The sequence below is a fragment of the Rhodococcus sp. 06-1460-1B genome (assembly GCF_002258475.1).
Classification (GTDB): domain Bacteria; phylum Actinomycetota; class Actinomycetes; order Mycobacteriales; family Mycobacteriaceae; genus Rhodococcoides; species Rhodococcoides fascians.
In genome coordinates this window covers 1-112,828 of record NZ_NOYS01000004.1, presented here as the reverse complement: position 1 = coordinate 112,828, position 112,828 = coordinate 1, and the positions used below count along the sequence as shown (strand labels likewise).

At 64.5% G+C, this 112,828-nt stretch carries 119 protein-coding genes and 1 pseudogene (1 of these 120 cut by a window edge); 78 read left to right on the top strand and 42 right to left on the bottom strand.

Annotation, left to right across the window (positions count from 1 at the left end; translation table 11 throughout):
- Positions 1-31 carry the 3' end of a nuclear transport factor 2 family protein gene (locus CH268_RS01120; RefSeq protein WP_094662042.1) on the top strand. The gene continues 380 nt to the left of window position 1, outside the view, so 31 of the gene's 411 nt are visible here — the last part of the coding sequence; the start codon falls outside the window, past its left edge; its stop codon occupies positions 29-31.
- Between the two features lie 866 nt (positions 32-897).
- Here the strand turns inward: CH268_RS01120 and CH268_RS01115 are convergent.
- The 3 genes from CH268_RS01115 to CH268_RS01105 form a co-directional block, all read right to left on the bottom strand.
- A complete protein-coding gene (locus CH268_RS01115) occupies positions 898-2,346 on the bottom strand; it encodes an aldehyde dehydrogenase family protein (protein ID WP_094662040.1) in 1,449 nt (482 codons plus the stop codon).
- Positions 2,347-2,431: 85 nt separating this feature from the next.
- Positions 2,432-3,298 (bottom strand): alpha/beta fold hydrolase, encoded by an 867-nt coding sequence (locus CH268_RS01110; RefSeq protein ID WP_094662038.1) that lies wholly within the window; start codon positions 3,296-3,298, stop codon positions 2,432-2,434.
- A 37-nt stretch (positions 3,299-3,335) separates the two neighbouring features.
- Entirely contained in the window at positions 3,336-3,749 is a 414-nt protein-coding gene (locus CH268_RS01105) for a hypothetical protein (protein ID WP_094630630.1), read from the bottom strand.
- A gap of 109 nt (positions 3,750-3,858) precedes the next feature.
- Here CH268_RS01105 and CH268_RS01100 point away from each other — a divergent pair, with 109 nt between their 5' ends.
- On the top strand, positions 3,859-4,833 hold the full coding sequence (locus tag CH268_RS01100; protein ID WP_094662036.1) for a LysR family transcriptional regulator: 975 nt from the start codon (positions 3,859-3,861) through the stop codon (positions 4,831-4,833).
- Positions 4,834-5,046: 213 nt separating this feature from the next.
- Here the strand turns inward: CH268_RS01100 and CH268_RS01095 are convergent, their stop codons facing one another.
- Complete coding sequence (locus tag CH268_RS01095; protein ID WP_094662034.1) at positions 5,047-5,478, bottom strand: hypothetical protein; 432 nt, start codon at positions 5,476-5,478, stop codon at positions 5,047-5,049.
- 211 nt (positions 5,479-5,689) lie between these two features.
- Between CH268_RS01095 and CH268_RS01090 the strand changes: the two genes are divergently transcribed.
- A protein-coding gene (locus CH268_RS01090) for an IS3 family transposase (protein ID WP_441346958.1) occupies positions 5,690-6,837 on the top strand; the annotation gives its coding sequence in 2 pieces (ribosomal slippage) (positions 5,690-5,957 and positions 5,957-6,837; 1,149 coding nt in all).
- A 95-nt stretch (positions 6,838-6,932) separates the two neighbouring features.
- On the top strand, positions 6,933-7,733 hold the full coding sequence (locus CH268_RS27515; protein WP_141215067.1) for a hypothetical protein: 801 nt from the start codon (positions 6,933-6,935) through the stop codon (positions 7,731-7,733).
- 112 nt (positions 7,734-7,845) lie between these two features.
- Here CH268_RS27515 and CH268_RS01080 read toward each other — a convergent pair whose 3' ends face one another.
- The gene (locus CH268_RS01080; RefSeq protein ID WP_094662030.1) at positions 7,846-8,598 is read right to left on the bottom strand and encodes a nucleotidyl transferase AbiEii/AbiGii toxin family protein; all 753 of its coding nucleotides are present in this window, start codon (positions 8,596-8,598) and stop codon (positions 7,846-7,848) included.
- On the bottom strand, positions 8,598-9,191 hold the full coding sequence (locus CH268_RS01075; RefSeq protein ID WP_094662028.1) for a type IV toxin-antitoxin system AbiEi family antitoxin domain-containing protein: 594 nt from the start codon (positions 9,189-9,191) through the stop codon (positions 8,598-8,600). Before CH268_RS01075 ends, CH268_RS01080 begins: the two co-directional genes overlap by 1 nt.
- 834 nt (positions 9,192-10,025) lie before the next feature.
- On the opposite strand from CH268_RS01075, the gene CH268_RS27680 reads away from it, so the two are divergent.
- The 5 genes from CH268_RS27680 (at position 10,026) to CH268_RS01050 (ending at position 17,289) form a co-directional block, all read left to right on the top strand.
- Entirely contained in the window at positions 10,026-10,505 is a 480-nt protein-coding gene (locus CH268_RS27680; protein WP_176457810.1) for a DUF4429 domain-containing protein, read from the top strand.
- Positions 10,506-11,391: 886 nt separating this feature from the next.
- A complete protein-coding gene (locus tag CH268_RS01065) occupies positions 11,392-13,167 on the top strand; it encodes a hypothetical protein (RefSeq protein ID WP_141215066.1) in 1,776 nt (591 codons plus the stop codon).
- Between the two features lie 45 nt (positions 13,168-13,212).
- Entirely contained in the window at positions 13,213-14,613 is a 1,401-nt protein-coding gene (locus tag CH268_RS01060; RefSeq protein ID WP_094662023.1) for a hypothetical protein, read from the top strand.
- An 801-nt stretch (positions 14,614-15,414) separates the two neighbouring features.
- Positions 15,415-16,230, top strand: a complete 816-nt coding sequence (locus CH268_RS01055; RefSeq protein ID WP_094662021.1) for an SDR family NAD(P)-dependent oxidoreductase — start codon at positions 15,415-15,417, stop codon at positions 16,228-16,230.
- Positions 16,231-16,284: 54 nt separating this feature from the next.
- Positions 16,285-17,289 (top strand): GAF domain-containing protein, encoded by a 1,005-nt coding sequence (locus tag CH268_RS01050; protein WP_094662020.1) that lies wholly within the window; start codon positions 16,285-16,287, stop codon positions 17,287-17,289.
- A 95-nt stretch (positions 17,290-17,384) separates the two neighbouring features.
- Here CH268_RS01050 and CH268_RS01045 read toward each other — a convergent pair whose 3' ends face one another.
- Positions 17,385-17,837: a helix-turn-helix transcriptional regulator gene (locus tag CH268_RS01045; RefSeq protein WP_094662018.1), complete on the bottom strand. Its 453-nt coding sequence runs from the start codon at positions 17,835-17,837 to the stop codon at positions 17,385-17,387.
- 1,090 nt (positions 17,838-18,927) lie between these two features.
- Between CH268_RS01045 and CH268_RS01040 the strand changes: the two genes are divergently transcribed.
- The 21 genes from CH268_RS01040 (at position 18,928) to CH268_RS00940 (ending at position 39,615) form a co-directional block, all read left to right on the top strand.
- Positions 18,928-20,529 (top strand): cutinase family protein, encoded by a 1,602-nt coding sequence (locus tag CH268_RS01040; RefSeq protein ID WP_094662016.1) that lies wholly within the window; start codon positions 18,928-18,930, stop codon positions 20,527-20,529.
- Between the two features lie 29 nt (positions 20,530-20,558).
- The gene (locus CH268_RS01035; protein ID WP_094662014.1) at positions 20,559-21,872 is read left to right on the top strand and encodes a hypothetical protein; all 1,314 of its coding nucleotides are present in this window, start codon (positions 20,559-20,561) and stop codon (positions 21,870-21,872) included.
- Positions 21,873-22,009: 137 nt separating this feature from the next.
- Positions 22,010-22,954 carry a hypothetical protein gene (locus CH268_RS01030; RefSeq protein WP_094662012.1) on the top strand — a complete coding sequence of 315 codons (945 nt, stop codon included), beginning with the start codon at positions 22,010-22,012 and terminating at the stop codon, positions 22,952-22,954.
- Positions 22,951-23,718 (top strand): hypothetical protein, encoded by a 768-nt coding sequence (locus tag CH268_RS01025; RefSeq protein ID WP_094662010.1) that lies wholly within the window; start codon positions 22,951-22,953, stop codon positions 23,716-23,718. The genes CH268_RS01030 and CH268_RS01025 overlap by 4 nt, the downstream gene beginning before the upstream one ends.
- Entirely contained in the window at positions 23,715-24,272 is a 558-nt protein-coding gene (locus tag CH268_RS01020; RefSeq protein WP_094662008.1) for a hypothetical protein, read from the top strand. The genes CH268_RS01025 and CH268_RS01020 overlap by 4 nt, the downstream gene beginning before the upstream one ends.
- Positions 24,269-24,556 carry a hypothetical protein gene (locus CH268_RS27510; RefSeq protein ID WP_141215065.1) on the top strand — a complete coding sequence of 96 codons (288 nt, stop codon included), beginning with the start codon at positions 24,269-24,271 and terminating at the stop codon, positions 24,554-24,556. Before CH268_RS01020 ends, CH268_RS27510 begins: the two co-directional genes overlap by 4 nt.
- A gap of 113 nt (positions 24,557-24,669) precedes the next feature.
- Complete coding sequence (locus CH268_RS01015) at positions 24,670-24,963, top strand: hypothetical protein (RefSeq protein ID WP_008720862.1); 294 nt, start codon at positions 24,670-24,672, stop codon at positions 24,961-24,963.
- Positions 24,960-25,316: a hypothetical protein gene (locus CH268_RS01010; RefSeq protein ID WP_094662006.1), complete on the top strand. Its 357-nt coding sequence runs from the start codon at positions 24,960-24,962 to the stop codon at positions 25,314-25,316. Before CH268_RS01015 ends, CH268_RS01010 begins: the two co-directional genes overlap by 4 nt.
- On the top strand, positions 25,313-25,972 hold the full coding sequence (locus CH268_RS01005; RefSeq protein WP_094662004.1) for a hypothetical protein: 660 nt from the start codon (positions 25,313-25,315) through the stop codon (positions 25,970-25,972). Before CH268_RS01010 ends, CH268_RS01005 begins: the two co-directional genes overlap by 4 nt.
- Positions 25,969-26,850, top strand: a complete 882-nt coding sequence (locus tag CH268_RS01000) for a hypothetical protein (RefSeq protein WP_063217010.1) — start codon at positions 25,969-25,971, stop codon at positions 26,848-26,850. The genes CH268_RS01005 and CH268_RS01000 overlap by 4 nt, the downstream gene beginning before the upstream one ends.
- Positions 26,841-28,400 (top strand): hypothetical protein, encoded by a 1,560-nt coding sequence (locus tag CH268_RS00995; protein WP_094662002.1) that lies wholly within the window; start codon positions 26,841-26,843, stop codon positions 28,398-28,400. Before CH268_RS01000 ends, CH268_RS00995 begins: the two co-directional genes overlap by 10 nt.
- A 178-nt stretch (positions 28,401-28,578) precedes the next feature.
- A complete protein-coding gene (locus CH268_RS00985; protein WP_094661998.1) occupies positions 28,579-30,072 on the top strand; it encodes an SCO6880 family protein in 1,494 nt (497 codons plus the stop codon).
- 55 nt (positions 30,073-30,127) lie between these two features.
- A complete protein-coding gene (locus CH268_RS00980) occupies positions 30,128-32,023 on the top strand; it encodes an ATP-binding protein (RefSeq protein ID WP_094661996.1) in 1,896 nt (631 codons plus the stop codon).
- Positions 32,020-32,337 carry a hypothetical protein gene (locus CH268_RS00975; protein WP_094661994.1) on the top strand — a complete coding sequence of 106 codons (318 nt, stop codon included), beginning with the start codon at positions 32,020-32,022 and terminating at the stop codon, positions 32,335-32,337. The genes CH268_RS00980 and CH268_RS00975 overlap by 4 nt, the downstream gene beginning before the upstream one ends.
- On the top strand, positions 32,337-34,040 hold the full coding sequence (locus tag CH268_RS00970; RefSeq protein WP_441346957.1) for a peptidoglycan DD-metalloendopeptidase family protein: 1,704 nt from the start codon (positions 32,337-32,339) through the stop codon (positions 34,038-34,040). Before CH268_RS00975 ends, CH268_RS00970 begins: the two co-directional genes overlap by 1 nt.
- Complete coding sequence (locus CH268_RS00965) at positions 34,037-34,615, top strand: hypothetical protein (protein WP_255182261.1); 579 nt, start codon at positions 34,037-34,039, stop codon at positions 34,613-34,615. Before CH268_RS00970 ends, CH268_RS00965 begins: the two co-directional genes overlap by 4 nt.
- A gap of 62 nt (positions 34,616-34,677) precedes the next feature.
- Positions 34,678-35,061, top strand: a complete 384-nt coding sequence (locus CH268_RS00960; protein WP_141215064.1) for a hypothetical protein — start codon at positions 34,678-34,680, stop codon at positions 35,059-35,061.
- 187 nt (positions 35,062-35,248) lie between these two features.
- Positions 35,249-35,380, top strand: a complete 132-nt coding sequence (locus tag CH268_RS28120) for a hypothetical protein (RefSeq protein ID WP_255182260.1) — start codon at positions 35,249-35,251, stop codon at positions 35,378-35,380.
- A 22-nt stretch (positions 35,381-35,402) separates the two neighbouring features.
- Positions 35,403-37,268, top strand: a complete 1,866-nt coding sequence (locus tag CH268_RS00950) for a type IV secretory system conjugative DNA transfer family protein (RefSeq protein ID WP_094661987.1) — start codon at positions 35,403-35,405, stop codon at positions 37,266-37,268.
- Complete coding sequence (locus CH268_RS28115; protein WP_255182259.1) at positions 37,265-38,044, top strand: DUF4913 domain-containing protein; 780 nt, start codon at positions 37,265-37,267, stop codon at positions 38,042-38,044. Before CH268_RS00950 ends, CH268_RS28115 begins: the two co-directional genes overlap by 4 nt.
- A complete protein-coding gene (locus CH268_RS00940) occupies positions 38,041-39,615 on the top strand; it encodes a hypothetical protein (protein ID WP_094661985.1) in 1,575 nt (524 codons plus the stop codon). The genes CH268_RS28115 and CH268_RS00940 overlap by 4 nt, the downstream gene beginning before the upstream one ends.
- A 66-nt stretch (positions 39,616-39,681) precedes the next feature.
- Here the strand turns inward: CH268_RS00940 and CH268_RS00935 are convergent, their stop codons facing one another.
- The 4 genes from CH268_RS00935 to CH268_RS00920 all read right to left on the bottom strand — a co-directional run bounded on the left by CH268_RS00935 (position 39,682) and on the right by CH268_RS00920 (position 43,808).
- Positions 39,682-40,947: a restriction endonuclease gene (locus CH268_RS00935; protein ID WP_094661983.1), complete on the bottom strand. Its 1,266-nt coding sequence runs from the start codon at positions 40,945-40,947 to the stop codon at positions 39,682-39,684.
- Between the two features lie 115 nt (positions 40,948-41,062).
- Positions 41,063-41,677, bottom strand: coding sequence for a M48 family metalloprotease (locus tag CH268_RS00930; protein WP_048320444.1), 615 nt, complete (start codon positions 41,675-41,677; stop codon positions 41,063-41,065).
- Entirely contained in the window at positions 41,674-43,401 is a 1,728-nt protein-coding gene (locus CH268_RS00925; protein WP_176457809.1) for a relaxase/mobilization nuclease domain-containing protein, read from the bottom strand. Before CH268_RS00925 ends, CH268_RS00930 begins: the two co-directional genes overlap by 4 nt.
- 26 nt (positions 43,402-43,427) lie before the next feature.
- Complete coding sequence (locus tag CH268_RS00920) at positions 43,428-43,808, bottom strand: plasmid mobilization protein (RefSeq protein WP_094661981.1); 381 nt, start codon at positions 43,806-43,808, stop codon at positions 43,428-43,430.
- Between the two features lie 445 nt (positions 43,809-44,253).
- Here CH268_RS00920 and CH268_RS00915 point away from each other — a divergent pair, with 445 nt between their 5' ends.
- The 7 genes from CH268_RS00915 to CH268_RS00885 all read left to right on the top strand — a co-directional run bounded on the left by CH268_RS00915 (position 44,254) and on the right by CH268_RS00885 (position 49,338).
- Positions 44,254-45,507: a PIN-like domain-containing protein gene (locus CH268_RS00915; protein WP_255182266.1), complete on the top strand. Its 1,254-nt coding sequence runs from the start codon at positions 44,254-44,256 to the stop codon at positions 45,505-45,507.
- A 229-nt stretch (positions 45,508-45,736) separates the two neighbouring features.
- A complete protein-coding gene (locus CH268_RS00910; RefSeq protein WP_094661977.1) occupies positions 45,737-46,921 on the top strand; it encodes a hypothetical protein in 1,185 nt (394 codons plus the stop codon).
- Between the two features lie 190 nt (positions 46,922-47,111).
- The gene (locus CH268_RS00905) at positions 47,112-47,534 is read left to right on the top strand and encodes a hypothetical protein (RefSeq protein ID WP_094661975.1); all 423 of its coding nucleotides are present in this window, start codon (positions 47,112-47,114) and stop codon (positions 47,532-47,534) included.
- A 3-nt stretch (positions 47,535-47,537) separates the two neighbouring features.
- Entirely contained in the window at positions 47,538-47,759 is a 222-nt protein-coding gene (locus tag CH268_RS00900; protein WP_094661973.1) for a hypothetical protein, read from the top strand.
- A gap of 30 nt (positions 47,760-47,789) precedes the next feature.
- Positions 47,790-48,596, top strand: coding sequence for a methyltransferase (locus tag CH268_RS00895; RefSeq protein ID WP_094661971.1), 807 nt, complete (start codon positions 47,790-47,792; stop codon positions 48,594-48,596).
- Positions 48,593-49,012: a hypothetical protein gene (locus CH268_RS00890; protein WP_094661969.1), complete on the top strand. Its 420-nt coding sequence runs from the start codon at positions 48,593-48,595 to the stop codon at positions 49,010-49,012. Before CH268_RS00895 ends, CH268_RS00890 begins: the two co-directional genes overlap by 4 nt.
- Positions 49,009-49,338: a hypothetical protein gene (locus CH268_RS00885; protein ID WP_094661967.1), complete on the top strand. Its 330-nt coding sequence runs from the start codon at positions 49,009-49,011 to the stop codon at positions 49,336-49,338. Before CH268_RS00890 ends, CH268_RS00885 begins: the two co-directional genes overlap by 4 nt.
- 85 nt (positions 49,339-49,423) lie before the next feature.
- Here CH268_RS00885 and CH268_RS00880 read toward each other — a convergent pair whose 3' ends face one another.
- From CH268_RS00880 to CH268_RS00870, 4 genes are all read right to left on the bottom strand, one after another.
- Positions 49,424-50,278, bottom strand: a complete 855-nt coding sequence (locus CH268_RS00880; protein WP_094661965.1) for a hypothetical protein — start codon at positions 50,276-50,278, stop codon at positions 49,424-49,426.
- An 86-nt stretch (positions 50,279-50,364) separates the two neighbouring features.
- Positions 50,365-50,961, bottom strand: coding sequence for a DnaB-like helicase N-terminal domain-containing protein (locus CH268_RS00875; RefSeq protein ID WP_094661963.1), 597 nt, complete (start codon positions 50,959-50,961; stop codon positions 50,365-50,367).
- 77 nt (positions 50,962-51,038) lie between these two features.
- Positions 51,039-51,182 (bottom strand): hypothetical protein, encoded by a 144-nt coding sequence (locus CH268_RS27675; RefSeq protein WP_176457808.1) that lies wholly within the window; start codon positions 51,180-51,182, stop codon positions 51,039-51,041.
- Between the two features lie 36 nt (positions 51,183-51,218).
- On the bottom strand, positions 51,219-51,452 hold the full coding sequence (locus CH268_RS00870; RefSeq protein WP_094661961.1) for a glutaredoxin family protein: 234 nt from the start codon (positions 51,450-51,452) through the stop codon (positions 51,219-51,221).
- A gap of 496 nt (positions 51,453-51,948) precedes the next feature.
- On the opposite strand from CH268_RS00870, the gene CH268_RS27670 reads away from it, so the two are divergent.
- Complete coding sequence (locus CH268_RS27670; RefSeq protein WP_176457807.1) at positions 51,949-52,119, top strand: hypothetical protein; 171 nt, start codon at positions 51,949-51,951, stop codon at positions 52,117-52,119.
- A gap of 178 nt (positions 52,120-52,297) precedes the next feature.
- Here CH268_RS27670 and CH268_RS00865 read toward each other — a convergent pair whose 3' ends face one another.
- The 4 genes from CH268_RS00865 to CH268_RS00850 all read right to left on the bottom strand — a co-directional run bounded on the left by CH268_RS00865 (position 52,298) and on the right by CH268_RS00850 (position 55,152).
- Positions 52,298-53,317, bottom strand: coding sequence for a DUF4192 family protein (locus CH268_RS00865; protein ID WP_094661959.1), 1,020 nt, complete (start codon positions 53,315-53,317; stop codon positions 52,298-52,300).
- A 49-nt stretch (positions 53,318-53,366) separates the two neighbouring features.
- A complete protein-coding gene (locus CH268_RS27665; protein ID WP_155289314.1) occupies positions 53,367-53,507 on the bottom strand; it encodes a hypothetical protein in 141 nt (46 codons plus the stop codon).
- Positions 53,508-53,542: 35 nt separating this feature from the next.
- The gene (locus tag CH268_RS00860; RefSeq protein ID WP_094661957.1) at positions 53,543-53,833 is read right to left on the bottom strand and encodes a hypothetical protein; all 291 of its coding nucleotides are present in this window, start codon (positions 53,831-53,833) and stop codon (positions 53,543-53,545) included.
- Positions 53,834-54,798: 965 nt separating this feature from the next.
- The gene (locus tag CH268_RS00850; RefSeq protein ID WP_094661953.1) at positions 54,799-55,152 is read right to left on the bottom strand and encodes a hypothetical protein; all 354 of its coding nucleotides are present in this window, start codon (positions 55,150-55,152) and stop codon (positions 54,799-54,801) included.
- Positions 55,153-55,339: 187 nt separating this feature from the next.
- On the opposite strand from CH268_RS00850, the gene CH268_RS00845 reads away from it, so the two are divergent.
- From CH268_RS00845 to CH268_RS00795, 11 genes are all read left to right on the top strand, one after another.
- The gene (locus tag CH268_RS00845; RefSeq protein WP_094661952.1) at positions 55,340-56,860 is read left to right on the top strand and encodes a tyrosine-type recombinase/integrase; all 1,521 of its coding nucleotides are present in this window, start codon (positions 55,340-55,342) and stop codon (positions 56,858-56,860) included.
- The gene (locus CH268_RS00840) at positions 56,857-58,665 is read left to right on the top strand and encodes a hypothetical protein (protein WP_141215062.1); all 1,809 of its coding nucleotides are present in this window, start codon (positions 56,857-56,859) and stop codon (positions 58,663-58,665) included. Before CH268_RS00845 ends, CH268_RS00840 begins: the two co-directional genes overlap by 4 nt.
- On the top strand, positions 58,662-60,827 hold the full coding sequence (locus CH268_RS00835) for a hypothetical protein (RefSeq protein ID WP_094661948.1): 2,166 nt from the start codon (positions 58,662-58,664) through the stop codon (positions 60,825-60,827). The genes CH268_RS00840 and CH268_RS00835 overlap by 4 nt, the downstream gene beginning before the upstream one ends.
- The gene (locus CH268_RS00830) at positions 60,824-61,195 is read left to right on the top strand and encodes a hypothetical protein (RefSeq protein ID WP_094661946.1); all 372 of its coding nucleotides are present in this window, start codon (positions 60,824-60,826) and stop codon (positions 61,193-61,195) included. Before CH268_RS00835 ends, CH268_RS00830 begins: the two co-directional genes overlap by 4 nt.
- Positions 61,196-61,262: 67 nt before the next feature.
- Positions 61,263-61,649: an ArsR/SmtB family transcription factor gene (locus tag CH268_RS00825; protein WP_094661944.1), complete on the top strand. Its 387-nt coding sequence runs from the start codon at positions 61,263-61,265 to the stop codon at positions 61,647-61,649.
- Positions 61,646-62,746, top strand: coding sequence for an ACR3 family arsenite efflux transporter (arsB, locus tag CH268_RS00820; RefSeq protein ID WP_094661942.1), 1,101 nt, complete (start codon positions 61,646-61,648; stop codon positions 62,744-62,746). The genes CH268_RS00825 and arsB overlap by 4 nt, the downstream gene beginning before the upstream one ends.
- Positions 62,746-63,417, top strand: coding sequence for an arsenate reductase ArsC (locus tag CH268_RS00815; RefSeq protein WP_094661940.1), 672 nt, complete (start codon positions 62,746-62,748; stop codon positions 63,415-63,417). The genes arsB and CH268_RS00815 overlap by 1 nt, the downstream gene beginning before the upstream one ends.
- Positions 63,418-63,468: 51 nt before the next feature.
- On the top strand, positions 63,469-63,891 hold the full coding sequence (locus tag CH268_RS00810; protein WP_094661938.1) for an arsenate reductase ArsC: 423 nt from the start codon (positions 63,469-63,471) through the stop codon (positions 63,889-63,891).
- A complete protein-coding gene (locus CH268_RS00805; protein ID WP_094661936.1) occupies positions 63,888-64,295 on the top strand; it encodes an arsenate-mycothiol transferase ArsC in 408 nt (135 codons plus the stop codon). Before CH268_RS00810 ends, CH268_RS00805 begins: the two co-directional genes overlap by 4 nt.
- 74 nt (positions 64,296-64,369) lie before the next feature.
- On the top strand, positions 64,370-65,794 hold the full coding sequence (locus CH268_RS00800) for an FAD-dependent oxidoreductase (RefSeq protein WP_094661934.1): 1,425 nt from the start codon (positions 64,370-64,372) through the stop codon (positions 65,792-65,794).
- 23 nt (positions 65,795-65,817) lie between these two features.
- Complete coding sequence (locus CH268_RS00795; protein ID WP_094661932.1) at positions 65,818-66,879, top strand: ArsO family NAD(P)H-dependent flavin-containing monooxygenase; 1,062 nt, start codon at positions 65,818-65,820, stop codon at positions 66,877-66,879.
- A 16-nt stretch (positions 66,880-66,895) separates the two neighbouring features.
- Here CH268_RS00795 and CH268_RS00790 read toward each other — a convergent pair whose 3' ends face one another.
- Positions 66,896-67,750, bottom strand: coding sequence for a metalloregulator ArsR/SmtB family transcription factor (locus tag CH268_RS00790; protein ID WP_094661930.1), 855 nt, complete (start codon positions 67,748-67,750; stop codon positions 66,896-66,898).
- Between the two features lie 101 nt (positions 67,751-67,851).
- Between CH268_RS00790 and CH268_RS00785 the strand changes: the two genes are divergently transcribed.
- Entirely contained in the window at positions 67,852-69,192 is a 1,341-nt protein-coding gene (locus CH268_RS00785; RefSeq protein WP_094662178.1) for an NAD(P)-binding domain-containing protein, read from the top strand.
- On the top strand, positions 69,185-70,429 hold the full coding sequence (locus tag CH268_RS00780) for an MFS transporter (protein WP_206489112.1): 1,245 nt from the start codon (positions 69,185-69,187) through the stop codon (positions 70,427-70,429). The genes CH268_RS00785 and CH268_RS00780 overlap by 8 nt, the downstream gene beginning before the upstream one ends.
- 10 nt (positions 70,430-70,439) lie before the next feature.
- Here the strand turns inward: CH268_RS00780 and CH268_RS00775 are convergent, their stop codons facing one another.
- From CH268_RS00775 to CH268_RS00760, 4 genes are all read right to left on the bottom strand, one after another.
- Positions 70,440-70,718, bottom strand: a complete 279-nt coding sequence (locus CH268_RS00775) for a hypothetical protein (RefSeq protein WP_094661928.1) — start codon at positions 70,716-70,718, stop codon at positions 70,440-70,442.
- Positions 70,715-71,569 carry a hypothetical protein gene (locus CH268_RS00770; protein WP_094661926.1) on the bottom strand — a complete coding sequence of 285 codons (855 nt, stop codon included), beginning with the start codon at positions 71,567-71,569 and terminating at the stop codon, positions 70,715-70,717. The genes CH268_RS00775 and CH268_RS00770 overlap by 4 nt, the downstream gene beginning before the upstream one ends.
- Positions 71,570-71,647: 78 nt before the next feature.
- The gene (locus CH268_RS27660; protein ID WP_155289016.1) at positions 71,648-71,821 is read right to left on the bottom strand and encodes a hypothetical protein; all 174 of its coding nucleotides are present in this window, start codon (positions 71,819-71,821) and stop codon (positions 71,648-71,650) included.
- A 355-nt stretch (positions 71,822-72,176) separates the two neighbouring features.
- On the bottom strand, positions 72,177-72,434 hold the full coding sequence (locus CH268_RS00760; RefSeq protein WP_032382541.1) for a hypothetical protein: 258 nt from the start codon (positions 72,432-72,434) through the stop codon (positions 72,177-72,179).
- A gap of 964 nt (positions 72,435-73,398) precedes the next feature.
- Here CH268_RS00760 and CH268_RS00750 point away from each other — a divergent pair.
- The 8 genes from CH268_RS00750 to CH268_RS00715 all read left to right on the top strand — a co-directional run bounded on the left by CH268_RS00750 (position 73,399) and on the right by CH268_RS00715 (position 79,974).
- Complete coding sequence (locus CH268_RS00750; protein WP_027494152.1) at positions 73,399-75,465, top strand: MMPL family transporter; 2,067 nt, start codon at positions 73,399-73,401, stop codon at positions 75,463-75,465.
- A gap of 28 nt (positions 75,466-75,493) precedes the next feature.
- The gene (locus CH268_RS00745; RefSeq protein ID WP_032382543.1) at positions 75,494-75,745 is read left to right on the top strand and encodes a YgaP-like transmembrane domain; all 252 of its coding nucleotides are present in this window, start codon (positions 75,494-75,496) and stop codon (positions 75,743-75,745) included.
- 42 nt (positions 75,746-75,787) lie between these two features.
- Positions 75,788-76,207, top strand: a complete 420-nt coding sequence (locus CH268_RS00740) for a DUF302 domain-containing protein (protein ID WP_027494150.1) — start codon at positions 75,788-75,790, stop codon at positions 76,205-76,207.
- Positions 76,207-76,980 carry a sulfite exporter TauE/SafE family protein gene (locus CH268_RS00735; RefSeq protein ID WP_027494149.1) on the top strand — a complete coding sequence of 258 codons (774 nt, stop codon included), beginning with the start codon at positions 76,207-76,209 and terminating at the stop codon, positions 76,978-76,980. The genes CH268_RS00740 and CH268_RS00735 overlap by 1 nt, the downstream gene beginning before the upstream one ends.
- A gap of 79 nt (positions 76,981-77,059) precedes the next feature.
- Positions 77,060-77,329: a metal-sensitive transcriptional regulator gene (locus CH268_RS00730; protein ID WP_027494148.1), complete on the top strand. Its 270-nt coding sequence runs from the start codon at positions 77,060-77,062 to the stop codon at positions 77,327-77,329.
- A 57-nt stretch (positions 77,330-77,386) separates the two neighbouring features.
- Positions 77,387-78,748, top strand: a complete 1,362-nt coding sequence (locus tag CH268_RS00725) for an MBL fold metallo-hydrolase (RefSeq protein WP_094661924.1) — start codon at positions 77,387-77,389, stop codon at positions 78,746-78,748.
- 73 nt (positions 78,749-78,821) lie between these two features.
- On the top strand, positions 78,822-79,244 hold the full coding sequence (locus tag CH268_RS00720) for a DUF6153 family protein (RefSeq protein ID WP_027494146.1): 423 nt from the start codon (positions 78,822-78,824) through the stop codon (positions 79,242-79,244).
- Positions 79,245-79,329: 85 nt separating this feature from the next.
- A complete protein-coding gene (locus CH268_RS00715; protein WP_008720034.1) occupies positions 79,330-79,974 on the top strand; it encodes a DUF305 domain-containing protein in 645 nt (214 codons plus the stop codon).
- A gap of 106 nt (positions 79,975-80,080) precedes the next feature.
- On the opposite strand, the gene CH268_RS00710 is transcribed toward CH268_RS00715, so the two are convergent.
- Positions 80,081-82,315 (bottom strand): heavy metal translocating P-type ATPase, encoded by a 2,235-nt coding sequence (locus CH268_RS00710; protein WP_176457806.1) that lies wholly within the window; start codon positions 82,313-82,315, stop codon positions 80,081-80,083.
- A gap of 956 nt (positions 82,316-83,271) precedes the next feature.
- Positions 83,272-83,523: a hypothetical protein gene (locus CH268_RS00700; protein ID WP_032401334.1), complete on the bottom strand. Its 252-nt coding sequence runs from the start codon at positions 83,521-83,523 to the stop codon at positions 83,272-83,274.
- Positions 83,524-83,819: 296 nt separating this feature from the next.
- Here CH268_RS00700 and CH268_RS00695 point away from each other — a divergent pair, with 296 nt between their 5' ends.
- The 3 genes from CH268_RS00695 to CH268_RS00685 all read left to right on the top strand — a co-directional run bounded on the left by CH268_RS00695 (position 83,820) and on the right by CH268_RS00685 (position 86,247).
- Positions 83,820-85,115 carry a prolipoprotein diacylglyceryl transferase family protein gene (locus tag CH268_RS00695; protein ID WP_255182258.1) on the top strand — a complete coding sequence of 432 codons (1,296 nt, stop codon included), beginning with the start codon at positions 83,820-83,822 and terminating at the stop codon, positions 85,113-85,115.
- 23 nt (positions 85,116-85,138) lie between these two features.
- Positions 85,139-85,609, top strand: a complete 471-nt coding sequence (locus CH268_RS00690; protein WP_255182257.1) for a rhodanese-like domain-containing protein — start codon at positions 85,139-85,141, stop codon at positions 85,607-85,609.
- 344 nt (positions 85,610-85,953) lie between these two features.
- Entirely contained in the window at positions 85,954-86,247 is a 294-nt protein-coding gene (locus CH268_RS00685; RefSeq protein WP_094661921.1) for a hypothetical protein, read from the top strand.
- A 21-nt stretch (positions 86,248-86,268) separates the two neighbouring features.
- On the opposite strand, the gene CH268_RS00680 is transcribed toward CH268_RS00685, so the two are convergent.
- From CH268_RS00680 to CH268_RS00665, 4 genes are all read right to left on the bottom strand, one after another.
- Positions 86,269-87,231, bottom strand: a complete 963-nt coding sequence (locus CH268_RS00680) for a M56 family metallopeptidase (protein WP_094661919.1) — start codon at positions 87,229-87,231, stop codon at positions 86,269-86,271.
- Positions 87,228-87,584: a BlaI/MecI/CopY family transcriptional regulator gene (locus CH268_RS00675; RefSeq protein ID WP_032375711.1), complete on the bottom strand. Its 357-nt coding sequence runs from the start codon at positions 87,582-87,584 to the stop codon at positions 87,228-87,230. The genes CH268_RS00680 and CH268_RS00675 overlap by 4 nt, the downstream gene beginning before the upstream one ends.
- A gap of 121 nt (positions 87,585-87,705) precedes the next feature.
- Positions 87,706-89,205 (bottom strand): multicopper oxidase family protein, encoded by a 1,500-nt coding sequence (locus CH268_RS00670; protein ID WP_094662170.1) that lies wholly within the window; start codon positions 89,203-89,205, stop codon positions 87,706-87,708.
- 97 nt (positions 89,206-89,302) lie between these two features.
- Positions 89,303-89,890, bottom strand: coding sequence for a TlpA family protein disulfide reductase (locus CH268_RS00665; protein ID WP_080733473.1), 588 nt, complete (start codon positions 89,888-89,890; stop codon positions 89,303-89,305).
- Positions 89,891-90,387: 497 nt separating this feature from the next.
- Here CH268_RS00665 and CH268_RS28110 point away from each other — a divergent pair, with 497 nt between their 5' ends.
- Positions 90,388-91,566, top strand: coding sequence for a M23 family metallopeptidase (locus tag CH268_RS28110; protein ID WP_241258385.1), 1,179 nt, complete (start codon positions 90,388-90,390; stop codon positions 91,564-91,566).
- A 201-nt stretch (positions 91,567-91,767) separates the two neighbouring features.
- Here the strand turns inward: CH268_RS28110 and CH268_RS00655 are convergent, their stop codons facing one another.
- The gene (locus tag CH268_RS00655; protein WP_243597146.1) at positions 91,768-92,553 is read right to left on the bottom strand and encodes a M23 family metallopeptidase; all 786 of its coding nucleotides are present in this window, start codon (positions 92,551-92,553) and stop codon (positions 91,768-91,770) included.
- A gap of 174 nt (positions 92,554-92,727) precedes the next feature.
- Positions 92,728-94,323, bottom strand: a complete 1,596-nt coding sequence (gene lnt / locus CH268_RS00650) for an apolipoprotein N-acyltransferase (protein WP_371832600.1) — start codon at positions 94,321-94,323, stop codon at positions 92,728-92,730.
- Positions 94,324-94,565: 242 nt separating this feature from the next.
- On the opposite strand from lnt, the gene CH268_RS00645 reads away from it, so the two are divergent.
- The 4 genes from CH268_RS00645 (at position 94,566) to CH268_RS00630 (ending at position 97,753) form a co-directional block, all read left to right on the top strand.
- On the top strand, positions 94,566-94,766 hold the full coding sequence (locus tag CH268_RS00645) for a hypothetical protein (protein ID WP_141215005.1): 201 nt from the start codon (positions 94,566-94,568) through the stop codon (positions 94,764-94,766).
- A 46-nt stretch (positions 94,767-94,812) separates the two neighbouring features.
- Positions 94,813-95,232, top strand: coding sequence for a hypothetical protein (locus CH268_RS00640; RefSeq protein ID WP_255182256.1), 420 nt, complete (start codon positions 94,813-94,815; stop codon positions 95,230-95,232).
- Positions 95,233-95,336: 104 nt separating this feature from the next.
- Positions 95,337-96,467: a PLP-dependent cysteine synthase family protein gene (locus CH268_RS00635; protein ID WP_094642698.1), complete on the top strand. Its 1,131-nt coding sequence runs from the start codon at positions 95,337-95,339 to the stop codon at positions 96,465-96,467.
- A complete protein-coding gene (locus CH268_RS00630) occupies positions 96,464-97,753 on the top strand; it encodes an MFS transporter (RefSeq protein ID WP_032375707.1) in 1,290 nt (429 codons plus the stop codon). Before CH268_RS00635 ends, CH268_RS00630 begins: the two co-directional genes overlap by 4 nt.
- A gap of 145 nt (positions 97,754-97,898) precedes the next feature.
- Here CH268_RS00630 and CH268_RS00625 read toward each other — a convergent pair whose 3' ends face one another.
- On the bottom strand, positions 97,899-98,123 hold the full coding sequence (locus CH268_RS00625) for a DUF4396 domain-containing protein (protein ID WP_094648397.1): 225 nt from the start codon (positions 98,121-98,123) through the stop codon (positions 97,899-97,901).
- A 418-nt stretch (positions 98,124-98,541) separates the two neighbouring features.
- On the opposite strand from CH268_RS00625, the gene CH268_RS00620 reads away from it, so the two are divergent.
- The 6 genes from CH268_RS00620 to CH268_RS00600 all read left to right on the top strand — a co-directional run bounded on the left by CH268_RS00620 (position 98,542) and on the right by CH268_RS00600 (position 102,788).
- Positions 98,542-98,745: a heavy-metal-associated domain-containing protein gene (locus CH268_RS00620; protein ID WP_032375705.1), complete on the top strand. Its 204-nt coding sequence runs from the start codon at positions 98,542-98,544 to the stop codon at positions 98,743-98,745.
- 32 nt (positions 98,746-98,777) lie between these two features.
- Complete coding sequence (locus tag CH268_RS00615; protein WP_032375704.1) at positions 98,778-99,041, top strand: hypothetical protein; 264 nt, start codon at positions 98,778-98,780, stop codon at positions 99,039-99,041.
- Positions 99,042-99,070: 29 nt separating this feature from the next.
- Positions 99,071-101,335 (top strand): heavy metal translocating P-type ATPase, encoded by a 2,265-nt coding sequence (locus tag CH268_RS00610; protein WP_032375703.1) that lies wholly within the window; start codon positions 99,071-99,073, stop codon positions 101,333-101,335.
- A gap of 108 nt (positions 101,336-101,443) precedes the next feature.
- Entirely contained in the window at positions 101,444-101,611 is a 168-nt protein-coding gene (locus tag CH268_RS27655; RefSeq protein ID WP_155288777.1) for a hypothetical protein, read from the top strand.
- 23 nt (positions 101,612-101,634) lie between these two features.
- The gene (locus CH268_RS00605) at positions 101,635-101,973 is read left to right on the top strand and encodes a metal-sensitive transcriptional regulator (protein ID WP_032375786.1); all 339 of its coding nucleotides are present in this window, start codon (positions 101,635-101,637) and stop codon (positions 101,971-101,973) included.
- A gap of 86 nt (positions 101,974-102,059) precedes the next feature.
- Entirely contained in the window at positions 102,060-102,788 is a 729-nt protein-coding gene (locus CH268_RS00600) for a TVP38/TMEM64 family protein (RefSeq protein ID WP_045841173.1), read from the top strand.
- Between the two features lie 16 nt (positions 102,789-102,804).
- On the opposite strand, the gene CH268_RS00595 is transcribed toward CH268_RS00600, so the two are convergent.
- Complete coding sequence (locus tag CH268_RS00595) at positions 102,805-103,308, bottom strand: hypothetical protein (RefSeq protein WP_176457804.1); 504 nt, start codon at positions 103,306-103,308, stop codon at positions 102,805-102,807.
- Between the two features lie 401 nt (positions 103,309-103,709).
- Here CH268_RS00595 and CH268_RS00590 point away from each other — a divergent pair, with 401 nt between their 5' ends.
- The 3 genes from CH268_RS00590 (at position 103,710) to CH268_RS00580 (ending at position 105,943) form a co-directional block, all read left to right on the top strand.
- The gene (locus tag CH268_RS00590; RefSeq protein ID WP_032375702.1) at positions 103,710-104,657 is read left to right on the top strand and encodes an NlpC/P60 family protein; all 948 of its coding nucleotides are present in this window, start codon (positions 103,710-103,712) and stop codon (positions 104,655-104,657) included.
- 4 nt (positions 104,658-104,661) lie between these two features.
- Positions 104,662-105,180: a DUF6153 family protein gene (locus CH268_RS28385; protein WP_353852273.1), complete on the top strand. Its 519-nt coding sequence runs from the start codon at positions 104,662-104,664 to the stop codon at positions 105,178-105,180.
- A 205-nt stretch (positions 105,181-105,385) separates the two neighbouring features.
- Positions 105,386-105,943, top strand: a complete 558-nt coding sequence (locus CH268_RS00580) for a DUF305 domain-containing protein (RefSeq protein ID WP_308051299.1) — start codon at positions 105,386-105,388, stop codon at positions 105,941-105,943.
- A 316-nt stretch (positions 105,944-106,259) separates the two neighbouring features.
- Here CH268_RS00580 and CH268_RS00575 read toward each other — a convergent pair.
- Positions 106,260-106,658 (bottom strand): annotated as a pseudogene (locus tag CH268_RS00575) (cytochrome c biogenesis CcdA family protein); the annotation flags it as partial.
- 147 nt (positions 106,659-106,805) lie between these two features.
- Here CH268_RS00575 and CH268_RS00570 point away from each other — a divergent pair.
- Positions 106,806-107,522, top strand: coding sequence for a hypothetical protein (locus CH268_RS00570; protein ID WP_052061712.1), 717 nt, complete (start codon positions 106,806-106,808; stop codon positions 107,520-107,522).
- 51 nt (positions 107,523-107,573) lie between these two features.
- On the opposite strand, the gene CH268_RS00565 is transcribed toward CH268_RS00570, so the two are convergent.
- The 6 genes from CH268_RS00565 to CH268_RS00545 all read right to left on the bottom strand — a co-directional run bounded on the left by CH268_RS00565 (position 107,574) and on the right by CH268_RS00545 (position 110,056).
- A complete protein-coding gene (locus CH268_RS00565) occupies positions 107,574-108,374 on the bottom strand; it encodes a DUF6924 domain-containing protein (protein WP_052061711.1) in 801 nt (266 codons plus the stop codon).
- Positions 108,375-108,451: 77 nt separating this feature from the next.
- Positions 108,452-108,655: a hypothetical protein gene (locus tag CH268_RS00560; RefSeq protein ID WP_141215061.1), complete on the bottom strand. Its 204-nt coding sequence runs from the start codon at positions 108,653-108,655 to the stop codon at positions 108,452-108,454.
- A gap of 257 nt (positions 108,656-108,912) precedes the next feature.
- Complete coding sequence (locus tag CH268_RS27650; protein WP_155288773.1) at positions 108,913-109,077, bottom strand: hypothetical protein; 165 nt, start codon at positions 109,075-109,077, stop codon at positions 108,913-108,915.
- Complete coding sequence (locus tag CH268_RS00555; RefSeq protein ID WP_032401360.1) at positions 109,074-109,403, bottom strand: hypothetical protein; 330 nt, start codon at positions 109,401-109,403, stop codon at positions 109,074-109,076. The genes CH268_RS27650 and CH268_RS00555 overlap by 4 nt, the downstream gene beginning before the upstream one ends.
- A gap of 71 nt (positions 109,404-109,474) precedes the next feature.
- Positions 109,475-109,774 (bottom strand): hypothetical protein, encoded by a 300-nt coding sequence (locus CH268_RS00550; protein WP_032401326.1) that lies wholly within the window; start codon positions 109,772-109,774, stop codon positions 109,475-109,477.
- 45 nt (positions 109,775-109,819) lie between these two features.
- Positions 109,820-110,056 (bottom strand): hypothetical protein, encoded by a 237-nt coding sequence (locus tag CH268_RS00545; RefSeq protein ID WP_032401325.1) that lies wholly within the window; start codon positions 110,054-110,056, stop codon positions 109,820-109,822.
- 474 nt (positions 110,057-110,530) lie between these two features.
- Between CH268_RS00545 and CH268_RS00540 the strand changes: the two genes are divergently transcribed.
- Complete coding sequence (locus tag CH268_RS00540) at positions 110,531-111,613, top strand: IS110 family transposase (RefSeq protein WP_426374983.1); 1,083 nt, start codon at positions 110,531-110,533, stop codon at positions 111,611-111,613.
- A 248-nt stretch (positions 111,614-111,861) separates the two neighbouring features.
- On the opposite strand, the gene CH268_RS00535 is transcribed toward CH268_RS00540, so the two are convergent.
- Positions 111,862-112,719, bottom strand: a complete 858-nt coding sequence (locus CH268_RS00535; protein ID WP_243611112.1) for an ArdC-like ssDNA-binding domain-containing protein — start codon at positions 112,717-112,719, stop codon at positions 111,862-111,864.
- Positions 112,720-112,828 lie beyond the last annotated feature (109 nt).

Below are 112,828 nucleotides of genomic sequence, written 5' to 3'. Positions count from 1 at the left end.
GGGTTCGGCGGAGAAGCAAGACAAGCAGTGATACCGGGCTTGTGGAACGAACAGAGCCGCGCACCTCTGGGTGCGCGGCTCTGATCAGTATTGGGGTGACGGTGTTCGCCAGTGCGCCTCTCGGCAGGTGGCCGCTCGCAGCGGCTGATGGTTGGTACCCGGGGCATTGGGATCGAACACCGTCGATGGAGTCAACGACGACTCGGCTCCTCGTATTCCGACCCGTGGCGATGTGGTGGGCCCGCGGTTGCGCAGCGATGACCTGAATCCACGCCCCCAATCGGAATCGACACCTCCTACGAAGGGTGTAAATCCCGACGAAGGGCGTAGATGCGGGCCGTCGACTCGATCAGCTCCCACGTTTCGGATATCCGACTCCGATCGGCGTCGGATATCCGAAACCGAGGAGCCGATCCGAGACGAAAACGCAAAAACTCCGATCCCAGGGACGGAATCGGAGCCAAGAGAGCCTCCTAACGGGATTGAACCGTTGACCGCTCGCTTACAAGCATGTTGCGAGACAACCAGATACGTCCGCATGGAACCACCACAGCCGCCCTGAACAGGGTCAATTGTCCAGGCGGTGCCACCAGAGTCCACGTCTGTTCGGACCGACATGTGACACGCTCGTGACACCGAGACGCAGCCCGCATCCAAATCCGGTACTTGTAACCCCATTTTGTACAACACATCGACACCTCGTCTCTCTGGTTCGGGCGGACATCAGAGTTCCGTGGACCAACAATCCCCCGGTCGTTCGCGCAGCCCCGTCGTGGTTGGTTTCGGTCTGCCTGACGTGAGGGCGAACGCGCGTCTCGCCGCCCCGACGGGCAAGCCGGCGCACTGTAGATTTGCCGGTAGAACCGGTGTTCGCAGTTAGGTGGGTCGTGTCAAAGCTCAGGGAATCTCGATACCGGCCAGAACGAGCACCTTCTCCTGCGTCAGGTCCTCCATTGCCGAATGCACCCCTTCTTTGCCTGTCCCAGAATCTTTGACTCCGCCGTACGGCATCTGATCGGCGCGGAAGCTCGGCACGTCACCGACGATGACTCCGCCGACGTCCAGGACGCGTGACGCCGTGAACGCTGTCTGCAGGTTCGACGTGAAGATGCCCGCCTGCAATCCGAATCGGGATCGGTTGACCTGTTCGAGTGCCTCCGCATCCGAGGCGACTTTGCAGAGCACGACAACCGGCCCGAAGACCTCGTCGTCGACAACCTTGGCCCCCGGCGGTGCTTCCTCGATGACCGTCGGCTCGAAGACTGCGCCCGTGCGTCCACCGCCGGCCAGAACGGTGGCTCCCCCCGCGACGGCTTCCTCGATCCACTCCTCCACGCGTACGGCTGCGCGGTCGTCGATCAGGGGGCCGACGTCGGTCTCGTCGTCATCGGGTGAACCGGTCGACAGCGACGCGACGTGAGCCAGAATGCGGCGGCGCATGGCGTCGTAGAGGCTGTCGTGGACGAAGACCCGCTGCACCGCGATGCACGACTGACCCGCTTGGTACATCGAGAACCGTGCGATCCTCTCGGCTGCGTACTCCTGTTTCGCCTCGTCGACCCAGTCCGCGCAGACCACCACCGCGGCGTTACCTCCGAGTTCGAGCGTGACGTGCTTGCGCGGAACGAGTTCTCGGATCGACCAACCCACCGGGACCGATCCGGTGAACGAGACAACCGGTAGCCGAGGATCCACGACCATGTCCGATGCCTTGTCGTTGGAGACGGTCAGCACTGACCACGCACCCGCCGGAAGCGATGTCTCGGCGAGTATTTCGCCGAGCACCAAGCTCGACAGCGGGGTGGCCGGCGCAGGTTTGACGATGATCGGCGCGCCGACCGCCAGGGCCGGTGCCACCTTGTGTGCCACCAGATTCAACGGAAAGTTGAACGGTGCAATTCCGAGGATGGGACCACGTGGGACGCGCTGAACCAGCGCCAAACGGCCGTCCGATCCAGCGTCAGTGTCGAGTCGCTGAAGATGCCCGCTCCATCGTCGTGCCTCCTCGGCCGCCCACCGAAATGTCGACACCGCACGAGCGACTTCCACCCGCGCCCACTTGATCGGCTTGCCGGATTCGGCAGAGATGAGCCGAGCGATTTCCTCCCGACGCTCGTGCAGACGCGTCGAGACATGCACGAGCGCATCCGCCCGAACATGGGCCGGCGTTCCCGCGAACTCGTCCGCCACCGCGGCGGCGGCCGCGATCGCGGCGTCGACGTGATCCGAAGCCGCCTCGGACACCGACCCCACGATGCGACCGTCGAACGGATTGCGGATCTCGGTGGCTGCACCGCTGGTAGTCGCTTCGCCTGCAACCCAGAACGGAAAGTGTGTGACGGACATCGGGGTCTCCCTTTCGAGGGCCGAAATGAATGCTCGCCGGCCCCGTGTCGGAGGCCGGCGAGCATCGAGGGCGTGCAGGGTCAGATCAGACGGAGGCCGAGTTGGATGCGGATTTCTGCAGAACCTCGAGCGCCTCGATGAGGTATGTGCGGAACACCGGGTGGTTCTCGCTCATCGGGAAGTGCCCGATGTCCTTCATCTCGATGAACTTCGCATTCTTGATCTGTGCCGCTGTGCGGGCACTGTCCTCCGGGGTGGTGAGGTAGTCGTAGTCGCCGGTCAGCATGACGACCGGGCAACGGTCGCCGTCGATCTGGTCGAGCTTGTCGCGCAGATCGTGGTCCACGGAGTAGAAGTGCAGGTCGCCCTTGAACGCCTCGGACCCCTGCGTGTAGTAGAACCAGGTCTTCCACCGGTCAGCTTCCGGCGACTGCGGTGCCATGAGATCCCATGTGCCGCTGGCGCACACTTGCGCAGCGTTCGCGTGGGGGTGCTGCCACCAGTCGAGGTAGAAGCCCGGCGAGTAGTCGGCACCCTCGACCGGGATGACGCCGGCGAAGCGTTCCGGATGGCGAAGCGCCAGCTGCAAGGCGATGTTGCCACCGAACGACGAACCCATGAAGATCGGATTCTCCAGTTCGAGCGCATCGACAAGAGCCACGATGAAATTGGCGTAATGGTCAGCCGAGAGCTTGTACTCCTCTTTCCACCACTCTGTGTTCTCAGGGGGATCGGACTTGCCGTGGCGGGGCAGGTCGTATGCGATCACGCGGTAATTCTGAGTGATCTCCTCGTCTTCGAGCAGTCCACGCCACTGGTGGTTGTGGCACCCTGCGGTGTGCTGGCACACCAGCGGCTGGCCGGTGCCGTTCTCGAGGTAAAAGACTTTGTACAGAAGACCGTCGACGTCGACATCGACGTAATGGCCGGTTACGGGTGAAATCTTGCTCATGTTCTGTTCCTTCGGTGAGTCGTGTGGGGGTCGGGGACTAGACCGGGACGCCGACGGCGCGCAGCAGTTCGATCTGGCGGGTGACGCAGCGCAGGTTCTGCATGAGGACGAGGACGTCTCCTTCGAGCTTCATGTCGCGCTGGAACGACGCCGCCCAGATGCCGTGAAACATCGGTGCCGGAACGGGAACTCCAAAGCCCTGCCACGTCTCGACGCCGGCGCGGATGGCGAACTGGTAGGGCCGGTCGAGCGGGCCTGGGTCGACGGCGATTGCGTGGACTTTGCCGTTCGACATCTCGATGACGAAGGAGTGGGTGTCCATGTCGAGGAGGTACGAGCAAGTGAAGTACGTGCCGTGCGCGGAGATCTCGGCGTCTGCGTCGGATGCTTGGGTGAACGCGTCGGCCCACTGTTCCGGGGTCTGGGTGGTGGTGTCGGTTGCTGTTGTCATGTGACCCATCACACGCTGGACCTGCGGGTTCGTCCAATACCAATCGGTCGCCCGATCGATAGGAAACAACTACTGGTGCTGGTCTAGCTGCGGGAATAGCATCGGGGACGTGAATCTTCCGTTGGAGCTCAGGCCGTTGTCGTATTTCGTGGCCGTCGCGGAAGAGCTTCATTTCGGCAAGGCAGCAGCGCGGCTGCATATCGCACAGCCCTCGCTCAGCGTGCAGATTCGCAAACTCGAACACTCCTTGGGAACCGCGCTCTTCATCCGCGATTCCCGTCATGTCTCGTTGACCCCTGCCGGGGACAAGCTCCTCGAAGGGAGCAGGCAGCTTCTCGCCGATGCCGAGCGTGTCGCGTCGTTGACACGTCAGGTGGGCCGCAGCGGGCGCAACAACCTGATCGTCGGATTCCAGGCGAACGCTGCCGCGGAGCTGACGCCGGACATCTTGTCGGCTTTCCGTGCTCTCCACCCCGACGTAGCGGTCGAGATGCAGTCGTTCGACTTCACCGACCCCTACGTCGGACTCGGCGACGGGTCGGTCGACGTCGCGTTCGTCAGGCCGCCGGTCGTCGTGCAGGACTGGCTTGCGCTCGAGACACTGTTCGTGGAGCCGAGAGTGCTTGTCGTAGCATCCACTTCGCGTCTGGCGCAGCAAGATTCGACCAGTGTCGAGGAAGTGGCGGGGCAACCGTTCGTCGCGAGGCGCAGCCCGGAATCATGGAGGGACTTCTGGCTCGCCGTCAGCTCGAGAGACGGTGAGACCGTTCGTCTCGGTGCCGAAGTCTCCACTGTCGACGAGTGTTTCGAAGCCATCCTCTCCAGCAAGGGCGTGGCGTTCTCGCAGGCGTCGACTCAAAGGTTCTATGCGAGGCCAGGTTTGGCATTCGTTCCGGTTACGGGTATACCCCCCACTCCTTTGTCCATCGGGTGGCGTTCGGACGTCGACTCGCCTCTGACCCGCGACTTCGTGGCTGCGGCCCGCAGTGTCGCCGTCGATTGTCCGGTTCCGAACTCGTGGGCACCGCCGACCGCCGGCGTTCCGTCGCTGCTCGATCGCTACCAAGCCAAGCTCACGTCCTGAGACCCTCCCACAGGGTCGAGACTTAAAGCTTTCCTCGTCCCGTCCGGACTTCTCTCTGCGCCCGCGGTGGTTCCACCAGGACCTCAGCGAAGACTCCGTCCTTGAGTCGCCACAAGTGAAACCGGGGCCGCTGAGTGGTGACATTCTTCAGGTGCTGGGCCCCTTGCAATTTCAGTGACTTCGTGTGGCGACTTGCTGTCCACAGATTCTGCCCTACCGTCGTCTCTGCCGGCCAGTCTTTTCATCAATATCTTCGACGAAGGCAGCCACCGACAGCCGATCAGCACTGCCGGCAAAGTGCGCGCGAAGCTCACGGTGAAACTCCTCACCAAAATCGAAGAGGGCTAGCGTGGCAATTGCATCTGACATCTCCTCCAGATTGGCCGCTAGGGCGGCTGCAAGAGCGAGGACCCAGGAGGCGGAGCGTTGGTCTGCAAATGCTGCAATCAACAGGGGCGCAGCGGCTTTGTCTGGACGACCAGCGTCTACCTCAAGTTGGCCGATCTCGCCCCAAGGCCCGCCGTGTAGCACATCGCACTTCGCAGCAGCGAGACACCGCTTGACTGAGCCGGAAAAGCTCTCGATGGCGGAGCGATCACGCAGAACACGTTCGGCTTTCTTTGCGTCGCGAACTCCGTTCTCCATCCCACTTGAAAGTAAGAAGCTTGCGATTCCGTGCCTCAGACGCCATGCGGGATGCCAGACAGACGCTACCTTCAAGTACTCCTCGAACTGCTCCTTCGCCTAAGTGATCTGACCTTGATGCAGAGCGGAGTTGGCGTGTCCCCATTGAACGGGGCCATATCGTTTTAGAGTCTTGTTACCCATGAGCTGGGCGGATAGGACGATGGAGAACATGGCTGGACGGAAACGCAACTCTGCCGAGGACATCGTGCGCAAACTGCGCCGTGCCGACGAACTGACCGCTGCGGGCAAGACGCAGGAGGAGATCGCGGCGGAGCTCGAGGTGTCGGCGGCGACGTTGTACAACTGGCGGCGTCAGTACGGCGGGATGGACACCGATGCCGCGAAGGAACTCAAAGAGCTGCGCGAGCAGAACGGCAAGCTCAAACGCCTGCTCGCCGAGGCCGAGCTGGAGAAGGATGCGCTGCGGGAGGTAGCGAAGGGAAAATTCTGAGCCCAGCCGCCAAGCGCCGCGCCGTCGACATGCTCGTGAACACCATGAGTCTGTCGAAACGACTGGCGTGCAAAGCTGTTGGGCTTGCCCGCTCCACCTACGCACGAACACCGATAGCCGACACACCCGAGGACCCCGACGCGGCCCTGAGGGCCGCGTTGCGGAAATACGCAGGCTCGCATCCGCTGCACGGCTTCCGTCGCGCCTGGGCGCATCTGAGACACGACGAGGGCATGTCGGTGAACAAGAAGAAGGTGCACCGGCTCTGGAAGGAGGAGGGTCTGCAGGTTCGGATCTACCATCCACGCAAACGCACCGGCATCAGCTCGTGCCCGCAGATCGAAGCCGATGCACCGAAAGTGGTGTGGGCTCTGGACTTCCAGTTCGATTCGACCGTCGACGGGAAGGCGATCAAGATCGCGTCGATGATCGACGAACACACCCGGCAGTCCCTGTTGAACATCGTGGAGCGTTCGATCACCGCACAGCGGCTGACCGACGAGCTCGACAAGACGTTTGCACTGTGGGGTGGGCCGCCGTTGGTGCTGCGAATGGACAACGGTCCGGAATTCATTTCCCATGTGCTGCAACAGTTCTGCCGAGATCGCGTCGGTATTTCCTACATTCCGCCGGGGACGCCGTGGAACAACGGACACATCGAATCGTTCAACAACCGGCTACGGAAGGAGTGCCTGAACCGCAATCACTGGACGAGTCTGCTCGAAGCGAGGGTGGTGATCGAGGACTTCAAAGACGACCACAATCATCGACACCGGCACTCATCACTGGGCTACCTCACGCCTGCTGAGCACGCTGCCCACTGCACCCACAACCACCAACCGGTCGAGGGCTGCGAGATCGACTGAATCAATCACACCGTGGCTCTTGAACACGGTGGTCCGACTATCGGGGACCTGCCAGGAACGCTTTCGGCATGGTGAACATCCTTCCACCGTGAGGAGTGATCCTCACAGATCAGATGTCAACCAAACCTGGGGCAGTCCCAATCGATCACGACCAGCCACCCGAGCGCATCTCCCCCGTCTCATCGACGCCGTCGCTTGCAGTAGTGGCTCTTCTACGGCGTGAGTGGGAATTCCTCTTCGACCAGCTGAGGTCGATCACCGCCGTCGGCGCATACATTCACCGAGTAAAAGGCGACGAAGTCGCACCGGGTGAACACGTGCCACACTATTTCGAGCTCGCGAATACCGACCTCGAAGCAACCCGGAACGCTGATACCAACAAACACTATCCAGCACTAGCCCAACACTTTTCGTATCCCCTCTTACCGAGGGAGCCAGCATCGAGTCTCGACACCGCGGGGGCAGCGCTGTATCGCCAGATGCTCGAGGACGTCGCTACGTCGTCCTGGGATCGTCCCGAACTCGACCGCTTGAACGTGCTGCACATGCTCGATCAGCATCCGGTACTCGAGCGGGCCGCGATCGGCCGACGACTGCTCGACCAGCTCCGAATCGCTCAAGACGCGCTCAATGGTGAGACGCGGTTTGAGCCTCGCCGTTACTGGCTGGGGGACAACCACTTACATTTAGCCTTCGGCGTGCTGAACCATCTCAGCGGACACCACCAAGCAGTCTTCCGTGGGTGGACGATGCTCCGCCACCACGAATGGATCTCCGGGCTTCCCGCCGACGCAGTTGGCTTGCCGGACGGTCGCGGTTCTTCTCACTCCCAGGCACGATGGCCTTCGCCCATGGGACACAACAATGTACGTACTCTTCGGCGAAATCGATGTTGACGAAGAAGAACTGGACGCATACCGTCGAATATTCGGCAGCACAGCCTAATTCGCTCGCAGACTGCCTGAGTTGCGGGCCTTTACCGCAAGACTGTTTCATGCGACTGCAGGACTAACGTGTCGCCAGCGCCTGCCATGCCCGGGCCACAAGGTTTGCCGCTTCGCGCGCTGTCACGATCAGCCGCGTCTGCCCTGACAACTGACTCAACCAATCGGATTCGGTCGGTATGTCCGCGAATTGCCACTGCCCTGGCAGCTTGTTCGTGGGCCCGAACCTCCGATACAAATCGGCCACTGCCGGCTCGAATGCGCCAATCCGAGTGAGTGCACACAAGTCCCACAGATCACGCGACGCCCGCCGATCACACCAGGTGGCCGTCTTACCCGCAACGAAGGCGGGCCGCGTGGGCACCGTCAACTCAGCTCCCGGTGCATCCTCAAACCGCTGTTCGAGTCGCCGGTTCTCCAGAGGCCATGCTGGGCGACCTTCCGCCGACAGCAACTGCACCTTGACCGCCAGTCCGGACTGCGACCTCAACACTGCACCGAGGCGCTCAGGCACCTCGCTGATCGCAGGATCCCACACCAGACGCCCGTGGCTGCGCATCACCGCGCGTGGGAGAGCGCGGTCGAGATCACGAGCGACCTCCGATCTGGAACCGACCGCAATCAGGTCGATGTCCTCACTGAGACGACCATCGACCAAATGGGTTCGAGCCAAGGCTGTTCCGCCGATGAACACAATCCGATCCGCGAAATGCGCACTCAGATAGCCGAGCAGGTGCGAGATCAGGTGATCCCGCTCGACCTGTGCACGCGCGACACCGAATTGCGCGGCCACCGAGGCCAACTCGCGGGGATTCACTACTTCTCCCCCAACCGAGCCTGCAGCCGCGTCAACGTCATTCGCATCTTCTGAGCCCCAGCGATCTCGGCTAACACTTTCGGATCGCACCGTCGATACAACTGCTCCACCGCCGGCCACACCTCAGCCTCGGCGTCACCGAGACCCGGACGCTTTACCAGATCCAACACCGTCTGCTCCGCAGTCGTCACCAACACCGGACCCAACTCGGTATCGATACGCTCCGCATCCAGACGTGCGGTGTCGCGCACGACGAACCGAACCAACGCCGGCCGATCCACCAACCGAATCGGATCGTGTCGCGTCGGCACAGCCACCACAGCCGTCGCCAACGCACGCGGAAGAACACCGTGCAACCGCGCTGCGCTGATACCCATCACCACAGCGTCATCGCGGCCGTACGCCGCGACAGCGATACCAACTGCTGCAGCCTCCAGGCCAGGCATCCACTCGGTCCCGACCCGATCGTCGGGCACGGCCACGTAGAAGCCCGTCGCCACTCGGTGCAGCAGGCCCAGGTCCGTCAGCCGCGCAAGCTCGGCTCGCGGGTGCGCGTAGACATCGGCCGCTGTCGCGGCTCGCACCATCCGCATCGGAAGCCGTGCAAACGCGGGAGGTAACCCGGCATGACGGCGTCGCACATCGCTTGTCGTCACAGTTACCTCCATCAAATGTCGGATACGTAGGCTCCAAGCCTACAGAACCGACACTGATTCCAACACTGCACCTCGGCCCGGCCATCACCTGCCCAGTCCGTACACATCCACCTACATCCACACGAACGCTCACCGATGAGTTAGCGACGAGTTGTGACATTCTGTGACACCGAACGCCGGATCGAGCCGCCGAACCGGCAAATCCCCAGGTCACGAGCGACACATAAACCCAGGTGGACGAACCGGGCTCGCGCAAGAAACGAGCGGCAACAACAGGCCAAAAAGAGACGGCCCCAACCATTTTCGCTGGTCAGAGCCGTCCGAAAGAGCCTCCTAACGGGATTGAACCGTTGACCGCTCGCTTACAAGTATGTTGCGAGACAACCAGATACGTCCGCACGGAACCACCACAGAGGCTCTGACCTGTGTCGACCGTCCAAGCGGGACCATCCGAATCCACTCTTGTAGGTACCGACTTGTGACACCCGTGTGACAGCGAGACCCGATCCTCAGAGACGTGCCGGATAGAACGCGCCGACGAAGTCAGCACTGTCACGAGTTCTGGCCACCATTCAGTCCACCGATCCCTTGCTTTGACACTCTTCAGCGAACCAAGCCCCCACGTCCGCCATACCATCGAACGGGCACGGTCGCGTCGTGATACATCGGTTCGTACCGGAGCGACCTGGCTCTGTCGGTATTGTCTGTTGAGCCACGGACAGGGCGACAAGCTGTAAGCCGTCGCCCGCGGACGAAGAGGAGCCCGTTCCGATGATCGCTGCAGCTGGTTTCAACGGCGTCGTCCGCTTCGACGGTCGATACGTCACCATCGAGCGAAGCGGGTTGATGGCCAGACTGTCGGTCGGTGTCGGAGAGAAGCGAATCGCACTGTCTTCCATACAAGCAATTCAATTCAAGAAGCCGACACCGTTCGTCCTCGGGTACATCGAATTCACTATTCCAGGTGGCATCGAGGTGAATTCACGCTTCACATCGGCATCTCGACGAACGGGTGAAAGCGAGAACGCCGTCACCCTCGAGCGCAGGCACGTCCGCGATATGCTGGCATTACGTCAAGCGATAGACGACGCACTGGTAGCACCCACTCCATCTCCCCCTGCCACATCGAACCCGATTCCACCGCCTCCCCCGCACGTACCCGCGGGTTGGTACCCGAACCCCGATCGCAACGGAAGTCTCCGATACTGGGACGGACAGATGTGGACCACTCACACAGCCCCAGCGGGGTAGAGCAGAACGTATACATCACCGAATCAGTCCGGCCGAGGCCCTTACCTGTGTTTCATACGTGCTGCATCTCGGGGGCCTCGACGAAGAACGGCCCGGTCAGCTCGTGCCGCGTCGGCACAGCCACTACAGCCGTCGCCAACGCCCGCGGAATCTCCACGCGGGTCTCTTCATCTCGGCAAACGACCGGGTGATGCTCCACAACTACCGATGGTCCTGGACGATCTCCAGCGCCGAGTGGGATGCTGCGAATTGGGGTGCGCTTAGGCCAACACTGCAGGTCAGTCAGATTGGCGTGGACGTCGACGGGCCAGGCGTCCGCGTGAGCGGCCACTCTGGCCTTTACATAGACGGCTGGGGACGCGTAAACCTGCGTGCCGATCTGGATGCGGGCGATAACTGGTCTTGGAACCACCGGCGAACTCTTTCGCTAGGATTTGAGCTCGTTACAACTATAGATATGCCGATCGTCCGGGGAATGAAATCGGCTCGGTCAACAATAACACTCCAGTACACCCCTTCGTCGAATGCTGGCAATCTTGAGTGGATTCAGTCACTACAGTGTGGTGCGTACACGCTCATTGCGTCAAGAGCTCCAATAGATCAACGCGGACCGCCATTGACGTGGCAGGACCTCGCCCTTACGGGTGACGCCGATGACGTTTCGGCGGAACTCCTCGGGAAATGCTTTCAGCACGGGAACATCCTTCCATTGTGAGGAACGATCCTCGCAGATCAGATGTTAACCAAAGCCAGGGAAGCCCCGCACGCCCCTCAGCGACTGTGCAGAACAGTTAAAGCCAACCAACTCGCGAAAAACGTATGCACCATCCCACCCCAGTTCCGCAACTTACCCAGCTGCTTGACAGCAGTCGACTACGATCAACCGATGAAGATATCCTCTCTCGTCAAACCGGTAAGAAGACCCCACGACATCGCGATAAGAGGTCGGGCTGTGTATTACTCGTATTCGTTCGACCTCGGCCCTGGTCTGAATATAGAAAAATTAGCCGATCAACTTCTTTTAAAGAACCTGGGCAAAAGCGCGGCATCACCAATCTCGGATGAAGTCAGATTCAGCAAGTCCCATATTGAGACGGAAAGAATTTTACGTGATATTCAATCAATCAAGACCTTGCAACACGCACTCAAATCTGGAGACTTGTCTACACTTTCGACTTTTCGCCGATATTTTTGGCTATCTCTCAAGGTTGCATCTTCGGGATATATTCAAAAACTCAGATCAGGAAACGCAACCGAGGAAACGCCAAAGACAACAGACGAAATTGAGGATCTGAGCGTTGAACTGGACAAATTGCAAGAGGAACTGCGCCTGAGTCAATCACGATCCGAGGCGTGGGCATCGATACGCAACCTCGCGGAACGTGATCGATACGCTCCGCGCTATTTCGACAAAATCCCTTACATCCGGGTCGAGATGAGACAGGTCCCATACACGAGCTTTCTAGTCGGCCAAGACGTCATCGAAGTCTCACTACTGCTCCACACGTCCGGCGTCTGCATTCTCACTCTTGCGTCTGCCGTATCAACCGCCCTGGACCTTAAAGCAATGCGAAACTGCATGGTGAGCGATCTTAACCGAATCGACACCGTCAACATTGCTGCGCCAATTTACAACCACTATTGCAGCGCAAACGGAGTCCAACGGTCCAAATCGAATGATCTCATGCGCGAAGGTGTCGGCTGGATTGACCTTAGTACCAGCGACACAGCCCAGCTGACTTTTCACTCGGTGTTCGAGATCTATCGCGATGCGATAAGATCGGTTTTTGGCAGTGGTGGGCGCAACGATTGGAGCTCCTACACCATGTTGTCGATAGGGGCACCGGTGTGTGCGTGCGAGGGCAAAGCCGCAAAGGACAGACATCGCCACGATTTAGCACTGACTGCGCTCAGGGCGACGTCAGCTGTACCTCTAAACGCAGACACAGTGTCAGAATTACTCGCGAATAAACTCAAGGTCTCAGACCGAGAGCTTTGGGTATCTGCAGGTAGCGCAATCTATGCAAACTGGGCCGCGAATGAGCCGGACTATCGGGAAGACCTAATGCAACTCATTCCGATCGAATCAGCCGTTCGACAAATCCGCCAGCTGCAGCAGGTCGATCGCGAGACATCTGCGGCCACGGTTCGCGACAAGAAACTGTTTGCCTCACAGGGAATGCTGGCAGTAGGCCTCCAAGAGTATCGAAGAAATCTACTGAACGGGCCGGATGACGAGAACATAATAAATGCAATACTTTCCTCAAATTCTGCTGACACTCTTTACGAAAGATTACTTGACCGCGTCAAAATTCTTGAGAGCATAGTTTCTACGCGCTACTCCAGAATGCAGACTCGACGCTCGATCGCAATCACATCGTCCGGTTTCCTCGTAGTAGTTATGTTTTTAATGCCTCGCATAAGTGAATCGATCCGAACGTTTGAAAGACAGAGCCAATGGTCAAAGGATTTGGTATCGCTTGCGTCGGACACACTAGGGGGACGTGGGCCCTTGGTGCTGTTTATATATTTCGGCGCACTCGCGCTTACAGCCTTCCTTCTCGTGGCATTCTCGGTTCGGTGGAGGAGAAGCGGACACCGGCATCGCCAGTACGGGTTCAAGCTACCGCAGAATAAGTCCGTCGATACAGTCGGAGACTGAGTCTCATCGCTGACAGACATTGCACCCACTATCCAAGGACCCGCCATGAGCGACAACGACACTGACCCACCGCCACTCAGAGGGACCTTCTGGTTGGCCAGCGATTCGTTAAACTCGGTACGCGCCAGCTTGCAATACCGCGACGGCACCGACGCACTCTTGACCGTCGACGGGCAGATCACACCCGGCCGGTCCCAGCTTCGGCACACAACCGGCTCCAGCGCAACCACCATTCGCGCACCCCACCCTGATGATGCCGTCGCTGACTTTGAGCCGGTGACAGTTCACGGGACTCTCGAGGACGGAACCGCACTCACCCTCCTCGATACACGGATTATGTCGTCCCCGCTGTGGCCACCCCGGTCGCCCCAGCAACGCGCGACAGTACAAACGACTGTCCGCGGTGCGCATCTGACTGGTCCGGAACATCAATTTCACTCGATTCGCTTCTCAGTAGACATCCCTGGGGGTTGGGACCACCTGGCCGCTGACTCGTCAGGTAAATACGCTGTTGCTGAGGGTATTTCGTTCACATTCATCGAAGACACCGCCGGGCGTCTGCTTTTCGAGTACGTCTCAAGCTCGCCCCGATCATTGCTTGAGTTGAGAATGAGCGCTTCAAACGCGATTGCAGGCTTGGTGCAATTATGCACCCGACGTGAACCGCGCGTTTCCTCAATCTCCGTCTCAGCCGATATAGACGGGCCGTTGCTAGCAGTCAAGCTGACCGAGGAACGCGAAACTGAGTCCCGCCCAATGCGGACTTTTATACCTCTAGAGGCACTTACGGTAGAAGTATTGGTTCACTGGCTCAGCGTCTGGCAGAAAATCGGAAACTTGGGTGATGCCGTTATCGCTGGCCGAGATGATGTGGTTGAGGCCAATGTACTCGTTCTGTGTGCTGTAGCCGAAGGCCTTGACAACCGTCTTTTCGGCGACACCAATGAGCAGCTCGTTTTGACGGAGGGCCAGCGAAAGACGATCCGCAGGTCGGCCCGGTCCGCAGGGCTTCGCGCGTTCGACGATCTAGGAACGCCTACCGCTCGCGCGGACATCGAGCGAAGCCTGACCGACAGCTTGGCGGGTTTCGGCAGAATGACCTTTTCTGACAGGATGAACCGTTTGGCGACAAAAGCTGCTACAACAGCTCCAGGGATAATCTCGGATTTTTCAGAGTCTGACATTGCGCCACATGAATCATGGCAGGACCTTGTAACTTTTGCACGAAACACAATGGCCCATCAGATAAGCAGATTCGTGGGAAAACGACATCGTGATCGTCATTACAGGCTACTCATTTCGGTGTCAATGTCGTTGGATTGGGTCTTAAAAATTCTGCTGCTGAACGAATCCGGGATACACCCCCTCATCGTTGAGAGGTCGGTAATTAGCGATGCTGAGTTCCAGTACTACCGAGCGAATATCCGTAGCACACTCAATTGCTGATTCAGGTGCACGCCTCGGTCGCACATCGTAGAATTTGTTGGTATCGATCGCAATCCACGCCAGGTCCAATGACTCCACCGCTCCTCACGCCGCGACGCTTAGCCATGCCTGACCCGATAGCGTCATCTCCCAATCAGGTTCGTTGACAAATCCGAGAATTGCCACCGAAGCGGCCCGGTCTTGACTCCGCTGTAACTCTTTGTGAAGGAAACATTGTATGAGGGCGCGAGTCGGCAATGGGTCACCGCCTTCACTACACCGGAACATCGGCAGCGTTCGTGATCGGCTGCTCCTCCCGAGAAATCGTCGGTTGGCACGCCTCGACGGTCGAAGACACCACTATGGTTACCACGCAGTGGTGATAGCACCATGCGACGAGATTACGGTGGAATCGAACTGGCTCAGGGCTCACTCATCACAGCGACGCTGGCAGTCCGTCGCGCAGTGCTGTTGTGCAACGAAGCCGTGCAGGGAACGGTCTTGTTGCGCTCACCGCAGTCAGTCCCGTTGGCGCGAGTGAGTTTGCGATGGAGGCCTGCTGATCGATCCGCAGCGGAAGTCGGGATTCACCTCAGCCACCTCAGGCGTGGTGCCCCCGTGCGATCATGACCGGGCGGTGCATTAGCTGACCGAAGGTGCGCGGCCGGGCGCTTCGATTCCGCTCACCAACAGTCGCAACCCAGAACTCACGACAGATCGGTACAAATGGGAATACAGACCAGCTAGTTGCTAGCGCAGCCGCGAGCTGTTCGTTACGGTGCCTAGTTACTGAGGTAAGCGAGATGCGGGAGGCGCAGGCAGATGCCAGGGGCATGGAAAGCAGCGGTTACCGGCGCGGGTTCGGGACTGGGCCGTGAAGTGGCACTGCGGCTAGCGGGCCAGAACTGGTCACTTGCTCTCGCGGACAACAACTACGACGCACTCCTGGACACACAGTCTCGATGTGCTACTACAACCGAGATCGCAAGCGCGGCCCATGTAGACGTCGCCGACCGGGCCGAGATCGACTCGTGGGCGGCATCTTCGCGCAATGCACTCGGCGGTATCGATGCTGTCTTCAATGTCGCAGGCGTTCTTTACAGCGGCGACGTCATCGATACTCCCCCAGCTGACTTCGATTTCGTCATGGCAACAAACTTCGAGAGTGTGGTGAATAGCTCTCGTGCCTTCCTGCCAGACATTCTGAAGTCGCGCAGAGGTCGAATTGTGAACGTCTCATCTGCATTCGGGGTTGTGTCCGCACCAGGTTACTCGGCATACAACTCGTCCAAATTTGCCGTTCGAGGCTTCACCGAGGCGTTGAATCAGGAGTTGCGGCTGGCATCACGAACCGCCCGCGCGACATGTGTCATCCCCGGCGGGCTGAAGACATCGATCGCCAGAACAGCACGGTCGGCACCAAACGTCGACCAGGGCCGCACTGCCGAGCTCTTCGACAGCCGTATAGCCCGAACCGCACCCGAAGACGCTGCTCGAAAGATCATCGCGGGAGCGTGGAAAGGCAAGTCGCAAGTCACAATCGGGCCGGACGCCCGCCTTGTACACATGACCGCACGAATGCTCGGCCCTCATTACACTCAGATCCTTCCTGCAATGCAGGCGCTGCGAAGGCGTTGACGCGCCGCCGCCCACAGACAATCCACCAACGAGACCTGCGGGGGTCGGTCAACAATGTCGAACAATTGGATCCTAATAGAGACTTTCGGTGAAGCAGAACCGTCGGTTATCGGGCTTGGGTCATCGCCGAAAAGTTTCGTCCCACTCCACAAGCTCTTTCGTAGCGCGTCGAGCCGCGACGATGCTCTGGCCGCGACAGCCCAGGTGCTCTCTGGCGAGTCCGCCCTGGACGGACGGTCTCGCGATGGCCACCGACGCGTACTTGCAGAACCGCTTCGGACTTTCGCCGGCCGCATCCACGGCGTGTGGCTGTGGCTCGGACGCCACGACGAGACTCCACCTCCGCGGGACGCCGCCGGGGCGTGGCAATTCAACCTCACCAGGAGTACTGCAAGTGGCAGCGACGACCTACTGGACCTCTATGGCGTGCCGCAATCCGAGCGCGAAACTCAGCGCGCCCTCGCAGGTGCCTTCACTCGACTGGTTACGAATCGCGACGAGAGTGAGGCAATGGCCAAGATCGTGCACTCTGCACCAGGAACGATTCATCAGGCAGTCTGGACCGTACGCAGAGACGACGGGGAACTTCGTGCAGCACACTTCTCTTGCCGAATGATTCGCGTGAACAGTACTGCAGGTGAGGAAGTCATCCTTCGCGGGATAACTCATGACATCGGCACCGCCGGCGAGATCAGTACTGCTCCCCCACCCACAATCCTTGAGCACCGCGTTCTGGAAGCGTCTACGAGAGAAGGCGAATTTCGCGCACTCGTGAACCTTAGGACGCTGAACTTGTTGCGTTGGTACAACTCTGAACCTGCGCCGAACATCTGCTGGGAGCACCTTCCCAATCAACCGGTACCGGCAATTCATCCCGACGACCTACCAACTGCGAAGCAGATGTCCAACGCACTGGCACGCGAACGAACTAGCGGAGTTCTCCGATTCAAAGCGCTCGAGGGCGGGTGGAAACCGATGCACTTGGACGGCGTTCTAGTGTCACTCGATCAGCACACCACAGCCGCGCTCGTGACACTGACTGAGCTTGAGGGAGAATAAAACTGTTCGCAGACTCGCGCGGACCTACAAGGACCGGAGTGGACTGACTGCGACCGATCGGGCTGAACCGGGGGTACGTTTATAAGTTGCGTTTTTTACAGCGCCTGCGCGCGTGTCGAGCGGGCATCCCGGGTCCTCCTCCACGCAGCGGCCACAGTTTGAGTCGTCACACCGTACACGCGGGCAAGCAACTCGACACGTTCCTCTGTCTCGGGCTTTCTTCCACGTTCAATGTCAGCGAGAACGGTTGTCGACACCCCGATTTGCTGAGCAGCGTCACCCTGCGACAACGCTGCATGAACTCTGAGGTCGGACAACTTGAGCTGCGCCTCAGGAATCGGAACCAAGGCCGCGACAGATATGCGCAGGGCTTTCGCAATTCGACCAAGCGTCGCGGGCGGTGGCGTCGAGCGCCCCGTCTCCCAGGTCGATACCGCCTGCCTAGTTGCACCCACTTTCGCCGCAAGGTCGTCAGCACTGAACCCCGCACGTACCCGTAGCTCACGCAACCGGTCAGCGCGAAACCCACGAACTCCGCTTCGCGGCACTGTCCCAACTCCCTGTCGACCTTTCAAGACAGTCCCATCTTCCTCGATCCATCACGACCTGGAACTGTTGTGTGTTTTATAGTTGCGCGTTACTGTTGCAAATATGCGCTCATTCGATTTGAGTTCCACCAAGCTGAACCGATTGCGCGGTACACCAAACCTGTTCTACAGTCCTGATGCGCGCCCAAAAGGGATTCCTCAGTGCTTGTCGATCTCGGCACTGCTTGTAGCGCGGGACATCAGGACGGTCTGCTCGCAGGTTCCGTCCGATCATTCCTGTCGGGAGTTCTACATGTTCGCGTCCGCCCTTGCCGCATCGCAGTTGCCGTCTATTACCGGGCCCGGCGTTCGCCATCGTCGAAGTTCAGCATTGGGCCAATACGGACGAGGTGCGACGCCATGTGCATTTGACCGACATTGCCGCTCTCGCCGAGGTTACGGGGGCGAACCAAAGTGAGTGCCGCCCGGAATGCGATTGAGCTAAATCTCCTCTTACAGAATCAGTTCTGCGCGGCAATCGTCGCGAATCAGACACATGGCGACTTGATTGCATGCTCGCTCGACCACGGGCACTCGGGTCGCCACCAGTACATCGGTGACGATGGAGCGCTGCTAGCCGAGTGGGGTCCACCCACATCCCGCAACGAGCAATCCATTCCTACCCCTAAGCCGTAGACCTGGCAGTTCAGACTGCAACCCGACCCGAGTGGGCTTCTGCTGGCAGTCCCACTCGTGAGCTACCGGGACTCCCCGACGTCCTGTAGCTCGAACGGTGGACCGGCGCGAGGGTCGCGCAGTGAGCGCATTTCATCATGTTCAGCGCTGCGCGATCCCCGAGGGACATCCACCCGATTCCCACACCTCCACTGACAGAAAGGAATACGACCGATGCTTTGGCTCTTCACGCAGGACTGGTTCTGGCGCAGCCTTGGCCTGTTTTTCGGCTGACAGCTTCTCCAAGCATGCCGTGGGTGCCAGCGTGTGTCGATCGACCTGGCACCCACCAGGAAACATACAGAAGTTTCACGTTCCGGCGTCGTCGACGTCACAGCCCCCGCAGTTTCTCTCAGTTTTGACAGGAGTCGAAATATTGTCCGACAGAACTCGTTTCAGATCCATCGCAGCGATGGTGGCCATCGCAGCGTGCACGCTGTCGGTCAGTGCGGCGCACCTGTTGGTGACGCCGGCGACGGCCTCGGCCAGCCCAGAGCAGCCGTGGCTCGACGAACTGGTCACCGGCTGCCCCGCCCTCTACACACTCGCCGTCCAGGGGACCGGACAGTCCTCGCCGGATGCGCCGATCAAGGCCGACACCGGGATGCTCGGAACGGTCCTCGGCCCGGCGCTCGAGGCCGCGAGAGTCATCGGTTCCTCGCTCGACCGCGCGTACGTTCCGTACCCGGCCGCGTTCGGCGGTGCCGTTCCCGGCGGTCAGCAGCCCTACACCGTCTCGGTGGAGGAAGCAGCCGCCAACCTCGAAGCTGCAGCCGAGAAAGTCGTCTCGAGCTGCCCGGCAACCCGATTGGCCATCATCGGCTACAGCCAGGGTGCGCACGCGGCATCGAATGTTCTCGAAGCGATCGGTGCCGGCACCAGCGCAATCCCGGCCGAGAAGGTGGCAGTGGGCGCTCTGTTCGGTTCGCCGACCAGGGCCGCCGGTTCGCCGGTCTTTCCCGGGAGCAGCAGCGACGACCCCTCACCTGCGCCCGGCTCGTCCGGTAGCCACGTCTCGGACCTGCCCCCGGTCTCCGCGCCCGCACCTGCCGGGTCGGGAATCGGACCGACCAGTGACGTCGTGTCGAGCTACGGATCACTGAGCGGCCGGGTCGCGTCGATGTGCCAGACCGGCGACCTCGCGTGCGATGCACCCGCGAACGCCCCGATCGCGCGAGCGGTGACCAATGTCGCCGGCCAGGCAGAGGTCGGCGGTGACCCGTTCCGCGCCGTGTCGTCCATCGGCATGGCGTTGGCGTCGACGTCGTTCGGCGTCGCGGTCGACGTCATCAACGAGGACGTCTCGGTACCGAAGAACTCACTCGAGAACCTGTCGATCGCGCCGAAGAAGTCGCTCTCTCAGCGGTTCGCGGAAGCATCGGACCCGAAGGCAACGCCTCCGACCGGGCAGGAAGCGATCGCGGCGCTGACCAAGGTCGGTCTGGTCGCGGTCAATGCGGTGGTGTCGGTGGCGAAGAAGGTCATCACGCCGCAGACCATCGCGGAGGTCTCCGCCGCCGGCTTGTCCAATCCCGCAGCGGCATTCGCGGTGATCGCAGCCAAGACAGCCAAGGCCGTGATCGAGCTCGTTCCGCCTGCGACATCGAAGCGGGTCGTGCAGCAGGCGTTCAACGTCGTCAAGAACGAGGTGACGGCCAACAAGGATCTGTTCGACCTCGCAGCGTTGACCTCCTACGCCAACACCATTGCCGCACATACCGGTTACGGCACTGCGGCGGCGACTCCACAGGGCGAATCGACGACACAGTTCGTGGCGGACTGGCTCGCGGCCGCCGCCGCCGATTTCGGTGACAGTTCCACCGATACGACGACGTCATCGTCTCCGTCGAGCTCCACCACGACACGCACCGCCACGCCCACAACCTCGGCTGCCACTACCTCGGTGCTGCCCTCGTCTCGTCCCTCCACCACGTCCGGGAGCGTCACCTCGCTTCCGGCCACAAGCCCCGTCCAATAGCTCCACCTACTCGAAAGGTCCACTCCTTCATGGGCACTCACAAGATTCCCACCCGGTCACTGACCCGAATCGCCACCGCCACGACCGCAGCATCGGTGATGGCCGTGTTCTGCTACGGCACCGCATCGGCCGCACCGGGAGACGCCCCGGCAACCCAGGGCGACATCACCACCGCAGCCCCGTCGACCCAAGGGCCCCTGACCTCCGATGCACCGTCCACACAGGGTGAACTGACCGCCCCCGCACCCGCACCGCAACCCGAACGCGTCTACTGGGTGGCACCGCCCGCGCAGTACGACAAGACCGAATGGCAGACCTGGGACGCGTACTACGACGACTCCACCAGCACCAACAACAGCGGCACGGCGACGACCTCGGACAACTCCGGTACCACGGTCGCGCCTGCAGAACCGGCCGCACCGGCTGAACCCGCAGCTCCGTTGGACGTGAACACCCTCCATGGCCCGACCGCTATCGAGGATCCCACCGCACCGATCGCCGCACCGGACAAGACGGTCAAGATCGGTGACTTCTACGCCGACCAGCCCAGCTGGCTCACCGACCAGGACCGTGACCGCACCAACAACTCCACGGCCGTCATCGAAGCGCAGGTGACCGACTTCTGGCGCTCGATCGGTGTCCCGACCGACCGCGCCCAGCGACTCGGTGCTGCTCAGATCGCCGCGGGCGGCGCAGGCCTGGTCACCGGCGCTGTCGCGGCCGGTGTCCCCGGTGCTGTCCTCGGCTCGCTCGCCGGCGGAACCATCGGCGGTATCGGCGGCGCGCTCGCCGGCGGACTGATCCCCATCGCCCCCGGCATCGCACCGATCACCACCGGTATCGCCGGCACCGCAGGCGGAGCCGCGATCGGTGCACTGGTCGGCGGTGTGCCCTCGGCCGCGATCGGTGGCGCAGTCGGTCTCGCTACGGGCGTTGCACTCGGAACCACCTACGGTGCCGGGGATCTCGGTGAGCCGCAGAAGATCGAACTGCCGGACTTCCCGCAGCCCGCACCGGCACCGGCACCCGCCCCTGCGCCGGCACCGGCACCGGCTCCCGCCCCGGTCATCGAGCAGGCCGCCCCGGTCTGGACCGTTCCGGACAACCCTGTCGACACCGCACGCGGATTCGTCACGACACAGATCGCCGGTGGCCAGCAAGCACTCGACACCGTCGATGCCGCTGTGGCCGACGCGACCCCGGCGGTACAAGCCGCTGTTGCCGACGCAACGCCTGTGGTGCAGGCCGCTGTGGCAGATGCAGCACCCGCCTTCGCTGCCATCGACAACGCGCTCGCGGCCGCCGGATTGTCCAACCCGCTCGCTCCGGCAGTGCCTGCCTGACCTACCCAGTGACCTGCTTCGGGAAGGTCGCGTTCCGACCGACCCGCACGCGGCCGGAACCGGCCTTCCCGAAGCTCCCCACTCCACCCGAACCCCTCGCGCTCTCATCGAACGTCTCAGGGACACAGGAGAAAACAATGGCGACCGACAATCACCGCGACAGCACGATGCTGTTCCCTGACCCCCAGGAAAACTTCGACCACTCGCAGTGGCAGCCGGCCGCAGACTCCGCCGTGCACCCGTCGACGACCCCCGAACCTCCGCTACCGGCGATGCCAGCAGTAGGCGAGAACAACTCCCCCACAACCGATCCGGCACACGACCTCGACACCGAACACGACTATGCCGATGCCGATTTCGGCGACATCGCCCCCGAGACCGTTCCCGTTCCGTACTGGGTCGCCGCACACGTCCCGGCCGACCGCCTCGTGATGGACCAGCCGCAACGCCGGTTCCGCCGCCGCCGCACCGCGCCCGCGCCGACTCCCCCCGTCGACGACGCGACCCCGCAGCTCCCGGCATCGCCCGCGCGCCCGCGTCGACGGATCTCCCCGACGTGGATCGTCGCTGCCGGCGTCGCGGCCACCGCATTGATCGGTGCCGTCGTCGTCGTCAACGGCCAGGACGACGCACCCGACCCTACGAACTCGACCGTGGTGGCTGCCCCGACCGCCGCACCGAGAGCGAGCACCACCGCACCCACCAGCGCCGCCCCCGCTCCCTTCTGCACAGCTGCCAGCACCCCCGACGCCACGACCACCGACGCTGCCGGAGGACGCGGAAACCCGGTCGATGTCATCGCAGCGTTCGAGCACGCCTACTACGTGGAGCGCTCCGGCGCGGCCGTCGCCTCCCTCATGGTCTCTCCGGCACCACCGGAACGCATCCAGGCCGTCATCGACCGCACCCCGGCCGGTACCGAGCACTGCGTGACGATCGCGGCCACCGACAACCCGGACGTTCATGCCGTCGCACTCGCGCTGCGGACACCGTCCGGATCGGAATCGGCCATCGCCTCCCGGATCACCACCGTGCGCACCGGCGCGAACTACGCCATCAGCAACGTCGAGGAGGTTCGGTGAGCACTGTGGTTCCCATCCGCCCGGGCAACACCCCACCGCCGCAGCAGGTCTGCATCGTGGTCGGGTCGTCAGCAGGTGGCGCTTCGTCGACCACCACCGCGCTCGGGCTCGCGACCGCCATGACCACACCGAAGTTTCCGGTCGTGGTGGCCGACGCCACCACCGACGGCGGCAACCTCTTCGAGCGCGCCGCCGCGCACACCCTCGACAACCCGGTCACCGCCGGCCTACCCGTCAGCAGCGCGGCCACCACCTCGAACGCAACGGTGTGCGGACCGACCTCGGACCGCAGCGACCTCACCCTGATCGACAGCATTTTCGCCTCACGCGGCGCAGCGCGCATCTACGACGTCGGCACGGCGCTCGACGCGCCCCGCGTGGCAAGCCTGCGCGGACAGGCCGTGCTCGTCCTGACCGCCATCGCACGCGCCGAACCACTCACCCGCCTGCGAGGACGCCTCGAGCACATTCGCGCCGCCCACGGGGCGACTGCGCTCGCTCGCACCGTCGTGGTCATCTCCCACACCATCCCCGCCGGCAGCGTCGATCTCACCGCCGTCCGTACCGGGCTGAGCCCTGTTCTCGGCGCACTGGTCGAGGTGCCCTTCGACAGTGCCCTCGCTGCACCGGGAATGTTCGATCACCGCCGCGTCGCCCCGGCCACGACGGCCGCATGGTCCACCGCCGCATCTGCCGCGCTGGCCCTCTCACTCGCCGCCGCCGACCTCGAGACCGACCAGCAACGAAAGCGAGAGCAAGCATGACCGAGACCATCGAGACCACCGACTCAGCGGGGCAGTGGATCTCACCGTCGCTGTGGCTGCTCGGTGCCACCCGCGAGGCAGGGGTGAGCACCCTAGAACAGTTCTGGTCCTTCACCGCTGACAGCGAAGGATCGTGGCCACCGGGCGACGACCGCGAGCGGGTCTCTCCGTACGTCGTCATCGTCGCGCGCGACAGTTTCAAATCGCTCACTGCCGCTCAGAATCTCGCTCTCGCACACCAGCGAGGAGAGATCGGAGCCGGATCGGAACTCCTCGGGCTGATCACCGTCGCGTCGGCCCCCACCTTGGACAAGCCGATACGCCAACACCGCGACGTCGTCGGCGGGGCGTTCGAGCAGTCCTGGCACATCGGATGGCACCGAAGCTTGCTGTCGGCGTCTGTGGATCGGCTCCCGCGCTGGCATCCTCTCGCCGCCGACGCAACCGCCCCCAACCCAGCACTACCGACCGATATCCACACCGTCGGCATCGCCCTGACCAACGCCGTACACGCACGCATCCCGGCACTGTTCACCGGACAGGTCGCCTCGTGAACGCCGAAACCGCCGTTCTGCTCGCTCAGGTCCTGCTGCACCCAGCCGAGAGCACGTCTCCCCCACCAACCGGGCCAGTCACGACACTGCCGACGGTTCGAGGGTTGATGCTGGTCATTTCCATCGCCTGTGTGGCGGCGGTGGCGTTCTCGATGGGGCGCATGGCATGGACCTGGAAACACAAGGACGGCCGCGGGGCAGAGAACACGAAGATGCTGATCGGTGCCGCGGTCTGCTTCCTTACCTCGTTTGCCGCCTACGAGCTCATGGGGTGGATCGCATGACGGCCGCACTCGGCGCACAGCTGCTGCCTCACAACAGGTTTCGGACCGCAGTACTGATGCGACCGATGTTCACCGCTTCACCGAACACGACACGAAAGGCTCAATGATCGCCCATGATTCTCGCAACCGCACAGGCCGTGCAGGACTTCTCGGTCCAGGCCATCGAATTCAACGTCACCGCCGAACTACCGCCCGGCGCGAACGGACTGCTCAAACTGTTGAACTGGCTGCTGTGGGGAGTGCTGCTGGCCTGCATGGCCGCGATCGTGTTCTCGGGCGGAAAGATGGCCTGGGAGAAGTGGAACCAGGGCTCGATCCAAGCCCCGAAGATACTCCTCGGCGCTCTGGTCGGCGCGATCGTCTCCGGTAGCGCCAACGCCATCCTCAACGCCGTCGCCGGCGGATGACCGGGGCCACCGACGGCGGGACTGTCCTGGCCATGCCCGCCGATGTCGTCGAGAACATCAACACCGCCCTCGGGTGGATGCTCGGGCTCGTCGCGGTGGCTTGCGTAGGAAAGATCATCTTCGTCGGTGCCCGCATGGCCTGGGATCACCAGCACACCCCCGGGGTCGAATCGCCTGTCTCGGCGGAGTTCTTCGCCGCAGTCATCGGCTGGATACTCGCCGCCGTCGCCGCCGGAGGTATCGCCGCGGCCCTACTGGACGCGACCGGCACCGTCTCGAACGATCCGCAACCGAACCCCACCGTCGTCGACGACATCGAACGCATCAACCCACCTCTGGAAGGCGGACAATGACCATCGCCACTCACTCCCGCACGGGCCGTCGGTACCTGGCCGCAGGTGCGGCCACCGCGATCACGGTCGGCCTCCTGCTGGCCGGGTGCGGCAGCGACGAGACGGAGCCGCAGAGCGATGCTCCCGCAGCACCGAGCATCGATATTCACCGTGCCCCCGATATCGCCTCCTGGACCACAGCAGGGAGCATTGCGGTGCCCCTGGGCGCAGTGGACGGCCCGACCTCGTCCCCAGGGGCACCGTTCGCCGGCTACACCCAGACCCCTCAAGGGGCAGCGCTGGCCGCGATCGACCAATCGGTCCAGCTTGCCACCGCCGTCGACGGACGTTGGGCGGAAATCCTGCCCGCTGTAACCGTTCCCGGCCAGGGCCGCGACCTGTGGGCCGGCAACCGAGCGTTGGTCTCCACCAGCGGCATCGATCCTTCCGTCGCCCCCGAGATCGTCGGCTACATGATCGAGGAGTACTCGGGCGACGCCGCCGATGTCTCGATCGTCCAGCGCTTCCCCGACGACTCGCTGGCCTCGACTCTGACCCCGGTGACCTGGTCCGGCGATGACTGGAAGCTCACCCTCCCGGTCAGCGACACCAACCCGGTCGAGGATCTGGCTACCCTTCCCGACGACATCGTCGACTTGGAAGGAACCAGACAATGACCGAGCCGCACTACGACGAAAACCCCACGCCTGCAACAGAACCGACCGAGCCGGAAGGCAAGCGCATCGGCACCGTCGGCTGGATCGGCGTCGGGATGGTGGTGGTCATCATGCTCGCCGGTCTCGCCGTGAGCCTGGTGGTCCTCTCCCGCGACCAGGACACACCCCTGGTCCCCCTCGACGACGGCGGCACCGCGGCGCAGGTGACCCCGCAGGACACTGCCGGTTTGTTCGAGCCCGATCCCGAGTTCGATTCCCTCGACCGGGTGGTCTACGTCCCGAAGGACCCGAACGGGGTCGTCCTCGAGCAGAAGACTCCTCCCGCCGGCCGCACGCCCGAGACCGCTCCGGAAGGGGTGATGCTTCAACGGGTGCACGGCAACATGGTGCTGCCGTTCTCCACCTCGGACGGGCCGACTGCTATCGATTCCTCCGGTGTGGCAACAGGATTCAGCCACACCCCTCAGGGTGCGGCGTTGGCTGCGGCGCACTACATCGCCTACTTCACCGGCGGAAACGACCGCATCGACATGATCGCAGCGTCGGGTCGGGCCGACGATCCGACCGGCACCATCGCAGAAGCCAAGCGCTACAACGCCACCGGCGTTCTCGGGTCCGTCGCGGACGGCTCCGCATACGTTGCCCTGCCCTCCTTGAAATTGAACTACACCGACGCCCTCACCCGCGTCTCGTTCGGCTACACCGCCACCCTCAAGGACGGCTCCACCCAGTACCGGCGCGTGTTCTCGGACTTCATCTGGCGCGAGGACCGTGGATGGGTCATCCAGGTCCGACCGCTGAACTCCCCCCAGGGATCGACCGTCGGCGGTACCGCCGACCAGACGCCATTCGAGCCGGGGTGGCTGACATGGTGGTAACCCACAAGCCCCGAACGCTTCTGACTTACCTGCTGCGCTCCACGCTCATGTTCGTTGCTGTTTTCGCGCTGGTCGCGGGTAACGCCGGCATCGCGGCCGCACAGGACCCGCCGCCGGATGACCCGTCATTCGTCGAGAACGCCGCCACAGCCTCGACGTGCTCGAACGCCGTCGGGCTCGGCGTCGCCATAGCCAGTGAGATCGCAAATGCGACGGGCGTGACCGACAGTGCGCCGAGCTGCCTCGACGCGGTAGGTGACGTCGCGGCAGCACCGATCAACGCCGTCAAGAACGTCGCCGAAGGCGCATTCGAGAAAGCCGGTCTGAGCTTCGGTGAGGCCGGCGGCGCGGCCCTGAAATTCGCTCTGGGCTGGTGGATCGAGATCCCCGGCCAGAACGAACAGGCATTCCAGAGCGTGCTGTCCACGGTCGGCGGCTACACCTACGACATCCAGCTGGCGTTCCTCATCGTCTCGATCATCCTGCTCGGCGGCAAACTCGCCCTCGCCCGATCGGGAGCAATTCGGCAGGTCTCGGAGGAAGGATTCCGCCAACTCGCCCGTGCCACGATCATTTCCGGTTCCATCGGCTTCTTCGTGGTCATCGGCACCCGGATATCGGACGGGGTCAGTAGCTGGTTCATCACCTCCACCGTCGGAGACGATCCCGCCAAGCTCGTCGAAGCAATGGTGCGGATCACGGTGTTCACCGGATCGGGCGGCATCGCGATGCTGTTCGTCATCGGACTGATCGGCATCCTCGGCGGTCTGCTGATGGCGTTCCTGCTCATCATGCGCATGGGCATGCTCGTCGTCGTGTCGGCGTTCCTGCCGATCGTCGCGGCCGCCGGCGGAACCCGCATCGGTGCGGGCGCATACGACCGCCTCATCGCCTGGACGCTGGCGTTCCTACTCTTCAAGCCGGTCGGCGCGTTCGTCATCGGAATCTCGGCCATGCTCTTCGCCCAGTCCGCACCCTCGCAGGAAGCCGACGGCGGCATCATGACCGCCGTCGTCGGAGCACTCCTGCTGGCCTGCACCGCATTGGTGTTGCCGTCGCTGATGAAGCTGCTGCTTCCTGAAACCTCGGGCGGTGCAGGCGGTCTCGCTGCCGCTGCCGCTCTCACTGGTGCCGCGGTCCAGATCGGCGGCATGGCCGCGACCGGCGGTGCCAGCGCAGGTGCGGGCGCGGCCGGCGGCGCAGCGGGCGGCGCGGCCGGCGGCGGCGCAGTCGAGGGATGGGCTCCGTCGAGCTCGTCCGGATCGGTTCCCGCGTCCTTCGGTGTCGGCCCCTCCGGTGGAGGCGGCGGCGGAAGTGACAGCTCGGGGCCGAGCAGCGGCGGATCGGACGGTGGAGGCGGCGGAGGCGGATCGATGCCCAGCGGTACCGGTGCAGGCGATTCCGGCGCAGAGACAGCAGGGCGGGCCACCGACGCCGGCGGACCGGCCGCCGGGGGTGGATCGGCCCCGGATTCCTTCGGGTCCGGCGTCGACGGAGCAGCCGACCGCAACCTGGGAAACACCAACGAAGACAGGGGCTTTCAGATATGAACCACCACTGCGACAACCGCGATGAGCTATCCGCCGGGGTAGATCGGTCGATCGCATCGAGTGCAACGCTGGTGCCTCGTCGACCAGCCGGATGGCAGCAGGATCCAGCGTTCTGGATTGCCGCCCGCCGTGTGGCGGCCGCGATCGGTGTCACCGACCGGCCGGGCAGGACGATTCGATGAGCAGCGAGCGCAGAGTCCCGACCACCTACGGCGCGTGGCGATTGCCGCGTTCGGGCGGTGCATTCGGTGTGAGCTTCGCAGTGACCATCATCGGCATGGGCGTGGCCGTGGCCATGATCGCCACGTACCTGTTCACGCGGTCGTTGATGGCCTCGGGCCTGGTCGTCGCGGCCGGCGCGGTGGTGCTCGTGCCGATGGTGATGAACAAGGACGGCCAGAGCGGACACCGCCGATTCTCCGGCTGGCGTTCGGCTCTGACCTCGCGCCGTCGCGGGGAAGACACCTACGCCTCCGGTGCCTTCTCCAAGGTGCCCGGCGGAATGCTGAGACTCCCGGGTGTGCTCGCCGGCACCGACCTCTACGAGGCGATCGACTCCGCCGGCCGCACGTTCTCGATGATCCACATGCCCGACAAGAACATCTACACCGTCGAGCTCGCCGCCGAGCCGCAAGGCGGAGAGAACTTCGACCAGGAACACCTCGACCGCGCGGTGAACAACTGGGGACAGCAGCTCACCGCATTCGGCGACGTCTCCGACATCCCGTTGGTGGCCGCAGTACTCGAAACCGTTCCCGATACCGGCACGGTGCTGATGGAGACCGTGCGGGGCCGCGTGCGGCGCGACGCTCCCGAGCTCGCGCGCCAGTCGATGTACGAAACGGCCACCGGCACCGCCAAAGGCGGCGTCCGGATGGCCGCGCGTCTGGCGATCACCTTCGAGGCCCAGACCGACGAGCGCCGCAAGGACCCCACGGAGCAGGCCGTCGAGATCGCCCGTCGACTTCCCGAAATCACCTCTGCCGCAGCCGCTGCCGGGGTCATCTGCACCCCCATGACCGCCGACGAGGTCGCCGGAACGGTGCGCCGCTCCTACGATCCCGCTGCTCTCGAAGCCGTCGAAGCCGCTCTCTATTCCGGTCAGGGCACGGGCTTGAACTGGGCGGACTGCGGGCCCCGCACGGCGTTCCGCATGCGCGATCGCTACCTGCACGACGGCGCGGTGTCGGTGACCTGGGAAATGCGGGCCGCACCGAAACGCGCAGTCACCGAACGCGTTCTCGAACGCCTCATCCGCCCGCACGCCGAGCTGCCGCACAAGCGGGTGACGATCATCTACCGCGTCCACCCCGCCGGCGAGGCCGCCGATGTCGCCGCCAGCGACTACCGCAACGCCCGCGCCCGCCGATCCGGACGCACCGGCCTGGACAACATGAGCGACGTCAACGACGAGCGCGCCGCCAATCTCGCCCAGCAGGAACAGTCCCTCGGGCACGGTATGACCCGCTTCGCGGTCCTGATCACCGTCACCGGACCCGCCGAGACCACCGACGTCCCCCGCATCGATGCCATCCTGCGCGACGTCTCGGTCCAGGCCCTGCTGTCGGTGCGGCGCAGCAACTACTGGCAGGACGCGGCATTCGCGGTCGGTCTCGGGGTCGGGGTCTCGGCACCCGAACACACCTCCCTGCCGCGCCTGGCCGACGGCTGATTCACGCCGACCGCCACCACTCCTGCGTTGTCGACCGATCGAGAGGACCGCCCCGGTGCCCACCACCCACGCCCGCCCGCCCAAGCCCGCATCGACCCGCGTCGACAAGTACAAGGTCATGTCCGACGAGGAGCGGACCGCGCTCGAACGGCGGTGCGCGGCTGCGACCGGTATCACCGCGTTCTGGCTGCGTGCCCGCCTCAACCGTGACGCGAACCACCGCCGCAACCGTGACCGCGACCTGGCTCTGCTCGGTGACGGCACCGACGCGGCGCGGTTCACCGAATCCGACGCGCGCGGATTCAAAGGCGCGAGCAGCGGCCGCATGGCCATCGTGTTGCCGCCGGTGGAGTACCGCGGCACTACCAAGCAGGTCGCGGGGCTGTATCCGTGGATCTTCGGTGCCTCCGCACCGATCCTCGGGCCGATCCTCGGACCGCACCTGTCGACCGGCGCTCCGGTCGGATTCTCACCGCTCGCTGCGAAAGAACGCGGCGCGATCACCGCGCCGGCGTGCATCATCATCGCGCTCAACGGATTCGGAAAGTCGACCCTGCTGCGCCGTATCGCGTTGGGAGACATCGCCGCCGGTATCCGGGTGATGTGGCCCGGCGACGTCAAGCCCGACGGCCGTAAGCTCACCGAAGCGGTCTGCACAACCGGCGTCAACGAAGTCGGTTACGGCACAGGCTCGTTGAATCCCCTCGATCCCGGACCGATCGGGGTCGCTCTGGCCCGGTACATCACCATCGATCCGGATCTGCGTCGCCGCTACGAGTTCGCGCTGCACTTCCGTCAGGTCAACCTCGTGCTGGCACTGTGCGAGATCGTCCGCCGAAGTCCGTTGCAGGACTACGAAGAAGCGGTCATCGACTCCGGTATCCGACTGCTCTACACACCCGTCTCCGACGGCGGCCGCGGACACGACGTCGAGCGGCCCGCACGCCTGTCGGACCTACTCGACCTCGTCGACAGCTGCCCCGACGAGCTGCAGAACGACGTCGTCGCGGACAGCGCCGAAGAGTACCGCGGGCAGGTCAAACCGCTGCTCCGGACCCTGCGCGCGCTCACCAAAGGCCGATTCGGGGAAACGTTCGACTCGAACACCACCGTCCGGATCGACATCGACAACCCGTCGACCTGCCTGGACATGTCCGCCGTCCCCGAAGGCGACTCCCTGATGCGTGCCGCCGTGCTGGTCTCGGGCTGGTCGGAGTGCTTCGCTGCCGTCGACGCCGCGCACCTGCGCGCCACCAGCGGCAACGGCCCACACCTGGCGTTCTCGATCCTGATGGACGAGCTCTGGCAGGTCCTCTCATGCGGTCCGACGATGGTCGACCGCCTCGACGGTGTTCAACGCCTGCAGCGCACCAAAGGCGTCGGCGTCATCGCGGTCAGCCACTCGGTGGCCGACCTCGAAAAAGTCGGTGCGACAGGGTTCTTCGAGCGCTCCCGCGCCCGCATCATCGGCCCCATCCCGCGCAGCGAGGTCGCCCGCCTCTCGGAGGTCATGCAGTTCTCCGAGCGGGAGAAGACGATGCTCACCAACTGGTCGGACTCGGCCGACCTGGGTTCGGCCGCGACCGCGATGACCGCGGCGCGGATTCGCTGCAAGCACTGCTCACGGTCGCTGCTCTACCTCGCCGGCACCCAGACACCGGAATGGGTGCACCAGGACAGCGAAGCTCGGTACTGCGACGCCGTCGACCCGCAACAGGACGCGCACTTCCAGGCACAGGACACCGACCGCATCGCCGAACCACTCGAAGCGGTCAAGCAGCCACCCTCCGGGATGGGGCACTTCCTGCTCAAGCTCGGTGAAGGCGGCCGTCCCGGTGTCCCGTTCCGGGTGTGGGTGACCCCGGCCGAGAAGAAGTCGGGAATCCACGACACCGATGAGCGGCTCGACGCGGCCGCCGAAGAGCAGCGCCGTGCGGCGGTGACCCGATGACCGCGTTCGGTGGCGGTGAGCGCCGCAAGTACCGGATCGTCGACGACGCCACCCGCGATGCAGCGATCGGCACCGTCTGCGATGCGATCGAGAAGGGAACATCGTTCACCGCGGCCTGCAAGGTCGTCGCCCAGCACCTCGACGTCGCCGAAACGACGGTCCGCGGGTGGGTGAACGACTCCGGTCGGCGCCCGCGCGCCGATTTCGAGCAGGTCCTCGAACTGCGCCGCGCCCTCGAAGCCGCAGCCGAGCTCAACCACCGACTCGCCGCCGGGCGCACCAGCGGGTCGATGTTCGGGACGGCGACCAGCTGATGGCGTCCTCGTCGTCCTCCTCCTCGTCGGCCGTGACGGGCGTGCTCGCTGCCGTCGTGGCCGCGATGATGGGCCTGGTCGTGATGATGGCCTTCCTCGCGCAGGACGAAGAAGACCAGGCCGCGATCGGGGCACTCGATTGCATGCCCGGCAGCAGAGCGACCGGACAGACGCAGGGCAACCTCCTTGCTGCGCCCGGGTCGTTCATCAAACCCGTCGACCCCGCCCAAGTGACGTTCACCAGCGGCTTCGGGATGCGGTGGGGCTCGATGCACAAAGGCATCGATCTCGCCGGCCCGATCGGAACCCCGATCTACGCCGCCGCCGACGGCACGGTCAACGCCGCCGGCGACGCGTCCGGATTCGGGCAGTGGGTCGTACTCGACCACGTCATCGACGGCAAGACCATCTCCACCGTCTACGGCCACATCGACACTTTCACCGTCGCCGCCGGCCAACCCGTGCGCGCCGGGCAGCTCATCGCCACCATCGGCAACCGCGGCCAATCCACCGGCCCGCACCTGCATTTCGAGATCTGGGACGGTGGCCACGCCGGCGGGCAGGCCATCGACCCCCTCGCCCAGTACGAAGCCGCCCCGGCACCGGGACAGGCTCCCGCTGCGCCGAGTCCGGCACCGTCCGCCCCTGCTGCTCCCGCTGCCCCGGTCGACCAGCTCGCCGGCGCTACCGCAGGCGGCGGTGACCTCTCGGCCCCGACACCGGCGTCGATGGGTTCGGAAGCGAACTTGCAGGTCGGCACCAAACGCCTGATGCGCGCCCTGGCCATGAAGTTCGGGGACCGGCTCGACTCCCTCGGCGGGTGGCGCGCGAACGGCGGAGCGGCCACCGATCACCCTGAGGGCCGCGCCGTCGACGCGATGATCCCGAACTACTCCTCCGGCGAAGGCGTCGCGCTCGGCAACGAAGTCCTCGACTACGTCATGGCCAACGCCGACTTCTTCCACCTCGAGTATGCGATCTGGCGTCAGACCATCCATTTCCCCGGCCAGGAGCCCTCGCTGATGGAGGACCGCGGCTCGGACAACGAAAACCATATGAATCACGTCCACATCACCGTCGACGCCTCCGGCTTCGACGACGCCGGCACTGTCTGGGGACAGCTGCCCGGCAGTGGCGGGGCGGGATCGAACGCTGCGGCCACGAGCCCGGGCTGCACCGTCGCCGGCGGAGGCCTCGGTGAAGATCTCGCCGACGGATCGGTCCCGCCCGAGTTCGAGCCGTGGATCCGCAAAGCAGGCGGGATCTGCCCGCAGATCAAGCCCTCGCTCATCGCCGCTCAGCTCGACGCCGAGAACGGATTCGCCTACGGCGCAAACGCTCCCGTCTCCTCCACCGGTGCCGGTGGGCCCGCACAGTTCATGCCGGGCACCTGGGCGACCTACGGCAAGGACTACGACGGCGACGGACGCGTCGACGTCAACTCCATCGGGGACGCGGTCATGGCCCAGGGCCAGTACATGTGCGATATCGCCAAGGCCATCGACGCCGGTATCGCAGACGGCCGCGTGTCCGCACCGAACGGACCCACCGAGCTCTATCTCGCCGGCTACAACGCCGGCGAAGGAGCCGTGCTCTCCTCCGGCGGATTCCCCACCGGCTCCACCGATTACGTCGTTCAGACCCGCCCGTACGCCGACAAGATCATCGCCGGTGAAGCCAAGTACAGGAAGCAGAACTCATGAACGCCCACACTCGCGGCACCTCACCGGCTCGTCGACGCCGCGCACTCGCCGCGGGCATCACCGCGGCCGCAGTACTGGCCATCTCCGGCTGCGGGGGCTCACCCGATTCCGATCCGATCCCCGAAGGCACCGACGCACACGTCCAGATCGACCCGCTCGACCCCGCGGGCCTGGATGCCTCCGGTGCCGCGACGACAGCGATGAACGCCATTCTGTCCTGGCAACCCGCCGTCGACGACAGCAAAGCCGACGCGCTCGCCCGCGCACGGCCGTGGATCACCACACCCCTGATCGACACCCTCGATGCACCCCAGAGCACCACCGCGCTACGTCCGGACAGGGAGTGGGACGCCTGGGCCCGCTCGAAAGACACCCTCACCGCCACCTGCTGGCCCGTCGAGGGTGCCACCGCCCCGCCGGCCGGAATGCGGACGGTCATCGTCGACCTCGAATGCCGACAACGAGTCCTCCACGCCGACGGCTCGTCGACACAGCGGCCCGCCGAACCGTGGCGGGCAACGGTCATCACCACCCCGAACGGATGGAAGCTCTCCGACTTCCGGTACCGCACATGACCGAACCACCACCACGCCAGCACATCACCCGCTCGACCACGACGGACAAAGGAGCACCGACCGTGACCATCACACCTTCGACCAACACTCACCCCCTGGACGCAGTGGGGAGGTTCCGGCTCTGGGCTGCCTGCGCGGTGGCCGCCCTGGTGCTGTGGGCGGTATGGACCATCCCGTTCCCCGCCACCGCCGTCGACACCATCGCAGCCAGTGACGATCCCGCGGTGCGCGGTGCCGTGAACAGCGGGTGGTGGGCAGTGATCGTCGCCGTGTGCGCGGTGGCCTTCGGATCGCTGATCGCCGTCGTCGTCGACTACCAGCGGGGCCGAGACTGGCCGCTCACTGCCCTGCGATCGACCCTCAAACTGCTCGCCATCGCCGCCGGTACATGGTGCCTGTGGACGGTCATCGTATTGGGCGCACTCGACGCGGCGGCTCGATCATGATCGAGCGAGATCGCCACCAGCACAAGTCCGAACGCCTAGAGCACATCTCGGCCGACGAGGGCCGAATCAACACGACCGAATGCATCCACCGGGCGCGCCTGTTCTCCGACTACGCGCCCACACATCGGCACGTCCGGCCACCACATCCACCGGGACTGGCTGCCGGACAGGACGGGAGGAACTACCGATGACCCACCCCACCGACGACGCGATCGTGCACTGGACGGTCCTGATCGCCAAAGCAGCAGCCCTACAGAATGTTTCGACCACCGCCCCACAACACGACACCCCACCGAACACGATCGAGGAGCCCCGATGAACTCCACCAAAGGAGAACCATCATGAACAACGATGTCAAAGACCCCACAAACGACACGGCCACCATGTGGTTGCTCGGCGGAATCGCCAGTGCCGCTGTGCTCGTCGGCGGTGGAGCATCGGTGTCGCTGCACCTGGGCAGCGCTTTGTCCGATACCGACCAGAACGTGCCCGCCAACCCCGCCGACGTCGTCTCCCAGCTCTACACCGGGGATCTGGTGTGGCCGACCGGTGCCACCATCGTCGCAGTGTTCTTCGCGCTCCTGCTGCTGGTGTTGCTCGGGGCGGTGGCGGTCGGCCTCGCCCGTCGCCGCGCCGGCCGCAGCCGCGTCGACGACGCCGCCAAATACCTCGCCTCCATCAAAGATGTCCGGTCGTTGACCGAAAAGTCCTGCCGCGCAGCGGCAGACAGGCTCGGAACCCCGATCGAGAAGGGTTGCCCGCCCGGGGTGCCGCTCGGCGTCATGGTCGGAACGAACGCCAGGCTGTACGCCGACATCGAGTCCACGCACGTCGACATCTGGGGTCCGCGTACCGGTAAGACCACCTCCCGGGTCGTTCCGGCGATCCTCGCCGCGATCGGGTCTGTGCTGACCACCAGTAACAAGCGCGACGTCGTCGACATCACCCGCGCATACCGCGCCGAGGTCGGCACCATCCGCGTCTTCGATCCCCAGAGGGTGGCGCACGAACCCCCGACGTGGTTCTGGGATCCACTGTCCTGGGTGCGATCGGAGACCGCGACCACGGCTGCGGCCGATGACATCGACGATGTATTCACGGACGTGTCGGTGCACGAACGCAAAGCCGCGGCGCTGGCCAAGCAGTTCGCTGTCGGCCCGGACGGTCAAGCTGCGAGCAAGGATTCGTTCTTCGACCCCGAGGGCGAGGACCTGCTGGCATCGCTGATTCTCGCCGCCGCGACCTCCCGCTATGGAATAACCCAGGTGTACCGGTGGGTGACCGACGAGCAGAACCTCGAGCCGATCCAGCTGCTCCGCGAGGGCGGCTACTCCCTGATGGCAGACGGCCTCTCAGCGCACTACAACGCCACCCCGAAGCAACGCAGCGGCGTGTTCACCACCGCGAAGAAGATGATCAACTGCCTCAAGCTCAGCTCGGTCCACCCCTGGATCGAGCGGACCGGACCGGGCGACACCCGGCCCGAGTTCGACCCTGCCACGTTCGCGCGGTCGAAGACCGACACCCTGTACAGCCTGTCGAAGGAAGGTGTCGGGTCGGTCGGGCCTCTGGTCACTGCCCTCACTGTCGCGGTGTGTGACGAGATCCTCGACTACGCCAGCGAGATCGAGGGCGGGCGTCTGCGGACGCCGGTCCTGTTCGCCCTCGACGAAGTCGCCAATGTCGTTCGCTGGCAGGAGCTTCCCGGCCTCTACAGCCACTTCGGCTCACGCGGCATCATCATCATGTCCATCCTGCAGTCGTGGTCGCAGGGGGTACGGTGCTGGGGCGAGGACGGCATGAAAGCGCTGTGGTCGGCCGCGAACGTAAAGGTCTACGGCGGCGGCGTCGCCGTCGACGACGGACCGTTCCTGCGCAACATGTCCACCGCCGTGGGCGATCACCACGAACTCTCCGGATCGGTCTCGTCCGGACGAGGCGGTGGGTCGCAATCGCGACAGCGAACCAAGGTGCGCACCCTGACCGAAGCCGAACTCGAAGCCCTCCCCCGCGGCCGTGCCCTGGTCCGCTCGTCAGGCAACCTGCCGGTGCTGATCAAGACGGTGCAATGGAGCAACGGCCCGTACGCCGACGCCGTGGCCGCCGCGCAGGAGCGAGCCGATAAGGCCGCCGACGACGACCGGGCCGGCACCGTCCGACTCGACAAGACACCCGAGTTCAGCGGAACCGAAGCCACGCCGCTATGAGCGAGGACGATCCCGACTTCGATCCGCTGAGCGAGATCCCGCCGCCCGACGAACCCCCGCCCTACGACGACCTTCCCGCGTTCGAGGAAGCCCCGCCGTTCGACCCGCGCAACGAGACAGATGACGACGCAACGAAATACGCGTCGATAGGCGAGCTGCCACCGAGCCTGCAAGCGTTGGTCGAGCACAGCGTGAACAGACGCATCAGCAAAGAACTCGCCACGATCGCGGAGGCGCAGTTCGAGGAGGCCCTGACACCCGAGCTGTACGAACGGATGCAGACCGCCACGGCACGCGCACTGGCGGCGCACCTCGAGGAAGCAGCACGTCGAGCCGAAGCGGACGCCGACAACGCCGAAGCAAAGCCGGTGTACGAGACCCTGCTCGACTTCGTCGACGAGATGATCCGGCCGCACTATCGCCGCGAGGTGGTCGACGGCAACAGCAGGAAATGGTGCCCGCAGTGGTGGGCGCACGGTGAGGCGTACCGCCGTCTCGACGCTCTCTGGCGCGCATGGGAGCACCTGAGGCAAGACCCGAACACCGGGATGAGCGTGTGGTGGAGAGATCACGCCGACCACCACATGAGCAAGCTGTTCGACCCGCAAGGCCCGTTCTCCGCCTGCAGCGTCAAACACGGACACAAGACGTCCCTGCCGCCGCTGCCCGCCGATCCACCCGACCCGGCCCTGTTCGGAACACCCGCAGATCCGCGAACCGCCGCGCCCGCACCTGAGCTCGTACCCGCCGCATCCGAAGGAGACGAACACCGATGACTCACCCCACCGACGCCCTGACCGACGACCTCGCCCGGGCCCTCCGCACCACCCTGCAGGTCGCCATGCTCGCCGGACAAGACATCGCGCGTCGACGCGAGAACCGACTCCGCCAGGCACAACAGGACAGCGAGCAACGCGCTGCCGCCCTCACCGCTCGACTACGTGCCGAACGTGCCTCCGCTGAGGCGCAACTACGTCCGGTTCATTCTCCGCGCTGGTGGACTGCCGCAAACCCGGAGATCCTCGCGAACACCTACCGCACCGCGTACGCGTGGAAGGACCAATCACCGCTCGCCGCCGACACTCTCACCCACCTCGACGAGCAACTAGCGCAGCGGCACGGAATCGACACCAGCAAGCTTGGCGTCGACAGAGCAGCCGTCGCGGACAAGGTCGAGGCGGTCATGAACGAACGCATCGCCCGCGAGAAGGCATCCGAGCCGTTCACCGAGCGCGGCTTCACCGTCGTCGAGGACCGTCCCGCCGGCCGAGGATTCATTCCCACCTGGGACCTCCGGCAAGCCAGCGGTGAGAACGTCGATCGAGAGACCATCGACGCCGCACCCGCTCACTGGGCGGTCTACCTCGCCCGGGACAAAGAAACTGGCGACTGGACGCCCGAGTACTTCTGCACCGACTCCGACGCGGCCGGCTTGAACCGCCCGATCCCTCCGCTGTATCTCGCCTACGAGGACTGGTGGTGGGAGATGGCCGCGGAGCACCAGATCGCGGAAATTCACGACCAGTTCGTCCACAACGGCAGCGCCTACGGCATCGCCCACATGCAAGATCAGATCTCCCGGCGCTACGGCATCGACGCCCGACCGTTCGCCGGCCTACCGGACGACCTCGCAGCCCGCATCAGCACTGTCACCGCCGAACGCGACAAGGAACGCGCCGACGACAAAGGCACCCGAGAGCGAGTCGACGCCGCCGCTGCGATCGCGCAGGCAGACGCGATCGACAAGTCGGCCAACCGCCGCCAGACGAGCGAGGCCACCGCGCAGCTCGCGCAAGAGCCCGCACCCTCTCCCCGCGAACAGCAGGAATTCGCGGACGCGTTGGAGTGGGCCAAGCAAGCGGTTCCACGCGACGCCGAACGCTACGTCGACACGGTCGGCCGCCGCCAGGACGCTGCCCGCGAGACCATCATCACCGGCTGGGAAGTAGCACAGTCGAAAGGATGGGCCGCAGACCACGCGCCCGCACTTGCAGCTCAGTTCGCGCAGAGCGAGGCGTCGGCGAACCGGGAGGACTACCTCACTGCCAGAACGGAACTGATCGGGGAATGGACGGCCGCAGGACGTCCCCACGTCGATGTCATATCCGCGTTAGCGCCGCCTGCGGTCCCGTTCAAGTACGACTCGAAGGAACGCCGCGACGCACTGACGGCGACGCTGAACGCCGCCGGCGTCGATCCGGACGCAATCGCAGCCCGGCTCGCCGCTGATCGCGACAACGCCCACCCGATCGGCGCTCCCGTCGCAGGCGCATCTTCATCACCGAAGGCCCGCAAGGGCGACCGCAGCGCCGGCGTCGAAGTCAGCACCGAGAAAGGTGACCGATAAGCACGTTCTCTAAGAAGAGCCCGCCTCCATTGGGAGGCGGGCTCTCGGTTTTCAGAGAGTCTTGGGTCAGCGACGATCCGGCCGCGCCTCCACCGCCGTTTGGTAGCTTTCCGCGATGGTCACCGCCTCGACCGGTATCGCGATCGCTGGTCCACTGTAGGAGTCGCCATACGTTTGCGCGGTGACAGTCCACTCGGCGGTCAACGAGGTCGCCGTGTCATCGACAGCGCGCAGCATCAGGATGTCGGCCTCGCTCTGCCACGCCGGGGTCGGTCGCAGGTGTTTGAGGTCGATTGTGATGGTGACGGTCTGATTGTCGGTGTTCTCCCAAGTGAGGGGAGCATCCGCAAGTTGCAGCCCTTTGCTGTAGTCCACTGCCGAGCTCATCAAGACCGAATCGAGCGCAGACCGGCGCGGCGGGTTGAACGGAGTAACGAACTCGCCGAGCTCGAAAGCGTCGCGCTCTTCCCAGTCGAGTCCCTGTGCACCTGTGATGGTGATGATGACTTGAACATCGTTGAGGAAGACGCGCCCAACGTTTCGTAGACGCAATCGCAACCCTGGCCATGCGATAGCGGCTAGATACTGCTCACTGTCGGTCCAGCTTCTTCTTACCTCCTCTGCCCATCTCTTCAGTCGCTCATCGAGCTGTGCTCTTGTACGCGGGGGCGGCGAGTCGTCGAGCGGCCCGAAGCCTCTCGGCAGATATATAGGTGCCACGCCCAGCGGGGACTTCTTTCTTGCCGCCGCATCCGCCTCGTCGAAGCGGCTTCGTTCGCGATCGCCGATGACGGCGATGAACTTTTCTCGTGCGACGTCGCTGTCGGAGAAGTAGCGGGCGGGTCCATCGATGGACAGCTCTACATCAATGGGCAGGGGATCTGCATCGATGTCGAGGTACTGCTTGCGAATTTGGGCCATACCGGGCCGATCGATGACGTGCATGGTTCGCTCGAGGTGATAGAGCTCGACGACGATGCCGTTACCGAGTGCTTCCATGTCCGCGCGTTCGCTCAAGGTCAGCTCTTGGTTGGTGACGAACACAAATCCGTTTGGCTTCTGCTTTCTGGCTCCGACCAGATCGTCGGTGATCTTCTTCTTGATTGTCCCCAACGACTGCTGGCCTCTTGGGAAGTAGACACCCATGACCCAGCTCTTGCCGTCCTTGGTGGCAACAGCGTCCTTGCCGCCGTCCTTGCCACCTAGCGGGTGCGAGGGATCGATGCCTTCGTACCCTTCCGCGTGGAGAACTTGCGCCGCGAGCCGTTCCGATGGAGTTTGGCCTTGCGTCCACTCTCGGAGACGGAACCATGTTTCGTCGGTACGCGTCATGTGCAGAGGGCCTTTCGGTTTAGAAATACGCCGCAGCCACCGAATCAACTATCCGGTTGCTACGACGCCAGTAGCTCAAGTAGATCACTCACAGGTGCCTTGCTGTCCTGAACGTTTAGCTGGTTCCATTACGCACGCCCGGAGTGGAATTGATCGCAGCGACGCGTCGTCTCTTGCTGGGATGCGTTGTAGATATCCATGTCAGTGGGCCGTTGAGAGCCTCGAGATGCGCGCGGCCACACGGTGCTCCGGTTTCAACCAGAGCAAATGCATCGGCGGCAAATTCTTCCGGCCACGACAAGGGCCCGATGGCGGCCAGACAGACAGTGAACACAGCGACAGCGAGGACCGACAAGGGCGTCGCGGCCCAGTACAGAAACACCGCCGCAGCGGGGACTGCCAGTACGGCTGCCATCGCGCATGCGGCCGCGATCCAGTCGAGCCGCCGAAACCGAAACGTGTGGACGTGGAACCAGTGGCCCATCTCGTGAGCTGTGAGTCCGACCAATGCGTCATCGGAATAGTTTGGAGAGGCGATGACGTTGGGTCCGCCCACTCGGACAGTGTTGGCCCGGCGGTCGTACCGCGCACGTTGAGACAGGGACGCCTCGCTCACCACCAGTTGCGGTGCCGGATACCGGTCGCGGTGTCGTTCCGATATCTTTCGGATCGTGCTGGCGCACAGGTCGACACGTCGTCGAATCTCATCGTCCGACAGTGACGTAGTCATCGTTCGAGGTCCTTGTCTCGATCCACACGACTCGGTCTATTCGGTGTCGCCTGCGGGGCCTCCCCCGGCTTGTCGCGCCCGGCACCGTTCTGTCCGATTGTGTCGGCGTGCCGGGCCTTGAGCACCTGCTTGATCTCGTCCGAGATGTCCGTGCGAGCGTCGATCTCCGCGGCGTAGGCCACGCGCTGTTCCCGCGCGGAAAGCGCCCGGGGGCGCTCGATCGTTGCCACCGTCGGTCGCGCTTGCGGGGCTGTTGGTTGTGTCTGGTGCAGCCGCGCGTCTACCGAGTGCAGTTGCACCGCCGACATCGTTTCGAGGGCGCGTGCACGGGTCAGATCACCCGCCGCTCGGTGTGCACCTGCGATCGCCTCGATGGTTTTGGACAGCTGTTGCAACAGCAACATGTACGCCGCTGTCGGATCGTCGGTAGCTAGCTGCAACATGATCAGCGCGGCCCCGCCCGCGGAGATCGTCTTCTTCGGTACGGATGCGCGTTGGTGGGCCGCGATCTGCGCCGAGTCGGCCAGTGTCCGTGCCGCCGCCGCCAAGGGGCCGGGCGTGGTCTCGACCCGCGCCGACCATGCCGCGAACACACCGGAGGTGCGGCCGGCGGCGCGGGCCCATTGCGCGGTGTCGGTCGCCGGGATCGACGCGAGGTAGGTGTTCCATTTGCCGATGTCGTCGGCGGCACGGGCGACCAGCTTCGGGTCGATCGACGCGCGTTCGCGCCCGTCGGTGACGGTGACCGCTGTCCCGCGACGCGTTGCCTTCCACTCCGCTGCGGCCGCTGTACGGGCGTCCTCGCTCTGGTCCCATTCGTCCCGCAACCGCGGCAGGGTGAGGTCTTTCGACAGGCGTCCGCCGCCGTACCAAACCGGTTTGATGCCGTTCGCTCGATCGGCGGGTGTCGGTGTCGTGGCCACGGAGTAGCCGACCACCTCACCTGCCGAACCCTTGTCGTAGCGGGGGCGCACCAGAAGCTTGCGTGCGCGTAGTCGGCGCACGAACTCGGCTTCGGTCTTCGACGCTGTCGCGCAGGCCCGCACCGTCCGCTCCATCGACTCGCGCGCAGTTTCCGGTGCACCGGCCCGCCGAGCGCGCGCCGCTTCGGCAGGCTTGATTCCTCGCGTGCCGCGCTCGGCTTCCCGTGAGGCCAGCACCACCAGATCGTGTCGTCGTTCGAGGACGTTGCACGCCGCCTGGGCACGCTTGAAGTCGTTGAAGGTGTTGACCTTCGTTCCGTCCTCGCGGACCGCCGATGCCGCGATGTGGATGTGGTCGCCGCCGGCCTTGGTCTTGCCGTGGCGGATCGCCACCCAGCGAGCCGGTGCGCGCGGTGAGTCCGCGTCGTCGAAGTCCATTTCCTTCATGAAGTCGGCCGCGATCGTCGCCCACTTCTCGTCCGACAGCTCACCCTCCTCGGGGTTGAGCGAGAGCGAGCAGTGCCACACGTTCTGATCCGATGTCGCGTCCGCCAACGCCACCGATCGCGCCACTCCGTCGTCGATGGCAGCGTTCATCTTGCGTCGACTCGTCACCGACACCTCGGTACCGAACACCACACGCGCAGTGTCCAGTTCACCCGCCAACGCGATGGCGTCCTCGTGCGACAGCTCGCCCGCCGGCGCGGCGAACACGATGCTCTCGTGCCCGGCGACGACGTGCGGGTTCTCGTGCTCGTTCGACCTGCCTGGACCGGCGAGATACACCACCAGCCCGGTCATTTTCGCGCCCCGAGTGATGTTCGGTATCAACGTCCCACCAGATCGCGCGGCAACCGGTTCACCCGATCGAAGACCTGCCGAACCGCCGCAATCGCAGCCGTCGTTTCCGGTGGCACCTCACCCGTCGCGTTCGCCACTTTCGCGAGCTGGTTCAGGTTCCGCCCGAGTGCCGCGATGAGCTTGGTCGCGGCGAACAACTCCGTCAGATCCTCACGCGAGACCGTCGAACGCGGGGCCTTGAGAGCGGAGTCGATCAACAGGCGGGCCACCGTCACACCCTGCACGCGGGCAGCCGCCTGAACCGCCGCTTCCTGCTCGGCGGTCAGCTTCACCACGTGCCGGTACTCCCGGCCGCCGACGACGTTCGACTGACGGGTGCGCAGCCACCCAGCTTTGCGTTCTGCCATCACCCGCTCCTCCCGTTCACCCTCACATCGGCCCAGCGCAGCGACCCCAGACCTGGGGACCACGCAATCAGCGTGTCAGATTTCCGTCAGGAAATCCACACTTAGGGCACCTAAGTTATAGCTTGCTCCGCCTGGGGCACGCTGGTGGCTCGCGGAGCCTGCGGAGTGGCCCACCAGAAAAGAGGCTCAGGACGAGCGCCGCGAGTTCCGATTCCGCGCACCCCAGGTGCGCGGACGGCGGTTGTCCCCGGTTGTGGATCCGGACCCGATTGTGGGTGCCTGAGACCGAGCGGAGCGGCCTGGGAACTCTCGGACATCCACATGAGGACACAGTCCGATCCACAATTGGGGGCAACCGCGCGCAGACTCCGACGTGAAACCTCGATGTGCTTGAGTTGACGTCAGAAAGTCCGGTACGAGCAGAGGACCAAGGCCTGTGAAGTCGATGTTTCCCGAGTGGTACCGAACCTCGGATGACGGCGACTGGAACGATGCGTTGGTCAGGCTCATCACGGAGGCGACGGTTGCCTTCGACGCGAGCGCTCTGCTCGAGCTCTACCGCTCGGACGCATCGGAGCGTGCCCAGATCCTCGGGGCCCTCACCCTGCTCGGCGACAGGCTCTTCGTCCCATATCAGGCGGCGTTGGAATACCAGCGACGACGCGAGGGAGCGATCAAAGACCAACGCGACCTCATCACGAGCGTCGTCTCGACTTTCGAGTCAGCGCAGACCAACGCTGCACGCGCATTCAACGACAAGGCGGTGAAGGCGCGTGTTCGGACGACATGGGAGACCGCCCGCCACGCGGTCGGCGAACTCGAAGCGGAATTGATCGACGAGTACGACCTGACCCACGATGACGATGACGTTCGCGACGGTCTCGACGCCCTCCTCACCCCGGACCGACTCGGTTCCGAACCAACCTCCCGACAATCCCGTAAACGAGCCGCCGCGTTCGAGGAACGTGCGCGGCAGCAGATGCCGCCCGGATACTGCGATGTAGTCAAAGGCGCTCCCAAGATGTACGGCGACTACTTCATCTGGTGCGAACTACTCGACAAGGCCCGCGCGTCCCAGCAACCCCTGCTGTTCGTGACAGAGGATCTCAAGGACGACTGGTCATGGAGAGGGAACCCGCGCCGCGAGCTGGTGCACGAGATGCGATCGAAGGCCGACGCCGAGTACCACCACATCACACTCAAGACCTTCCTCCGGCTCGCGCAGAAGCACCTCTCCGCCGAGATCACCGACGAAACAATCGAGAGCGTCAGCGAGCAACCCAAGGCCACTATTCAAGACATCATCGCGGCCTCGGAGGGATTGGGTGCCCTCGCCGCTTTCAAAGATCAGAACGCCGATTTTCTGAGCGCCGTTCTCAATGCCCGTTTGTGGGCAGACACCAACGGCATAGCCCACAATTTTTACCTGCGCGAGAACATCGGCAATTTGGGTGTCCCACCGCTAAATGCCGATCTACTTGCCGCCATTGCAAACGTCAATACAAAAAACTGGTGGGATGAGCTGCGGCGCAACAACCCACTCATGTCCGGGAACGTCTTCGACGCGGTCCAATGGTCGAACACTTCGCGCAGCGCGCAGCAGCCTGTCGACCAGCCGGAATCACCGACCGACGCCGAAGATCTCGACGACCAGCCGGAATCAAACGACGGCAACGACGACCAGTTGAACAACGACTGAGCGCGTAGGCCGATGGCCCGATCCGCTTATGGGCATGCGGCTGCACGATCCAGCGAGACGACCCCGTTGCAGCCGCTAGCGAGCTCTCCTACAGTGACGCCATCGGGTGCGTCGTGCGGGCATCATCCGATGACCCATTCCTGCCGCCGAGCAGTGCCGGGCAGCCATCGGCATGCCCAAATTTCGCACTACCTCTCGGCGTGCATTCCCCTGAAAGGTCTGCCCTCACATGCGCACACACGCCCGATACCTCGCAGCCACCGCCCTGGCGGCACTGACGTTGGTGGGCTGCTCGTCCACCAACGACGCGCCGACCCCGGAGGCCGGTGAACCGGCTGCGACCACCTCGCTGGCAAGTCCACCTGAGACCACCTCCTCCGCGCCGGCAGCGGAACTGAATGTGATCGACACCGACCCGTGCCAGCCGGTCCGAGACGGCTACGAGCTGTGCCGAGTCGTGGCCACCGCACCACTCGATCCCGCCAGCGGAGTCGCCAACCCCATCGCAGTCGCGATCACCACCTCCCCACGGATAGACGTTCGGGTCGGGCTCGCCGGCGGAGGCGTCGCAGTCCACTCCCTCTACCCCGGGGCGACCAGCGGACAGGGCGGACTCGGTCCCGACGACACCAGCTTCGCTGGCAGGCAGGACAAGTATCTGACCGCCGTCGCCGACGTCACCGGCGACGGACGACCGGAGCTGATCCTCGCGACCGGTCAGTTCCCCAGTCACAACGAGTTCCGGGTCCTCGGCTTCGACGGAACCAACCTGAACGTCATCGATTCCCCGATCGCCAGCATGTGGACCGGATACGACGTGTGGGCCACCTACACCGGCGACGGCGGAGACACCGGGTACTACCGTTGCCCCGCCCCGACCCAGCGTGGCGTCACACCACCCGCACCACTGGAATCGGTGACCAACGTCGACGGCACGCGCATCCAAACCAACAGCTACCGCTGGTCCGACACCGGCCAGTGGACCGACGCGGGCAGCGACACCGGCTACGTGCAACCTGGCCTGGCCACCAGCCCGACAAGCGGATGGGAGTGCACCGACATCGGACGACGGATCGACCGCACAGCGAGCGACAAGAACGATCCGTTCGTCGGAGGGAGCACCGCGCCGCCCGCCACTCCTGCGGTGTGCCCCGGGCCGCCGCTACGTGATGGGACACCGACCACCATCGACATCGTCGCGGGCACACTCTCCTGCGCCGACGCACAGAGATACCGCAACGAATACGACACCAGCGATCTTCCCGCCGGCGGCAACGCCGTCCACCGCGACAACGGCATCTGGCACTGCTCGACACCGACCGCCGGAGAAAACGAACGCTCCGGGCTCGTCGGGTCGTGCACCTCGTCCTCGGACTCGGCCGACCTCTGGTCCTTCGAGCTCCACATCTCCTGACACCACGCGCCCGCCGGGCGCACAACGAGTTCGGGCGGTGAGCGCGCCAGCACGTGCGCTTGCCGCCCGACCTCGTCTATTGTCATCACTGGATATCGGGCAGCCGTGCGGGCCGCCCGAGACCGCGTCAACAACAGCGCCACGCATCGGTTTGCGTGTGCGCTGCACGCCGTCTCCGAAAGGTCCGCACATGTCCAGCACTGCCCTCGATCCCACCACCGTTCGCGCCGCCGCACAGGCCGCCCTCGAGACCCGTCTCGGTCTCATCGACGCCATAGTCGCCGCGCAGAACGAGCGAACCATCGCCGCCGCGAAGGTCGCCGAAGCTCAAGCCGCCGAACGCACGGCTGCCGCCGCCGAGCTGGCTGCAATCAAAGCCGCACTCGACGGCGGATGGTCGGCACCCGAGCTCCGCAAGGCCGGACTGAAAGTCCCCACGTCCGCCGTCGCCGGCAAGAAGACCGCCACAACCGCGGCCACCAAGACATCGCCCCGACCCCCGCGTCTGCAACCGTCGTCGACGGCGGCGAAGACCGACACCGATACTGGCGGGTCGGCCGGCACGGACGCCGGGCAGAACTCGCCCGGTGAGAGCTACGCGAACGCGAGCTGACCGATGATCGATCTACTCATGGCCTACATGCCTTGGGTGTCCGCAGTGATGGCCGGCCTCGGATGCATCGCATTCATAGCAGTGGTGCTGCGCATGGCGGAGGTCACTGGGAAGACCTGGGCCGACCCGACCAACCGACGACTCGCCATGATCGTGGCCGGTTGCATCTTCGGCGCGATCATCACCAGCGGCACGGTCTATCCGTACGCCCCTATTCCGCTCTAACCTTTCTCGCCCTAATCGAAGGCATCCATCATGGACACCACAGATCCACACGCGTCTTCACCGACCACTGCTCCTCGGACAGACGCACCCTCCCGACTGATCGAGGTCGAGATCTCGACCCTCGACCGCCACGGCGATCCCGGGTTCGTACTCACCCGCGGGCACTTCCGCTCCCCCTCGACTGCGGCCCGGTTCGCGGTGAGCCAAGCAGAAACCGTCGCGGACCTCCACCAGGTCGATACCGTCGCCGCAACCTTCACCCAGACCGTCGACGACTCGCTCTGCCTCATCGGCACTCCCGGCGAGATTGCGTGTGCTCTGGCGTCGATGCCGGCATATGCACCGGGTGTCCGCTCGGCGGAACTGCCGCCACCGGGCTACGTCACCACTGCAATCAAGGTCTGGACCGCCACACCGATCGAGCCGCTTCCCGGCGTCGACCCGGCCGACCTGATCGACGTCACCGTGCGCTCGACCCGCCCCGACCCGTTACCGGACTCGACCACGATGGCCGGCGACTTCCCCGCCCACTCGGCGCACATCTTCGCCGGCGCTCTCGCCCGCGAGATCACGATGCGCAGCGGTGGCCACAGCGAAGCAAGAGTGAAGACAGTGCCCGGGCAACGACGGCTCGTCGTCGAACACCCGGCGGAGCTCTCCGACACCGACGCCGCGGCGGTCGCCCGCTACACCAGAATCACCCAGCTACGCGCGAACCTCGCGGCCCTCGATCCCGTGGCCGACGCCGAATGCGCCGTCGGCCTCACTGCCGAGCTGCATGTACTGGAAAGCCATACCCGCCGTTCGTTCGACGACGAATCGGACGCAGTGGCGTGATCGATGTCGGGTGGTACCTCAGCCTCGTCGGGCACCGACCCACCGTCGAGATCCCCGGCGTGATCGAGCGGCTGCAGGCGTGCGGGATCACTGCCGAGCTCCTCGACAAGGTTCTCCGCGAGCCGGAATCGCTGCTGTACGCACCCGAACGCGACGGCGAGGACTGGGCGCGCGATTACGGCGGACCTACCGGTGCTGCACTGCTCACCGCCGAGCTGCTCGCCTACCTTGCCCATCAGCACCGCCTCGCCGCCCGGATCCATCTGGATCTGGTCACCGAGTTGGTGGCCACCGACTCCGTGGCCACCGTTGCCGGGCATCTCGGGACCACCGAAGCCGCGGTGTCCCGACTGCTTCTCGTCCCTCCCTCGTCGCCGGCCACCGGCGACGCACCGACCGAAGGACCGACACCATGAGCACACACGACTCCCCCGCCCTGTCCGCCCTCGACGCCGTGGAGCTCGACATCCTCGCCGAACTGCGCTCCCCGGAAGCGGTGGCCGCGTTCGAGATGCTGCACGCCGCCGTTCCAGTGGAGACCGGGTCGCGGTTCGTCGAGCTGCTGGCGATCATCAACGACATCTCGGGCCCGAACTTCGCCGTCGACGCATCGCTCGATCTGCTCGATGCGGTGCAGGACTCGGGCGACCTCGCGTTGGTCGTCGCGGCCGCGCCCACAGTCGACAATCCGATCGCCGCGCTCGCGCTCGCTCAGCTGTTGCGCACCATCCGCCAGGACTGACCTACGCCACCTGCATCGGTCCGCGAGACAGCAGAAAGCCCCGACCACGCATGATGGTCGGGGCTTTCTGCTGTCCGCCGGGGAACTAGTGCTGGGGCCAGCCGCGGACGAGCTTGTCAGTGCTCGCATGCACGGCATTGAAGGCGTCGACGAGGTACGTCAACCACGACGTGGCGGTCTCCGGGTTCGGGACCAGCGTCGACGGAACGGCATCCTGTTCCTCGTCGGAGAGCTCGTTGAAGTCGACGGGGTAGTCGGTGGTGTCACCGTCGACGATGTTCGGCGCGCCGTCGATCTCGTAGGTGATCACGAATTGGAGCTCGTGCCGGTTCGGGGCGGTGAACTCGGCCGACAGTGCGACCTCGCCCCACAGTCGACGGTCGTAGGTGACGGCCCCGGAGTTGATCGCAGCCTGCAGCAGCCAATGCGGCGTCCACAACGCCTGCGCACTGCCCGGTTCGGGCCACTCGAAGTCGTCGTCGAGCACGTCGGCTTTGGCGAGGTCGAGGGTGAGCAGCGGCGCGGCCGGCGCGCGGGTTCCATCGGCGGTGGGTGCAGTCATGGTCAGTGCCTCCGGTAGGTCGGTGTGGGTGTGGGTGACGATGAGGACCCCCAGGTCGGTGCCGATGTTCGCACTGTCCCCGAGAGCGTCGAGCAGCCGTTCGGCCAAGGTTGCGGCGTCCGCAGCGCGGTAGGTGCCCAGGGTGCTCCACGTCGCGGCGTCGTACGAGGTTTCCGATGCCGAGCACACCTGCACAGTCATCGCGCCGCTACCGGTCGGGACGCGCTCGAGGTCGCCGGACGCGTCGACGACAGCAGCGATCTGCTCGCGGACGTGCACGGGCAGACCCGCATCGACAGCGGCACCGGTTGACGGTGCGTTCGTGCGGTCCGCCGCGTCGTGCGGCGGCCGTTCGGCGTGCTCACCTGTCTCTGTCACTGTCCTCGTCTTTCGGTTGTGGCCCGCAGAGCACCGTAGTGCCCTCGGCGTCGTCGACGCTCCGACCGGTATCCGTGCGGGTTCGTTCAGGAGGTCGGTGGTTGCCGAAAGCTGTTGAGCCGGTTGAAGGCTGAGCGTTGCGCTTTGCCGAGTTCGACCATGTAGTCGAACAGATCGGCTTCGGGTGCTTCTTCGGCGGCCTGGACCAGTCGTTGGCCGGCAATGTGGAAGCTGCGGCGGTAGGACTGGGACAGGACGTTGTCGGCGTAGTGCGCGGCCGCGACGGAGTGCGCCCCGGCGGTGACGATACCCATGAGCCGTTTACGTAGCGGTGCATCTTTCGCTCCGTCGGCTCCGGATCGGATGAGTGCACCGGTGACGGAGGCGAAGTCGTGGGGTTGGCCGGCGGTGATGAGGTCGACGATGTGGCCGTACATGCGTGCGTGCGCGGGATCCTCGAAGTCCGCGGCGGTGAGCGTGCTGATGATTCGCTCGATGTCGGTTCCATCGGCGCTCTGGTTGCGGACGTCCATCAGGGCGCACAGGAGCATTGCTTCGGGGTCGGTGGCCGGGTCGTAGCCGGGTTCGACCGACGTATCAAGGTCTTGGACGGGTGCGAGGTCCGCGCGTGCCTGCGCTGCCGGGTCGTCGCCGGGTGTGGGGACTGCGCGTAGTGCGTTCATCGTGGGCCTCGTGTTTGTCGGTGTCGGACGTCGTACCGGTGGGAGGTGCTACCGGCTGTGGTGCATCGCCTCGGTGGTCAGGATGCGGCTTTGTCGATGTCGTGGTGCTCGCTGTCGGCCCGGTCGGCGGGGCGTGTTGTGGGGTGTTCTGCGGTGAGTTCGGCGTCGATCTGGCGGTCGATGTAGTCGGGGTCGGGGGTGTAGGCGGGTACGAGTCGCATGGCGGGGCCTCTTCTGTGTTTGTGGGTTTGTGGGTTTCAGGCGGCGGCGAGTTCGTTCAAGGCGTCGATCTGAAACCCGCTGAAGTGGTGGTTGTCGTCGACGTAGACGACGGGGGTCTGCCGGTAGCCGAGTTCGTCGGTGATGAAGCGGTAGGCGTCGGGGTCCTCGGTGACATCGACGGTTCGGTAGTTCACCTTCTTCCTATCCAGGAAGATTTTGGTTGCGCTGCAAGGATCGCATTGCGGTTTGGTGTACACGGTGATCGGCATAGCATTCTCCTTTTCGGAATTGCTGGCGTTGACTTCTATTCTACGTCAATAGTGGCATTTTCACCAGAGTTAGTACGGCTTCAATATCGTCCATTCATGTTGTTGCCCTTGCCGTTTCATGCGCACTTCTGGCCGCACCTCTTATTCGTCAGGGGAATTGAAATACAGTTATAGGACACCTTCCTTGCCTCTTCTGTTACTGCGTTCTTTTCGCTTCCGGCTGGCGCGGAAAAGAGACGCGGCGCACGGTGTCGACGGTCAATGCCTGACCGGTGCGAGTGTTCGCCGGGGAGCGCAGCGACTACGGGTCGGGCGAACAGTCGTGCTGGGCCCTGTGGGCCGGAGCGTGAGCGGAGTCAGGGGTTGATCCGGGAGACGACGGGTGATGCATTCTCGTTGCGCAGCCAGACGGACCGACAAGAACCCTCCCTTGTCGTCGTCAGCGCCGAACTCGCGGCCGCAGTTGTGCTCGTGCTGGTCGGTAGGGTGCTGGGGTATGGAGCGCTCGCGAATCGAACATGCCTTGTCCAAAGCAGTGGTGAACGCGTCCCCGCCACCGTCGGATCTGGCGCTCGATGCGATCGTGGCCGGTGTTCGGGTCGAGGACACCAGACCCACCGCCGCCGACGTCGACATGGTGTGGCCGGCCGATCCGACGTCCCTCTGAGCGCAGTTCCGCTCTCGGCCTCCCCCTTACCCGACGGCCGCCCGCTCCGCGCAGCCAGGACGCTGCTGGGCGCGTCTGTCGGTGTGAGGGCTCGATGCCCGACACACCGGCCCCGCGTCCGCGACCTGAATTGCTGAGCGTGGCCACCTCGAACCGGCGGCCACGCTCAGCAGCGGCGTCAGGTGTAGCTCTGCACTCTGCCGATGTGGGCCGCGACGTAGTCGGGGGTGATGACTTCGCCGAGCCCTCGGACCTCGGTCGGCTCCATTCCGGCAGCGAGTGCTGCCGAGAGCAGGACCGCCAGTCTCGGCAGGGTGAGGTCGGCGCGGTGAGCGGTGCGCTCGGCGGCCTCGAGGGCTGCGTGAGCGGCTGCGCCGTCGCCGGTGCAGTACAGGAAATAGGCGGCGATGCTGAGGGCGTTCGCACGGGCGGTGCCGCGTAGCGGGGCCGCGATGCGGGTGAACGCGTCGGCTGCGTCGTGGTCACCGTGGACGTGCAGGGCCATGAAGGCGTCTCGGACTTCGGCGTGGCCGGTGGCCAGTGCGAGGCCGACGCGGGCGGTGAGGTCGACGCTGGGGACTGCGCGGGCATGGATGACGGCTGCGAGCTCGTCGAACGTGACGGGCAGAAAATCGGCACCCATCGTGGCGGCGGCTGCGAGTGCCAGGGATTCGGGAATCTCGGCGGTGGGGGCGTATCGGGCCTCGAGGTCGGCGCGTGATGCGGCGATGACCGCTCCGCGTGCGGTGAGAGCTGCCGCGAGCGCCGTGGTGGCGGGGTCGGGAATGACGCCGTCGGTGAAGCGGTCGAGGTCGGTGAACGTCGTTCCTGCGGTGAGACTGTAGGTGTGCAGGGCGCGGATGGTGCGGATTCCGCGTGCAGTGAACGCGTCGCGGATGGCGTCGAGCCCGATCAGGGCTGCGCCTGCGTGGGCGGTGTCTGCGATCGCGGCGAGGATCACGGCGGTGACCGGTCGTCCGTTGACGGTGTGCCGGGACAGGGGGGTCGCGACGTTGTCGGCTCCGGCCTCGGCCTGGACGGCGGCGATACGGGCGGCGGTGACGACGTCGTGCGAGCCGTTGCCGTTGTCGGCCAGGGTGATGGCGACGACGGAGTTGTCGGGGGTGAAGCCGAGCAGGGCGGGGATGGCGGCGAGGGTATCGGCGGCGGTGGCGAGGGACATACGACGTTGAGTCATGGTGATGCCTTTCAGTGTGTGTGCGGGTTGAGTTGGGGTGGAGCGGTTTTCAGTGGCGCAGTTCGCGGCGTGCGGTGCGGCGGTCGCGGCGCGCGCTGGCGCGTTTGACGGTGCGGCGAACTTTCCGGCTGCCGTTGCGGTGGACGATGATGTCGATTTCGTCGGCGGTGGTGGGGTGTTGTGCTCGCATGACGGTCCTTTCCCGTTGCTGGCTGGTGCGGGGTCTCAGCGTGTGCGGGTGAGGTTGCGCAGGAAGCGGCGGATTCGTTCGGTGATGGACGGCGGGCCGGGGACGGTTACGTCGAACCAGTCGATGGTGTGCTCGTAGCAGGTGGGGCAGTCGTGGTCTTCGCATGGCGAGCTGTCGGGAGCGCCGCGTGTGTCTTCGTTGATGCACGGGAGGTCGGGAATGGCTCCTGCGGGGCAGTTGTAGTCGCGGCAGTCGCAGAGCGCGCCTGCGTAGAGCCGGGTGGTGTCGGTGTTGTCGTCGCTTGCTGTGGTGTGGTCGTCGTGCATGACGGGCCTCTTCCCTCTCGACTGGTGGCCGGACCTGCTGCCCTGCCAATTTCTTTGTGCCGTGGTGGCTGGGGAGAGAAGTCAGCGCACGGGGCCGGAGTGTCAAGGGTCGGGACGAAAAGTTTTCAGCCGGAGGCGTTTTGAAAAGTTTTCGGAGCCCTTGGGCCGGGAGCGCAGCGGACGCCGGCGGTTGATGCGGAGGTCACGGGTGATGAATGCTCGGAGAAGCCACCTACGTCACAAAGAAATTGATTCTTTTCGCTCTTTTGAGTGCGGAGCGAAGCGGAGTTCGGTTCGGGGCAGCCCGTAGGGGTGCGTGTGGCCCGCTAGGGCCTGCTTGTGTACGTGGCCGGCCCCGGGTGGTGGGACGCGAAGCGCCGCCGGAGCTGGTGCTCTACGGCGGCGCGGTAGTGGGGTACGGCTGCGAGGTGATTGTGCGGGAGCGACGGAGGGTGACGACGCTGGTGTCGCGGTAGCTCGTGGTTGTCAGTGGTCGAGTTCGTAGTGTCGCCTGCGGTGTTGGACCAGGGAGGAGCGGATACCGAAGGGGCCTCTCATGACCATCTGCTGTCGCAATTGCATCCATTCTTGGATGAGTTCGGGTGTGGTGTTCTGCGCGGCGTCGTTGCGTAGGTGTTGTAGAGCGGTCAGCCATTTCTGGATTTGGACTTTGCCGTCGACTATGCGGTGTTGTGCATCGGGTGAGATGGGGAATCTGCTGTCGAGACCGCGTTGGAGGTGGTCTTGGAGTTTGCGGAGGTCTCTGCAGATGAGGCAGTCCAGTTGGTACCAGTCGATTGTGGTCGTTGTCGGTCCTGAGCGGTTCATGCTCGATCACCAAGCGTGAAGCCGGTTCGGCGGACGAGTAGCAGTTGCGGCTAGAGCTGGGCTCGGACGTCGGCGAAGCATTGCGCGGCTGTGTCGAGGTCGGGTTTGCCGATGAACGATACGGATTGCGCTGCGCCTCAGAATGATTCGATGTGGAGACGTTCGCGATCGTATCGTTTGCAGGCGGCGAAGGCTGCGGCTGCAGCGTCGTCGGATCCGAAGATGTAGCGGTAGAACGGCCTGGCGTCGGGCAGGTCGATCCCTTTCCCGGCTGCGGTCGGCACCCAGGGGCGTCGGGAGTGCGTGTTGACGGTCTTCTTGCTCATGCCGAGCGCTTTCGCGGTCTCGGATTGACTGAGGCCGTTCAGGAGTGCGGCTTTGACCAGCGCCTGGTCGACGTAGTTGTCGGCGAGGAATGTGAGGTGCTGAACGAAGAAGCGGGAGCGTTGCCGTTGTTCGGTGAGTGCGTTGACGTCATTGGTGGATGTCAAGCGCCCAGTATGCCGGTACACAGTGTGTACCGCAATACCGGACCGGTTAAGCGATCGGCGTGACCGCATCGGCGGGAACCCACTGCCGATCGAGGTCGAGCCGCCCCTTCTTGTTGCCCGTGGGTATCGAAAACGACACGCTCGCAAGCTTGTGCATACTCGGTCAGTGACCGGATGATGTGCGTCGATGACACGCAGCCGATGGCATGTTCGCACTACTGCCGCAGAGCTTCCCAAGCCCCGTTCCACACTTACTCCCAACGGCGTAACCCTCCCCGACGACTGGGCCGACTGGCTCAGAGCAACTTGCCAGACTCCGGGCACACCGTTCTTGCTCTCGCCCGCTTTCGACTACGACACGGACCTGAACGATTTCTTCCGCACCACAGCGATGGTCACCATGGCCACGACAACCCAGATTGGATATGCACGCGACCTCGCGAGCTTCCTCACTTTCGTCAACCACATTGACCGCAAACATCATTGGCGTGATATCACCGACAGTGATCACCTCTCGTACCTGCATTGGCGTCGACACGATCCCGACGGCCCGCGCGTGTCCGGCAACACGTGGAACCGTGAAGTGGCGGCAGTGAACAGGTTCTACCGTTGGGCACACACCGCCGGCCACGTACGAATCAATCCGATCCCCCAGACCTGGCGACGGCCCGCGCCCGCACACACCGGGTACGCGGTCTCGCGGCGATCCGATGAGCTCCGCCCAGCGACCTACAGTCACGACGGCGGCCGGGACCGCATCCAATGGCTTCCCCTTGCCGACTATCGCAGGTGGCGCGAGGTCGGTGTCCGCGGGTTCGACAGCTCCGGGATGCCGCGAGAGGGTTTCCGTGGCCGGTGGTCGGGGCGTAACGCGACCTACTGCGACGTGATGGTCCGGACAGGACTTCGGATCTCGGAACAGTCCGCACTCACCGTGCTGGAACTTCCACACATCGATACGACTCCGACTGGTTACCAGCGGTTTTGGCTTCCCGGTGCGATCGCAAAAGGCCGCTCCGCACGGTGGGTCTACGTTCCGGCATCCCTCGTACGTGACCTGGCTACTTACAGCGCCTTCGACCGAGCCGACGTCATCGCTGCAGCCCAAGAAAAGCAACGATACGAGCGGATCCGACACCCTCTGGTCGTGGAAGATCCCGAACGTGCGATCGCCACGCACGTCACAGGTGCCGCACTGAAGCGGACCGTGAAAGTCTCGGAGCTCAATTGGGCGGAGCGACAACGTTTGTTGATCGCGCGCCCCGGCGGTCTCGAACCCGCCGCGTTCTGGCTCGGCGAGCACGGTATGCCGCTGTCAGTGGCCGCGTGGAAGAAGATGTTCGCCGATGCCAACACCCGCTGCCAGCGTGCCGGTGTCCCACTGTCTGCCCACGCTCACATGCTCCGTCACACGTTCGCCGTCATCACCCTCGAACAGCTCCAACGCGGACACATCGCTGCCCTCGGCGCGCTGGAACCGGAGCAGCGCGGGCACTACACCCGCATCTTCGGCGACCCGCTGGACTGGGTACGCCGCCGACTCGGACATCGATCCGTGGTGACCACACAGATCTACCTCCACGCGCTCGCCGAACTCGAGATGGAGACGAGAATGGCGCTTGTGCCGGATGATTGGGAAATCCCCACCCCGGATCCGGCCAGTGCCGACGACCCAATGACTGTCGCGGCGGCCGGTGTTGTGCTGTGACCGAAGCGCGAACCCACCCCGGGAAGCATGCCCCACTCCCTACGCCCGGAAACTATCGCCCACCGTCCGTTGCTTCCTCGGTGCCGTCTCTGGTCGTCGACTTCCACGGCGACGACGGACGCACCGAAACGTTCGACGTCGAAGTCCTTGCAATGCCGAGCTGGCACGAGCCGGTGGCGGAAGCCTTGGCGCTGCGCATAGGTCCTGCCGGTGACAGACGGACCCACAGTTCGGCAACGACGGTGTTCTCGTCCGTCGCACGGTTACTGCGCTTCCTCGAAAGTCTCGACAACAGCCCCGCCTCACCGGCTGATTTGACCGTGGCGCACGTCGAGGGGTTCCTCACCAGAGTCGACACACCGCGAACAGTCGCCACGTGCACAGCCGAGCTCAGTGAGCTCCGCCTGCTTCTTCGGCTGCCTCCGCTGGCGAACCATCTCGATGCCGAGGTGCTCGACCATCTCAGCACCCCGGCGGGCAAGGGGACGTTCACTTCTCTGACCGGGTATTCCGACGGAGAGTTCGCACGCATCCTCGATGCCGCTCGTACCGACGTCGCGGAAATTCGTAGCCGCATCACCGCGGGCAACGACGCCCTCACGGCTATGGCTGCGTCAGGTGTGGAACCGTCGACGGAGTTCGAGCACATGGTCTCGCGTATGGCGGCCACCGGCATCGTCCCGGTGACCGGCGGACGAATCGTCGCACACCGCCACCGCCGCACAGCCTGGGCGGGCCAGCTGTTCGTCACGCGCGACGATCTCGCACCACTGCTGACCTTGTTCGTTGCAGTCACCGGCCACAACGTCGAAGCCCTCAAGGAACTACCCGCTGAGCACCGGATCGTCGGAAACCGAGCGGTAGAAGTCCGGTTGAGCAAACGACGCAACGGCCCGAACCGATGGCACGACACCGTGACCTGGGAGATCGGACCATCGCACCGAGAACTGCACACCCCGGGCGGTCTGTACCTGCTGCTGCACCGCCTCATGGAACATGGACGGGCACTGAGCGATACGGCCGCACTCTGGTCGTCGTGGCGCAACACCAACCATGATCGTGGAACCGTCGCCGAACATCACAACCCGTTCGCGCAATCCCTCGCCGGCCGATTCACCTTCGCGAAATGGAGCAGACTGCGAGAACTACACACCGACGCCGACACAGCCGGACACACCGCACCGCTGGGGCTGGACATGCGCCGCGTTCGCACCAGTGTCGAGGTGCGCCGTACTCGATCGGTCGGTGGACATCTCCCCTCGGCTGCCCGATCGAACAGTGTCGAAGTGCTGTTCAGCCACTACCTTCGCGGTGATCCCACCGCCAAAGAGTGGGCGCGCCAGACGATGTCCGAGGCTCTCCGTGATGCGGAATCAGCGGCCCTGGCCGCACATACCCACGTCCTGGCCGAACATGGCGTGACGGAACTCGAGGTGCGCGTCGACACCGCCGCCGATGAAACGACTGCAGGCGAGGAGGGTGCCTGGACAGCATGCGCCGACTCCTCCGCTCACCCTGTCACCGGCCGTGCGTGTCGACGGGTGTCGTTCCTGGACTGCTTCCACTGCGGCAACTGCGTCGTCACCACGGCGCATCTACCCGCTATCACCGCACTGACGTCGACCTTGTCCACGCGACGCACCGAACTCGACGAGCAGACCTGGTGGACGCGCTACGGTCCGACCTGGACCGCGATCCACCACGACATCTACCCGAAGTTCACCGCCGCACAACTCGACTCGGCAAAAACCGAGGCACCCGAGTGTCTCCTCGAACTCGCCGAAGATCCCTGGGAGCACCCATGAACAGCCCCATCATCGTCGCCCCGGTACCGGCTGACGACCCGCTGTCCGATCCGGTGCAGGGCGATCCGGTGCTCGGTGAGCACCGTGTCCTGACCGGCCTGTGGCTTCGCTCTGGCTACTCGCTCACGGACACGTCGCAATTCCGCGATGACGTCTGGCGATTGGAACCTGCTGTTGCACAAGCACATGTTCGATCGCTGGTCGTCTCCTTCGACACTCTCGCCGACCGCTACCGTCTACCGGCCAAAGAACTATGCCTGGCGATGCTGTCAGGTCCTTTACCCGCAGGCGAACGGCGGCAGTCTGCCGTCGGGATCCGCGGCACCTTCATCGAACTGCGCAAGTTCCTGCACTGGCTCGCCGAACGCACACCGGCACACTCTGATCGAGAGCAGATGCCAGCATTGAGTTCGCTCACCGCGGCCGACGTCCTCGACTACCACCACTACCTGATGACTTTGCCCGTCGGAGTCGGATCGCGCGAGAACTCCCGACGAGCGGTATGCATGCTCTGGCGCTACCGCACCTGCCTGACCGACACGCTGACCTTCGATCCGCGCCGCATCGACGGTTGGACCATGTCCAAATCCAGCACCACCGAGAACGCCACCGGCCGCATCCCCGAGCCCGTCCTCGGCCCGCTGATCACCTGGGCGATCCGCTTCGTCGACGACTTCTCCGGCGACATCCTCACCGCCACCGCACACCGAGACAACCACCGGTCCAGACGCACCAACGGACGGTACGGGCGCAACAGCGGTGCCGCCGAAGCGCTCGAGAACTACCTCGCGCAACACGAGGCCGACGACGAACCGCTCCCCGGACATCAAGGCCGCCCGAACTTACGACAGATCGCCGCCGAGATCGGCACCAGCAGACACGGCCTCGACACCAACCCAGCAATCCGCACACGGCTATTTGCCTGCGCGGCGCGAGTCGGAGTCACCGAACACACCTGGATACCTCTCGCCATCGAGGGCCGACTTCACGGCCGTCCGTGGATAGAGGGCATCGCGCACCAGCACTCCACCAGCGGATACCTGCATCTGCAACGAATGTTGCACATCGCCTGCTACATCGTCATCGCGTTCCTCTCCGGGATGCGGGACGCCGAGATCAAACACCTACGCCGCGGTTGCCTGAGCACCGCACGCGATACCAGCGGCACCGCCTACCGCTGGACACTGAACGGACTGGCGTTCAAAGGCGAAACCGATCCTCGCGGAGTCGCCGCAGAGTGGACCGTCGGGGCTCCCGCCGCCAGGGCGATCGCGGTCCTCGAGAGAATGCATCCACCCGGCCAGGATCTGCTGTTCTCGCACCCGCCCGGCTCCGAAAACGTCCAACCCAGAAACGACGCAACGGTCGGAGTCTTGACCACCAAAACCACCTCCGGTCAACTGAAGGATTTCATCGGTTGGGTCAACACCTACTGCGCCGAACACGCTCTTACGGAGTCGATTCCATTGGTGAACGGACAACAGTGGGTTCTGAGTACGCGCCAGTTCCGCAGGACGCTGGCATGGTTCATTGCTCGCCGCCCTGGAGGGTCGATCGCCGGTGCCATCGCCTACCGCCACCTGAGCATTCAGATGTTCGAGGGCTACGCAGGCACCTCGGATTCGGGTTTTCGCGCCGAGGTCGAAGCCGAACAAGCTCTCGCTCGCGGTGAAGACTTGATGAGCATTGCCACCGACCATCCCCACACGGTCACCGGTCCTGCTGGCGATCACGCCCACCGCAGACTGGACGCGTTCACCACTGCCGCTGCATTCGCCGGTGCTGTCGTCACCGACAGCACCCGCATCAAGCGCCTGATGAAACGATCCGAACCCGCCATCTATCCCGGCACCTTCGCACTGTGCGTGTTCGATCCCGACAAAGCGATGTGCCAACCCCGCCCTGATCAACGTGGCAACACTCGACCGCAACTCGGTCACTGCCAACCCCTCGAATGCGGCAACGTTGCACTGACCGCAGACAACATCGACGCGCTACGCACCGAACATCGCTCGCTGCAGCAGGAATTGGCCACCCGAACAGCTCTCCCGCCGCTGTTGCTACACCGCTTACGCGAGCGAGCACGCCGACTCAGCGACTTCCTCGACCGCCACACATACCCGACAACCGACCATGTACAGACGATCGAAACGAAGCAGTGACGCGGAACTCCGATCAACCCGACGCCGCAGTGGTCAACGCCGCCATCGAGCATCTCGAACGCCAGACCGGCCGTTCACCGTCGGTGCTCACCGTGGCCCGCCATCTCGGCCTTGCGAACACCACATTTCGGCGGCGCTTCCCCGGCATCGTCGACCGGCTACGTGACCCGAACCGGGTACCGGCTACACCCGACGTCCGTCGCCAGGTCGGCTCGGACGTCATCCGACTTCGGCAGCGAAACCGGGAACTCACCGATGCCCTCACGCTCGCTGTCTCGAGCATCCAGCGCCTGTCCATCGACAACCGTTCTCTGTGCCGACAGCTCGAAGTTGCCACTGCCGTCACGCACCTCCCGAGGAAGTCATGACGCAATCGGCTGCCCGTTCAGATGTTGTTCACTTGACCTCTGCTTAGACGTACTTCAATATAGACGTATGTCGAACCAAAGCCTGCCGCTCGCGGCGACCAGCGGTGAATGTTGCTCACCGCTGATCCGGGAACCACTGTCCACCGATTGGGCCGGTGACCTGGCCCGCATGTTCAAAGCGCTGGGTGACCCGGTCCGGCTGCGGCTGTTGAGCTTGGTGGCCAGTCATGCCGGCGGCGAGGCCTGTGTCTGCGACATCTCCGACTCGTTCGACCTGTCTCAGCCCACGATTTCCCATCACCTCAAAGTGCTGCGAGAGGCGGGTCTGCTGGACTGTGAGCGCCGCGGAACCTGGGTGTATTACTGGGTCTTACCTGCTGCGCTGCAACAATTGTCGTCGGTCCTGTCGGCTGCGGATCCCACTGCCGACGATGCAGCGTTGGTGACCGCATGAGCACCTCGGCGAACACCTCCCAGCACCCGGCCGTGGTCGGCAAGCTCTCCACCCTCGACCGATTCCTGCCCGTCTGGATCGGCGTCGCCATGGTCGTCGGCCTCGTCCTGGGCCGCATGATTCCGGGCATGAACGACGCCCTGTCGTCGATTTCGATCGACGGGGTGTCACTGCCGATTGCCATCGGGCTGCTGATCATGATGTATCCGGTGCTGGCGAAGGTCCGCTACGACCGCCTCGACACCGTCACCGGCGACAAACGCCTCCTCGTCGGGTCGTTGGTCCTGAACTGGGTCCTCGGCCCGGCTCTGATGTTCGCTCTCGCGTGGCTTTTCCTTCCCGACCTGCCCGAGTACCGCACCGGATTGATCATCGTCGGCCTCGCTCGATGCATCGCGATGGTCATCATTTGGAACGACCTCGCCTGCGGAGACCGTGAAGCCGCTGCCGTCCTGGTCGCCATCAACTCGGTGTTCCAGGTCTTCATGTTCGCCGTACTCGGCTGGTTCTATCTCTCGGTTCTGCCCGGCTGGCTCGGTCTCGAGCAGACGACTATCGAAGCGTCGCCATGGCAGATCGCGAAATCGGTGCTGATCTTCCTAGGGATCCCTCTCATAGCAGGGTTCGCTTCGCGCTACTTCGGTGAACGCGCCAAAGGCCGTGAGTGGTACGAGGAAAAATTCATCCCGAAGATCGGGCCGTGGGCGCTCTACGGCCTGCTGTTCACGATCGTGATTCTCTTTGCGCTGCAGGGCGATCGAATCACCTCTCAACCCCTCGACGTGGTCCGCATCGCGCTCCCGCTGCTGGTCTACTTCGCAGTGATGTGGGGCGGCGGCTACGCCCTCGGTGCCGCAATGGGGCTGGGCTACGAACGCACCACCACCCTCGCATTCACCGCCGCGGGCAACAACTTCGAACTCGCCATCGCCGTTGCCATCGCCACCTACGGCGCGACATCCGGACAGGCCCTCGCCGGTGTCGTCGGCCCGCTCATCGAAGTACCAGTCCTCGTCGGCCTGGTCTACGTCTCGCTCGCTCTACGCAAACGCTTCACCCCTCGCCCGTCCGTGACGGCAGCGACAAAGGAGTCCTGATGTCCGACAGTGCAACCCATGACGACACCCGCGCACAACCCGAACTGCTCATGCCCCAAGCGGTCCTTTCCCGCACCGCGGAGAGGCTGTCGGAAAAGTACACCGGCATCTTCTCCCCACAGACGGTGGAGCGGTACGTCTTCGAGTCCTACACCGCGCTGCGGCGGACCTCGAAGATTCACACGCACCTGACGATGCTGGCCGGACGCTTCGCAGCGGACCGACTCACCGCCCTCGCTCAATCGCAAGGTGATGCGCCGAAGGAAGTACCCGAAGTGCTGTTCATCTGCGTCCACAACGCGGGCCGCTCGCAGATGGCCGCGGCGCTGCTCACCCACCGCGGTGCCGGCCGGGTCCATGTCCGTTCCGCCGGATCCGCACCGACGCACGAGATCAACCCCGTTGTCGTCGAGGCGATGACCGAGCTGGGTCTCGACCTCGGCGATGCCTACCCGAAACCACTGACCGACGATGTCGTCGCAGCCGCCGACGTGGTGGTATCGATGGGCTGCGGGGACGCCTGCGCGATCTACCCGGGCAAGCGCTACCTGGACTGGGAGCTCGACGACCCGGACGGAAAGTCCATCGAGGAGGTCCGCCGCATCCGCGACGACCTCGACGCCCGCGTCAGCACGCTTCTCACCGAACTGACCACGCCCGTTCCGGCCTGATGCAGCCATACGGCGACTCAACGTCACACCCATCGAAGGGGTCTTGATCTCATGTCCGACCTACCCAGCGTGTTGTTCGTCTGCGTCCACAACGCGGGCCGCTCGCAGATGGCCGCCGGATTCCTCACCCACCTCGGCGGCAACTCTGTCGAGGTCCGTTCTGCCGGCAGCGCGCCCGCGGAATCCATCAACTCTGCGGCCGTCGAGGCCATGGCCGAGCTCGGCATCGATATCTCGGCGCAGTCCCCGAAGATCCTCACCCCGGACGCCGTCGACACCTCCGACGTCGTCATCACCATGGGCTGCGGCGACGCCTGCCCGGTCTTTCCTGGTGTGAGCTACCGGGACTGGGCCCTGCCCGACCCGGCCGGCAAGGGCGTCGACGCAGTCCGTCCGATCCGCGACGAGATCAAGTCCCGCGTCGAAGATCTACTCACCGAACTGGTTCCCGCGCAGGCAGGGTCACGTCGATGAGCACACCGAGTGTGCTGTTCGTGTGTGTCAAGAACGGCGGCAAGTCGCAGATGGCCGCCGGACTCATGCGCAAGGCAGCCGGGACCACCGTCGAGGTGCATTCGGCCGGCACCAAACCCGGCAGCACAGTGAACGCGCTCTCGGCGCAGTCGCTGCTCGAGGTCGGTGTCGACCTCTCCGGTGAGCACCCGAAACCGATCGACCCGGACCTCTTGGCGCGGATGGACTACGTCATCACCCTCGGCAGCGAAGCAAAGCTCGACCCGGTCGACGGTCCGAGGTTCGAGAACTGGGACACCGACGAGCCGTCCGAACGCGGGATCGACGGCATCGAGCGGATGCGCCTGGTCCGCGACGACATTGCCGCCCGCGTCGACGATCTCGCCGCACGCCTGCAGCACTGACTCTCGTCCCAGACTGCACGCTTTCGCTCCACCGTCGTACGCCCACACGCCTCTGCTCAGAAGGAGCACCTGCCATGCCAGGACGCAAAGTCGTCGCCATCGGCGGCAGCGACGCCGGAATCAGCGCGGCCCTCCGCGCCCGCGAACTCGACCCCACCGCCGAGGTCACCGTCGTCGTCGCCGACGCCTACCCCAACTTCTCCATCTGCGGAATCCCCTACTACGTCTCCGGTGAGGTCACGCACTGGACGAATCTCGCCCACCGCACCGCCGACGACCTCGCCGCCACCGGAATGCGCGTGCTCACCGACACCCGCGCCACCGCCATCGACGTCCCCGGACAGTCGCTGGCCGTCACCGGCCCGGACGGGAGCACCTACTCGCTCGACTACGACGCCTTGGTCGTCGGGACCGGCGCAGTCAGCACCCGACCGCCCATCGCCGGCCTGACGGGGCCGGACGCACTGGGACCGACCGACGGCGTGCACCTGCTGCATTCGATGGGCGACACGTTCGAGGTCATGGACTCCATCACTACCCGCGACCCGAAAACCGCAGTCATCATCGGTGCCGGGTACATCGGCCTCGAGATGGCCGAAGGATTGACCACCCGCGGGATCGCCGTCACCCAGATCGAAGCCCTCCCCGAAGTCCTCCCGACCGTCGACCCCGGGCTTGGCTCACTCGTCCACGCCGAACTCGAACGCGGCGGCGTCGAGGTCGTCACCGGCACCACCGTGTCCTCGATCGGCCGAGACGGAGACGCGCTCACGGTCACCGCCGCAACATCGGCGGGCGAAACACTTACGCGAACGGTCGATCTGGTGCTCGTCGTGGTCGGGGTCCGCCCCGATGTCACCCTCGCAGCCGATGCCGGCGCGCAGCTCGGCGACAAGGGCGCGATCGTCGTCGACGCCGGCATGCGCACGTCCCTGCCGAACGTGTTCGCCGCCGGTGACTGCGTGGTCACCCACCACCGCCTGCTCGGGTCGACGTGGCTGCCGCTGGGCACCACCGCCCACAAGCAGGGTCGGGTTGCCGGGGAGAACGCTCTCGGCGGCGACGCCGTATTCGCGGGAAGCCTCGGCACCCAGGTGGTCAAAGTCTTCGATCTCGTCGCCGCCCGCACGGGACTTCGCGAGCACGAAGCTCGCGACGCCGGCACCGGCTGGATCCCGGTGTCGACCACCTCGACTCCGGACGATCACAAGGCGTACTACCCCGGTGCGACTCCGATCTCGATCCGTATCACCGGCGACACGGTCACCGGCCGACTGCTCGGGGCTCAGCTGGTGGGACGGCGGAGCGCGGAGATCTCCAAGCGCGTCGACACCTACGCCGCCGCACTGTTCCACGAGATGACCGTCGACGGCGTCAGCGAACTCGACCTGTCCTACACCCCGCCCCTCGGTTCCCCCTGGGACGCGGTGCAAATGGCAACCCAGGCCTGGGTGCGTGAGCATCAGCTCGATGCTCAGCGCCGAACCGTCACAGTGTGACCCCACCTGACATTGCTACACCGATGACCACCACCTCCAGCGACGTGGTGGTCATCGGCGGCGGCCAAGCGGCACTCGCTGCCGGGTACTACCTTCGCCGCGCGAAGATCGACTTCGTGATCCTCGACGACCAGCCCGGCCCGGGTGGGTCGTGGCAGCACTACTGGCCCTCGCTGCACCTGTTCTCCCCCGCCGAGTACTCCCGTCTACCGGGGTGGCCGATGCCGCCGTGGCCGGCAGGCTTTCCGCCCGCCTCGCACGTCGTGGACTACCTCACCGCATACGAGAACAAGTACGACCTGCCCGTGCACCGGCCCGTCCGAGTCGACTCGGTACACCGCCGCGACGGTAGTCGTGGATACCGACTCGACACCGACCGGGGATCGCTCGACGCCGCAGCGATCGTCAACACCACAGGGACGTGGTCCCGGCCCTTCTGGCCGGCGTATCCCGGCATGCGCGACTTCGACGGAATTCAGGTGCACGCCAGCACGTATCGTGATCCATCCGAGTTCGAGGGTCGCCGTGTCGCTGTGGTCGGTGGGGGTAATTCGGCCGCGCAGATCCTCGCCGAAATCTCGACCATCACCGACACCGTGTGGTTCACCGCCCGCGAGCCCCGGTTCCTCCCCGACGACGTCGACGGCCGAGTCCTGTTCGACGTCGCCAGCGATCGTGCTCGCGCACTGGCCGCCGGCGGCGACGATTCCGGTGGGGTCGCCGGATTGGGCGATATCGTCATGGTCCCGCCCGTGAAAGAAGCGCGTGATCGCGGCGTGCTGCACAGTCGGCGCATGTTCACCGCGCTCGTCCCCGGCGGTGTCAAGGACGGCGACAACGTCGAGAAGATCGACGTCATCGTGTGGTGCACCGGATTCCGGTCGGCGCTGCGGCACCTGACGCCCCTACACCTGCCGTCGAGCCCGGACTCGCCGATTGCGTTGGATGGTAACCACGTTCGCGGAGAGCCGACCGTGGTGTTCCTCGGCTACGGCGACTGGACCGGCACGGCGTCGGCGACCTTGATCGGGGTGGGCCGCACCGCGCGGTCGGCCATCTCAGCCCTGGCGGCGGCGCTGCCGTGACCGGTGTCGGTGGCAGTCACTGCGCGTGTCGGCGTTCGAGCAGGACGGTGTCGCGCCAGCGTCCGTCGAGCTGGGCGATCCGCTCACGGATCCCGACGGTCCGATACCCCGACGCATGATGCAGCGCGATACTGGCGCGGTTCTCGGGGAATATCGAGGTCTGCAACGTCCACAGCCCGGCAGCGTCAGCTTCGGTGACTTGCTTGTGCATCAACGACTTTCCGACACCGCGGCCACGGAAACCGTCACCGACGTAGACGGAATTCTCGGCGAGACCGCGGTAGCAGTCGCGCCCCGAGACGGCAGTCAACGCCGCCCATCCGGCGACCTGGCCTTCGACCTCGGCGATCCACCGATGACCGGGAAGCCACTTGCCGTCAAGGACCGGGGCGGTAGGTACGTCGGTTTCGAACGTCGCGTTGCCGGTGGCGATTCCTTCGGCGTAGATCCGGCGCACCGCATCCCAGTCGGCGCCCGTCATCGCCCGGACGGTGACGTCGCCGGGCAGATCCGCAGGGCAGCACGGGCGCGGGGTGAGCACTCCCATCACCGCGTCGGCCGCGTGCGGGAGCCCGGTGCAGCACGTCGGGTTCACCGACACGACAGTCGTCGTGCCTCGTTTGCCGAGGGTCACGAAGCCGACGTCAGCGAGCTTGCGGACGTGGTGCGAGACCGTGGGCTGCCCGATCTCGAGGGCGTCGGCGAGCTTGCCGACCGCGATCCCAGCACCCGACGCAGCGACCAGGTGCAGGATCCGCACCCGCATCGGCTCGGCCAGGCAGGCGAACCAGTGAGCGTAGGTCGCTGCATCGTCGGCGGCGAGCGGGGCAAGGTCGGCGGGCGAGTCGACGAGTGGCGCGATCGTGGTCATCACCGAAGTATATCGATGACCGTCGATGGTTGCGAGTATCGATGGACATCGATACAGTCGCCTCATAAGTATTGATGATCGTCGATGAATGGGAGTGCAAGATGTCCGAATACCCCGTCGTGGTGATCGGCGCCGGACCTATCGGCCTGGCCGCCGCCGCACATCTGACCGAAACCGGCTCTGTTGTCGTCGTTCTCGAACGCGGACCCGGTGCTGGTGCTGCTGTGTCGGAATGGAATCACGTACGCCTGTTCTCACCCTGGTCCGAGGTCGTCGACCCCGCCGCAGCACGGCTGCTGGCACCGACAGGGTGGACCGCGCCGGACGGTGACAGCTACGCCACCGGCCGCGAATGGGTCGAGAGTTACCTCGCGCCACTGGCCGCAGTACTCGGTGATGTGGTCCGGTTCGATTCCGAGGTCGTCGGTGTCGCACGGCGGGGACGGGACCGCGTCGTCGATGCCGGACGCGACACCGAACCCCTCTCGGTCCACATCCGACACAGCGACGGCAGCGAAGAACGCATCCTGGCCCGCGCCGTCGTCGACGCCTCCGGCACCTGGGGATCACCGAACCCACTGGGCAGCGAAGGACTCCCTGCGGTCGGCGAACGTACTGCGACCCAGCGGATCTCGTACCGGGTTCCCGACCTGGCCGACGAGAAGATCCGTTCCGACTACGCCGGCAAGCACATCGTCATCGCCGGCAGTGGCCACTCCGCGCTGACCGCGCTCATCACCTTCGCTGAGCTCGCAGCCCAGGCACCTGGCACGAGACTGACGTGGGCGGTGCGGCGCGGTATCACCGACGAGGTGTTCGGCGGAGGCGAATCCGACGAACTCGCCGCCCGCGGCGCTCTGGGCCTGCGCGCGAAGAAGGCCGTCGACGACGGCTACCTCACTGTCGTGTCCGGATTCCGCACCGAAACCGTTGCACCGCAAGGTGATCAGCTCACCCTCGTCGGCGACACCGGTGCCCGCATCGAGAACGTCGATCGCATCGTGGCACTGACCGGGTTCCGGCCCGACCTGTCATGGCTGTCCGAGGTTCGCCTCGATCTCGACCCCACCCTGCAGGCCCCGAGGTTCGTAGCGGAATTGGTCGATCCGAACATGCACTCGTGTGGATCGGTGTCACCGCACGGCGTCGTCGAACTCACCCAACCCGAACCGGGTCTCTACCTGGTGGGGATGAAGAGCTACGGCCGCGCACCGACATTCCTCGCCATGACCGGCTACGAGCAGGTCCGCAGCATCGCCGCCGAACTCGCCGGCGATCACGAGGGCGCACGGAAGGTCGAACTGACCCTGCCGGATACCGGTGTCTGCGGCGGAGCGGGACTGTTCGACGACCCGAACGCCGACGCAGCCGGCAGCGGCGGATGCTGCGGAGTACCTGCTGCCCCGGAGCTGATCAGTCTCAGCGCACCGTCGCGTGACTGAACAGGTCACCGACTCGGCGTCGCTGCAGGAAGCACCGCATCCTGGGCGACGCCGAGTCCTGTCGATCCTGTGTCTCACCGAAATCACCAGCTGGGGAATCCTGTACTACGCCTTCCCCGTACTCTCCCCCGCGATCACCACGGACACCGGCTGGTCGACGTCGGTAATCGTGGCCGCGTTCTCACTGAGCCAGCTCGTCGCGGCTGTGGTCGGAATACCGGTGGGACGGATCCTGGACCGGCACGGGCCACGTTGGGTGATGACCGCCGGATCCGTTATCGCGGCCCCGGCGCTCATGGTCGTCGCCACCTCGCACAGCGTGGTCGTGTTCTACCTCGGCTGGATTGTTGCCGGGACGGCGATGGGTGCGGTGCTCTACCCGCCCGCCTTCGCCGCGCTGACGCGGTGGTGGGGCACAGACCGCGTTCGGGCGCTGATGATTCTGACTCTCGCCGCCGGGCTGGCCAGCACCGTCTTCGCACCGCTCACCGCGCTGTTGTCGAACCAGAGTGATTGGCGTCGAACATATCTGGTCCTCGCCGCAATTCTGCTTGTTGTCACAGTGCCGGGTCATCTATTTGGTCTACGCGGACGCTGGCCGAGCGTCGCTGCCCCGCAACTTGACTCACCCGCTGTGATGGGCAGAGCCGATGTCGTGCGGAGCCGCCCGTTCCTGGCACTCACCGCGTCACTGAGTCTGGCGGCGTTCGTCGCGTTCGCCGGCGTGTTCAACCTCGTGCCGCTATTGCTCGAGCACGGCGCAGACTCGACCCTCGCCGCCACCGCGCTCGCACTCGGCGGGCTCGGTCAGGTCCTCGGGCGAGTCGGATACCTTCCGCTGCAACGCTTCACTGGGGTCCGCGGACGAACAGTGGGTATCATCGCGGCCACGGCGCTGACCACCCTCGCACTTGGCGTGGTCACCTCGTTGATCACATTGGTTGCCGTCGCGGTCGGCGCCGGACTCGCGCGCGGGATATTCACGCTCATTCAGGCCACTGCCATCACCGATCGCTGGGGCCCAACTCAGTACGGGCACCTCAACGGCATCATGTCCGCACCCATCGTCATCACGATGGCACTGGCACCCTGGGCCGGATCACTGCTCGCGGACTGGACCGGCAGCTACTCCGGTGCCTACATCACTCTCGGAATCCTCGCATCGATAGCCGCAGCACTGTCGACGGCGAGTGTGCCTACTGCAGCCAGGAAAACCACGGAACCCGCAGCATCATGATCGGATTCGGTCAAACGGTCATGCTCGAGCTGTAGCTACAAGCAAGCCAATCGCCGGTACCGGTCCGTGCCCAGGCGTACAAGGTTCCCTCGACAATGCTGTCCATGGCGAGGCCTTCGGCCCGGACTTTCAAGGGTGTGGTGTCGCGGAATCGGCCGCCTCCGGATCGTCCGATGGCGAGCGCGATATTGACGTTCACCGATTTGGGTGGGTCGACGATGCGGCGGGTGGGTGGTTCGAAGGTGGTGGGCCAGGAGTCGAAGATGCCGGCCTCGTTGTCGGTGGTCATTGCGCGACGGCGACGGGCCGGTGGACGGTGAGGTCGTCGGCGGGTGTGGGTGTCCAGCGCAGGCCTGTCTCGCCGAAGGTGGGGGCGGTGAGGGTGTAGCGGCCGGTGCGGTGTGGTGTTCCGCGGCCGTGGACGGTGGTTTCGAGGGTGATCGATTTGATGCGCCCTCGGCCCTGTTCGATTCCGCCGTAGCCGCAGACGGTGGAGGCAATCGTGAGATCGGTACCGGGCATGTGTCCATCCGTTAGGACAAGGATGCTGGCATGTCGACGATTCCTGGCGAGCAAAGCCCTTGCGCGCGTTGGGGGTACGTCTCGTCCGTGCACGGTGGTGACGACCAAATCTATGCCGTCGAGACAGATCGAGGCGGCGTCGAGCGGGTCCCCTGCCCCGGGATCGACGAGGTGGACTTTCGCGAGATCCCCGCCGTGTTCGTGGACGGCGAGCAGGCTCAGTCGGGGTTGGCCGATGAGGGCGACGTGGTGGCCGGCGGCGGATGCTTCGGCGACGAGGGCGATGAGTATGGACCCGGCGCCGGTGACGGTGACGGCGGTTCCGCGGGCCAGGGCTCGGCGTGGGAGCAGCGCCGCGAGTGGTGGGGGTACGGGCATGGTGCGGAGGGTTTTGCCGCGTACAGCGCCGCTGAGCGTCTCCGGGTCGTCGGCCTCGCCCGCGAGGTCCGTACTGCCTGCGACCGGTGCCGCCGGTTCGGGTGCGGCGGTGGCGGGGAGGTCGACGGGTGCGTGGTCGCGGCGACCGCCGGGCACGGTGGCCATGCGGCGGCGCAGAACGTCGAGCTGGGTGGCTTTGTCGAGTCCGGTGAGGTCGGGGATGGCGTCGACGGTGGCCATGTGGATCGACCTTTCGCCGTGCCGGTAGGAACTACCGCCAGAATAGTCGAACGAATGTTCGACTGTCGAACGTGCTGGTCAGCTCGTTCGGCGGGGTTCGGCGACGCCGTCGAGGTCATCGGCGGTGAAGGTCCAGGCGAGGTGTCGATACAGGTGGAGCGTGCGTTTCACCTGCTCGAGGGCCTGGGAGACGGCCGGGTGGTCGGGGTCATGGCCTTCCGCTTCGATGGCTGCGCGCTCGTCGTCGTCCATGTCTTATTGGACGCACGGCATGGTGCGCCGGTTCCGGCACCAGTCATTCGCTCGAATGACTGGACGAGAAGTTTCGGAGGCGCGGCGGTGGCCGCGTCGACGGGCCGCTTCGAACGAGCCAGGGCCGCGCATCTGTGATGCGCAGCCCTGTTCGATGTTGGGTGACGGTGTTCGCCAGTGCGCCTCTCGGCAGGTGGCCGCTCGTAGCGGCTGATGGTTGGTACCCGGGGCATTGGATCGAACGCCGTCGAGTCCTACAACGACAGGGCTGTCGGTGGTATTCCATCCCGTGCGGGAGACAAAAAAGGGGGGATCCCGGCCCCGTGGTGGGACCGGGACCCCGGAGGGCCTGGCTTTAGTGGGTGCACCAGAAGGACCCGACCGGGATGACTGCTCCCGGCTGCCCGGCGCACCACCGGCAGGTGGTGTCGTGCTCGATCCGTCCGAGCACTCCCTCGGCCTCCTCGATGAGGATGGGTAGCTGTGCTGCGCTGGCGAGCGCGAGCGCTTCGGTGGCCCACCGGGCCGCGCGCGGATCTTCGGCGGGGAGCTGAGCGGCTTTGCCGATGAGCTCGGTGATGATCTGGTGATCGTTGAGCAGGTTCTTGTTCATGGCAGGGACACCTTCCAAAGGTTCGGATGAGACGTCCCCGATCGACATGACGAGGGTGGACTGTCAAACCGCGTCTTGGGAGCGTGCGACCGCGGTTTGATTGGACGGGGTCCCCGGCATGTCAGGCGGGGACGACTCGTACGACCAAATTGGTGACCCATATGGGGCGGCCCCGTCAGGGGACGTGCGACCGCTTGCGGTCGGCTTTCGATGGTTCGCCGATCGCCTACGCGGGCATCCGTCGTCGATGCCCCCGAATCCGTTGTCTCCGATGCTCGCCACTCCTGGCCCGCTCCCGTCCGGACCGGCCTGGGTGTGGGAATGGAAGTGGGACGCAACTGCGCGGGTTCACAGAAACTCGCGGACGATAGCGGCGCAACTCGCGCGTGGGTGGAGCATCAACCCCTGAGGGACAACCGCATTCGCAGACTGGCGACCATCAAACGCCTTCTGCGGCCGCCAGCACAGCCTCGCGTTGGATCCGGCAAAACCACTGCCGTCTACCGATCGGCTCCGGCCCACCCCTTCCCTCATACCCCCACGGGTACTTGCATACCCCCCTAGGTATGTGTCACAGTAGGGATGTACCCGCCAGAAAGGACCGCCATGTGCTACCCCGTCCCGTGCCCGGCATGCGGTAAGACCACCTGGGCTGGCTGCGGTCGACATGTCGACAGCGTCATGAAGAACGTTCCGCGGTCGCAGCAGTGCTCCTGCTCCATGGAGACACCCGCCCCAGCTACACGCGACAACTTCTTTCGTTCCCTGTTTCGTCGCTGACCCCCACCCCAACAGCACTCCACTGCATTTCGCAGGAATCTCTGGGCGTCTTCAACACTTCTGAATACCCCCACCCGTATTAGGAGAAGCAATTGTGACCAAGCCCGCTACCGCGGCGGCCACCGGCCGCCACGACCGCCATCGGCCACCGGCACCCGGCGCACTAGGCCGCCTGGGAAGCACGATGGTCGCGCGTCGCCGGTGGGTGTTCGGCATCTGGCTGATCGCCCTCGTTGCTCTGGGATCGGCTGCGCCATCGGTGTTCTCATCCTTGGCCGGGGCCGGCTGGCAGGCCAACGGTTCCGAATCCGTCCAGGTCCGCGAGCTCGCCCAGCAGCATTTCGGCGGCAATTCCTCTGCAGCAGTGCAGGTGGTCGTTCACTCCGACACCGCCACGATCGAAGACGCAGCGATGCAGCAGACACTCACCGACGTCGCGGCCGTATTCGACGGTGACACTCGCTTCGGTGAGGTCATCGCCCCCCAGCCGGGCATGACGATCAGTCCCGACGGTCACACCGGCATCTTGATCGCCGGCGCAAACGCGAGTACCGACGACATGGTCAAGGCCGTCGACGAGGTGAAGGGCGAGCTGACCGAACTCTCCGGCGACGGCATCGAGGTCTACCCGACCGGATCCTCCGCACTGTGGTCGGACTTCAACAAGGCCAACCACGACGCCATGATTCAGGCCGAATTGTTCTCCTGGCCGGTCACTTTGGCGATCATGGTGCTCGCGTTCGGCTCCCTCGTCGCCGCGGGATTGCCGCTGCTACTCACCGTTGCCGGCCTGGTCGCATCCGCAGGCGGACTCGTTCTGCTCAACGGCGTCACGCCGATCTCGGTGTGGGCGATGAACTTCGCGATGATGTTCGCCCTCGCCCTCGGAATCGACTACGCCCTGTTCATCGTCGCCAGGTTCCGCGACGCACTGCGCAACGCCGATCCACGTGCCGCGGTCGCCGAAACCATGGACACCGCAGGCAAAGCCGTGGTCCTGTCCGGTCTGACGGTCTTGGTGAGCCTCTCGGCCGTCCTGCTCGTTCCCGCACCGGCGGTGCGCACCATGGCCGTCGGCATCATGCTCGCCGTGACCTTCGTGCTGATCGCCACCATGACCCTGCTCCCCGCAACCCTGGGTGCACTCGGTTCCAAGGTCAACGCCGCCTCCCTGCCCTACGCCAAGCGCCAGCAGCACCGCTCCCCGAAATTCGCAGCCTGGGGTGAACTGCTCCACAAGCACCCCTGGCCGTTCGCTCTGGTCTCCGTCGGCATCCTCATTGCGCTGGCCCTTCCGGTCCTCGGACTGAAAGTGGCGATGCCCTCGATCGCCGTCGTCCCCGAAGACGCACCGGTTCGCCAGGGTTACGAGCTCGTCCAGGCCCAGTTCGGTGCCGGCGCACCCGGCGCACTGCAGATCGTCGTCCCGTCCGCGGATGCCGCCGCGACCGCCACGGCAGCCAGTACCGTCGACGGGATCTCGATGGTCACTCCGCCCCAGCCTGCCGCGGACGGCTCGAACTACTCACTGCTACAAGCACTTCCCACCGTTGACCCCTCGGACGAGAGAATGGGCACCATCCTCGGTGACCTGCGCGCCGAACTCCCGGAGTCGGCGTTGGTCGGCGGTGCCCCAGCGGAGAACCTCGATCTGCAGCAAGCCCTCAACGACTACCTACCGCTGGTGATCGGGATCATCCTCGCGCTCGGTTTCATCCTGCTGCTCGTCGCACTCCAAGCACCGCTGATCGCGATCCTCGGCACCGCAGTCAGTCTGCTCTCGACCGCCGCAGCGTTCGGGGTCGCGAAGCTGATCTTCCAGGACGGGCACGGCGCATCACTGCTCGGATTCACCCCGCAAGGCTTCCTCGACGGCTGGGGACCGGTGTTCTTCTTCGCGATGATCTTCGCCATCGCCATGGACTACACCGTGTTCCTGCTCGCCACCGCCAAAGAGCACTACGAGAAGACCGGCGACCCGAAAGCCGCCCAGGTCGACGGCCTCGCCCACTCCGGCCGCGTCATCTTCGCCGCCGCCGCGGTCATGGTCGCCGTGTTCTTCACCTTCGCACTCTCCGATCCGCTCCCACCGAAAGAAATGGGCATCATCCTCGGCGTCGCGGTACTGCTCGACGCCTTCCTGATCAGGCTCATCCTGCTGCCGGTCCTGCTGCGTTTGAGCGGACACGCCGCATGGTGGTCACCGGCCTGGCTGCGCAAGGTGTTGCCCTCGATCAGCTTCTCGCACTGACACTCTCACCGCACCGAACGGAGCAATCATGACCGATCCGAACACCACCCGCTCGTCCGCGTTCGCGGGATGGCCGATCGAACGTATCGTCCCCGCCCTCGCCGCCGGCGTCACCGCCACCGGCCTGGCCCTCGGCGAACTCCACGCACCGCAGTGGCGACTGCTCAGCGCGTTCGCTGCCGCCAACCTCGCCCTCTACGCAGCGGTCGGCTGGTGCCCGGCCAGCGCACTGCTCACCAGGGTGGGCGTGCCGAGTATTCGCCAGCCCCGAATCGGGTAGGCCCAGATCACCGCAGTTCGACGACCGAAAGGAACTTCCCTTATGAACATCGCACTCTCGACCACTCTGACCGACACCGACTTCGACACCGCAGTCGACGCCGTCAAAGCCTCCCTCGCAGATCAGGGCTTCGGTGTTCTCACCGAAATCGACATGCAGGCCACGTTGAAGGCCAAGCTCGGCGAGGACATGGAGCAGTATCTGATCCTCGGTGCCTGCAATCCGTCCCTCGCGCACCGCGCCGTCGGGGTCATGCGCCAGATCGGCTTGCTGTTGCCGTGCAATGTCGTCGTCCGCGCCGACACCTCCGCTTCCGGATCGGTCATTGTCGAAGCGATGAACCCCGACATCATGGTCCAAGCGACCGGCGAGCCAGCACTGTCCGACGTCGCGGCCGAGGCCACCACCAAGCTCCAGGCCGCCATCGACGCACTCGGTGGCCAGGACGCAGCCCACAGCTGATGACCCTGACGCTGGCACTGGTCCTCGGCGTCGCCGTCGGCATCCTGCTCGGTCTCCTCGGAGGCGGCGGGTCGATCCTCGCCGTCCCGGTTCTCGTCTACGCCCTGGGAATGGACCTGTCGGAGGCGATACCGACATCGTTGCTGGTGATCGGTGTCGCCTCGGCGACCGGGGCCATCCCCAAGGTGCGGGCGAAGCTCGTCGAATGGCGACTGGCGGCGATCTTCGCGGCCACCGGTATCGTCGGCACGCTGGTCGGCAGCGTCCTGGGCAGGCATCTGCCCGAGGCCGCAGTGATGATCGGCTTCGCGATCGTCATGATCATCGCCGGGGCGCGGATGCTGCGCAGCACCGACGATGTCGGAACCGCTTGCAAGACAGGAAGTTCCGGGATCGATTGGCGGCGATGCGCACCACGGTCCATACCGACCGGGTTCGGGGTCGGTGTCCTCACCGGACTGTTCGGCGTCGGCGGAGGATTTCTGATCATCCCCGCTCTGGTGCTGTTGCTGGGAATCGAGATGAGTGTCGCTGTCGGAACGTCGCTGGTGGTCATCGTCGCCAACTCCGCCGCCGGACTGATCGCTCAGGCCGACGGGCTCGGCGGGAACTGGCCACTGACAGCCGCGTTCGCCGGTGCTGCGATCGCAGGCTCGCTGGTCGCCGGAAAACTGAGCACACGCATCGACACCGACAAGCTGCGCACGTGGTTCGCCTACCTGGTGTTCGCCGTCGCGGGCTATGTACTTGTCGACACCCTCGTTCTTTCATGACCGACTGCACACACCGAACCGATGCCCCCGGGGGTAATCTGGAACGACTACCACCATCACACACCCTCAGGAGACCGCAATGATCGGCGACGAAGACAGCATCGCATTGGTACTCAACCGTCTGCGCCGCGCACACGGCCAACTCGCCGGTGTGATCGGCATGATCGAGAACGGACGCGACTGCAAAGACGTCGTCACTCAACTCGCCGCCGTCTCCCGCGCTCTCGACAAAGCCGGATTCAAGATCGTGGCCACCGGCCTTCGTGAATGCATGACCGGCGACACCGCAGACAACAAAGAGCCCATGACCGAAGCAGAACTGGAAAAGCTCTTCCTCGCACTGGCCTGAACGAGGACGTTTCACGTCAGAAACGAGGCCGACCCGATTACACCGTAGGAGTACCCCGTGAGCACCACCGATCCAGACATCGCAATCATCGAAACGTCGAGCCTCGGCGACCGCAGCTACCTGATCAGCCACGACGGCATCGCCGTCGTGATCGATCCCCAACGTGACATCGACCGCGTCCTGGCACTGGCCACGGAGAAGAACGCCGCGATCACCCACGTACTCGAAACCCACATCCACAACGACTACGTCACCGGCGGACTCGAACTCGCACGCGCCACCGGAGCCGAATACGTTGTCCCCGAGGGCGACCCGGTCGAATACGAACGGCGCGCAGTCGGCGACGGCGATGTCGTCGAAGCGGGATCGGCGACATTTCAGGTGATGCACACCCCGGGCCACACACATCATCACGTCAGTTACGTGCTGCGACTCGGCGACGAACCGATCGCGATCTTCACCGGTGGCTCGATGCTGTACGGATCCACCGGCCGCACCGACCTGCTCGGTTCCGAGCACACCGACGAGCTCACCCACGCGCAGTTCCACTCGGTCCGTCGTATCGCCGCCGAGCTGCCCGCTGATGTCGAGGTCTACCCCACCCACGGGTTCGGTAGCTTCTGCTCCGCGACCCCCACCAGCGGCGACTCGTCGACCATCGGTGAACAGCAGCAGTCCAATCCCGCGCTGACCCAGGACGAGCAGACGTACGTCGACGAGTTGATCGCAGGATTGTCGGCCTACCCCGCGTACTACGCCCACATGGGCGTCATCAACACCGAAGGCCCCGCACCGATCGACCTGTCCACCCCAGAACCCGTCGACCCCGACGAACTACGCCGCCGCATCGACGACGGACAATGGGTCGTCGACCTCCGCGCACGCACCGCCTTCGCTGCCGGACATCTCGACGGTTCCCTCGGCTTCGAGCTGTCGACGACATTCGTCACCTACCTCGGCTGGCTCTACCAGTGGGGTGCGCCGCTGACCTTGATCGGCGACACATCCGATCAAATCGACGAGGCCACAAGGGAGTTGGCACGTATCGGCATCGACCACCCCTCCGGCTCCGCTGTCGGAGAGATTCATTCGCTCGCCAGCGACGGGCGCGTACGGTCCTACGAAGTGTCCGACTTCGCCGGACTCGCCGCAGAGGACTCGGACATTGCAGTGCTCGACACCCGTCAACAGTCCGAATACGCGGACGGCCACATCCCCGGTGCGATCAACATTCCCCTCCACGAACTGCCGCACCGACTCGCAGAAGTTCCCGACGGCAAAGTGTGGGTGCACTGCGCCTCCGGCTATCGCGCCTCGATCGCGGCCTCACTACTCGACCGGGAACATCGCAGCGTGGTGCTCATCGACGACGACTACAACCGCGCAACAGATCTCGGACTCGACACCTCGAAGACATGACGAAATGCTTCGACGACCGAACGCGACGAGACAGGCGTACCCCCAGGGGGTATATGTTGGTATCTTCGGCCGCATGCACTCAGTGAATCGGCACGGTCGACGGGGCACAGCTCCGACGGCAGCTTTACTGATTGCACTGACGGTGTTCGGTGTCCTGTTGATGCATTCGGTGACACCGATGTCGATGCCCGTGACCGGCTCGATGTCCACATCGATGAGCGGCGGCCATGCCTCGTTCGCAGCACCGTCCCACACGGACGCCACGGTTCCGGTGATGACCGGGGAACATGACTGCCCGTCGGGGCACCAGATGATGCATCCCTGCGTCGGCACGACGGTGTCGTGGCCCGCGCTGACGGTCCCGGCGATGAGCGCAGCCCTCGACCTGGCGCCGACATCGGTGAACCGGATCATTGGACGGGCCGACTCCACGCTTGAGCGTGCGCCGCCGTGGACGTTATGGGAGTTGGACAGATCGGTGACCTTGCGAGTGTGACAGGGAGCCCGGCAGACGCGTGTCTGTCGGCGGATCGAACGACATCCAATTCTCTGCACTACCCACTCTTGCAAGGAGTTTCCTCATGCGTACCAAAGTCATTGCCTCGATCGCTGCTGCCGCCGCGAGCGCGTTCCTCGTCGTCGGCTGTAGCGACAACGCGGCCGATTCGTCGATGGACGGCCATGCTATGGGATCGATGTCCTCGGCACCGATGTCCTCGGCCCAAGCAAGCGCGTCCGCAGAGTTCAACGATGCCGACGTGATGTTCGCGCAGATGATGTACCCGCATCACGCCCAAGCAGTCGAGATGGCCGACATGGCGAACGGCCGCACCGACAACCCGGAGGTGCTGTCGCTGGCATCGGCGATCGCCGCCGCGCAACAGCCCGAGATGGACCAGATGACCACCTGGCTCACCGAGTGGGGCCAGCCCATGCCCGACATGGACAGGGGTGACATGGGTGACATGGGTGACATGGGCGGGATGGACCACAGCTCCGGCAGCGGCATGATGACCGCTCAGGACATGGACGCGTTGATGGCAGCGTCGGGACCGGAATTCGACCGCCAGTGGTTGACGATGATGATCGCCCACCACACCGGCGCCATCGAGATGGCCAACACCGAAATCGCAGACGGTTCCAATCCTGACGCCCTGGAGATGGCCCGCACCATCGTCGCCACCCAGCAGCAGGAAATCGACACCATGCAGCGGCTGCTCGGCTGACCCGGCCCGCTATAGACAACGATGGCCGCATCCTCTCCGGCGGAGAAGGTGCGGCCATCAACGTTCCACAATTGTCAGGGCTGCGTTCCCGGTACGAGATCAGCTCTCACAGTGACGGTGTGCGCTGCGACGGAGCATTGGAACTCCCGTCGTTCACCGCTCCGGTGATGGTGTCGGGTGTGAGGTCGAGTCGCCGAAGCAGCTGCGCGTTCGCGGCGACGATGATCGTCGACAGCGACATCAGGATCGCGCCGATCGACATGGGCAGCACGAACCCGACCGGCGCGAGCACTCCTGCCGCGAGCGGAACTGAGATGAGGTTGTATCCCGCTGCCCACCAGAGGTTTTGCTTCATCTTCCGGTACGAGGCGCGCGAGAGTTCGATCACCGACAACACCGACCTCGGGTCGTCGCTGGCGAGGATCACTCCGGCCGACGCGATAGCAACGTCGGTACCCGCGCCGATAGCGATACCGACATCGGCCTGCGCGAGAGCCGGTGCGTCGTTGACTCCGTCACCGACCATCGCCACGGTGCGCCCTTCCTGTTGAAGTTCAGCAACGTTGTGGGACTTGTCTTCCGGTTTCACCCCCGCGAAGTAGCGGTCCACACCGAGCTCGGTGGCGACGGACTGCGCGACGGCTTCGGCATCACCGGTGATCATCACCACCGCGATACCCCGAGCGTGGAGCGCATCGACTGCCGTGCGGGATTCGGGCCGGATCTCGTCGGCGAGCGCGAGGGCACCGATCACGGCCCCGTCGGCGAGGACGTGCAGGATGATCGCCCCGTCGCCCCGCCACCGGTCGGCGACAGCAAGTTCGGATCCGCGCTCCTGCTCGAGCAGCGCGGGCCCGCCGACCTGCACGCGGGTGCCGTCGACGTCGGCTGCGACCCCGACGGCGGGAGACGACTGGAAGTCTGCTGCAGCCGGGACGGTCAGGTTCCGCGCGCGTGCGGCCGCAACGATGGCGCGAGCCAGGGGATGTTCTGAGTCGGCTTCTGCGGCAGCGGCCAGCGCGAGAACGTTGTCGGCGGTGCGCCCGTCTGTCACCTCGATTGCGGTGACGGTGGGTTCACCCTTGGTGAGGGTCCCGGTCTTGTCGAAGAGCACGGTGTCCACCGTGCGCATGGTTTCGAGTGCGAGCCGGTCCTTGACCAGGACACCGCCGCGGGCGGCGCGTTCGGTGGCGATGGAGACCACCAGCGGGATCGCGAGTCCGAGTGCGTGCGGGCAGGCGATGACCAGCACGGTGATGGTGCGGATGACGGCGTCGTCGGGCATCCCGACCAGAGTCCACACAGCGGCGGTGATGATCGCGGCACCGAGAGCGAACCAGAACAGCCAACCGGCGGCCGTGTCGGCGATGCGCTGAGCGCGCGAGGTCGAGTTCTGGGCGTCGGCGACCAAGCGGCCGATGCCGGCGAGGGCGGTGTCCTCCCCTACTGCGGTGACCTGGACGCGCAGACCGGAGTCGGTGGCTACCGTGCCGGCGACGACGTGGTCGCCGTCGCTGCGGCGGACGGTGCGTGATTCGCCGGTGATCATCGATTCGTCCATGCTCGCCGATCCGGAGACGATGGTGCCGTCCGCCGGTACTCGGCCGCCGGGGCGGACGACGACGACATCACCGAGCTGCAGCTCGGCCGGGGACACCGGCACCACATCGTCGCCGTCGACGCGTTCGGCGGTGTCCGGGAGCAGCGCCGCCAACGAGTCCAGAGCGGAGGTGGTCTGCGCGAGGGATCGCATTTCGATCCAGTGCCCGAGCAGCATGATCACGATCAGCAGCGCCAGTTCCCACCAGAAGTCGAGCTGATGATCGAGCAGGCCGAGGCTCGCTCCCATCGACGCAATGAATGCGACGGTGATCGCGAGGGCGATGAGCAGCATCATTCCCGGTGCACGGGAACGGATTTCGCTGACTGCGCCGGTGAGGAACGGGGACCCGCCCCAGGCGTACATCACGGTGCCCAGCACCGGGGAGACCCAGGCGATCCACGATGAGTCGGGCAGTGAGTATCCGAGGAGCATCGCGAACATGTTCGAGGCAACGATCACCGGAACGGCGAGGACCAGCATGACCCAGAACAGGCGACGAAACATACCGACGTGATCCCCGTGACCGGCATGACCACCGTGACCGGTGTGCCCGCCGTGCTCTGCGTTGTGCCCGCCGTGCTCTGCGTTGTGCCCGCCGGTGTCGTGGTCCGACTGCGGAGTCGCCTTCTCTGCCACGTCCGTGTGCATTTCGGGTCCTTCTTCATGCCCGCTGTGCTGCAGTCTGTTCGGCGGATCCGTCCGCGCGGAGTCGACGTCGGAGTGTGTGTGATCGTTCATCGTGCTGTCCTCTCATCCATCGAGTTCGATATCCATTCATCCCATGAACTCGTGGGTTCTGGTTCGGCTGTGTATTCGGCGTCGAGGGCGACAATGATCTGCGCCTGGACGAGCGTGGCTGTACTGGTGACCGTGAATGTCCCTGCCGCCGCCGATAACGCGACAGTGTCCATTCCGATCACGGCGTTGACGTCGTTGCGGACCGACGACTCACAGTGGCCGTACATCGATACCGGCGTAACTGACAGTGCGTGATGATCATGCGTAGCTTTCGACATCTCGGACAACATATACCCCATAGGGGTATATGTCGATCAAGTCGAACCATACCCCTTCCTGATCTCATTGGGAAGAACCGTCAGGGTGTTGTCAACGCGTGAGCGCCAGTCGGCTGGCCACCAGGTGCACCCGCGGTCGCTGTCATGCTCACGGACGGGCATGGATGTCGATACCGATTCGGTCAAGGGGCGCATGCATCCGCGGCACAGCTGAGCCTTACAGCGACGGGCGTACCTGCACACGCGCGTGGATCATCGGCGTTCGCTGCGATTTCCGTTACGAGTCTTCTCACCGACTGGAGGCAGGGCAGGGCGAATTACGCCGTGTCACGGCGCGCATGGCGAGCCCGCGTGTCGACTCTCGAAGATCGCGGAACTGCTCGTTCGGTCGATCGCTGACGCCGCAGATCGGACGGTGGAGCGATACTGTCTCGTTCACCATGGGGCTGCGGCGACGCCGATGTAGCGTTGAGTAAGTCGTAGATGGGTGTATCACTCACGTTCGGTTCCACTTTCGATCTGATCGTTTCGGTGCGCCTTCGAACGCGCCGACAGTTGCCGCTCACCGGCCCCGGGCGAGCCCTGCCCTACCGGCCAGCCGGCGCGCACCGACATATCCAGTCCGCAAACTCGGTCACATGCGGTGAAAATGCCTGCCCGTCACACCGCAGTTGCTCTTTACCGAGTGTCGGCACGCTTGCGCAGCGCAGCGGTCGCCAATTCTGCGACCGCTGCGCGATAGAAATCTCGATCTATCTCCCCGGCCGCGAATCTACGATCGAGGATTTCCTGCGCGTCCTCCCCCGATTGCGGGCGAGCGGACATCAGCCGAACCGCACCCCAGATCAACAGAGCGATCACGACCAGCCAGAACGCGGCCATTCCTGCCATCATCGTCCATCCGCCACTCATGGTGCCCATATTCATCATTGCTGCTCCTCACTCTCGCACCAGCCACCTGCTGACCTGCGGAGTGTGGTCATCCCGCAGCTCCTACTATAACGCTTAGTAGTTCAGCTACTATCGAGCATAGTAGTTGACTGCTGTCGAGACGCCGTCGCCCGGACAGGCGATGATGGAGGCAACCTGTGGGAAAGAAATCCAGCAAGTCGCGATCGAAAGCGCACAAACGACGAACCACGGCGACACGATCCGGGGGCGGCCCACCGGCTCCCCACCCCGGTGCCATACGTACTGAGCCCCAGCCAAGGCATCCCCTCTCAGCGGTGGCCCCACATTCTGCGGTCAGCGTCGCCGCCGCCGATTATCTTCGAAGCAGGGGCCACTCGCCCGGCAGCGGTGCACTCCATCCCACTGTCGCCCGGGCTTTCGCGCCGGCCTCCACTACCCCACCGCGAGCGTCGGCCCAGGCCGCAGATCCGACGATCGATACTGCAGCGCCGCCGGAGCGCCCACGTGCCCGCACGCCTGAAGCTGTTGCGCCCGCACCGCAGAGTTACGCACCCAAGCGCTCACCAGCCACCAGTTGTACCGATGAGATTTCCCAGGTCGAGCCGCTGGGGCTTGCGGTGACGTACTGGGGTGTCGGCGGGGCCGATGCCGAGCCCAGCCACGACGTGGCGATTCGCTTCACTGGATCGCGGGTGGAAGTCGAGGGCCATGCATCGACCGAGAAGGTCGGTTTCGATCGGACTCTGGTCGTGAAATCACGTCCTGCCGCTGGAGGCCGGTTCGCCGCGACCACCCGTATTCAGGGCATTGCCAGCGGGGAGTGGGAGGTGAGTGCGCGACGCATCGACGGGGGCGCAGACAGTAGCGAACGGCAGCAGAACTCTGTGCTCACCGCGCGCACTGCGCTACTGACATACGGTCCCGCTGTGCGGGTGTGGAGTTGGCCGGCGTTGGTAGCCGCGGGAGCGGTGGTTGCATTGATTGTTCAGGGATTCCTGCTCTCACGCATGGATGCCAATGTTGCTGCTGCTGTTGCAATTTCAGCTCTGAGTTGCATTCTGGGATATATCGGTGCCAAGGTTTGGTACTTGATCTTGCACCGTCGACCGATATCTACTTTCATCCGCGCAGGAGCGTGCATACAAGGTTTTCTTCTCGTTGCGCTGGGCACCTTGGTCATCGGCGGAGCACTCGGGGGTATGGACGTCGGCGCAGTCCTGGATGCAACCACCCCGGGATTGTTTCTCGGCATGGCGATCGGTCGTCCGGGATGCTTCTTGGCGGGCTGCTGTTCGGGGCGTCCGACTCGATCTCGGTGGGGTCTGTTTTCGTCCGATCGCACCCTGGCGACGAGGAGGATTCCCGTTCAGCTCTACGAGGCCGCTGCAGCCCTGTTGATCGCAGGAGTTGCGCTCGCAGTGGTGCTTCAGGTCGACCTTCCCGTCGGAGGGCTGGTCTTCCTGGGGAGTATTGCCGCATACACATTGGTCCGGCAGGGCCTGTTTCTCTTCCGGGTGGACGCGCACACTCGTCGAGGCCGACTCACTGTCTCGCTCATCTGCTGCGCGGTCCTCATCGGCGTCCTCGCAGCGTCGCAGGTGCTCTCGTGATCACCGAACGTATTTTTATGCGTGTGCCTTTCGATGATCACCTCGATGCGATGGCACCGCATTCGGTGTCCCGATCGACGCTCCGTAGTCCGGCATCGATACTGACTGTCCTCGTCCTTGCACTCGCTGGATGTACCGGCGGCGAGGTCTCTGAGCCCACCGCGTCAATGCCCGTTGCTACACGGGCGGAACTGCTCGATCCCGCTGACTTCGCCGCCGCAATCGCCGATCCCGCCCGAGTCACGATCAACGTCCATACCCCCGACGAGGGCCAGCTCCCGGGAACCGACTCGAGCCTTCCCTTCGACCAGATCCGACAACAGGCCGCGACGTTGCCGCCCGACCGGACCACGCCGCTGGCGATCTACTGCCGTACCGGGACAATGAGCGCCACCGCGGCGAAAGACCTGGCCGCTCTCGGCTATACCGATGTCGTCGAACTACAAGGCGGCATGCTCGCGTGGCGACACACCGGACGAACCATCGGAGAATGATCACGCACGTTCCGCACCACCGCCCCCGAAGGTCGAGCACCAGAACCGATCCGGAAATCGAATGCCGAGATCGTCTTGGTCAGGGTTTACCAGGTCGGGACCGGACACTTCGCCGATGGTCCCGCTACTGCCGGGAAGTGAACCTATCGGTTTGCCAGCGGGCGCAAACGACGTCGAACGGGCCCCGGCCTGTACCGGCGAATCAGAACCTCGCCCGCTGTCACCCTCAGTGCTACCAGCGCAGGCGTGCCCTCGCCCCAGGTTGCCTTCTCCTCGGCGGTGGTTCGGCTCCGTCGGCCGACTCGCTCACGATCGACAACGTATGGACGTGCTGGCAGCGCGCGATGTCAGGCGAAGAACGAGACGGCCGGTCGTCGGAAGACGCGGGCGGCCCCTACACCGAGGCGTACGAGCGTGAGCGACGCCGTCGAGGTCGGGGCTGGGTGGCACTGATAGCGGGTGTCGTGATCGGGTCGACCCACGTCATCTCGGGCAGCTTCGGGTCACTTCCGAACGCCGAGCGGCAGGATCTCGCGGTAGGCCATCCGATGGCGATGGTCCTCGCCGCTCGTCGTTTCACGACGATCGCTTCCCACCCCGGGCAGCAGAGGGTGAGTACGGCGGGCCAGCGAACGTGATCGACAGGGTCGCGGTTCGTCTCATCCCACGGCGCAGGATGCCAACGTCATGGCCCCCAGCAGAGTCAGTACCGGTAACGCGGGCAGGGCGACGGCGGTGCACGCGGCGAACGCGCGCGCCCACCGGAAGGGAGCATGCGGGATCACTCGGTCCACGGCGAGACGATCGAGCCGCACAGCGGTGGTGTCCGAGACCATCCCGAGTGCAGGCAGAGGGACCGGGTGCGGGTGCAGCGAAGTCAGGGCGCGTCGCACAGGGTGTCGTCCGTGTGAGCGTGCTGCCCGAGCGTCGGCGTCGAGTTCGACGAGAGCGCGCACGAGCGAAGGTGACGCTCGCATGATCGGTAGCCACGGAAACGCATAGGCCACCGACTCGGCAATGCCTACGAGCAGGTGATGCCGGCCATCGATGTGCGCATGTTCGTGTGCGAGGACCGCCTCGACTTCAGCAGGCGTCAACTGCGTACGCAGCCCCTCGCTGGCCACGACCATCGCCGGTCGTCCCGCGACGCTGTACGCGAGAGGACTGTCCAACGGAAGCCACAAGGTCGACGCGGGTTGATTCGAACCGGAAAACCCGACGCCTCCAGCGATGATGCGCAGCAGATCGATGTGCCGCTCGTACACTCGCCGTCGCTCACACACTGCGCGCCTCAGGTGGACGATCCAGCGGACTGCGCCGCAGCCCAACATCGCAATCCCGACAACCCCGACGATGGCCTCGACGCGGGCAGGTATGTCGCCCTGAAGGGCGAGCCAGCATTGGTGTGCGATGTCGACCGGGGTCGTCACGCCCCCATGACTGGGGATCGCACTGAGCACGACCGGTACCGCAATGCTGACCAAGGTGCCCACAACGAGCGCCGACCACGTCAAGAGCGTGACGTGCGCATCGATACCTCTGTCGATCATCGACCTCATCAGCAATGGCGCGGCAGCCGCAACCAACAGCCCACCGAGGGCCCACAGGAGTACGGCAGTCACCTCTGACGCTCTTTCAGACCGCGGGTGAGCACCTTCGATTCGTCATCGGAAGCGCCGCGGGCGAAGTGCAGCAGCACGCTCGTCGGGTCGCCGGTCGATTCGAGAAGTATTCGCAAGGCGTCGGAGGCGGCTTCTTCCCTGCTTCGGGTGGCTTCGTACCAATATGCCCGTCCGTTGCGTTGTCGGTGTACCCAGCCTTTACGGTGCAAATTGTCGAGCACCGTCTGAATCGTGGTGTACGCCGGTTCTCGACCGTCCTCGAGTTGATCGATGACATCACGAACCCGGACTGCGGCGCTGGTATTCCACACCACGTCCATCACCAGAGCTTCGAGCTCTCCCAAACCCTGCATGAGTGCCTCCTAGGCGCGTGTTCACTCTATCCCGTCGAACGAGCCAGCTACGTGATCCTTCGGTAGCGAGCACCCTGGTCCGAGAGGTTTGCATGCCTCGAATACGAATGCGGCCGTAGGCTCACGCCAGGTAGGACACCGATGTCATCATTCCCGCTTCCCCGTGATAGAGGTTGTGGCAGTGCAGAAGCCACTGGCCGGGATTGTCGGTGTCGAAGTCGACTTCGACAGTTTGGTTCGGCAAGACCAGCGAGGTGTCCTTCCGGGGGCCTGATCCGGCACCGTTGACAACCTCGAAGGTGTGTCCGTGCAGATGCATGGGATGAAACATCGTGGTGGCGTTGACGAAGCGAAGTCGTACTCTTTCGCCTTCGCGAACGTCGAGGGGGGTGTGCTGCTCGTACGTCTCACCGTTGAGCGTCCAGGTGTACCCGCCCATCTCCATCCCGAGAGCGATGTCGTACGTGCGATCCGGCTCGCGTGCGGACAAGCGGACCGTATCGAGCGACCTCAGTCGATCAGCCATCACCGGGGCTGCAGAGAGTTCGGCAGGCCGGACTGAGGACTGCGGCGCGGCGCCTGGCCCGGTACGCAACACAGCGAACCCGCTCCCGTCCTTACCTTCCGCGGCGGCGACAATCGGAAACGCCCCGTCCTGCAAGGTGATGATTGCGTCGTAACGCTCTCCCATCCCTATCAACAAGCATTGCGCCTGCTCGGGCTGAACCGGAAATCCGTCGCTGTGAGTAACAGTGAGAGGATGCCCCCCCACTGCGAAACGGAAGGCCGTGTCGGCAGCTGCGTTGATGATGCGCAGGCGCAGCCGCTGGCCCGGCCGTCCGCCGAGCACGATGGGATCGGCCCCGATCTTGCCGTTGATCAGGTAGTACGGGTAGCTCACGTCGCCGGTGTCGCCACCGAGAGGCGACTGGGCGGTGGGCGCGCTCATCGACATGCCGCCCATCGACATGCCCTCGCTGCGCAGCCGTTCGAGTTCTCGATCGGGGTCGCCGGCTACCCCGTCGAGCCAGTCGTCCAGGACCAGGACGGCTTCGAGGTCGTAGTCCGAGCCGTCGGCGGGGTCCTCGACGATCAGCGGTGCATACAGTCCTCTGTCGAGTTGGGTACCGACGTGAGGGTGAAAGAAGTACGTGCCCGCGTCGGGCACGGTGAAGTCGTAGCCGAACGAGTCACCGGAAGCCACAGCCGGCTGAGTCAGGCCCGGCACTCCGTCCATGTCGTTGCGCAAGGCGATTCCGTGCCAATGGATCGTCGTCTCCTGCTCGAGGCGGTTGTCGAGCTGTGCGCGCAACACATCACCTCGGCTCAGGCGAATCTCGGCACCGGGGAGTCTGTCGCCGAAAGTCCAGGTCTGTACCTGCACTCCGCCGAGGTCGATCGTGCTGGGCTGAGCACTCAAGGAAATATCGACTTGTCTGCCGGTAGCCGAGCGGCGCGCGTCCTCGGCCTGTCCCACCACATCGGAGTCCGGTCCGACGACTGCTGTTGCGGACGAGCCATTGCCGCATGCCCCCAACACGACGGCACTCGTTCCGGCCGCGCTCAGCGCGAGAAAGTTGCGGCGCGTGAGCGAGAACGCACCTGCCCGCTGCCCGGTCATACACATCTCCCAATTCTGTAGAAGTCCGTCCGCCGGCGGGCGTTCGATCCTCGCCGCGTTGCTGGTGCTGGTGCTCGTGCTCGTGCTCTTGCTGAGATCAGCGCACAAGCGCTGTTACCGCCTCCCGCACCTGACTCGGGTCGTAGAACACCGGCGTCGAGGTGATGCGCTCGATCGTTCCATCGCTCTGGACCAAGAAACTCAGGGGCAGGACAGGGGGCGCGTCAAGTGTCTGCAACGCCGCGTCGGCCTGATCGAACGAGGGATAGTGCACTCCCAGCTCGGTGAGCAGGCTCAATGCCGCATCGGCATCGTCTTGGACGTTGAGACCGACGACCCGAACCGCATCCGGTTCTGCGGCGTACTGGGCCAGAACCGGAATCTCCTGTCTACACGGACCGCACCACGACGCCCAGACATTGAGCAATGTGGGTTGCCCAGCCAGGGAGGTCCCCAGATCGGATAAGTCCGACGTTCCCAAGCATCGTGCGGACGTACCGACGAGCTCGCCAGTTACGGGGGACGGAACCGGCGACGAGGTCGGGCACGGCTCGAGGGCAGCACGGGTAGCGATCACTGCCGACGGGAGATCCTCGTCCTCGACGTGAGGTGCCGATCCTGCGGACCCCACCGACTGGGTCGAGGGATCTCGAGACCACAATGCCAGCGCTCCAACAACTGTCACGATGACGATGATCGCAAGTAGGGACCAGCGTGTCGTCACCCGCTGCACCCTGCACCTCTGTCTCGTTCACCTCGACGATGTCTTCCGGTCTGTCAGCGTCATACTACACGATCTACTATCTTCGATAGTAGCAACGTGGATCCTGCACGCCGTCAACGCTTTCGCGGCCCCCTTCACCCTCGGGCCTCACAGTGCCAGCACACAGCTCTCCGGCCGTTCGCCGAAGACGACCGCCCCCATCGAGGCGCACGATGAAGGCCGTCCAGCGACGCCGAGTCCTTCTGGCGCAGAAGATATTACGTACATGAACCCCGGCTCCCGAGAAACAACCCGACGATCGAAATGGGTCGCAGGGTGCGAATGTTACCGATGTAATTCACTGTGACTGATGGTGCTTGTGCGGAAAGAGTGTAATAGTGATGCGGCGTGTCGCCTTGACTCGAAGGCGACCTGAATTACTGCCAGGTATGCAGTTGCCGTCCAGGAGGACCACCGACATGAGACCTCTACCCTCGTCCTCGTACATGGCGCACCGAACTCGGTGGGGTACTCGCATCCTCGTCGGTACCGCGTTCGTGGGAGGCATCCTCGCGCTGGCACCCACGGCGTCTGCAGCCCCGGACGCCGATCCGGCTGCGCCGCCGCCTGCCTTCCCCGCGCAGGCCCAATCGGACCCGCACGTCCAACAGGAGGTCCTCGATCTCGTCGTCGGCGCACTACGCGAGATTCGCGCCAACGGTGCTCTCGACGACCTGGCCGGCCCACAGAGCCGCATCGTCTCCTGCCTCGTGGGCACGATCGGAGCCACCGATACAGCTGACGGACCAACGGGAGCCCTTTCGCGACTGATCCCCTGTCTCGCGCCGATCGACGACATCGACCCCACAGTTCTCCCCCGACTGGTGTCGTCGATGGACGTCGCCACACTTGCATCCACACTCGCGGCCGCCGAGACTCCCCACGATCCGGCCACCCCGCACACCTCGTCGCGCGCACATGCGGCGGTCCCACCCGGCAGGTCGAACGCCGAGCCCTCGACCGAACAACCGACCGCCCAAGGCACCCAGGACACTCAGGACCCCGAGTCGGCCGCCGAGTCGGCCGACTCGGCGACGCCCGAACTGCCCGCGCTCGAACCCGACGCCACTGTGCCTGAAACGTCGGCACCCGGCACGTCATCTGAAACAACGACACCCGAAACCACGACACCCGAGGCGGGCGATCATTCGTCGGCCGCCCCGCAATCCCCTACCGGCACAACAGGGTCGAGCAACGGAAAGTATCGTGCGCCGACAACAGGAACGTTGACCTCGACCTTCGGCGACGGCCGCGCCCATCAAGGAATCGACATCGCCAACTCCACCGGTACACCGATCGTCGCCGTTGCGGACGGCGAGGTGATCAGCGCGGGACCGGCCCAGGGCTTCGGACTCTGGGTGCGTATACGCCACGATGACGGCACCGTAACGACCTACGGGCACAACAACGACAACCTCGTGACCGTAGGTCAACGCGTCACTGCTGGTGAAGAAATTGCGACGGTAGGAAACCGGGGTATCTCCACCGGTCCACATCTGCACTTCGAGGTCGACACACCCGCCGGCAACAAGGTCGACCCCAGACCCTGGCTCGCGGAACGCGGAGCCACCATCACCGGTTCGGATCGTGACTCGTAGCCGAGCCTCGACCGCACGGCCCGCCGATGGGAACGAATTCCGCACTGTTGCACTGACTTCGGATGCGTCTCTGCGGTCTCGTTTTCACCATCAGACCTGAACCCTCGGTGCCTCGACATGTTCAGCGGGAGCGCAGTACGATCGCCCGCATTCCGGTAAGTTCGCCGTACCTACTGCGAGTCCGAGAGGTGAAACGGGGGCCTACGACCGAACAGCCGCGTCGGACAGCGCGACACCCCGAGAGGCGAGCCACTCCTGAGGATCGACCTTGCTCCCCGCCGCGTCGACGACCTCGAAATGCAGGTGAGGCCCGGTCGATTGGCCACGATTGCCGACGGTGGCGATCTGCTCACCGGCTTGTACTCGTTGCCCCACTGTCACCAAGGTTTGATCGATGTGCCCGTAGACCGTTGTCGTTCCATCGTCATGTTGAAGACGTACCCAGAGGCCGAATCCGTCTGCAGGACCGGAGTCGAGCACGGTAGCGTCGGCTGCCGCGTAGACGGGAGTTCCGATAGCGTTGGCGATGTCGAGCCCGGTGTGCGTAGTCCCCCATCGTGGACCGAAATCCGAGGTCAGGGTCCCGGCGACCGGACGAACGACGAGTGGTCGCAGCGCCGCTGCATCACGCGCAGCGCTCTCCTCTGCCCTTCGTTGCCCCTTCGCCAACTGCTCGATCGCATCGTTGATATTGGAGATCTCCGGTATGGCGAGGATCTGAGGCAAGTATTCGGCCACCGGGTCCTGCATCGGTGTCGCTTCGTGCACGGGGACTGCCTGCGCCTGTGCGGGACTCGCATATTGGGCACCCGCCGTGACCAGAGCGCCCGCTGCCACCGCAATACCGACAGCGACACTGCCGCGGCGCTCGGTGGCGCGCGCCCGAGCGCGATGCCGCCCTCTCGGCGTCACCGCCACTCCCTGCACGTCACAGTCCATCAACTGTCGACGTCGGTCGGTCATGCGGGTCATACGGTGTTGTGCCACAGCAGAGTCCTCGGTAATCGAATGGAGCGAGGCGTAATCATCGACGTGCGCACCTCACTGATGTATCGAACGGATCACGACGCGATAACGACGCGATAACGAAAAGATACACGACGAGTGGGGTAATTACTATCATGGTTAGTAGTTCGATGTCCCCCGCAGTGGTTTCGTGCCTCACAGCGCGATAGCACCGGACGTCGACGGTCGGAGACCATCGGCCGGCGAACGCTGCCTTCTCCATGCGAGAGCACACCCCACGACAGCAAGAACGACCGCGGCGTACTCCGGAAGCGGTCCCAGCTTTGTCGCCCACGTCGATCTCGTTTCCAGGGCAACATCAGCGACCAACGTCTGCGCAGTGAACAAGCCCGAACGATCTGCGACCTTCCCCTGTGGGTCGATGACGGCACTGACCCCACTGGTCGCCGCAACGAGAACAGTCCTGTTGTGCTCGACCGCCCGCAGCCGCGACATCGCCAACTGCTGGTAGGTCATGTCGGTGCGCCCGAACGTCGCATTGTTGGTGGGGACCGTGATCAGCTGCGCCCCCGCACGCACGGACTCAGTGACCAGGTCATCGAACGCGACCTCGTAACACGTGGCGACGGCCGTCGGAATTCCGGCGATATCGACGACACCGTCGCCCGACCCGGGAACGAAGTTACCGGCCTGCGAGGCGTACGAGGACAACGCCGTCATCACAGATCGCATCGGGAGATACTCTCCGAAAGGAACAAGTTTGCGTTTGTCGTGTCGCTCCCCCGGTCCGAGTACCGGATCCCACACGATCGAGGTATTCGTCGAGGTGCCGTCGTCGTTGCCAAGGACCGCACCGACCAGAATCGGCACCCCGACCGACCGCGCTGCAGCGTCGATCCCGGCAGTGGCGTCGGCATTGCGCAGCGGATCGATATCGGATGCATTCTCCGGCCAGATCACCAGGTCGGGAGCGGGCACACTGCCGACGGTGATGTCGTCCCCGAGTTGCCTTGTTCGCTCGATGTGATTGTCGAGAACTGCTCGACGTTGCGAGTTGAAGTCCAGACCCAACCGCGGAACGTTGCCTTGCACAACGGCGACCGTCGCACGCGCTGCGCCTGCGTCGCCAGCGGGAGTGAGCGCGAAAGCCAGAGCTGGCACGATCACTACAGTGGCCACCGATCCGACTGCGAATCGCGACGTCGGCGAGCGTACCTGGCGGACCACACTTGCCAGTGCCGCGCCGATCACTGCGACTGCGAAAGATACACCGGGCGCACCGGCGAACGCGGCAAGCGAGAGCAGAGGGCCGTCTGCTTGGGCGAAAGCTAATCTCCCCCACGGAAATCCCCCGAACGGAATCCGTGCGCGCAGACCTTCGGTGGCGGTCCAGATCGCGGCGATCCACAGCGCTTCGAAGCGCAACCCGGACACTGCGGCCGCTGCAGCGCAGAACAGTGCCACTGCTATCGCTTGGATCGCCGCGAGCGCCAGCCACGGCGGGGCGCCGACGTAGACGCCCACCCAGGGCAGAAGGGGCAGAAAGAACGCAAGCCCCGACAGATACCCATAGAAGAATGCCGCCCGGATAGAACGGCCGCGGATGACGAGAACAAGAACCCCGATACCCAGCGGCGCGAGGAACCACAGCGACCGAGGTGGAAAGCCCGCGTACAACAGCACACCAGCAGATACCGCGGACGATGACCTGCCTGCTATCGCGGTGAACGCACGACGTCGGGTTCGTCGGTGACGGTTCATTGTTGTTGCGCTGGACTCGATATCGAGCATGCCTGCATGGCTCTTTTCTCATGTACGGCATAGCGCCACCTGACCACCCTCGGTTGCTACTATGCACGATAGTAGTAACAGCGGTGAGCCCGGACCGGCTCCCCCGCCGACACCGCGCCTCTGCGACGTCGATGCATACCCCGGGATATCGACCGCGCACCTTCGCTGTGCCCTTTCTTCTTCGCGGTGCCCTTCGTGGCCGGGCATCGACCGGTGCACGGACCACCCTCGGCTCGCACAAGATGCGTGCTGGACCCCGGGATGGAGACTGGCTTCTACCGCGCCGCAGCACGCCGACATATGCGGGTGCATCTGCTCTGGCGGCCATCATGATCACCGCCCCGATCGTCCTGGCCGTGTTCGACGTGACCAGAAACATGTGGTGCCTGCGGGCGGGCGGTGTGACCGCCCGATTCGGCGGCGGCACATCAGGGGCACCCTGAATGGGTTTGGGCCAACCCAGTTTCCGGCTGCTACCGTCGAGGCGTTGTGAGAATCTCTGTGCTGGGCCCGCCGCGCCTGCGGACGGTTATCGCAGTCGCCGCTGTCCTGTATTTGTTGGCTCACACCATCGCTCAATGCGGCATCGCCTGGGAACAGGACCATCACAGCGACGGCGTACACATCGTTTCGTCCTCGTCTCAGGCCGCCGCGGAACTCTCCCCGAACCACGCGCACATCGACGTCGGATCGCCCCACATGGCGCACGATACGAACACCGTCATCGCAATGCCCCGATCCGACAACCCGCCCCGCCCATCGACCATCGCCGCGGTCGCCGCGATGGCCTTCGATGTGGTGTTGGTGGCGATGTCTGCCCCGCGCATTTCGCGAGCCCCACCGGATCTACCCATTCCGATCCGGCACGGCCGAACCGTCTTGAACGAACTCTGTATCAACAGGTGCTGATCAGCAGCCCGCGGGCCATCCGAGGACTCCTCTTCTCATGGCCCAGTTCGTGCTGCCCATCACTCACTTACTGCGCCCTCGCAGGTCACATACAGGGATTACTCATGAACAGTGCTGTTCGCTCCACACTCGTGCCACCGTCCTCCGCCGGCCACATGTTGGCGACCGCCAAGAACTGCCCGGAACCGAGCACGATGGTCGGCAACACTCCTGTTCTGTGGATCGGTGAACCGTTCGCGGACTCCGGCCGCGGTTTCTGGGCGAAACTCGAAGGCAGCAATCCCGGCGGGATGAAAGACCGCCCCGCGCTGCACATGGTCGAGAAAGCAAAGGCCCGCGGCGACCTCGCTCCCGGTTCGATGATCATCGAATCCACCAGCGGCACCCTCGGCCTGGGTTTGGCCCTGGCCGGGATCACCCATCACCACCCCGTCACCCTCGTCACCGACCCGGGACTGGAACCGATCGTGCACCGGATGCTCGCCGCGTACGGTGCCCGCGTCGAACTGGTCACCACACCGCACCCCGACGGCGGCTGGCAGCAGGCCCGGCGTGAGAAGGTCCGTGAGCTCCTCGATACACATCCAGGGTCGTGGTGCCCGGATCAGTACACCAACCCGGACAATGTCGAGGCGTACGAGTCGCTCGCTCACGAACTCATCGCCCAGCTCGGACGCGTCGACACCTTGGTTTGCTCGGTGGGCACCGGAGGGCACTCCGCCGGGGTGGCCCGGGTGCTCCGGCAGTTCTGCCCCGACCTGAAACTGGTCGGTGTCGACACCATCGGATCGACGATCTTCGGGCAACCCGCCAGCACTCGGCTCATGCGCGGGTTGGGTTCGAGCATCTATCCCGACAACATCGACTATCCCGCCTTCGACGAGGTGCACTGGGTGGCCCCGCACGAAGCGGTGTGGTCGTGCCGCACCCTGGCGGCGACGCACCACGCCAGCGGCGGCTGGAGCGTCGGGGCCGTCGCCCTCGCGGCCGGCTGGATCGCTCGCACCAGCCCGCCGGAGACCCGGGTCGCGGCCGTCTTCCCCGACGGACCGCAGCGCTACTTCGACACCATCTACAACGACGACTACTGCACCGAGCACGGCCTGCTCGACGTTGACCCGCCGACCGAGCCGACGACCATCGCCCACCCCACCGATGAGACTGTGACGTCGTGGACGCGGTGCGCCACCGTCGTCGATCCCACCGTCGTCGATCCCACCGAGAGCGTTCGATGAAAACTTTTCTGACCAAGTTCCGTAGCTTCGACCGGCCCAGCCAGGTGTTGATGGTCAACCAGTTCTCCATCAACGTCGGTTTCTACATGCTGATGCCGTACCTGGCCGGGTATCTGGCCGGTTCCCTGGGCCTGGCGGCGTGGGCGGTCGGGCTGGTGCTGGGGATGCGGAACTTCTCCCAGCAAGGGATGTTCCTGCTCGGCGGCACCCTCGCCGACCGCCTCGGATACAAACCCCTGATCGTCGCCGGCTGCCTGCTGCGAGTTGCCGGTTTCGTACTGCTCGCGGCCGTGGAATCGCTGCCGGCGATCCTGCTCGCCTCGGCCGCGACCGGGTTCGCCGGTGCGCTGTTCAACCCGGCCGTGCGGGCGTATCTGGCCGCCGACGCAGGGCCACGGCGGGTCGAGGCGTTCGCGGTGTTCAACGTGTTCTATCAGGCCGGGATTCTGCTGGGCCCGTTGATCGGTCTCGCTCTGACCACCCTCGACTTCCGAGTCACCTCACTGGCAGCGGCCGCGATTTTTGCTGTTCTGACGATCGTGCAGATTTGGACGCTCCCCGCGCACCGGGCCGAGACGACCGGGGCCACGACATCGGTACTCGAGGACTGGCGGGTGGTGATGGCCAACCGACCCTTCGTGCTGTTCGCGCTGGCGATGATCGGATCCTACGTGCTTTCGTTCCAGATCTATCTTGCGCTGCCGCTGCAGGCTGCGGTGGTAGTCGGTAACGGCAGGTCCGACACCGCTCTGGTGACCTCGTTGTTCGTGGTCTCCGGCGTGGTCGCGATCGCCGGGCAGTTCCGGATCACGTCCTGGTTGTCCCGCAGGTGGGGTTCGGGGCGAAGCGTGGTGGTCGGTATGGCAATCATGGCGCTGGCGTTCCTCCCGCTGATCGTGCTGCCGAGCCCGGCCGCGCTGGGCGGGTGGGCCGCCGCCGGTGCCCTGGTGTTCACCGCTGCACTGTTGGCGGTCGGCACCGCCGCGGTGTTTCCGTTCGAGATGGACACGGTGGTGACCCTGTCGGGCGGGAAGCTGGTGGCCACCCATTACGGGTTCTACAACACCATCGTCGGGGTCGGCATCCTGCTCGGCAACCTGGGTACAGGAGCCGTCTTCGGGCTTCTCAGCGACGCGCATCTGGGTGCACTGATCTGGGCGATACTGACCCTGGTCGGGGCGGCATCTGTGGCCGCTCTCTATGCGCTCGATCGATCCGACCGGCTCACCCCACCCCCCACCGAGACCACGGTGACCGAAAGCGGCGAGGTACCGGCCACCGGCTAGCGGCAGTGCACGCCGAGAAGTGGCCTGCATTGCCCACACCCGAGACCTCGACGATGGTTGCCGAACAGAGGGTGTGACGCGGCACCGTTCACGACTATCCACCGACCGGTGGCCCGCATTCACACGAATGCGGGCCACCCACGCCTCAGGCGGGGGTGTTGCGGTGACGTTGGAGGCGACGGACGACGGGGTAACCCGTGACCACCCCGAGGACGATACCGATTTGCATGAGCATCCAGAACGCAGCGTCGGTGGCCGGTGGCATGGTCTCGGTGTAGTACAGCAGCAGCATCCAGCCACCCATCCCGAGGTCGAACGCCAGTACGGTCAGTGCAGCGACGCCGAGCGCAGCCACGACAGAACGCCGAATGGATTGCCTGCGTACCGACTACCGGTGTGATGGCCGAACGCTCGTATACGAAGAGCATGATCGTGGCCAGTATGGCGATGACGATGATCATCACCCAAAGAACACTCTGTCCGCACGAGATTCGACGTCGGCAAGGACGGAAGCGACATCATCGAGAAGATTGTGGGCATCTCTGCGCGCGCGTAATCCGCGTTCGTAGTAGCCGGAGTCGAGGACGCCCGCCGATGCAGGCTCTGGTGCGACGTTCGATTCTGGGTGCCGCTCCCGCATCCGAGGGCGGTGTTCCGGTCAGTGCCCAGGGTCATGCCGTAGCACCGGTGCGGCACATCTCGTTGCATACCGTAGGGGGGTATGGTAAATCTGTAAGTGGGTCGCGACGACCTCGATCACATTCCGAATCGAAGAAAGAAGGGCATCGATGAACACCACCGTCACCGTCACCGGAATGACCTGCGGGCACTGCGTCTCCTCGGTCCGAGAGGAGATCAGCGGCATCCCCGGTGTGACCGCCGTGAATGTCGACCTCGCGAGCGGCCGAGTCGATATCGACTCGGACACCCCGATCGAGCAGACGGCCATCGCCCACGCAGTCGACGAGGCCGGCTACCAGCTCGCCTCCTGATCGACACCAGACCCGGACAGGAGATTCGCACGATGAACGCATCATCGAAGTTCGTCGGATTCACCATCGCCCTAGCCGCGGTCTTCGGGCTCGCCTTCGGAGCCGGGGACGCCTTCGGCCCCGAAGGTGCCGCACCACCCGACACACACGACACCTCGACTCACGACGCCGCCGCGGTGTCCACTGCGGGCGGGCCCGTCGCCAATCAGAGACCTGGAGGATTGATGGTCACCGACAGCAGATACGCCGCGGTGCCCGCCGCCTCGGAGCCGATGCCCGCCGGGCACGGACACTGACACACCACCACACCCCGAGAGGAGCGACGATGAATCCCGTCACGCACCACCCCACCGCCGACGGCCGGGTCGAACTCGACATCAGTGGTATGACCTGCGCCTCCTGCGCGAACCGGATCGAGAAAAAGCTCAACAAGCTCGACGGTGTCACCGCGACGGTGAACTACGCCACCGAAAAAGCACGCGTCGACTACGTCGGTGATGTCTCGACCGAGGATCTCGTGGGCACCGTCGAGCAGGCCGGCTACACCGCCACGGTCCCCGCGCCCGCCGCCTCCTCCACCGACCCCGACGCGGCCGGGCCAGCCGAGATCGACCCCACCGCCTCGCTGCGCCAACGCCTGCTCATATCGCTGGTGCTCAGCGTGCCGGTGATCGCGATGGCCATGGTTCCGGTACTGCAGTTCACCAACTGGCAGTGGCTTTCCCTGACCCTCGCCGCACCCGTGGTGGTGTGGGGGGCATGGCCGTTCCACAAGGCCGCCTTCACCAATCTGCGGCACGCCACCTCAACGATGGACACCCTGATCTCGATGGGCACCATCGCAGCACTGGGGTGGTCGTTGTATGCCCTGTTCTGGGGCACCGCCGGAACGGCCGGCATGACACACCCGTTCGAGCTGACCATCTCCCGCTCCGACGGGGCCGGCAACATCTACCTCGAGGCCGCAGCCGGAGTCACCACCTTCATCCTCGCCGGCCGCTACTTCGAAGCACGCTCCAAGCGACGCGCCGGTGCCGCCCTGCGTGCCCTGCTCGAGCTCGGTGCCAAGGAAGTCTCCGTCCTGCGCGAGGGTGTCGAACAGCGCATCCCCACCGATCAACTCATCGTCGGTGACGAGTTCGTCGTCCGCCCCGGGGAGAAGATCGCCACCGACGGCGTGGTCGCCGACGGCTCTTCCGCGGTCGACAATTCGATGTTGACCGGCGAATCCGTGCCCGTCGAGGTAGGACCCGATGATCTGGTCGTCGGCGCGACGGTCAACGTCGGTGGCCGAATCGTGGTCCGGGCGACCCGCATCGGCTCGGACACCCAGCTCGCACAGATGGCGAAACTCGTCGAAGACGCTCAGACCGGTAAAGCCCAAGCTCAGCGTCTGGCCGACAAGATCTCCGGAGTCTTCGTCCCGATCGTGATCGCCCTTGCCGCGGCGACACTCGGCTTCTGGATCGGCACCGGCGGTGGGATCGCGGCCGCGTTCACCGCAGCCGTCGCCGTCCTGATCATCGCCTGCCCGTGTGCCCTCGGCCTGGCCACCCCGACCGCGCTGATGGTCGGCACCGGCCGCGGCGCTCAGCTCGGCATCCTGATCAAGGGTCCCGAAGTGCTCGAATCGACCCGCCGTGTCGACACCGTGGTACTCGACAAGACCGGCACCGTCACCACCGGCAAGATGACTCTGCTCGACGTGATCACCGCCGACGGCGAGGACACCGCGCAGGTGCTGCGCCTGGCCGGTGCACTCGAAGATTCGTCCGAGCACCCCATCGCCCAGGCCATCGCCAAAGGTGCCCGCGAGAAGGTCGGAGCCCTGCCACCGGTGGAGCAGTTTATAAATATCGAAGGCCTCGGGGTGCAGGGCATAGTCGACGACCACGCAATGATCGTCGGACGGGCCCGCCTCCTCGCCGACCGGGCGCAGCAGCTGCCGGACGAACTCGAAAGTGCGATGCGTGCAGCCGAATCCGAGGGCAAGACCGCCGTCGCAGTCGGTTGGGACGGTCGGGCTCGCGGAGTACTGGTCGTCGCCGACGCGGTCAAACCCACCTCCGCCGAGGCGATCGAGCAGCTGCGGGGCCTGGGTTTGACGCCGATCATGCTCACCGGCGACAACGCAGCCGCCGCGCGTGCCATCGCCGACCAGGTCGGCATCCACGAAGTGATCGCGGAGGTGCTGCCCGCAGACAAGGTGGACGTCGTCAAAAGGCTGCAGGAGCAGGGCAAGGTAGTGGCGATGGTCGGCGACGGCGTGAACGACGCCGCCGCGTTGGCGCAGGCCGACCTCGGTCTGGCGATGGGCACCGGTACCGACGTTGCGATCGAAGCCAGCGATCTGACGTTGGTGCGCGGTGATCTGCGCGCAGCAGCGGATGCTATCCGCCTGTCCCGCCGAACGTTGGGCACCATCAAGGGCAACTTGTTCTGGGCGTTCGCCTACAACGTGGCCGCCCTCCCCTTGGCTGCGGCCGGGCTGCTCAATCCGATGCTGGCCGGTGCAGCGATGGCGTTCTCGTCGGTGTTCGTGGTCAGCAACAGCTTGCGGTTGCGCCGGTTCAAGTCCCTCACCGGATAACCGCGCGGGTAGAACAAGCACCCAAAAGGCTGGGGTGGGCGTGGCATGCAGGCGCGCCACCCCACCCCACCGCTACAACCCCGATGCAGCCTACGAAAGGAGAGGGCCATGTCCTTCGTGACAACGACCTTGGTGCAGATCACCCGGCACCCGGCGACCCGAGCGGTGGCCCGCTGCGCGGTGATGTGCGCTGCGGCGGCGGCCCAGCGACGACTCGACGGACCGACCCTCTCGCGCCATACCCCGGGCGGGCATAATCGAGGATGCTCGGCATGACACTCGGATTCCAGGAGGACACCATGGCCACTCCCGCGGCCGCGCAGGCACCCGCCGAGACCGACGGCCATGATCACGCCGCGCACGGCTACATCACCGAAAAGGACGCCTACCTCAAACGCCTCAAGCGCATCGAAGGCCAGGCCCGAGGACTGCAGCGCATGGTCGAGGAAGACAAGTACTGCATCGACATCCTCACCCAGGTCTCGGCGATGACCAAAGCCTTGCAGGCGGTGGCCATGGGCCTGCTCGAAGCTCACATCAGCCACTGCGTGGTCGACGCCGCCATCGCCGGCGGTCCCCAAGCCGACGCGAAGATCAAAGAGGCCACCGACGCGATCTCACGGCTCGTCCGCTCCTGAGCACCGGCAGTGCGAAGCCATTCCTCGCCGTCCACTCCCGCGTGCTTGTCGGAAACCTCGGCGAGGCGGCGCAGGCAGAGACCGTCATGACCGAAACCGTATCGGCGATTCTGCGCGATCGCCGAGTCCTCGCCACCGTGGCAGCGCTGGCAATACTGGCAGTGGCTGCCGCCCTCGTACCCCGCCCGTCGATCATTGTGGTGCGCGAGTGGGCGGAGTCGATGGGCCCGTCGTTCGTGGTGGTGTTCTTTCTGACCCAGGCGGTGTTGACGATTGCCCCGGTACCGCGCACGGTGTTCACCCTCAGCGCCGGACTGTTGTTCGGTCCCGCCACCGGGGTCGCCGTCACGATCGCCGCCACAACTGTCAGCGCTGTGCTGGCGTTGCTGCTGGTGCGCGCGCTCGGGCGCACCGCGGTGCAGGAGCGGCTGACGAATCCTGCGGTCAAGTCCATCGATGCCCGGTTGGCTCGGCGGGGGTGGCTGGCCGTCGGGTCCTTGCGGCTCATTGCCCCGGCACCGTTCGCCCTGGTCAACTACTGCTCCGGACTCTCCGCGGTGCGCCTGCTGCCCTACACGACGGCCACTGTCGTGGGGATTCTGCCCGGTACGATCGCCGCGGTGCTGTTCGGGGACGCTTTGACCGGGCGAACGAATCCGGCATTGATAGTGGTGACGTCGGCCTGCGTGGCCGCCGGGGTGGCAGGATTGCTGGCCGACGCCCGCCTGCCGGTGTCGCAGGCACAGCCCAACACCGCAGATGGCGCATCGAGAAGCGGTCGCCTTCGTCGTCTGTTGCTGCCGGACCGCGGATAGGACGTGGCGAGAAATCCTACAATTTTGCTGCGCCTGCACCGCCAAAGCCAGCGGAGTTGCCGAACTCCTGACCTACGCGAGAAGTAGGGCACGCGCGTTCCCCGCGGATTCGCAGTCGAAGAGCCCACACCATCACCCCCACCGACATCACTCCGATTACGGGCTGCACGGGTGCCCATAGATCCAGAGCACCGCTCACCCCGACCGCCACCACTACCAGTTTGTTGCATATCGGACATCCGACTGCCAACAACGACAACGCATTCGCACTGACCCCTACACGGGAAGAAACCGACGACGCCAGCCCAGTGCTCACGTATGTCGCAAGAATGAGGCCACTGAGAACTGCGGTGGCAATCCACACCGGATAGTTCCACCACAACACCGGGGTCATTCGAACGTAGAACGCAGTGTGGATGATCCCGGTGGGGATCGCCACGACCAGCGCGGCCACCGTCGCGCCCAGTAACGCGGCCACCCAACGCCGCGCCGGCCAGTCACGCATCGTCACAGTCGTCATCCCTCTCCCGGTCAGCGGATACCACCCCACCATCTACTATGAATGATAGTAGTTTGCAGGTGCGGTGAGTCGGCGTCAATCGACGCCGACTCGCCGCCCATACGGCACAGGCGTCGAGCGTCGACGCGAGCCTCAGCCGACCGTGAGGAACCGTCTACGACTGCCGATACCCGACAATGGTGACCGGCGAGGCCGGACACAGTCCCATGCGGCTCTCGCCGCGCTCCGTTTCCTTCGCTGGTGACGCAGGGAACCCACACCGACCCCAGAGGATTTCTTCTGTGCATTCTTTTTCAGGCCCGACGCGGCGTGTCCGCGCTACCCTGATCGCCTCGATCATCGTTGTTGCCGCGGCATTTTCGGTAAATGCTCCAGCTTCGGCGGACCCTGCTGCACCCCCGGTGAACGCATCCGAAGCCGTACGACAACTCGCTGAACTCAATGCGACCGCCTTCACTCTCACCGAGAGCATGTACGCCGCGCAGGACACCCTCGATCGTCGCCGCGGCGAACTGAGTACCGCAGTTCAATTCGCCCACGAGACCTCGGCGGCGGCTCGGGAAGCCGAAGTGGCCGCATCTGCCAACCGTCGAGCACTGGCCACAGCTGTCGACGCCGCGTACAAAGGTGTACCGCAATCCCCTCTCGGGGCCGTTCTGGTCGCGGACAGCCCACAGCAACTACTCGATCAGATGGTGTTGTTGGACCGGATCCTCGCCGATCGAGCCGCTGCACTCGCCGACTCGACACAGATCGACGACGAAGCGCGAGACCAGCTCGAACAAGCCCGGCAAGCACAGGCGTCCGCTGCGGTAGCCGAGGCGGACGCCGCACGTACACAACGCGACCTCGAGCAACGCCAGACCGACCTGGCCGATCAGATCGCCAAAATCACCGACCAATTCGCCGCCCTCACCGATGCGGATCGAGCTGCCATCGTCAGCCCCGGCACCACGAATCCTTCCGAGCTACCCGCCGCCGTCTCGGCTGCGAGTGGAACATCAGCGGAGGCGATGCGCATCGCCCTCGACCAACTCGGCAAACCCTATTCCTGGGGAGCTACCGGGCCGGGGTCCTTCGATTGCTCCGGACTGATCTACTTCGCCTACAAACAACTGGGACTGACCGTTCCACGCGTGGCCGCAGACCAAGCACGAGCGGGCACACCTGTCTCCCGCGAATCAGTGCAACCGGGTGACTTCATCTCTCTCTACTCACCGATCGGACACATCGGGATCTACATCGGCGACGGGAAATACGTCAACGCCCCCACCGGCGGCGACGTCGTCAAAGTCGCGCCCGTTCCCTGGGATGAAGTGACCGCAATCAACCGGCCCATCGCCACCTGATTCGATGTCCACGGTCCGGACGCCGCGACTGCGAGGAGACCGGATGCCCGTGTGGCAGACCGGTAAGATCGAACCGGTGAGGACTTCAGCCACGGAACCTATGAACCAGAAGTGGCTCCTAGGTGCTGTTTGCGCTTCGATAGTGCTGTTCGGAGTCCTTCTCATGCATTCTGCGCCGATGTCGTTCGCAACGGCGACGAGTATCGGCGAACACTCGATGACCTCGACGGTGAGCGCTCCACCTGCCGTCGACGAGCATTCGGGAGCATCATCTGCGACAGCATCGGAGAGTGGTTCCGCAGCACACTGCGGGAACGGCTGTGGCGATCACAGCTCGGTCATGCATCTGTGTCTGGCTATCATCGGTGCTGTCGCGGCGTTGGCCGTCTTACGGGCAATCGTTGTGGGCTTCGCCGGTTCTCTCGTCCACGCTGCGCGGCTGTCGGCAGTTCGTCGTCGAACCGGGCACCCGCCGCCCTGGACCATTTTCACTCTCTCCGAATTGTCTGTGCTTCGGATCTGACAGGTGACTCACCGTTGTGTGAGACACAGATGTCGACGGGTCAGTGTGCCTGTCGATCCGAACCACCCCACCATAATTTCAGGAGTTTGTTATGCGTTCGAATCGATCTACCCGTTTCACGATCGCGATAACGGCGGCTTCCGCTGTCGCCGCCGCAGTTCTCGCTGGCTGCAGCAGTAACGACGGCGAAATGAACATGCCCGGCATGTCGAGCAGCGATACACCGGCCTCGTCGTCCTCCGAGAATTCCGCCGAAGCATCGGCCGAATTCAACGATGCCGATGTCACGTTCGTCGAAGGGATGTACCCCCACCATGCACAAGCGGTGGAGATGGCTTCACTTGTCGACGGCCGAACCGAGAATGCTCAGGTCATCGAGCTGGCCCAGGCCATCGAAGCAGCTCAAGCACCGGAGATGGAGCAGATGAATGCCCTGCTCACCGCATGGGGACAGCCCGCAGCGTCCGCCGACATGGGCGGAATGGACATGGGCGGAATGGACATGGGCGGTATGGACATGGGGAGCGGTGGCATGACCGGCATGATGAGCCAGGAAGACATGGACATGTTGTCGGCCGCTAACGGAGCGGAGTTCGACTCCATGTGGCTCACCATGATGATCGAGCACCACAAGGGGGCAATCGAGATGGCTCAGATCGAGTTGGCCGACGGCTCCAATGCTGATGCCAAGGAGCTTGCCTCCACAATCATCGATGCGCAGCAGAGCGAAATCTCCACAATGGAAAGTTTGCTCGCCCAGTAACTCTCAATTCTGGGAACTATCAACCGTAGGGCGGGGCTCGGCTAATACCGAGCCCCGCCCTTCGGTTTCGAAGGACCTGGCCCTTTTAGCTGCCACACCGATCAACACGGCCCCGGAAACATGCCCTCCCCTGCTGATGCACCCGCCTGCGGGGTCCTTGGGACACGCAGATCCGCGGTAGGGACAGGGGGCGGCTCTCGGATCGGGTCGTCGCGGCCCGGCGGGGGCGCGCCGTCGACAGAGAGTGGGTTCGATACCACCGGCACTGGCAGTTGGGGAGGCGTGGTCTTGCACGTGCGGCTGCTCGGTTTCCTTCTCAGATGGGTAATACAACCGAACTGACGAATTCATTGCGTATCCAGGCAATGAACAGACCCCACACCCCCGTCAGCAGGGCGACACCGACGGCGATCATGATCACTCCGCCTGCCACTTTGATTCTCTGCGAGTTCCGCCGTAGCCAGCCGACACCGCGCATCGCCGAACTCGAGCCGAACGCGAGGACCACGAACGGTAGACCGAGTCCCAGACAGTAGGCGACGATGAGAGTGACGCCGCGCGCTGCGGTTGCGCCTTCAGTGCCAGCGGCAACGGACAACACCCCGGCGAGCGTGGGGCCAAGGCACGGCGTCCAGCCGAGCGCGAACACGCCACCGAGCAGCGGCGCTCCAGCAAGGGACGAGATGGTTTGCGGCGCGAATCGAGTGTCGCGTTGGTGACGACTACTTCGTTTCGGCAATCGGCTGAACGAGCCCGTTTCATCTTCAGAATCCGATAAAAGGTACCCAACGGAAAGGCCTCGAACATGAGAACTCGACCACTACGTAAAACAGCTACCATCGCCGCCCTGCTAGGAGCGTTGGTGCTCGCCGCTCCAGGCGCTGCTAGCGCGGACGTTGTCACCGGTTGGGTCGGCCCAGCAGGAAGTAACGGCGCAGGTGTTCAGTTCCTGAACACCTCCACAATCATCAATTCGCCCAACCTGACCGCACAGTCGAAGATCTACTCTGTCTTCGGCCAGCAGGTCGCACCCGGTGACATCGGCGTGCGAGCTCGACTGTTCAAGAGCGGAGCATTGTGTGAGGCTGTCGGCTACAAGTACAGCTCCACCGGTACAGCTTCACTGACACTGGGCACGACCGCGACCTGCGGGACAGGTTCGTACAACAGTCACGGTTTCACTGCGGTATGGGATGGAAGCAAATACCGCGAAGCCCTGACTTTCCCGAGCAACCCGCTGGACTGGACCGCCCCGGCTGCCCGGTCCGCGACCACCTCCGAGTCCGAAACGACCACTGTCGAGTCGGGAACCAATGCAGCGGGTCAATCCTTCGGACCGGGCGACACCGCACCGTCCGACGCGGAATTGCCCGACCTCGTCGCTGCGATCGGCACCGACGGAGTGCAGGGATACATCCTCAAGCAGGACCTCGACAGCGGAGCCACGTCGCCGGCCGAAGCTTCTAAGCTGCGCAAGCAGAACATCGACGGCACCGAGGTGTTCGGATCTGCCCCTAAGACTGTTCCCGTGTACGCGGAGGACGGAACGACTCAGGTCAGCGAGTTCGCGATTTCCTGACACCGTCGATGGCCGGTCCCGGCGTTCTCGGGGCCGGCCATCGAGCTGCGGTTATGCCGGGCGTCGCCGTGGGGCGGGTTGCGGCGGATAGAAGACTTTCATCGCGGCCTGTAGATCCAAACTCGATGGATCCAAGAAGATCGTCCAGTAACTGTCGATCAGGGGCAGATGAATGCCATACCCCCTCCCCCCGTGCTCGAGGACTTCCAACATTTCGTCGCGACCGACTTTTAGATCAGGTCGGTGGGTTTGACCAGCCAATACGGTGTATGTGTCGTACAAATCATTATTGAGTCTCGCGGTCAGGGTGGGTGCGTGGTTCGCCTCGAGATCTTGTCGTAGTTGCTGAACGACTGGTGTCTCCTCTGCGCGGTTTGCAGCACCGACCAAATCCTCATGGTTCACGCTCCGTTCCGCCGGAAGCGGCTCCGCGGGTGTACCGCGGTACACCCCGTCAGGGTCGGCCTGGGAGCGCAGCTCGTCGAAACTCAGGTTTGCTATGGACAGGTTGTTCTCCACCACCGCGAGTCGACTGGGAATCACGCGGAACGAGGCAGGTGCGACGCCTTCTGCAATATCGAGGACGAGAACGGGATGCTCGGGCTGTTCACACGCTTGTCGGTCGACCACAAACACGTAATACGGCGGTGGTGACGGGATCAATTCGGCAAGATCGGTTGGTGTCAGGTCACTGAACTCGCTGTCGTCGACCACGGTAAGGAAAGCCTGTGCCTCGGTTCCGTCGGCTTGTCGGTGAGAAGCTTGGGCATCAGCTGCAATCTGCTGCCAGACATCGTCGGCGGCGAAATGGGTACGAACGAGCAGGGATTGACCTTCCGGGAGAGTAGGCATAGCTCGACACTACCTCTCCGGCCTGTCATCGGACGGCCAGTTGCTTTGTCTCGCTGAGTAACCCGCACATATAAGCTTTAGTCAGCGTTCATACGTTCGGCAGCTGACGGGGACGGATATTCAACTGCGCTGGTGAGCGCGTCAAGACCACCCACTGCGGTGTTGTTCCCGTTGATGGAACGTCTGGCGGCGTGGTGTAGCTGCGTCAGAGCGATTGCGCGGGCGGTCATCTCGGCGATTTCGGCGGGTAGTGGTGGTCCGTCGATGGTTCGGATTCTCATGGCTTCGAGTGTGGCATCGGGTACCGACAGATTGTGTTGCGCTGCAACGGGTTGAAGCCTGAACCGCGCGTGCACGAGCGGCCCGTCTGCGCTGTGGTCGGGGTGTAGCAGTGCGGAGCGCAGCGGAGTTCGATTCGGCGGACGCCCGCAGGGTGGCCCGACCCTGCTCCCTCACGCTTTCCCGATCCCAGGCAATGGAGAAGGCCCGCACCCGGTGTGGGGTGCGGGCCTTTCGGTCTACGGGCTGTGAGCCGGTGTCAGGGCTGTTCGGCTGGTGGGGTGGTCGGGCGCCCTTCGGCGGCGTCACGGATCCACTGGGGTACCTCGAGGCCGTCGCGTTCGTACAACGCGACCGATGCCCGTGCTGCGGCCCGCGCGACCTGTGGTCGGGCTGCGGTGGTGCGCTTCTCGGTGGTGGTCATCGTGGGTCCTCCTGCTCGTTCTGGTTGTCAGTGTCCTCGGTTTGTGCCGGTGACGCCAGTGCTCGCCACAATGCCCGGGTCGCGACGGCGCGCAGGACGTCTCGTTCGGTTCGGGTGATGAGCGGCGAGTCGGTCACCGGTGTGTAGATGTCCCATCCCAGGGCGGCTTCGGCTTCGTTGTCGCTGGTGGTGCGTTCGAGGCACCAGGTGATTCGTTGCCAGGCTTGGGCGCGTTTGTCGGCCACGGTGCGTTGGCGGACGGTCAGGGCGACGCCGACGACGGCGAGGACACCGACGATCAGGGTGACCCAGGCTTGAGCGGGCATCAGGGGCTTTCCTTCCAGGGGGGTGCGGAGTTGGTGCCCCAGTGCCGTGATGCGGCACTGGGGCGGGTTGGTCACAGTCGGGAGGTTCCGCGGACTATGTCGCCTTCGATGTAGGTGAATCCGTCTCCTCGGCCGTCACGGAGCGCGAAGTGGTAGTCCGCTTGGATCCAGACGGTATCGAAGTGTCCGGCGTCGGTGAGTGTGCCGAGTAGGTCTCGGTCGGCCCCGTTGGGGAAGAACGCGACTCCGGATGAGGGCGGGTAGTAGCGGCCCAGGGTGTCGATCAGCGTTTCGACGCTCCGGCATTCGGCGGCCGCGTCGAGGGCCTTGTCGTAGATGGTCCAGTAGTCGTCGTTGTCGTTGACGGTCATGACTTTTGCTCCTCTGTCTGGTCGATCGGTGGTGGGCGTGGCGGGTCAGTAGTCCTCGTCCCACCGCTCCCCTGCGTAGGTGGGGTCGAAGTCGGCGGGCGCGTGGGCCGGGTAGCGGCGTCGGAGGTCGTCCTCGAGGTCGAGGCGGTCTTGCCAGTGCTTGTCGCATCTCGGGTGCGCTACTCCGGTTCCGGACAGTGCGTCCCGGTATTCGACGTCGCCGGTGCAGTCGGGTCCGTCCGCGATGCAGGTGACGGTCTCGGTGTTCGTGGTCTCGGTCATAACTGTTGCTGCCCTTCGGAACTGGTGCCGGGTCGGTCTTGCGTCCTCCCCCCGTTTTTTCGCCGTTTCTGGCGTGAGGAGAGAAGGCAGCGCACGGGGCCGACGGGGCAACCCTTCGGCCGGACAGTTTTCGTGGGAGCGGAGCGAGCACGGGACGAAAAGTGTTCGGAGCCTTCGGTCGTAGCGCAGCGGAGCGAGGGGTTGAGGCGGCGGGCACGAGTGATGAATGCTCGCCGGTAGCCGGAACCGCAGTGAAAAAACGTCTGTGCTCTTTCCACGGTGCGGAGCGAAGCGGAGCTCGATTCGGTGGACACCGCAGGTGGCCTGATCCGCCGGCCGGAACATTTCGGCCGGCGAATCTCCCGGTGCACCTAGACGGTATGGAGGTCTTGGCTGGGGCCCCTCCGCATGTAAGCGTGGGTTGCCGACAGGAGTGGGTCCTGGCCGGTAGAGCCACAGATGTGGGAGGCCCCAGTGAAGAATCATCGTACGAGTGTTGGTTTGGATGTGCACGCACGATCGGTGGTGGCGTGCGGTTTGGATGGCGAGACGGGCGAGTTGTTCGAGCGTCGCATGTCGCCTGATCACAAAGAAATCCTGGAGTGGATTCGTTCGCTGCCAGGACTGGTGCATGTCGTCTACGAGGCGGGCCCGACCGGTTTCGGTCTGGCCCGTTTTCTGTTGGCCGCCGGTGTCGATTGTGTGGTGGCGGCACCGTCGAAAATTCAGCGTCCCCCTGGTGACCGCATCAAGACCGATGCCCGTGATGCCCGGCATTTGGCTCGGTTGCTTCATTTGAGTTCTATTGTGCCGGTTCTGATTCCGAGTACCGAGCAGGAGTCCGCTCGTGATCTGGTGCGAGCAAGGGAGGACTGCCGCGGCGATCTGGTGTCCGCACAGCATCGCCTGACACATGTGCTGCTGCGTCAAGGGATCATCTACAGCGGCGGCAAACCCTGGACCGCAGCCCACGATCTGTGGTTACGTCGCCAGCGGTTCGATTCACGTGCACTGCAGATCACCTACGACACCGCCTACGAGACCGTCATCGCCACCACCGAACGCCGGAATCGTCTCGATACCGCCATCGCGGACATGGCTGCGCATTCGTCGTTCACTCCGGTGGTGACCCGGCTGGGGTGCCTTCGTGGGGTGGCGACGTTGACAGCGTTCGGTTTGGCGACGGAGATCGGTGAGTGGGACCGGTTGACCGGCCGCTCGATCGGTGCGTTCGTCGGGTTGATCCCGACCGAGCATTCTTCCGGTGAATCCCGGTCGCAGGGCGGTGTCAGCAAAACCGGCAATGCTCACGTACGCCGACTGCTGGTCGAGGCTGCCTGGCATCATCGCAAGCCGTATCGGCCGGGGCGTGAACTGGTGGCACGGTGGAAGGCGTCGACTCCCAAAGCCAAAGCGCGAGGACATCAAGCGAACCGGCGGCTGCACGCACGGTGGGAACATTTCGACGAACGCGGTAAACGTGCGGTGGTCGCCAATGCCGGGATCGCACGAGAGCTGGCCGGCTGGTGCTGGTCGTTGGCCACGCTCGAGGAATGACTGAAGCTCCGACGCCGAAGTAGCGATCTGCGTCGGGATAGATGTCCGGAATGAACGGTCGACGACGATGTGGGATGTGGCCGAGCGTCTGGGAGTGACCCGCTAGCCGCCTATGAGCAATCCTCAACTGCGCGTTGGGATCACGCTCGACTCATAGACTTGCGATCCACTCCAGCCGAAACAGTCCGTCCTGCGGTAACCAACCCGCGTATATGAGAGTTGACGACGCGTCGAACACTACGACACGCTCACCTCCCACTCGCATCGATCACCATCCCGGCAACAGGAAGCGGTGGCACACACGACGGTGCGTGCCACCGCTTCACCATGCCGTCGTTGACAGGCCGACCTCCATATGAGGCGGCTGCCCCGGTCCCGGTGTCCTCGCCGTCGTCCGACTCGGCGTCGGCAGGATCGAGGGCGTCGGCCAGATCGTGGACTGCGGTCAGTACTGCTTTCGCGGTGGCAGTGACCTGCTCGAGGTCTCCTGCGGCCCATCCGGCGATGTAGCCGACGCTGTAGGCGCTGGTGTCGAGTCGGAGCATCCCGGCCAGCACGTAGGCGACGGATTCGGCTTCGACCTCCATCCGGCCGCGATGCAGGTCCTTTCGGGCTTCGGGTCCGATGAGGTCGGGTGCGTGCATGATCGCGTGCGCTGCCTCGTGGATCATCGTTTTCGCGGCCGCTGCGGGTTCGAGGGCTGCGTCGACGACGATCCGGTGGGAGCCGTCGGTGGTGGTGTAGCCGTTCGCGCTGCTGGGGATCGCCTCGCGGGTGACGGTCCAGCCTCGGCCGGTCATGATCGCTGCCACGCGGTCGTAGATCGCGTCCGGATCGGCGCCGGTGAGCAGCTGGGCGATTTCCTCGGGCTGGGGGTGTCCCTCGATCGGGTCGGTCTGGGAGTGGTCGAACACCGACAGAATCGGGAACGTGGGCACCTTGCGGGTCTCTTCGTCGCCGGTGTCGGGGTCGGTCTCGGTGACGATGCGGGAGCTGTAGCCGTAGATCCGGATCGCCCTCTGCCCCTTGCGAACCTGCCGCCCGCGCTGTTGCCAGGCACGGAATCCGGCGACCTGCGTGGCCTCGGGCTTCTGGGCGAGGATCAACAGGACATTATTGAAAAAGGATGCGGAATAGCATCAGATGCACGATCGCCGCCCCGCCCGTTGCAGCCGACACGATCTCACCATGAACCGACGCCCGTTGTGGCCGCAC

What these genes read in the sequence shown, in the direction of transcription:
- CH268_RS01115 (WP_094662040.1), bottom strand. Translation starts at nt 2,346, where the DNA reads ATGTCCGTCACACACTTTCCGTTCTGGGTTGCAGGCGAAGCGACTACC.
- CH268_RS01110 (WP_094662038.1), bottom strand. Translation starts at nt 3,298, where the DNA reads ATGAGCAAGATTTCACCCGTAACCGGCCATTACGTCGATGTCGACGTC.
- CH268_RS01105 (WP_094630630.1), bottom strand. Translation starts at nt 3,749, where the DNA reads ATGACAACAGCAACCGACACCACCACCCAGACCCCGGAACAGTGGGCC.
- CH268_RS01095 (WP_094662034.1), bottom strand. Translation starts at nt 5,478, where the DNA reads ATGGAGAACGGAGTTCGCGACGCAAAGAAAGCCGAACGTGTTCTGCGT.
- CH268_RS01075 (WP_094662028.1), bottom strand. Translation starts at nt 9,191, where the DNA reads ATGCGGATGGTGCGAGCCGCGACAGCGGCCGATGTCTACGCGCACCCG.
- CH268_RS27680 (WP_176457810.1), top strand. Translation starts at nt 10,026, where the DNA reads ATGATCGCTGCAGCTGGTTTCAACGGCGTCGTCCGCTTCGACGGTCGA.
- CH268_RS01065 (WP_141215066.1), top strand. Translation starts at nt 11,392, where the DNA reads ATGAAGATATCCTCTCTCGTCAAACCGGTAAGAAGACCCCACGACATC.
- CH268_RS01060 (WP_094662023.1), top strand. Translation starts at nt 13,213, where the DNA reads ATGAGCGACAACGACACTGACCCACCGCCACTCAGAGGGACCTTCTGG.
- CH268_RS01055 (WP_094662021.1), top strand. Translation starts at nt 15,415, where the DNA reads ATGCCAGGGGCATGGAAAGCAGCGGTTACCGGCGCGGGTTCGGGACTG.
- CH268_RS01050 (WP_094662020.1), top strand. Translation starts at nt 16,285, where the DNA reads ATGTCGAACAATTGGATCCTAATAGAGACTTTCGGTGAAGCAGAACCG.
- CH268_RS01035 (WP_094662014.1), top strand. Translation starts at nt 20,559, where the DNA reads ATGGGCACTCACAAGATTCCCACCCGGTCACTGACCCGAATCGCCACC.
- CH268_RS01030 (WP_094662012.1), top strand. Translation starts at nt 22,010, where the DNA reads ATGGCGACCGACAATCACCGCGACAGCACGATGCTGTTCCCTGACCCC.
- CH268_RS01020 (WP_094662008.1), top strand. Translation starts at nt 23,715, where the DNA reads ATGACCGAGACCATCGAGACCACCGACTCAGCGGGGCAGTGGATCTCA.
- CH268_RS01015 (WP_008720862.1), top strand. Translation starts at nt 24,670, where the DNA reads ATGATTCTCGCAACCGCACAGGCCGTGCAGGACTTCTCGGTCCAGGCC.
- CH268_RS01010 (WP_094662006.1), top strand. Translation starts at nt 24,960, where the DNA reads ATGACCGGGGCCACCGACGGCGGGACTGTCCTGGCCATGCCCGCCGAT.
- CH268_RS01005 (WP_094662004.1), top strand. Translation starts at nt 25,313, where the DNA reads ATGACCATCGCCACTCACTCCCGCACGGGCCGTCGGTACCTGGCCGCA.
- CH268_RS01000 (WP_063217010.1), top strand. Translation starts at nt 25,969, where the DNA reads ATGACCGAGCCGCACTACGACGAAAACCCCACGCCTGCAACAGAACCG.
- CH268_RS00995 (WP_094662002.1), top strand. Translation starts at nt 26,841, where the DNA reads ATGGTGGTAACCCACAAGCCCCGAACGCTTCTGACTTACCTGCTGCGC.
- CH268_RS00985 (WP_094661998.1), top strand. Translation starts at nt 28,579, where the DNA reads ATGAGCAGCGAGCGCAGAGTCCCGACCACCTACGGCGCGTGGCGATTG.
- CH268_RS00975 (WP_094661994.1), top strand. Translation starts at nt 32,020, where the DNA reads ATGACCGCGTTCGGTGGCGGTGAGCGCCGCAAGTACCGGATCGTCGAC.
- CH268_RS00970 (WP_441346957.1), top strand. Translation starts at nt 32,337, where the DNA reads ATGGCGTCCTCGTCGTCCTCCTCCTCGTCGGCCGTGACGGGCGTGCTC.
- CH268_RS00965 (WP_255182261.1), top strand. Translation starts at nt 34,037, where the DNA reads ATGAACGCCCACACTCGCGGCACCTCACCGGCTCGTCGACGCCGCGCA.
- CH268_RS28120 (WP_255182260.1), top strand. Translation starts at nt 35,249, where the DNA reads ATGACCCACCCCACCGACGACGCGATCGTGCACTGGACGGTCCTGATC.
- CH268_RS00950 (WP_094661987.1), top strand. Translation starts at nt 35,403, where the DNA reads ATGAACAACGATGTCAAAGACCCCACAAACGACACGGCCACCATGTGG.
- CH268_RS28115 (WP_255182259.1), top strand. Translation starts at nt 37,265, where the DNA reads ATGAGCGAGGACGATCCCGACTTCGATCCGCTGAGCGAGATCCCGCCG.
- CH268_RS00940 (WP_094661985.1), top strand. Translation starts at nt 38,041, where the DNA reads ATGACTCACCCCACCGACGCCCTGACCGACGACCTCGCCCGGGCCCTC.
- CH268_RS00935 (WP_094661983.1), bottom strand. Translation starts at nt 40,947, where the DNA reads ATGACGCGTACCGACGAAACATGGTTCCGTCTCCGAGAGTGGACGCAA.
- CH268_RS00930 (WP_048320444.1), bottom strand. Translation starts at nt 41,677, where the DNA reads ATGACTACGTCACTGTCGGACGATGAGATTCGACGACGTGTCGACCTG.
- CH268_RS00925 (WP_176457809.1), bottom strand. Translation starts at nt 43,401, where the DNA reads ATGACCGGGCTGGTGGTGTATCTCGCCGGTCCAGGCAGGTCGAACGAG.
- CH268_RS00920 (WP_094661981.1), bottom strand. Translation starts at nt 43,808, where the DNA reads ATGGCAGAACGCAAAGCTGGGTGGCTGCGCACCCGTCAGTCGAACGTC.
- CH268_RS00915 (WP_255182266.1), top strand. Translation starts at nt 44,254, where the DNA reads ATGTTTCCCGAGTGGTACCGAACCTCGGATGACGGCGACTGGAACGAT.
- CH268_RS00910 (WP_094661977.1), top strand. Translation starts at nt 45,737, where the DNA reads ATGCGCACACACGCCCGATACCTCGCAGCCACCGCCCTGGCGGCACTG.
- CH268_RS00905 (WP_094661975.1), top strand. Translation starts at nt 47,112, where the DNA reads ATGTCCAGCACTGCCCTCGATCCCACCACCGTTCGCGCCGCCGCACAG.
- CH268_RS00900 (WP_094661973.1), top strand. Translation starts at nt 47,538, where the DNA reads ATGATCGATCTACTCATGGCCTACATGCCTTGGGTGTCCGCAGTGATG.
- CH268_RS00895 (WP_094661971.1), top strand. Translation starts at nt 47,790, where the DNA reads ATGGACACCACAGATCCACACGCGTCTTCACCGACCACTGCTCCTCGG.
- CH268_RS00885 (WP_094661967.1), top strand. Translation starts at nt 49,009, where the DNA reads ATGAGCACACACGACTCCCCCGCCCTGTCCGCCCTCGACGCCGTGGAG.
- CH268_RS00875 (WP_094661963.1), bottom strand. Translation starts at nt 50,961, where the DNA reads ATGAACGCACTACGCGCAGTCCCCACACCCGGCGACGACCCGGCAGCG.
- CH268_RS27675 (WP_176457808.1), bottom strand. Translation starts at nt 51,182, where the DNA reads ATGCGACTCGTACCCGCCTACACCCCCGACCCCGACTACATCGACCGC.
- CH268_RS00870 (WP_094661961.1), bottom strand. Translation starts at nt 51,452, where the DNA reads ATGCCGATCACCGTGTACACCAAACCGCAATGCGATCCTTGCAGCGCA.
- CH268_RS27670 (WP_176457807.1), top strand. Translation starts at nt 51,949, where the DNA reads ATGGAGCGCTCGCGAATCGAACATGCCTTGTCCAAAGCAGTGGTGAAC.
- CH268_RS00865 (WP_094661959.1), bottom strand. Translation starts at nt 53,317, where the DNA reads ATGACTCAACGTCGTATGTCCCTCGCCACCGCCGCCGATACCCTCGCC.
- CH268_RS27665 (WP_155289314.1), bottom strand. Translation starts at nt 53,507, where the DNA reads ATGCGAGCACAACACCCCACCACCGCCGACGAAATCGACATCATCGTC.
- CH268_RS00860 (WP_094661957.1), bottom strand. Translation starts at nt 53,833, where the DNA reads ATGCACGACGACCACACCACAGCAAGCGACGACAACACCGACACCACC.
- CH268_RS00845 (WP_094661952.1), top strand. Translation starts at nt 55,340, where the DNA reads ATGACACGCAGCCGATGGCATGTTCGCACTACTGCCGCAGAGCTTCCC.
- CH268_RS00835 (WP_094661948.1), top strand. Translation starts at nt 58,662, where the DNA reads ATGAACAGCCCCATCATCGTCGCCCCGGTACCGGCTGACGACCCGCTG.
- CH268_RS00825 (WP_094661944.1), top strand. Translation starts at nt 61,263, where the DNA reads ATGTCGAACCAAAGCCTGCCGCTCGCGGCGACCAGCGGTGAATGTTGC.
- arsB (WP_094661942.1), top strand. Translation starts at nt 61,646, where the DNA reads ATGAGCACCTCGGCGAACACCTCCCAGCACCCGGCCGTGGTCGGCAAG.
- CH268_RS00815 (WP_094661940.1), top strand. Translation starts at nt 62,746, where the DNA reads ATGTCCGACAGTGCAACCCATGACGACACCCGCGCACAACCCGAACTG.
- CH268_RS00810 (WP_094661938.1), top strand. Translation starts at nt 63,469, where the DNA reads ATGTCCGACCTACCCAGCGTGTTGTTCGTCTGCGTCCACAACGCGGGC.
- CH268_RS00805 (WP_094661936.1), top strand. Translation starts at nt 63,888, where the DNA reads ATGAGCACACCGAGTGTGCTGTTCGTGTGTGTCAAGAACGGCGGCAAG.
- CH268_RS00800 (WP_094661934.1), top strand. Translation starts at nt 64,370, where the DNA reads ATGCCAGGACGCAAAGTCGTCGCCATCGGCGGCAGCGACGCCGGAATC.
- CH268_RS00795 (WP_094661932.1), top strand. Translation starts at nt 65,818, where the DNA reads ATGACCACCACCTCCAGCGACGTGGTGGTCATCGGCGGCGGCCAAGCG.
- CH268_RS00790 (WP_094661930.1), bottom strand. Translation starts at nt 67,750, where the DNA reads ATGACCACGATCGCGCCACTCGTCGACTCGCCCGCCGACCTTGCCCCG.
- CH268_RS00785 (WP_094662178.1), top strand. Translation starts at nt 67,852, where the DNA reads ATGTCCGAATACCCCGTCGTGGTGATCGGCGCCGGACCTATCGGCCTG.
- CH268_RS00775 (WP_094661928.1), bottom strand. Translation starts at nt 70,718, where the DNA reads ATGACCACCGACAACGAGGCCGGCATCTTCGACTCCTGGCCCACCACC.
- CH268_RS00770 (WP_094661926.1), bottom strand. Translation starts at nt 71,569, where the DNA reads ATGGCCACCGTCGACGCCATCCCCGACCTCACCGGACTCGACAAAGCC.
- CH268_RS27660 (WP_155289016.1), bottom strand. Translation starts at nt 71,821, where the DNA reads ATGGACGACGACGAGCGCGCAGCCATCGAAGCGGAAGGCCATGACCCC.
- CH268_RS00760 (WP_032382541.1), bottom strand. Translation starts at nt 72,434, where the DNA reads ATGAACAAGAACCTGCTCAACGATCACCAGATCATCACCGAGCTCATC.
- CH268_RS00750 (WP_027494152.1), top strand. Translation starts at nt 73,399, where the DNA reads ATGGTCGCGCGTCGCCGGTGGGTGTTCGGCATCTGGCTGATCGCCCTC.
- CH268_RS00745 (WP_032382543.1), top strand. Translation starts at nt 75,494, where the DNA reads ATGACCGATCCGAACACCACCCGCTCGTCCGCGTTCGCGGGATGGCCG.
- CH268_RS00740 (WP_027494150.1), top strand. Translation starts at nt 75,788, where the DNA reads ATGAACATCGCACTCTCGACCACTCTGACCGACACCGACTTCGACACC.
- CH268_RS00735 (WP_027494149.1), top strand. Translation starts at nt 76,207, where the DNA reads ATGACCCTGACGCTGGCACTGGTCCTCGGCGTCGCCGTCGGCATCCTG.
- CH268_RS00730 (WP_027494148.1), top strand. Translation starts at nt 77,060, where the DNA reads ATGATCGGCGACGAAGACAGCATCGCATTGGTACTCAACCGTCTGCGC.
- CH268_RS00720 (WP_027494146.1), top strand. Translation starts at nt 78,822, where the DNA reads ATGCACTCAGTGAATCGGCACGGTCGACGGGGCACAGCTCCGACGGCA.
- CH268_RS00715 (WP_008720034.1), top strand. Translation starts at nt 79,330, where the DNA reads ATGCGTACCAAAGTCATTGCCTCGATCGCTGCTGCCGCCGCGAGCGCG.
- CH268_RS00710 (WP_176457806.1), bottom strand. Translation starts at nt 82,315, where the DNA reads ATGAACGATCACACACACTCCGACGTCGACTCCGCGCGGACGGATCCG.
- CH268_RS00700 (WP_032401334.1), bottom strand. Translation starts at nt 83,523, where the DNA reads ATGATGAATATGGGCACCATGAGTGGCGGATGGACGATGATGGCAGGA.
- CH268_RS00685 (WP_094661921.1), top strand. Translation starts at nt 85,954, where the DNA reads ATGTCAGGCGAAGAACGAGACGGCCGGTCGTCGGAAGACGCGGGCGGC.
- CH268_RS00675 (WP_032375711.1), bottom strand. Translation starts at nt 87,584, where the DNA reads ATGCAGGGTTTGGGAGAGCTCGAAGCTCTGGTGATGGACGTGGTGTGG.
- CH268_RS00670 (WP_094662170.1), bottom strand. Translation starts at nt 89,205, where the DNA reads ATGACCGGGCAGCGGGCAGGTGCGTTCTCGCTCACGCGCCGCAACTTT.
- CH268_RS28110 (WP_241258385.1), top strand. Translation starts at nt 90,388, where the DNA reads ATGAGACCTCTACCCTCGTCCTCGTACATGGCGCACCGAACTCGGTGG.
- lnt (WP_371832600.1), bottom strand. Translation starts at nt 94,323, where the DNA reads ATGCTCGATATCGAGTCCAGCGCAACAACAATGAACCGTCACCGACGA.
- CH268_RS00645 (WP_141215005.1), top strand. Translation starts at nt 94,566, where the DNA reads ATGCGTGCTGGACCCCGGGATGGAGACTGGCTTCTACCGCGCCGCAGC.
- CH268_RS00635 (WP_094642698.1), top strand. Translation starts at nt 95,337, where the DNA reads ATGAACAGTGCTGTTCGCTCCACACTCGTGCCACCGTCCTCCGCCGGC.
- CH268_RS00630 (WP_032375707.1), top strand. Translation starts at nt 96,464, where the DNA reads ATGAAAACTTTTCTGACCAAGTTCCGTAGCTTCGACCGGCCCAGCCAG.
- CH268_RS00620 (WP_032375705.1), top strand. Translation starts at nt 98,542, where the DNA reads ATGAACACCACCGTCACCGTCACCGGAATGACCTGCGGGCACTGCGTC.
- CH268_RS00615 (WP_032375704.1), top strand. Translation starts at nt 98,778, where the DNA reads ATGAACGCATCATCGAAGTTCGTCGGATTCACCATCGCCCTAGCCGCG.
- CH268_RS00610 (WP_032375703.1), top strand. Translation starts at nt 99,071, where the DNA reads ATGAATCCCGTCACGCACCACCCCACCGCCGACGGCCGGGTCGAACTC.
- CH268_RS27655 (WP_155288777.1), top strand. Translation starts at nt 101,444, where the DNA reads ATGTCCTTCGTGACAACGACCTTGGTGCAGATCACCCGGCACCCGGCG.
- CH268_RS00605 (WP_032375786.1), top strand. Translation starts at nt 101,635, where the DNA reads ATGGCCACTCCCGCGGCCGCGCAGGCACCCGCCGAGACCGACGGCCAT.
- CH268_RS00600 (WP_045841173.1), top strand. Translation starts at nt 102,060, where the DNA reads ATGACCGAAACCGTATCGGCGATTCTGCGCGATCGCCGAGTCCTCGCC.
- CH268_RS00595 (WP_176457804.1), bottom strand. Translation starts at nt 103,308, where the DNA reads ATGACGACTGTGACGATGCGTGACTGGCCGGCGCGGCGTTGGGTGGCC.
- CH268_RS28385 (WP_353852273.1), top strand. Translation starts at nt 104,662, where the DNA reads ATGTCCACGGTCCGGACGCCGCGACTGCGAGGAGACCGGATGCCCGTG.
- CH268_RS00580 (WP_308051299.1), top strand. Translation starts at nt 105,386, where the DNA reads ATGTCGAGCAGCGATACACCGGCCTCGTCGTCCTCCGAGAATTCCGCC.
- CH268_RS00565 (WP_052061711.1), bottom strand. Translation starts at nt 108,374, where the DNA reads ATGCCTACTCTCCCGGAAGGTCAATCCCTGCTCGTTCGTACCCATTTC.
- CH268_RS00560 (WP_141215061.1), bottom strand. Translation starts at nt 108,655, where the DNA reads ATGAGAATCCGAACCATCGACGGACCACCACTACCCGCCGAAATCGCC.
- CH268_RS27650 (WP_155288773.1), bottom strand. Translation starts at nt 109,077, where the DNA reads ATGACCACCACCGAGAAGCGCACCACCGCAGCCCGACCACAGGTCGCG.
- CH268_RS00555 (WP_032401360.1), bottom strand. Translation starts at nt 109,403, where the DNA reads ATGCCCGCTCAAGCCTGGGTCACCCTGATCGTCGGTGTCCTCGCCGTC.
- CH268_RS00550 (WP_032401326.1), bottom strand. Translation starts at nt 109,774, where the DNA reads ATGACCGTCAACGACAACGACGACTACTGGACCATCTACGACAAGGCC.
- CH268_RS00545 (WP_032401325.1), bottom strand. Translation starts at nt 110,056, where the DNA reads ATGACCGAGACCACGAACACCGAGACCGTCACCTGCATCGCGGACGGA.